Genomic DNA, 113241 nt, shown 5'->3' on the forward strand with positions numbered 1-113241 from the left:
CCCGCGCGAACGCAGGACGGCCCGTCCGGTGCCCCGCTTCTGGCGGCGGCCCGCCCTCTTCCCGACGTCAGACCATGTTCAGCTTCTTCAAACGATTCAAGAAAACGCAGGAGCCCGATCCGGCGGAATCGCAATCGGCCGACGCGCAGCAAACGGACGAACCGTCCGATGCGCCCGCGGTCGAGGCCCCGCCTGCGGCCGAGGTGTCGCAAGCGCCCGCGCAGCCGGCCGCGCCGGCCGTCGTGATGACGGTCACGCCGACCAACGACGGGCGCGACGAAGTCGTCGAGACGGTCGAAATCGTTCCGCCGCCGCTGCAGGACGCCACCGCGAAGAAATCGTGGCTCGCCCGCCTGAAAACGGGGCTCGCCAAGACGGGCTCGAGCATCACCGGCGTCTTCGTCAACACGAAGATCGACGAGGATCTGTACGAGGAGCTCGAAACCGCGCTGCTGATGTCCGACGCGGGCGTCGACGCGACCGAGTACCTGCTCGGCGCGCTACGCGAAAAGGTGCGCGCGGGCCGCCTGACCGACCCGCAGCAGGTGAAGGCTGCGCTGCACGACCTGCTCGTCGAGTTGCTGACGCCGCTCGAGAAGTCGCTGATGCTCGGCCGCGCGCAGCCGCTCGTGATGATGATCACCGGCGTGAACGGTGCGGGCAAGACGACCAGCATCGGCAAGCTCGCAAAGCATCTGCAGAGCTTCGACCAGTCGGTGCTCCTGGCCGCGGGCGACACGTTCCGCGCGGCCGCGCGCGAACAGCTGGCGGTCTGGGGTGAGCGCAACAACGTGACGGTCGTGCAGCAGGAAAGCGGCGATCCGGCCGCGGTGATCTTCGACGCGGTCAGCGCCGCGCGCGCGCGCAAGATCGACGTGATGATGGCCGACACGGCCGGCCGCCTGCCGACGCAGCTCCACCTGATGGAAGAGCTGAAGAAGGTGAAGCGCGTGATCTCGAAGGCGCACGACGGCGCGCCGCACGAAGTGCTGCTGGTGATCGACGCGAACACCGGCCAGAACGCGCTCACGCAGGTCAAGGCATTCGACGACGCGCTCGGCCTCACCGGCCTCATCGTCACGAAGCTCGACGGCACCGCGAAGGGCGGGATTCTCGCCGCGATCGCGCGGCAGCGCCCGGTGCCGGTCTACTTCATCGGCGTCGGCGAGAAGGTCGAGGATCTGCAGCCGTTCAGCGCGGTCGAATTCGCGGACGCGCTGCTCGGCTGAACACCGCCGGCACGCATCGCACGGGGCGCCTTCGGGCGCCCTTTTTCATGCGCGCCCGGTCGTGCATGCCCCGGGCGCACCGCGTCATGCGCGCCCGGTCGTGCATGCCCCGGGCGCACCGCGCTCATTCGGCGTCGGGCTGCGCGCCGGGCTCGGCGGCCTTGAACGCATCGAGCGTCGACGCATGGTCGACGATCCGCTGGATCGTCGGATAACGCGTCGTATCGATCGAGAAGCGGTTCGCGTTGAACACCTGCGGCACGAGGCACACGTCGGCGAGTGTCGGCGTGTCGCCGAAACACAGCTTGCCGGTGCGCGGATCGCTCGCGAGACGGGTCTCGAGCGATTCGAAGCCCGCCTCGATCCAGTGCCGGTACCACGCGTTCTTCGCCTCTTCGGACACCTTCAGCGTGTGCTTCAGGTACTTCAGCACGCGCAGGTTGTTGAGCGGATGGATTTCGCACGCGATCTGCAGCGCGACCGCACGCACATAGGCGCGATCGACCGGTTGCTTCGGCAGCAGCGCCGGTTCCGGATGGGTTTCCTCGAGATATTCGATGATCGCGAGCGACTGCTGCAGCGTCGCGTCGCCGTCGGTCAGCGTCGGCACGACCGCGTCCGGATTCAGCGCGCGGTACGCGTCCTTCAGTTGCTCGCCGCCGTCACGCAGCATGTGCACGGGAACGTAGTCGAACGGCAGCTGCTTCAGGTTCAGGGCGATCCGCACGCGGTACGACGCGGAACTGCGGAAATAGCTGTAAAGCTTCATGGGATGTCTCTCGTAGTCGTATTCGGCCGGCAACGGCACGGGCGCGGCGCAGCCGGCGCGCGCACCGCCGGGAACCAGAGTGTAGCGCGCCGCGATGCGCCCCCTTGCTTGCGCCGGCCGTGCCCATGCGATACTCGGGCATTCCTCACCGCTCACAGCGCGGCCCGATGCCGGCCGCCCGCCCCACGCCCCGATGACCGCTTCCCACGATCCCGCCGCCGTCCCGTTCCCGTGCGCCCGCTTCATCAAGGAAATCGGCCGCGGCCCGAACGGCGCACGCGCGCTGTCCGCCGAGGACACGTTCGAGCTCTATCGCGCGATGCTCGACGCGCGCGTGTCGGATGTCGAACTGGGCGCGATCCTGATCGCCTATCGGCTGAAGGGCGAATCCGCCGACGAGCTGGCCGCGATGCTCGCCGCCGCGCAGGCGTCGTTCGAGCCCGTGCACGTACAGGACGCGGCGTTCCGCCCCGTCGCGATCCCGAGCTACAACGGCGCGCGCAAGCAGCCGAACCTCGTGCCGCTGCTCGCACTGCTGCTCGCACGCGAAGGCGTGCCGGTGCTCGTGCATGGTGTCGAGCAGGATCCGGGCCGCGTGACGAGCGCCGAGATCTTCTCGGCGCTGTCGCTCGCGCCGTCGGCGTCGCACGATGCGATCGAGGACACACTTGCCGAGCGCCGCGTCGCGTTCGCGTCGATCGAGGTGCTGGCGCCGCGCATCGCCCGCCTGCTGTCGATGCGTCGCGTGCTCGGCGTGCGCAATTCGACGCACACGCTCGTGAAGATTCTGCAGCCGTTCGCACCGGCCGGCCTGCGGCTCGTCAACTACACGCATCCGCCGTACCGCGACAGCCTCGCGCAGCTGTTCCGCGACCATCCGGACGCCGCACTCGGCGGCGCGCTGCTGGCGCGCGGCACCGAGGGCGAAGCCGTTGCCGACACGCGGCGCCAGGTACAGGTCGACTGGCTGCACGACGGCGTGTGCGACACGCTGATCGAGGCCGAGCGCTCGTCGACCGATGCGCCCCCCGTCGCCCTGCCCGAATCGCGCGATGCGGCCACGACGGCCGCGTGGACGGACGCCGTATTGCGCGGCGAGGTGCCGGTGCCCGACACCGTCGCCCGCCAGGTCGCGACGATCGTGCAGATCACCCGCATCGCGCGCTGACGGCACGCCCGCGAACCGGCCCCGCGCGCCGGGCATTTGACACGCGGGCGCATCCTGGCATAGAGTTGCCGTCATGCGTTCCTTTCCGAACACCCTCCGAATTACCTCCGGCCGCCTAGCGCGGCCGCTATCGCTACGACTAGCCTAAGGCTGTCGTAGCGCCGTGTGCTGTCCGCACGGTCCCTCCCAGCAGTTCCTCGCAGTACCCCTCTCGCAGTTTTTACAACCCGAAGTCGTCAGCATTCGTCCGTCTATCCGTCGGCCGATTCGCGAAGATCATCCGCATCCGCAGCGCGCTCACGTGCCGCGGAGCGAGGCAGCGCCAACCGTCGCCCATGCCGCCCGTCTTCGCTCGCGACTTGAGACCCGAGGTCCAGAAGATGCAGCGCAATCCGCAAGACAAGTACCGTCCGTTCGAGCCCGTCCGCCTCAATGGCCGCAAATGGCCGTCGCGCACCATCGAGCGCGCGCCCGTCTGGATGAGCACCGACCTGCGCGACGGCAACCAGTCGCTGATCGAGCCGATGAGCATCGAGCAGAAGCTCGAATTCTTCGAGATGCTGGTCGCGATCGGGTTCAAGGAGATCGAAGTCGGCTTTCCGTCGGCGTCGCAAACCGACTTCGATTTCGTCCGCAAGCTGATCGACGACAAGCGGATTCCCGACGACGTGACGATCGAAGTGCTCGTGCAGGCGCGCGAGGACCTGATCGCACGCACGTTCGACGCGCTCGAGGGCGTGCCGCGCGCGATCGTGCACCTGTACAACGCGGTCTGCCCGTCGTTCCGCCGCATCGTGTTCGGGATGTCGAAGGCCGACGTGAAGGCGCTCGCGATCGACGGCACGCGCATCATCAAGGAGCACGCCGCCGCGCGCCCCGACACGCAGTGGACCTTCCAGTACTCGCCGGAAACCTTCAGCATGACCGAGCTGACGTTCGCACGCGAGATCTGCGACGCGGTCGCGCAAACCTGGCGCCCGACCCGCGACCACAAGATGATCGTCAACCTGCCGGCCACCGTCGAAGCCGCGAGCCCGAACGTGTTCGCCGACCAGATCGAATGGATGGACCGCAACCTCGCGTATCGCGACAGCATCGTGCTGTCCGTGCATCCGCACAACGACCGCGGCACGGCGGTCGCGGCGGCCGAACTTGCGCTGCTCGCGGGCGCCGACCGCATCGAGGGTTGCCTGTTCGGCAACGGCGAGCGTACCGGCAACGTCGATCTCGTCACGCTCGCGCTGAACCTCTACACGCAGGGCATCGATCCGGGGCTCGATTTCTCCGACATCGACGCGGTGCGCCGCGTCGTCGAACGCTGCAACCAGATTCCGGTGCATCCGCGCCACCCGTACGCGGGCGACCTCGTGTTCACCGCGTTCTCAGGCTCGCACCAGGACGCGATCCGCAAGGGCTTCGCGCAGCAGCGCCCCGACGCACCGTGGGAAGTGCCGTACCTGCCGATCGACCCGGCCGACCTCGGCCGCAGCTACGACGCGGTGATCCGCGTCAACAGCCAGTCCGGCAAGGGTGGCGCGACGTTCCTGCTCGAACGCGGGATGGGCTTCACGCCGACGCGGCGCGTGCAGATCGAATTCAGCCACGCGGTGCAGACGCTTGCCGACGCGTCGGGCGAGGAAGTGACGGGCGACGCGATCTGCGCGCTGTTCGCGCGCGAATTCTTCGAGACCGACGGCCCGGCCGCGCGCCACGGCAACGGCGCACGCTGGCGGAACCGCGAGATCGCGACGGCGCCCGCGGCGGATATCGCGCCTGACGATGCCGTGCGACGTTTGGCCGCGGCATTCGCGGCCGCCGCCGGCGTCGCAATCGACATTGCTTCGTGCGAACACGCGCGCACGACGGACGGGCGGATCGCGGTATCGGTGGGCTGCCGGGTCGGCGATGCACCGCTGCGGCACGGCGTCGGCCTGCACGCCGATGCGGCGGGCGCCGCGCTCGATGCGCTCGTCAGCGCGATCAACCGCTCGGCCTGGCACTGCGCGGATCGCCGCGCGGCGGCCTGACGGCCGGTTCCGTTTCAGGGTTCAAACGTCAGCGAGCGGTGCGTGACCGCTCGTGCGCCGCGCGATCCGCGCCGCACGAGGCAGCAAAAAGCGGCCCAGAAGGCCGCTTCGAGGGACATGAAAACGGGCGCCACGCGCGCTCATGTCTCGGTCGCGCACCGCGTCGCCTGCCATGCGAACAGGCTCCAGCGGCCCTGTTCGTGGGTGTGGACGGAGGTATACGCAATCGGGAAGACCAGGCCGCCGTTGTTCGTTTCCATCTCGATCAACGCACGCCCGGTGACGACGCAGGTTTCATCGCCGACGGGCAGCACGTCCTGCGACTGGATTTCGATCTGGCGATAGCGGCGGCGGCCGGCGACGATGGCGTCGATGAACTGCTGCTTGGTTTCGCGTTTGCCGTTGGTGTGCACGAAGAACACCTTGTCCGACAAAAGCGCGCCGAGCGCCTCGCCGTCGCCGTCCACCATCGCCCGGAACCGATCGCGCTCGAGCGCGCGGATCGCATCGATCACCTTCGCCATCGCCTGACTCCTCGGCAACGCGCACGCCGTGCGCGGGCGTGCGGATCAGAAGTTGTACTGCACGTAGAACTGGTGGAAATTTATACCAGGATTCGGCTCTTTGATACCCGCGTTAGACACATGTTCAAAACGGTAGCCGACCTGATACTGTTGCCGTTGGCCGAACTGCACGCCCACCCCCGCGGTCGGCGAGAACTGGAACGCGGTCCCGAGCGAGAAATGATCCGAGATCGTCGGGTGCGTCAGCAGCCGGACGCCGCCGCCGGCCTCGATGAACGGGCGAATCTCCCCGGCGCTCTTGATGAAGCGGAACAACGGCGTCACGCCGAATTCGCCGATGCTGCCGTGAACGTTGCCGCCCGTGTGCCAGTAGCCGGCGTGCCCTTCCACGACGAACGCGAAGTGCCAACCGCCCATTTCCCACCAGTTCCAGCCCGGATCCCACACCACGCCGAGATCGCCCTTGTCGACCCCGTGGCGATCCGAAAAACCGCCGCCCGCCTGAATCCCCCACCGATCCGCGAATGCCGCGCCCGATCCTCCCAGAAGGGACGCCGCCAGCATCGCGTGCAGGACAAGCCGGCTGCGGGGCCGGCGATTCTTCTTATTGTTCATCTGACACTCCAACTTTGTGGGTTGAATGGAACCTGCCGCTGCGGCCGGTTCGAGCGAACTGAATGGTATGGTAAAGGACTTTTCGGATCGGCATCACGAAGCGAAATGGCTTCCTTCCAAAACAACAAAAATTGAAATCGTCTACTGATTTCCATCTGAAACAACGGCTTACGGAACTTCGCCCCACCTCCCCTGTCGCAGAATAGACTATCGACTCGACTAACTCGATAGAAAAACGGGAACTCCGATGCCCACGCTTGCTCTAAGGAATTAGCACTCAGCTTGCGGGAGTGCTAAGATGCCCCACGGAATCTCATTCGAGACCGGGGGTTTGTCCCTGATTCCAAAGGAGTTTTTAGTGAGCAACGCCCTGACCCTCCCGAACACCCTGAGCCCGACGCCGGCCAAGGCCGAATCGGCAGGCTCGCTGGCGCTCGCAGCTCAATCGATGTTGCCGGGCCAGCTTGGCAACATCGACGCGTATATCCAGGCCGTCAATCGCATTCCGCTGCTGACGGCAGAAGAGGAACGCCAGTACGCGACCGAATTCCGCGAAAGCAACAATCTCGACTCGGCACGCCGCCTCGTGCTGTCGCACCTGCGGCTCGTCGTGTCGATCGCGCGCAACTATCTCGGGTATGGCCTGCCGCACGGCGACCTGATCCAGGAAGGCAACATCGGCCTGATGAAGGCCGTGAAGCGCTTCGATCCGGCCCAGAACGTGCGTCTCGTGTCGTACGCGATCCACTGGATCAAGGCCGAGATCCACGAGTACATCCTGCGCAACTGGCGCATGGTGAAGGTCGCGACGACGAAGGCGCAACGCAAGCTGTTCTTCAACCTGCGCAGCCACAAGAAGAGCATGCAGGCGATGACGCCCGAGGAAATCGACGGCCTCGCACAAGAGCTCAACGTCAAGCGCGAAGACGTGACCGAAATGGAAACGCGCCTGTCGGGCGGCGATATCGCGCTTGAAGGGCAGGTCGAAGACGGCGAGGAGTCGTACGCACCGATCGCCTACCTGGCCGACTCGCACAACGAACCGACCGCCGTGCTCGCCGCGCGTCAGCGCGACTCGCTGCAGACGGACGGCATCGCGCAGGCACTCGACGCGCTCGACGCGCGCAGCCGCCGCATCATCGAGGCACGCTGGCTGCACGTCGACGACGACGGCTCGGGCGGCTCGACGCTGCACGATCTCGCCGCCGAGTTCGGCGTGTCGGCGGAACGCATCCGCCAGATCGAGGCGAGCGCAATGAAAAAGATGCGCACTGCCCTCGCCGAATACGCGTAAATCACTGGCGATTCAAAGCGCCTCATCGAAAACCGCTGCCTGACCGGCAGCGTTTTTTTTGCCTGCCTTTTTCACCGGTTTTTGGCCGGTTTATCACTCGCCTTTCCGCCCGCCTCTTCGCTCGTTTCTCCGTCGATTAATCGACCTGTTTGATCAGGTATTGGACGGTTCGCGGGCCCCTTCCGCATAAGCTTGATCTGCCTCAAGTTTCGGCCCGTGTTTCGCGACGGTCTGCCGCAGCGCAGCACTCGGCATCGGAAAGCAGTCCTTTTAAAATTGGCATGTCAGGCGCAAAAGGATTAAAACAGCTTCACGGCCGTCATAAATCCGACGTAAAGTCGCCCCAATTCCGACCTACATCGATTCAGGATAATCGCCTTGATCTCGATCAATAAAGAGCCTGCGCCGCCTCCCCCGCGGTCGGCCGGTACGATCGGCTGGCGTGCGCGTATCGCCGCGTGGGCACGCGGCCCGACCCTCGCCCGCGACATCAGCCTGGTGTTGATCGTCAAGCTGATCCTCCTGATGTCGCTCAAATACGCATTCTTCAATCATCCGCAGGCCGAGCACATGTCGCTTCCGCCTGCCGCCGTCGCCGAGAAGCTGCTCTCGGTGCCGGCGCCTGCACCCACCGAGGGAGACCACCATGATAAGTAGCGAAGTCGTCGATCTGTCGCGTCTGCAGTTCGGCATCACGGCGCTCTACCACTTCCTGTTCGTGCCGCTGACGCTCGGCCTGTCCTGGCTGCTCGTCATCATGGAAGCCGTCTACGTGATGACCGGCAAACAGGTCTACAAGGACATGACCCAGTTCTGGGGCAAGCTGTTCGGGATCAACTTCGCGATGGGCGTGACGACCGGCATCACGCTCGAATTCCAGTTCGGCACGAACTGGTCGTACTACTCGCACTACGTCGGCGACATCTTCGGCGTGCCGCTCGCGGTCGAAGGCCTGATGGCGTTCTTCCTCGAATCGACGTTCGTCGGCCTGTTCTTCTTCGGCTGGAACCGCCTGTCGAAGGTCAAGCACCTGATGGTCACGTTCCTCGTCGCGCTGGGCTCGAACCTGTCCGCGCTGTGGATCCTCGTCGCGAACGGCTGGATGAACAACCCGGTCGGCGCCGAGTTCAACTACCAGACGATGCGCATGGAGTTGACGAGCCTGTTCGACGTGCTGTTCAACCCGGTCGCGCAGGTGAAGTTCGTGCACACCGTGTCGGCCGGCTACGTGACGGCCGCGATGTTCGTGCTCGGCATCTCGTCGTGGTACCTGCTGAAGAAACGCGACACCGACTTCGCGCTGCGTTCGTTCGCGGTCGCGGCCGGCTTTGGCCTCGCGGCGACGCTTTGCGTGATCGTGCTCGGCGACGAGTCGGGCTATACGACCGGCGAAGTGCAGAAGATGAAGCTCGCCGCGATCGAATCGGAATGGGAAACCCAGCCGGCACCGGCCTCGTTCACGCTGATCGGCATTCCGAACCAGAAGGAAGAGCGCACCGACTACGCGATCAAGATCCCGTATGCGCTCGGCCTGATCGCGACGCGCTCGATCGACGAGCCGGTGATCGGCCTGCGCGAGCTCGCGAAGCGCAGCGAGGAGCACATCCAGAGCGGGATGCTCGCGTACGGCGCCTTGCAGAAGATCAAGGAAGGCGACACGAGCGATGCGACCCGCGCACTGTTCGACCAGCACAAGCAGTATCTCGGCTACGGGTTGATGCTCAAGCAGTTCACGCCGAACGTGGTCGATGCGACGCCGGAGCAGATCAAGGCCGCCGCGAAGAAGACGATCCCGCCGGTCGCGCCCGTGTTCTTCTCGTTCCGGATCATGGTGTTCCTCGGCTTCCTGTTCCTCGCGACCTTCGTCGCCGCGTTCTGGCTCTGTGCGCGCCGGCAGCTGCTGCAGGACAACCGCCGCTGGTTCCTGCGCTATGCGGTGTGGGCGATCCCGCTGCCGTGGCTCGCCGCGGAATTCGGCTGGGTCGTCGCCGAGCTCGGCCGCCAGCCGTGGACGATCGCGGGCATCCTGCCGACGCATCTGTCCGCGTCCAGCCTGACGTCGACGGACCTGTACCTGAGCCTCGCCGGTTTCATCGCGTTCTACACGGCGCTGTTCGTCATCGAGATCAAGCTGATGTTCAAGTACGCGCGCCTCGGCCCGTCGTCGCTGCATACCGGCCGCTATCACCACGAACTCGTGGCCGCCAGCGAGCGCGCCCCGGCCTGAGCACGCACCTGAAACGGAACAAGGAATCGCTATGGACTATGCAACTCTCAAGGTGATCTGGTGGCTGCTCGTCGGCGTGCTGCTGATCGGCTTCGCCGTCACCGACGGCTTCGACATGGGCGCGACCGCGCTGCTGCCGTTCCTCGGCAAGACCGACGAGGAACGCCGCATCATCGTCAACACCGTCGGTGCGACGTGGGAAGGCAACCAGGTGTGGCTGATCACGGCCGGCGGCGCGATGTTCGCGGCCTGGCCGCTCGTCTACGCGGCGTCGTTCTCCGGCTTCTACTTCGCGATGCTGCTCGTGCTGTTCGCGTTGTTCTTCCGGCCGGTGGGCTTCGACTACCGCAGCAAGCGCCCTGACCCGCGCTGGCGCGCGGGCTGGGACTGGGGCCTGTTCGTCGGCGGCTTCGTGCCGGCGCTCGTGTTCGGCGTCGCGTTCGGCAACCTGCTGCAAGGCGTGCCGTTCAAGTTCGACAGCGACCTGCGCGTGACCTATTACGGCGGCTTCTGGGCGTTGCTGAATCCGTTCGCGCTGCTGTGCGGGCTCGTCAGCCTCACGATGCTCGTCGCGCACGGCGCGGCCTTCATCAAGATGAAGACGGAAGGCGTGATCGCGCGCCGCGCATCGATCGCGCTGCGCGTGGCGTCGTTCCTCGCCGTCGTGCTGTTCGTGCTGGCCGGCGTGCTGATCGCATCGTATGTCGGCGGCTTCCACATCACGCACGCCGCGCCGACCGATACGGTCGCGAACCCGCTGCTCAAGGACGTCGCCGCGGGCTCGGGCCTGTGGCTCGCGAACTACGGCGAATTCCCGTGGATGATCGCGGCGCCCGTCGTCGGGATCGCGGGCGGCCTGCTCGCGATGCTGCTCGCCGGCTCGAAGCAGGAAAAGACGGCCTTCCTCTGCACGGGGCTGATGATCGTCGGCGTGATCCTGACCGCCGGCTTCTCGATGTTCCCGTTCATCATGCCGTCGTCGCTCGACCCGAGGAGCAGCCTGACCGTGTGGGATTCGACGTCGAGCCACATGACGCTGCAGGTGATGCTGTTCGCGGTGATCGTGTTCCTGCCGCTCATCCTGCTCTACACGAGCTGGGTGTATCGCGTGATGCGCGGCAAGGTCACGCGCGAGGTGCTCGAAGAGAACACGCATTCGATGTATTGAACCCGGCCGGGGCGCGCAGGCGCCCCGCCGCCCCCGTTTCGCAAGGAGTCGGATCATGTGGTATTTCAGCTGGATTCTCGGTATCGGCGTCGCGCTGTCGTTCGGCATCGTCAATGCGATGTGGCTCGAAGCACGGCAGAAAACGCAGGAAGCACGCGTAACCCGCAACTGACGCGTTCGGCCGATCGAGCGGCCGCCGCCCGGAAGGAACCTCGCCTCGCGCGAGGTTTTTTTTCGCCCGGACAAGCCGGACACGCCGATGCCAATTTAGCGCCAGATTGATACCACTTGAATACCAATAAAAGGTTTCATAAGATCTTTGGACACGGCCGCTGACAGGCCGAATCCATCTGGGTGGGGGAGACATGCGAATCCCGTATGCGGCGCGCACGTGCGCGCCATCTCGCCGTCGCCGCGCGGCGGCCGGTTGCGCTTCGTCCACGACCGGCGCCGCCGTCGTCCGCGCCGGTCACGCGTGCGCCTTTGTCACCGGGCGCGTCGCCACCGCGTCAGGGTCAGCATCGTCCGCAACCGCGGCCGCCGTCGTGCCCGGCCGATGAGGACGCGCACCCGCCCGCGCCGATCCGACCGGCACGCCTGCCCGCCCCCCGTTCCGTAACGCACGCATCCGCGTGCCGACTGCGCGCAGGGCAGCCGCATCGCCCGCGCATCCTGTTGTCCCCGCAGCTCCGTTGAAAGACCCGCCCGCAGCGACGTCATCCCGTGACGCCGCTACGCCCCCCTTTTTTCTCAGGAGTCCGCATGAGCCGAACCTTGTCCACCCTGTTTGCCGGCGTGCTGATCGCGGCACTGCCGCCGGTCGCGCTTGGTGCGCTGCCCGCGTCGAGTGCGGCGGTCGCGGCGGCCGGTGCCGTCCGCCCACCCGTGCCGCCGGCCGATCTCGCGGCGCGGCTGTCGAACGGCCTCGCGCTGCGCGTCGCCGTCGACAACAATCACGCGGCCTCGGCCGGCGTACCGTGCGCCGACCTCGGCGCCGACGGCGCGGCCTGCGCGACGGGCCGCCTGATCCTGCAGAACCGCGGCCACCAGGCGATCGCCGACGGCGGCTGGAAGCTCTACCTGCACAGCATCCGCCGCCTGCTGCGAATCGATCGCCCCGGCTTCGCGTTGCGGCGGCTCACCGGCGACCTGTACGAGCTGACACCGCAACCCGGCTCGGTGCGGCTGGCACCGGGCGAGCGCATCGAACTGCCGTTCGTCGCCGAATACTGGCTGCTGCGCTACAGCGACGTGATCCCGCGCCCGTACGTGGTCGTCGAGGGCGCGCCGCCCGCCGTGCTCCGCTACGACGACACCGACGACGAGCTGCGCTACGTCGAATCGCTGCCGGCCGACGCGCAGAACAACTCGACGGGCAACGCGCCGCCCGTGGCCGCACGGCCCGACCCGAGCCGCGCGCTGCCGAGCGTGAAGCGCGAGCAGCCGCTACCCGGCACGCTCGAGCTGCGCGGTGTCGAGCTCGCCCTGCCCGATCTGCCGGACACGCAGGTCGCGGCGCTGCGCGAACGTGCGACGACACTCGGGCTCGACGGCGCGCGCGTGCCGGTGCGGGGCGCCGTCGCGCCGCGCCGGCTGCCGGCCGACATCGCGACGCCGGGCGGCTACCGGCTCGCGATCGGGCCGCGCGGCGTGCTGATCGAGGGCTACGATCGCGCGGGCCTCTACTACGGCGTGCAGACGCTCTACTCGCTCGCACCGGCCGGCGGCGGCCCGATCCCGGCGATGCTCGTCGAGGATGCGCCGCGCTTCACGCATCGCGGGATGCACGTCGACCTCGCACGCAACTTCAAGCACCCGGCGACGCTGCGCCGCCTGATCGACCAGATGAGCGCGTACAAGCTCAATCGCCTGCACCTGCACCTGTCGGACGACGAGGGCTGGCGCATCGAGATTCCCGGCCTGCCCGAACTGACCGGGATCGGCTCGCGCCGCTGTCACGACCCGAGCGAGACGCGCTGCCTGCTGCCGCAGCTCGGCTCCGGCCCGGACAACCGCTCGGGCGGCGGCTACCTGACCCGCGACGACTACGTGGCGCTCGTGCGTTACGCGGCCGCGCATTTCGTCGAGATCGTCCCCGAGATCGACATGCCCGCGCATGCGCGCGCGGCCGTCGTGACGATGGAGGCACGTTACCGGCGGCTGCATGCGGCCGGGCGCGAGCAGGAAGCGAACGCATACCGGCTGCTCGATCCGCAGGACACGTCGAACCTGACGACGGTGCAGTTCTACGACCGCCGCAGCGACCTGAACCCGTGCGTGCCGGGCGCGCTCAATTTCGCATCGAAGGTGATCCGCGAGATCGCGGCAATGCATGCGGATGCGCAGGCGCCGCTGCACATCTGGCATTACGGCGGCGACGAGGCGAAGAACATCTTCCTCGGCGCGGGCTTCCAGCCGCTGAACGGCACCGATCCGAACAAGGGGCGCATCGATCTCGCCGCGCAGGACAAGCCGTGGGCGCGTTCGCCCGCATGCACGGCGTTGCTCCAGCGCGGCGAGATCAAGTCGATCGACGAGCTGCCGACGCGTTTCGCGCAGCAGGTGAGCGCGGCGGTCAGCGCGAACGGGATCGACGCGATGGCCGCGTGGCAGGACGGCATCAAGCATGCGAACGGGCCGCAGGACTTCAGCACGCGCCACGTGATGGTGTCGCTGTGGGACACGATCTTCTGGGGGGCGTCGGACAGCGCGCGCGACCTGAGCGGCAAGGGCTACCTGACGGTGCTCGCGCTGCCCGACTACCTGTACTTCGACTTCCCGTACACGCTCAACCCGCGCGAGCGCGGCTACTACTGGGGCTCGCACGCGACGGACGAGTACAAGGTGTTCTCGCTCGCGCCGGAGAACCTGCCGCAGAACGCCGAAGTGATGGGCGACCGTGACGGCAACCCGTTCGAGGTAACCGGCACGGGCCCCGCGCCGCGCATCGAAGGCATGCAGGGCCAGGCGTGGGGCGAGGTGATGCGCAACGACACCTTCCTCGAATACATGGCCTATCCGCGACTGCTCGCGCTCGCCGAGCGCGCGTGGCACCGCGCCGACTGGGAACTGCCGTATGCGGCCGGCGTGCGCTTCAAGCGCGGCGATACGCATCACGTCGACACGGCCGCGCTGCAGCGCGACTGGGCCGGTTTCGCGACGCTGCTCACGCTACGCGAATTGCCGAAGCTCGACCGGGCCGGTGTCGGCTACCGGAAGCCGACCTTCACGCTGACGAATCCGTGATCGGCTGAACGACCGGGCGACGCGCGATGCAAGCACGTGCATCGCGCCATCGCCCGCACCAGGAAAAAACGGCTTGCGACGCAAGGATCGCAAGCCGTTTTCGTTTTGCCGGCCGGCCCGAATCCGCATCGCGGATCGGGCCGGCCTGGTCACATCAGGCCGGCTGCGCGGCCGCCCCGCTGCCCGACGGCGGCAGGCGCGCGCCGAGCTGTTCGGCGTAGCGTGCCGCCGCATTGCCGCAGACGATGTGGAACGTGTCGAGCGACACCCACGCGACGTCGAGCGCGCCGAGACGATCGCGATCGACCGCCGACGGATCGCGCACGACCACACGCAGGCGCGTGGTCGCGATCGCGTCGAGCGACACGACGTTGGTCGCGCCGCCGAACACCGCGAGCCAGCGCGTCGGCTCCGGATCGAGCGGACCGGCGGCCGCACCCGTGACGGGTTGCGCCGCGGCGGCCGTCGCCGTCGACGCGGCACCGGTCGCGCCGCTGCCGATCGCGGCACGCATCTCGTCGGCGATGATGTCCGCCTCGGGCCCGATGATCACCTGCACGCTGTTGCCGCCGCGCTTGAGCACGCCGCGCGCGCCGATCGACTTCAGTTCCGGCTCCGAGACCTTCTCCGGATCGACGACGGTCAGGCGCAGGCGCGTCGTGCATGCGTCGACGACCGACAGGTTGCCGGCTCCGCCGAGCGCGGCGATGTAGCGCTGCGCGCGCGGCGCGGCAGCCACCGCAGCGGCGCCCGCCGCCGGCGCGACGAAACCGCCCGATGCGTACGATTCGGCGGCCGCGTCGGCCGATGCCGGCTCACGGCCCGGCGTAGCCATGTTGAACTTGCGGATGAAGAAGCGGAACAGCCCGTAATACGCGGCGCCGTACGCGATGCCGAGCGGGATCGCGATCCAGCCCTTCGTCGACAGCCCGTAGTTCAGCACGTAGTCGATCGCGCCCGCCGAGAACGTGAAACCGAGCTTCACGCCGAGGATCTGGCAGATCGCGAGCGACAGCCCCGTCAGCACCGCGTGGATCACGTACAGCACCGGTGCGAGGAACATGAAGCTGAATTCGATCGGCTCGGTCACGCCGGTCAGGAACGACGTGAGCGCCATCGAGAACAGCAGGCCGCCGACCATCGCGCGGCGCTCCTTCGGTGCCTCGTGCAGCATCGCGAGACACGCGGCCGGCAGGCCGAACATCATGATCGGGAAGAAGCCGGCCATGAAGGTGCCCGCGGTCGGGTCGCCCGCGAAGAAGCGGTGCAGGTCGCCGTGCACGATCTCGCCGCCGGCGGGCGGCGTGAAGTTGCCGAACACGAACCACGCGAGCGAGTTGATGATGTGGTGCAGGCCCGTGACGAGCAGCAGGCGGTTCAGGAAGCCGAACACGAACGCACCGATCGCGCCCGCCGTCGTCAGCCACTGGCCGGCCGCGTCGATCGCATGCTGGACCGGCTGCCACACGTACCCGAACGCGATGCCGAGTACCACGCACACCAGCCCCGTGATGATCGGCACGAACCGCTTGCCGCCGAAGAACGCCAGGTAGTCCGGCAGCTTGATGTCCTTGTAGCGGTTGTACAGCAGGCCCGCGACGACACCCGCGATGATCCCGGACAGCACGCCCATGTTCAGCTTGGGATCGATGTCCTTCATGATCGCGGTTTCGATCAGGTAGCCGATCGCGCCCGCGAGTGCCGCCACGCCGTTGTTGTCTTTCGCGAAACCGACCGCCACGCCGATCGCGAACAGCAGCGGCAGGTTGTCGAAGATCGCGCCGCCGGCGTCGGCGATCATCTTGATGTTGAACACGTCAGGCTGGCCGAGTCGCAGCAGGATGCCGGCGACCGGCAATACCGCGATCGGCAGCATCAGTGCCCGGCCCAGGCCCTGTATTTTCAGAAACGGATTCCCGTTCATTCAGTCCTCCAATCCTTGTCTCGTCGTTAAGCGTCGTTAATCGTCGTTGAGCTGACTGCCTTCGTCGTAATACGGGTCGCGAACCTGCCGTCGACGCTCAGTCGAGCGGCCAGACCTCGCGACTTGCTGCCCTTACCGCCTGTGCCGAATCGAGCGCGAGCAGATCCTGCGCGCGCTGACGGCACAACTGGTAATCGAGACGGCGCACACGCGCCTTGATGCCCGGCACCGATACGGGGTCGACCGACAGCTCGGTCACGCCGAGGCCCACCAGGATCGGCACCGCGAGCGGATCGCCGCCGAGCGCGCCGCACACGCCGACCCACTTGCCGTGCTTCGCGGCACCGCGCACCGCGATGTCGATCAGGCGCAGCACGGCCGGATGCAGGCCGTCCGACTGCGCGGCCAGATCGGCCTGGCAGCGGTCCATCGCGAGCGTGTACTGCGTCAGGTCGTTGGTGCCGATCGACAGGAAATCCGCGTGCTGCGCGAGCTGGTCGGCCAGCAGCGCGGCCGACGGCACCTCGATCATCACGCCGACCTCGACCGGCTCGGTGCGGCCCTGGGCGCGCGCGAATTCGTCGATGCGCTTTTTCAGGCGCACGAGCTCGCCCGCGTCGGTCACCATCGGCAGCAGGATGCGCACCGCGCCGAACGGCTTCACCGCGAGCAGGCCCTGCAATTGATCGTCGAGCAGGTCGGGGCGCACCTGCGCGAGACGGATGCCGCGCAGGCCGAGCGCCGGGTTCGGTTCGGGCGGCAGCGTGAGGTAATCGACTTCCTTGTCGGCGCCGACGTCGAGCGTGCGGATGATCGCCGTGCGGCCCTGCAGCGCGTCGACGATCGACTGGTAGCTCTGCTGGTGCTCGACGACCGTCGGCGCGGCCTGGCGATGGATGAACATCAGCTCGGTACGCAGCAGGCCGACCGCGTCGGCGCCGTTGTCGACCGCGGTGTTCGCATCGTCGAGCGTCGCGATGTTCGCGGCGACCTCGATCGCGCGCCCGTCGACGGTGGCGGCCGCAGCCCCCGCCAGTTGCCGGTTCGCCTCGCGCACGCCGTCCAGGCGCTGGCGCTCGTGCCGCGCGCGCTCGACGTCGAGCGCGGTCGGCGCATGTTCGAGCCGGCCCGCGCTCGCATCGACGACGACCTGCGTGCCGTCCGGGATCGCGTACAGCGCATCGCCGACCGCCACCAGCGCCGGAATGCCGAGCTGGCGCGCGATGATCGCCGCGTGCGACGTCGCGCCGCCGCGCGCCATCACGAGCGCGGTCACGCGCTGGCGATCGAGCGACGACAAATCGGAAGGCGTGAATTCCTCGGCCGCGAGCACCGCCTCGTCGGGCAACACACGCGCGGCACCGTTCGTATGACCGAGCGCGCGCAGCACGCGCTTCTCGATGTCGCGCAGGTCGGCCGCGCGTTCGGCGAGCAGCGCGTCGTCGAGCTTCGACAGCGTGTCGATCTGCGTGCGGATCGTCGCGCGCCATGAGAAGCCCGCGCTCTTGCCGAGGCTGATCAGGTCGCGTGCTGAGTCGATCAGCGTCGGGTCTTCCAGCAGCACGCGGTGCACCGCGAAGATGCCCGCTTCGCCGACCGCGCCGCGCGCCGATGCGTGGCGCACCGTTTCGTCGAGTTCGGCGTCGACGGCCTTCAGCGCCTGGTCGAGCTGGCGGCTCTCCGACGCGGGCGTGCCGGCGGCCTGTTCGGGCGGCACGATCTCCGCATCGTCGAGACGCACCAGCGTGCCGACCGCGATGCCGGGTGCCGCGCACACGCCCGCGAGCGTGTTCGGGTCAATGGGTGCGCCGGCGCTGCGCGCAACCGTCTGCGGCGCGGGCGACCTCAGCCGCGCCGGCTTTTCCTCGACTTCGCCGTGTGCTTCGCGCAGCAGCTCGTGCTCGACCGCATCGACGGCCTGCTGTGCGTGCGCGCCTCGGCCGACCAGTTCGACCGTCGCGCCTTCGCCCGCACCGAGGCCGAGCAGGCCGACGACGCTCGCGATCGACGCCTTGCGGCCGTCGAACAGCACGTCGACGGTCGCGTCGAACCCGCGCACGGCTTCGCGCGCCCGCGCGGCCGGCCGTGCGTGCAGGCCACCCGGCTGGGCCAGCACGATTTCACGGCGCACTTCGTGATGCGCCGCTGCGCCGGTTTGTGCCGCCTGCGCAGCCGCTTCGCCCTTGCCGCGCAGCGTGAGCAGCGGCGTCTTGCCGGCCGTCGCGAAGCCGCTGGCACGATCGACGACCTCGAACGCATCCGAGTTCGCGATCGCGATCACCGACACGAGCGAATGCGCGCTGCGCGCCACCGCGTCCTGGTCGAACTCGATCAGCAGTGCGCCCGCCTCGACACGCGCGCCGGCCTCGACGTGCGCGGTGAAGCCCTGCCCGTTCAGCTCGACGGTGTCGATGCCGATGTGCAGCAGCACTTCCGCGCCTTGCGGCGTCGTGATCGTCACCGCGTGGCCGGTGCGCGCGAGATGCGACACGACGCCCGCGCACGGCGCGACGAGCTGGCCCGCGAGCGGGTCGATGCCGATGCCGTCGCCGAACATCCCGCCGGAGAACACCGGATCGGGCACGTCGGCCAGCGCGACGATCGGCCCGGTCAAGGGGCTGAGCAGGACGATCTGATCATGGGTGGAACTCTTCAACTGGGACTCCTCGGCGCGTCTCATCGGCTGTCTCGGCTATCAGTGCGTTTCGGTGACTTTGTTCAGGTGGCGCGGCGTGTCGGGGTTGCGGCCGCGCGCGACGGCGAGATCCGCCGCCATCACGTAGAACGAAAGAATGGCGGCGATCGGGTCGAGCGCCGAATGGGCGGACTGCGCGAGCGGCAAGGTCGCGCCGGGCGTGCCGGCGGGCGCCGCGAGCAGCACCGCCGCGCCGCGTGCGCGCATGTCCTGCGCGAGCTGCAGCAGGCCGGCCTGCTCGGGCCCCGGCGGGGCGAACACGAGCAGCGGATAGTCGCGGTCGATCAGCTCCATCGGGCCGTGACGGACTTCGGCGCTCGAGAACGCCTCGGCCTGGATACCGGAGGTTTCCTTCAGCTTCAGCGCGGCTTCCTGCGCGATCGCGAGGCCCAGGCCGCGGCCGATCACGATCATCCGCTCGACACCCGCCAGCGCGGCGACGGCCTGCGACCAGTCGAGCCGGCCGGCCTGCGCGAGCACGTCGGGCAGGCCGCGCAATGCGGTCATCAGCGCGGCGTCGCGCTGCCAGTACGCGACGATCTGCGCGGACAGCGACAGCATCGCGATATAGCTCTTCGTCGCGGCGACCGACAATTCGGGGCCGGCGAGCAGCGGCAACTGGTGCTCGCACGCGTCGGCGAGCGGCGACGGCAGCACGTTCACGGCGGCGACGGTGCGCGCGCCGGCTTCGCGCAGCGCGGCCATCGTGTTGACGAGATCGGGGCTCTTGCCCGACTGGGAGAAGGCGATCGCGAGCTGGTCCTGCACCTTCAGCGGCGCCTGCTGCAGCGTGGCGACCGACATCGGCAGCGACGCGACCGGCACGCCGAGGCGGCTCATCGTCAGGCTCGCGAAATAGCTCGCGGCGTGATCCGAGCTGCCGCGCGCGACCGTCAGCGCGACGGCCGGCGGGTGATCGAGCAATTGGCCGGCGAGCGCTTCGACGCGCGCGGTGTCGGCGATCTGCGCGGCGACGACCTGGGCGGACTCGCGCGCTTCCTTAAGCATATTCGACAATCGATTCTCCTTCGACGTAGGTCGCGGTGAGGTTCAGGTCGCGATCGAACACCGCGAGGTCGGCCCATGCGCCGCGCTCGAGGCGGCCGCGATCGGCGATGCCGAGGTAGTCGGCCGCATAGCGCGACATCCGGTTCGACACATCGGCGATCGGCAGGCCGAGCGACACGAGGTTGCGCAGCGCCTGGTCCATCGTCAGCGTGCTGCCGGCGAGCGTGCCGTCGGCGAGACGCACGCCGCCGAGGCACTTCGTCACGTGCTGGCTGCCGAGCCGGTATTCGCCGTCGGGCATGCCCGTCGCTGACGTGCTGTCGGTCACGACGTACAGGCGCGGGATCGCGCGCAGCGCCGCACGAATCGCGCCCGGGTGCACGTGCAGCAGATCGGGAATGATTTCCGCGTATTCGGCGTGAGCAAGCGCCGCGCCCACCAGGCCGGGGTTGCGGTGATGCAGCGGCGACATCGCGTTGAACAGGTGCGTGAAGCCGCACGCGCCGTGCTTGAGCGCGGCCACCGCGTCGTCGTAGGTCGCGAGCGAGTGGCCGAGCTGCACGCGCACGCCGCGCGCGGCCATCTCGCCGATGATCTCGATGTGACCGGCGATTTCCGGCGCGAGCGTGACGACGCGGATCGGCGCGATCGACAGGTACTTCAGCACTTCGTCGAGCACGGCCGAGACGGCCGCGTCGGGCTGCGCGCCGAGCTTGCCGGGGTTGATGTACGGGCCTTCGAGGTGCACGCCGAGCACGCGCGCGCCGCCCGGCGTGCGGGTACGCGCGACGCTGCCGAGGTTGCCGACGACTTTCATCAGTTCGTCGCGCGGCGCGGTCATCGTCGTCGCGAGCAGGCTCGTCGTGCCGAATTGCGCGTGCGTGCGGGCGATCGTCTCGATCGCGTCGCCGCCTTCCATCACGTCGGCGCCGCCGCCGCCGTGCACGTGCAGGTCGATGAAGCCGGGCAGGATGTAAGGCGCGTCGTTCTTCGCGGGATCGACGGGCTTGCCGTCGAGTGTCGTGATGCGGCCGTTCTCGCTATCGAGCGAACCCAGAATCCAGCCGTCGGGGGTAAGGATGTTTCCAGTCAGCATGACGTTCTCTTGATGATCTGGTGACGCGGGTATCCGCGTCGTGATTTGCAATTCCGTGTCGTTGCTTCACGGCTGTCGCGCGCGGGCAAGTCTCGCGCGTCAGCGTTTCAGTTCGGCGACGAAGTCGTAGTAGTCGTCGCGGCAATACGTTTCGCTCACTTCGATCGCGCGCTGGTCGGCACCGTAGCCGATCCGCGTGATCACCAGCAGCGCCGAGCCCGGTTTCACCGCCATCCATTTCGCGATCGCGTGGGTCGCGTTCGCCGCGCGAAAGTGCTGCAGCGCGCGCACGACGGTCATCCCGCGCGCGTCGAGGTACTCGTACAGCGACGCACCGAGCGCCTGCGGATCGGGCACCACCGCGGCCGGCAGCGTCGAGTGCTCGACCGCCATCACGATGCCGTCCGCGCGGCGCAGCCGTTCGAGCCGCGCCACCGTCGCGCCGGGGGCGAGGCCGAGATGCGTGATCTCGTCGCGGCTCGCGGCGCGCAGCGTGCGCGACAGCCATACCGAATCGGGCACGAAGCCGCGTTGCTTCATCTTCGCGGTGAAGCCGACGAGACGCGACAGCGGATCGGCGACGCGCGGCGTGATGAAGCTGCCCGCCCCGCGCGCCCGCTTGATCAGCCCCTGCTCGACCAGCAGCGCGAGTGCGCGACGGGCCGTGATCCGCGATACGCCGACCGACACCGACAGCAGCCGCTCCGACGGCAGCGCCTCGCCGGCCCGCCACGCGCCGGCGTGGATCGCGCTCGCCAGGTTGCGGGCGAGCTGCAGATAGAGCGGCGTATCGCTGAGGGGATCGGGCGCCAGTTCGGACCAGCCGGTTTCCATGTGCCTCCGGGTGTCGGACGACGACCTCGGGCCGTCGAAAGTGAGGGCATTATATAACCACCATAATACCAGTCAACGAACTGGTATTAGCGACGCGGAAATCGCCGAAAGCCTTGCCCGGCAAGCGTTTTAGTTGCGAGAAAGCCTTTGTTTACAACGCGATGCGGGATAGGGATTTACCCGGATTGGTATGCAAGGGGACAGTTCAAGCGCCGGATTTGCCGGGTTTGAAGGGGTGGAAACGATACCGGAATAGAACCAGTTCGGCCGACTGGTATGCATCGGCGTGGGGGGGCCGGTACGACGGGGGCACCCCGGCATCAATGGAACTCGCGGCTCGACGTGCGCAGGCCGCCGAGCAGCGGCGTCAGATCCTCGAAATGCTGCGCGATGAGGTGCCTCACGTCGCTCGCGACCTGCCACACGCCGGACACAGCGAGCAGCCGCGAATCGAGGGTTTCGCGGCGCTGCCGCGCGAGCAGCTCGGGCCGGACGATCAGGTTCACGCAGCCGGTTTCGTCCTCGAGCGTCATGAACATCACGCCTTTCGCGGTGCCCGGCATCTGCCGCGCGGTCACGAGCCCGCATGCGCGCGCGAGCCGGCCGTCGGGCCGGTCGTGCAGTTCGGCCGCGGACGACAGCCGCCGCGCGCGCAGCTCGGGCCGCAGCAGCGCGACCGGGTGGCGGTTCAGCGTGAGGCCGGTGGTGTGATAGTCGGCGAGGATGTCGTCGGCTTCCGACGGCGCGCCGAGTGCCGGCTTCTCCGCTTCGTCGATCGGTGCGGTCGCGAGCAGGTCGCGCTCGGGTGCCGCTGCAACCGCTTGCCACAGCGCGTCGCGGCGGTGGCCGGCGAGGGTCGCGAGCGCGTTCGCGGCGGCGAGCGCCTCGAGATCGCGGCGTTCGAGCTGCGCGCGGCGCGCGAGAGTGTCGACGTTGTCGAAGGGGCCCGCCGCGCGTGCGGCTTCAATCCTGCGGACAGCGGCTTCTCCCAGACCGCTCACGAGCGACAGCCCGAGCCGGACGGCCGGCTGTCCGTGCGGAGGCGGCTGGCCGGGCAGCGCTTCGAGCGATGCCTCCCAGCCGCTTTGCGTGACGTCGATCGGCAGGACCTGCACGCCGTGACGCTTCGCGTCCTGCACGAGTTGCGACGGCGGATAGAAACCCATCGGCTGGCTGTTCAGCAATGCGGCGAGGAAGATCGCCGGTTCGTGGCATTTGAGCCAGCTGCTGGCGTAGGCGAGCTTCGCGAAGCTCGCCGCGTGGCTCTCGGGGAAACCGTAATCGCCGAAACCCTTGATCTGCTCGAAGATCTGTTCGGCGAACTCGGGCGGGTAATCGCGCTCGCGCATCCCGTCGACGATCTTGCCGTGATATTGCTCCAGATTGCCCTTGCGCTTCCACGCGGCCATCGCACGACGCAACTGGTCGGCCTCACCGGCCGTGAAGCCGGCCGCGATCATCGCGATCTGCATCACCTGTTCCTGGAAGATCGGCACGCCGTACGTCCGTTCGAGCGCGGGCTTCAGGTCCTCCTTTGGATAACTGACCTTTTCGAGGCCCTGGCGTCGTTTCAGATAGGGGTGCACTGCCCCGCCCTGGATCGGCCCCGGCCGCACGATCGCGACCTCGATCACCAGGTCGTAATAAGTGCGCGGCCGCAGGCGCGGCAGCATCGACATCTGCGCGCGCGATTCGATCTGGAACACGCCGACCGTGTCGGCGCGGCAGATCATGTCGTAGGTTGCGACGTCATCCTTCGGAATGTGCTTCAACGTGAACGGCTTGCCGTCTGCCTTCGGCGGGCCTCGCCATGCGGTGCGCATGTCGAACGCGCGATGCAGCGCCGACAGCATGCCGAGCGCGAGCACGTCGACCTTCATCAGTCCGAGTGCTTCGAGATCGTCCTTGTCCCACTGGATCACGCGCCGCCCGTCCATCGCCGCGTTCTCGACCGGCACGAGCCGCGTGAGCTTGCCGCGGCTGATCACGAAGCCGCCCGAGTGCTGCGACAGATGGCGCGGGAAGTTCAGCAGCCGCGCGGCGAGCCGGGCCCACGCCTGGATGAGCGGCGTCTCGGGATCGAGCCCGGTCGTCGAGAATTGCTGCAGCAGGTCGCGACTGCCGTCGAACCAGCGATGCGCTTTCGCGACGCGATCGACCAGCACCGGATCGACACCGAGCGCCTTGCCGGTCTCGCGCAGCACACCGCGCGGACGATAGGTCGATACGGCGGCCGCCAGTGCGGCGCGATCGTGCCCGTACTTCTCGTAGATATGCTGAATCACTTCTTCCCGGCGCTGATGCTCGAAATCGACGTCGATATCGGGCGGCTCGCCGCGTTCCACGCTGATGAAGCGCTCGAACAGCATCGTGCTCTGATCGGGATCGACCTCGGTAATGCCGAGGCAATAGCAGACCACCGAGTTCGCCGCCGAGCCGCGTCCCTGGCACAGGATGTTCTGGCTGCGCGCGAATTTGACGATGTCGTAGACGGTCAGGAAGAACGGCTCGTAATTCAGTTTCGCGATCAGGGCGAGTTCATGCCGGATCTGCCTGGCGACTTTCTCCGGCACACCATTCCAGTAACGCCGGGCCACACCCGCCCAGGTCTCCTGCTTCAGGTAGCTCGTCGGCGTATGCCCGCGCGGGACGAGTTCGAGCGGGTATTCATACTTCAGGTCGTCGAGGGAGAAATTGCAGCTGTCGAGCATCGTGCACGTCTGCGCGATCTCCTCCGGCGAAAACAGCTTCCCGATCCGCCCGCGCGCACGCAGATGCTGCTCCGCATTCGGCGCGAGCGCATAACCGCATTCCGCGACAGGCATCCCGACACGGATCGCCGTCATCACGTCCTGCAGTTCCTTGCACGAGCGCCGGTGCATCGTCACGTCGCCGAGTGCGACGATGCGCACGCCGCGCCGCTCGCCAGCCGCACGAATCTCCTCGCGCTGCGCACCGTCCAGCGCGCGCTGCAACTGCACGAGCCCGAGCCGTGCACGTTCGCCGAACGTCGCGCGAAACCACGCGACCTGTGCATCGAGCACGTCCGCGCGCACCGGGTACGCGGGCACGAGAATCGCGAAGCAGTCGGGCATGCCGCGCAGGTGTGCGAATGCCTCGGGCGGCCTCGACAGCATGTGCGACGTCAGCGTGTACGTCCCCTTCGGCGCTTCCATCCGCCGCCACGAAATCAGCTCGGACAGGTTGCCGTAGCCTTCCCGATTCTGCGCGAGCAGCACGAGCCCGAACGCGCCGGGGCCCGGATCATGGCCCGGTGCGACTTCATCCGGTGTGACTTCGAAGTACGAACCGATGACGAGCGGCAACCCTTTCGCCTTCGCCGCGACGTGCATGCGCGGTGCACCGGCGAGCGAGCATTCGTCGGTGATCGCGATCCCGCGATAGCCGAGTTCCGCCGCACGCTCGACCAGTTCTTCCGCATGCGACGCGCCATGCAGGAACGAAAAGTTCGAACGGCAGAACAACTCCGCGTAATCGGGCAGCCAGCTGAATTCCGCAACCATGACCGTTCACCCGAACAGGCCGTGCAGGAACCAGCGCGGCTCGGCCTCGCTCGCTGCCCGCTCCTTGAACACCCAGTAGCACGCACCGGTTTCGTCCTGCGCGACGTGGTAATCGCGTGCGGCGAGCTGGCCATCGAACCACCCGGCCTCGATCCGTTCCACCGACGACATCATCCTGAGCGGCGTATGAAATACCGGCCGCTCCCCCCGCATCAACAGCGGCAGCGGCTCGTCCAGCAACCACGCGGGCCTCGGCGGCACGGCCGGCGGCCCGCCGGCCGGCTTGCCGGCCTGCGCATCGAGCGGCAGCCAGCGGTTCGCGGCCTCGGGCCGGTGATCGGCGACGGGTGCCGCGCGCAGCACGTTCTCCGCGCCGAGCCGTGCGACCAGCAGCTCGAACAGCCGCGCGCGCGTCTCTTTCGTGCCGCCCGGCTCGGGGAACAGATCGTCGGCCGGCGGCGCGACCGATTCGACGCGCGTGGCCGTCAGACGCACCGCGATCACCGCGGCCGGCAACTCGACGCGCGCGAGCCGCTCGCCGAGCAGCCGCATGAAGTGCGTCTCGTCGCGCACGGGCGCGGCGAACGCGAGTTCGAGCGGCGTCGGCGGCACGGCCTGGCGGCCGCGCTCGTGCTCGAGATCGAACGTCATCGCGGCCAGCGACAGCTGCCGCGCGGCCAGCCAGCCGCACAGCTGCACGACGAGCCGCCGCGCGGCGAACAGCACGGCTTCCGCGTATTCGACGCGCTCCGGCAATTCGAGCCGCACGTCGAACACCGGCGGCACCGCCATCCATGCGAGCGGCTCGACCGCATCGCCGTACGCGCGATCGAGCGCGGCCAGCAACGCGGGACCGCAGCGGCGCTGCAGCCCCGCACGCGGCAGGTTGCGCAGGTCGGCGAGCGTGCGGCAGCCGAGGCCGTCGAACCAGCCCGCATACGGACGCGCCTCGGGCAGCAGCACGCACGGCAGCCTGTCGAGCGAACGCACGAGCGACACCTGTCCGGCGACGCGGCGCCGGATGCGTGCACGGGCCGACACGCGCGCGAGCAGCCACGCGCCCCGCCCGGTCGGTGCGGCGGACAGGCGCGCCGCATAACCGAGCGCCGCGAGCGTCGCGCGCACCTGTCGGCACAGCGACGGCAGGCCGCCGAACAGGCGCAGGCTCGGGCCGACGTCGACGATCAGCGTGGCTTCGTCGTCGAGCGCGACGCACGGCGAAAAGCGCAGCAACGCGAGCGCGACCGCGCGCAGCGCATCGGCCTCGCGCGCGGAGTCGCGTTCGACGAGCCGCGTGTGCGGCGCGAGCGTGAGCACGCCGCCGCGCTTCATGCCCGCGCGCACGCCCTGCCGGCGCGCGGGTGCATCGGCGATCAGCACGACACCCTGCTCGAGCACCGCGCAGCCTGCTTCGTCCGCTTCGTCTACGCGTTGCGCCGCGCCGTCAGACGGCGGCGGGGCGCACACGTCGAGCGGCAGGCGCGGCAGATGGATGCCGAGCAAGACGCGCATAGCGGCTCTCCACGATGGGCGACGGCAGGTCGAGCACGAGCGGCTCGCCGCGTGCGGGGCCGCGACGCTTGACGATGTCGAGCGACACGCCGCCCGGCACCGGATACAGCGCGACACGCAGCACGGCCGGCGACGGTTGCCGCGCGGCCGACAGCGGACGCAGCATCACGAACAGCGTGTCGCCCATGCGCGCGGCCGCGAGATGCAGGCGCCGCAGCGCATCGGGCCGGGCGTCCTGCCAGAGCAGCAGCGCGCCGCAGCACCCCGTCTTGAGCGCCTGCTCGGCGGCCCACAGCGCATCGGTGCGGCTGCCGGCACGCAGCCACAGCAGTGCGTCGGACGGTACGCCGAGGCTGGCGAGCGCGGTCGCATGCGGCGCTTGAGGCGGCGCGACGAGCGCAAGCGGACGGCGCGCGCTGACGGTGCGGGCGAGCGCGGGTGCGAGCAGCCGCATCTCGCCGCAGCCCGGCTGCGCGGCCAGCAGTTCGACGAGCCCGCCGACCGGCCAGCCGCCGCCCGGCAACTCGGCCGACAGCGGGACGAAGCCGGTATCGATCGTGCGCGGGCCGCCGCGCGCGAGCTGGGAACCGCGCCACAGCGACGGATGAAGGGATTCGGGAGAAATGGAGGATGCGAGCATGACGCCACCCACAACTGTATGGATATACAGTATATGGCAATGCGCTCGCGTCGCACAGCACCGGCGCGAAACCGGTTTTCGTCAGAGGAAAAACGACGGGCAAGCCGGCGCGGTCGTCATGTTACGCCGCACCGGAGCGGGTATGGCCGGACCGTGCCGCCCGAACGCGCGCCACCGCCAACCGGGCCGAATTGGCGACCCGCCGCGCCACCCCAATTCGTCGGGCTGATTCGCCGGGCTGATTCGCCGGGCTGATTCGCCGGGCTGATTCGCCGGGCTGATTCGTCGGGCTGATTCGCCGGGCTGATTCGTCGGGCTGATTCGTCGGGCCGACTTGTCGACCCGACTCGCCGGGCCGACGCGCCACCCCTCACGCGAACCGGCACGATGCAACACCCCGCGCCGCGCCGACCCGCCCACCAGCCGTCAGCCGAGCAGCAGCGCGTCGTCGTCGAGCTGCTCGTGACGCACCTTCTCGAACATCTGCAGCAGGTCCGGCACGTCGAGCCCCTTGCGCGCGTCGCCCGACACGTCGAGCACGACCTGCCCCTGGTGCAGCATCACCGTGCGGTCGCCGTAGTCGAGCGCCTGCCGCATGCTGTGCGTGACCATCATCGTCGTCAGCTTGCTCTCGGCGACGATGCGCGCGGTCAGCTCCAGCACGAACGCGGCCGTCTTCGGGTCGAGCGCGGCCGTATGCTCGTCGAGCAGCAGAATCCGCGACGGCCGCAGCGACGCCATCAACAGGCTCACCGCCTGCCGCTGGCCGCCCGACAGCAGCCCGATCCGGTCGGTCAACCGGTTTTCCAGCCCGAGGTTCAGCAGCCGCAGCTTGTCGCGGAACAGCTCGCGCGACGGCCGGTCGAGCGCCGCGCGAAAGCCGCGCCGCGCGCCGCGCGCCATCGCGAGCGCCATGTTCTCCTCGATCGTCAGCGCCTCGCAGGTGCCGGCCATCGGATCCTGGAACACACGCGCGACGAGGTGCGCGCGGTCCCACGCGGCCTTGCGCGTGACGTCCGTGCCGTCGATCGAGATGCGTCCCGCATCGACGGCCTGGTCCCCGCTGATCGCATTGAGGAAGGTCGATTTGCCGGCGCCGTTCGAGCCGATCACCGCGACGAACTGGCCGTCGGGAATCTCGAGCGACAGCCCGCGCAGCGCGCGCGTCTCGATCGGCGTGCCGGGATTGAACGTCAGTTTCAGGTCTTGTGCGGACAGCATGTCAGGCCCCTCCGTTCTTGCGCGCGAACAGCTTCTTGCGCGTTGCCGGCAGCACCAGCGCGATCGTGACGAGCGCGGCCGTCACGAGGTTCAGGTCCTGCGCCTTCAGCCCGATGAATTCGCTGTTCAGCGCAAGCGCGATGAAGAAGCGGTAGACGATCGCGCCGAGCACGACGGCGAGCGTCGTCAGCACGAGCCGGCGCGCCGGCAGCAGCGTCTCGCCGATGATCACCGCGGCCAGCCCGATCACGATCGTGCCGATCCCCATCGAGATGTCCGCGCCGCCCTGCGTCTGCGCGAACAACGCACCGGCGAGCGCGACGAGCGCGTTCGACAGCGCCATCCCGGCGAGCGTCGCGCGGCCGGTCGCGATGCCCTGCGCGCGCGCCATCCGCGGGTTCGCGCCGGTCGCGCGCATCGCGAGGCCGAGCTGCGACGAGAAGAACCAGTCGAGGCCGAGCTTCGCGACCACGACGACGATCGCGAGCAGCGCGGGGCGCAGCACGTAATCGGGCATCCAGTCGGGCTGCAGCACGGCGAAGACGGTCGGCTCGGTGATGAGCGGCACGTTCGGCCGACCCATGATCCGCAGGTTCACCGAATAGAGCGCGATCATCATCAGGATGCTGGCGAGCAGGTCCATGATCTTCAGGCGCACGTTGAGCCAGCCGGTGATGAAGCCGGCCACCGCGCCCGCGACGATCGCGATGCAGGTCGAGCTGAACGGGTCGTAGCCGGCGGAGATCAGCGTCGCGGCGACGGCGCCGCCGAGCGGAAAGCTGCCGTCGACGGTGAGGTCGGGGAAGTTGAGGATGCGAAACGAGATCAGCACCCCGAGGGCGACGAGGCTGAAGATCAGGCCGATCTCCAGGGCGCCCAGAAACGAGAACAGAGACATGATGGGGAAATCCTGTTGCTTCCCGGCCGGACGTGTACGGCCGGGCGAAGCGAACGGGCGGCCCCGGGTGGGAGCCGCCCGTCCGGCGGTGTCGTTCAGGCCCGGATCGGGCCTGCAGGCGCGGCGCTCGGGCCGCGGCTTACTTGATGACCGTCTTCGCGTCCTTGAGCAGATCGGGCGCGAGCGTCACGCTCTGCTTCGCGGCCGCGCCCGTGTTCGCGAACAGCTCGAGGTTGCTGCTCGTTTCCGACGCGATCGCGCCCGGCTTCTCGCCCTTCAGGATGCGCGCGACGACCTTGCCCGTCTGGCGGCCGAGGTCGCCGTAGTTGATGCCGAGCGCCGCGATGCCGCCGCGCTTCACGCTGTCGGTGTCGCCGGCGACGAGCGGGATCTTCGCTTCGTTCGCGACCTTCACGAGCGCTTCGTACGCGGACACGACGTTGTTGTCGGTGTTCGTGTAGATCACGTCGACCTTGCCGATCAGGCTTTTCGCGGCCGGGCCGATGTCGACGGTACGCGGCGCGGCCGCTTCCTTCAGCGTCATCCCCTGCTTCGCGAGGATGTCCTTCAGCTCCTTCACGACGACGACCGAATTCGCCTCGCCCGGGTTGTAGACCATGCCGACCGTCTTCGCGTTGGGCACGACGCGCTTGATCAGCGCGACCTGGCGATCGAGCGGCAGCTTGTCGGACACGCCCGTCACGTTGGTGCCCGACGGGCCCCAGCCCTTCACGAGCTGCGCGGCGACCGGATCGGTCACGCCCGAATAGACGACCGGCACGCTCTTCGTCGATGCAACCACCGCCTGCGCGGCCGGCGTCGCGATCGCGACGATCACGTCGGGCTGGTCGCCGACGAACTTGCGCGCGATCTGCGCGGCCGTGCCCGTGTTGCCCTGCGCGCTCTGGTATTCCCACTTGAGCTTGTCGTCGCCGTAACCTTCCGCCTTCAGTTCGGCGCGCACGCCGTCGCGGATCGCATCGAGCGCCGGGTGGTCGACGATCGACAGCACCTTGACGGTCTGGGCGTGCGCGGCACCGGCCAGCGCGAGTGCGGCCACGCCGGCCGTGATCGAACGGATCGCGAAAGTCTTGAAACGCTTCATGGGTGTGTCTCCCCCGTATTGTGTCGGTTCTGGATGATGGATTCCCGCCGCCGTCGTGCGGGCGCCGCCACGCGTGCGACGCGGTGGCGGCCGGCCCGTGCGCGCCCCGGGAAGGCGCGCAGCGGCGAACGCACGAGGATACCATTTCCGCAGACCACCGCCTGACTCCCGGCTTTCTTGAAGAGGCCGGGTCGCGGCGCCCGCCGGGGCGCCGCGACCGCGCGCGAAGCCCGGCCGGCGGCGGTTTCGGCCGCCCCGGCGCAACGCGTCAGCCGTGCTCGCGGCTTTACGTTATGCTGTCGGCCGACCCAGTCCACGCCATCGGAGGCGACATGAAACGGGGGATCCGAGCCATCGCATTCGCGGCTGTCGCGCTGGTGTTGCCGGGAGCGGCGTTCGCGCTGACCGACGGCAGCGCGCAATACGACGACTGCATGCTCAATGCGCTGCGCGAGAGCCGCAACGGTGCGGCGGCCCAGTTGATCCAGCGCTCGTGCGACGCGCTGTACCGCAACAACGCGATGCTGCTGCCGCGCGAGCGGCGCTTTCACGAGTGCGTCGTGCAGTCGCTGCCGGGCGTACGCGACAACTATGCGATCCAGCAGATCATGTCGATCTGCTCGCGGCGCGGCGAGATGTGAGACGGCGCCGAACGCGGCATCCCGCGGCCCCCCGACCGGCCGCGCCAATGAAAAAGGGCCTGCGCGATGCAGGCCCTTTCGTTCAGCGGTCCGGCCGGTGTGCTGCGTTCAGAACGACGCGACCATCGAGCCCTTGAACTGCTTCTTGATGAATTCGCGCACTTCCGGCGACTGGTACGCCTTGACCAGCTTCTTCACCCACGGCTGGTCCTTGTCCTTCGCGCGCACGGCGATCAGGTTCGCGTACGGGCTCGTCAGCGATTCGAGCGCGATCGCGTCCTTGGTCGGCTGCAGGTTCGCGGCGAGCGCGTAGTTCGTGTTGATCACGGCCGCGTCGACGTCCGACAGCACGCGCGGCAGTTGCGCGGCGTCGAGTTCGGAGATCTTCAGCTTCTTCGGGTTCTCGGCGATGTCGAGCACCGTCGCGTTGTTGCCGCCCGTGCCGGCGCCCGCCTTCAGCTTGATCACGCCTTGCGTCTGCAGCAGCAGCAGCGCGCGGTTCTCGTTCGACGGATCGTTCGGCACCGCGAGCTTCGCGCCTTGCGGCAGGTCCTTCAGCGTCTTGAACTTCTTCGAGTACACGCCGATCGGCGAGATGTAGGTCAGGCCCGCGCTGACGATCTTGTAGCCGCGCTGCTTCACCTGGCTGTCGAGGTAGGGCTGGTGCTGGAAGCTGTTCGCGTCGAGGTCGCCCGAATCGAGCGCCGCGTTCGGCTGCACATAGTCGTTGAACTCGATGACCTTCACGTTCAGGCCTTCCTTCTCCTTCGCGACCTTCTGCACGAGCTGCCACACTTCCGCATCCGGGCCGGCCACCGTGCCGACCTTGATCACCTTGTCTTCGGCGTGCGCGCCTGCCGACAGCGTCAGCGCTGCGCCGGTGGCCAGCACGGAAAATACCTTCAGGAGACTGCGACGCTTCATCTGTTTCTCGCTTTCTTGCTTACTGGAAATAGGGCGCGATACGGGTAAGCCCCGACTCGCAGGAAGGGGCAAATGGTGTCACAGGATCGGCGGGAAGTGAAATACATCCCGCTCATATGGGTATGCACCGCAGCAGTGCCGGCGGAAGCTGCGCGACTCGGCCGTTAGTTGCGTTTGAGCGACGTGCGCGTCAGCCGGTGCGCGTCACGCCGCCGTCGCATGGTCGGCCGCCTTCGTGCCGAATGCAGGCTCGCCCGTCTGCCCGCCGGCCCGGCGCGACGACAGGCCGTCTGCATCGACGACCCGGAACGCGCCGACCGCATCGCGCAGCCGCGCGGCCTGTTCCTGCAGCGATGCGGCGGCCGCCGCCGCTTCCTCGACGAGCGCCGCGTTCTGCTGCGTCACCTGATCCATCTGCGTGACCGCGCGCCCGACCTGCGTGATGCCGCTCGCCTGCTCCTCGGACGCGGCCGCGATCTCGCCCATGATGTCGGTCACGCGCGCGACGGCTTGCAGGATCTCGCCCATCGTCGTGCCGGCCTGACCGACCAGCGTCGAGCCGTTGCGCACGCGCTCGACCGAGTCGACGATCAGCTCGCGGATCTCCTTCGCGGCCGTCGCGCTGCGCTGCGCGAGCGAGCGCACTTCGCCCGCGACCACCGCGAAGCCGCGGCCCTGCTCGCCCGCGCGCGCGGCTTCGACCGCCGCGTTCAGCGCGAGGATGTTGGTCTGGAACGCGATGCCCTCGATCACGCCGATGATGTCGGCGATCTTGCGCGAGCTGTCGTCGATCTCGCCCATCGTGCCGATCACGCGGTTCACGACGTCGCTCCCGGTGCGCGCGATCTCCGATGCGTTGTTCGCGAGCCCGCTCGCCTGTCGCGCGTTGTCGGCGTTCTGCTTCACCGTCGCGGTCAGCTGCTCCATGCTCGCGGCGGTTTCCTCCAGCGACGCGGCCTGCTCCTCGGTGCGCTGCGACAGGTCGTCGTTGCCGGCGGAGATCTGGCGGCTCGCCGATGCGATCGATCCGGCCGACTGGCGAATCCCGCCGATCGTCGCCTGCAGGCGGGCCTGCATGTCGTGCATCGCGGCCATCATGCTCGTACGGTCGCCCGCGCGCACGGGCACCGGCTGCGTCAGGTCGCCCTGCGCGATGCGCGCCGCGAGCGCGGCCGCTTCGTCGGGCTCGCCGCCGAGGCTGCCGCGCACGTTGCGGATGATCACCAGCATCGCCGCGCTGATCACGAAGCCGATCACCAACACGACCGCGAGGTGGCCGAGCAGCGTCCGGTAATAGATGGTGTCGATGTCCTTCAGGAAGACGCCGCTCGAGATGTTCCAGTCCCACGGCGTGAAGCGCGTGACGTAGCTGATCTTCGGCACGGCGGTTTCGCTGTGCGGCAGGCGCCCGCGGTACTCGGCGAAGCCGCTGCCGGTTTCCTTCGCGGCGTTCAGGATCGTGACGAACAGCGGCTTGCCGTCCGGGTCGAGATAGTCGCCGACCTGCGTGCCGACCAGCTTCGGCAGCGTCGGATGCATCAGCACGACCGGCTTCGAGTCCATCACGAACACGTAGCCCGAATCGCCATAGCGCATCGCGGCCAGGCTCGCGAGCGCGTCGCGCTTCGCGTCGGCCTCGGGCAGCGTGCCGCCCTGCGCGAGTGCGTGATACGCCTTCACGATGCCGGCCGCCGAGTCGACGAGATTCGCGATGCCTGCCTTGCGTTCGGCGAGCATCGTCGCGCGCGTCTCGTATGCGCTCCATGCGCCGACGCCCAGCAGACCGATCCATACCAGCGCAAGCGCGAGCCACAGCTTGCGGTTCAAACTCATTCTGCTCATCTGCGTGCCTTTGTCGATGTCGATGCGCACGCTGCGCGCGAACGGCCCGCCCCGCGCAAACGCTTGCCTTTTTATTTACGGCACCGAGGCTTACAACTTGAATACGCGCGGGTGCGGCGAACCGCCGGTCGGCCGGCCGCCCGCAGCGCGACAGCCCGCATCCGCTGTGCTAAAAAGACCGGCTGGCCGGCACACGAGGAGCCGGCACCATTCCGGGGGCCATCCATGTACGTCATCGACATCCACTACACCGCATCGCTCGAACACATCGACGATGCGCTCGAACGCCATCGCGCATTCCTGCAGCCGCAGTTCGACAAGGGCATCTTCATCGCGGCCGGGCCGAAGGTGCCGCGCGAAGGCGGTGTGATCCTCGCGGCCCGCATCGATCGTGACGAGCTCGACGCGATCCTGAAGACCGATCCGTTCGTCATCGAAGGACTCGCCACGTATCGCGTGACGGAATTCCGGATCACGCGTGCCGCATCCGGCTTCAACGTACCCGCGCTGCCGTAACGCGACATGCGACGCGTGCGCGATGCGCGCGCGCCGACACGCCGCCCGACGGGCGGCGCATGCCAACAATGAGGAGAGAACCAGGGTGACGGCGCGTGACGGCCGTCACACGCAACGCCGGGCCGGGCGCCCGGCGGCGGCCGGTCAGTCGACCAGCAGCTTCAGGTCGTGGACCCACGGGCCGGGGCCCTGGCCGTCACGCACGAACAGGCGCAGCTTGCCGTCGCGGTCGAACACGTAGCTCGCGGCAGTGTGATCCATCGTGTAGCTGCCGGGCGTCTTGCCGGGCACCTTCGCGTAGTACACGCGGAAATCCTTCGTGACCTTCTTCAGCGCGGCTTCGTCGGCCGGCCGCAGGCCGATGAACGACGGATCGAACGCGGGCACGTACTGGCCGAGCAGCGCCGGCGTGTCACGCTCCGGATCGACGGTGACGAACAGCACCTGCACGCGTTTCGCGGCATCGGGCCCGAGCTGCTTCAACGCTTCGGACAGCTCGGCCATCGTCGTCGGGCACACGTCCGGGCAGTGCGTATAACCGAAGAACATCACGACGGCCTTGCCCTTGAAATCGCCGAGCGTGCGCACCTTGCCGGCCGTATCGGGCAGCGAGAAGTCGCTGCCGAACTGCGTGTTGCCGGTGATGTCGAGATTCTGGAATTTCGGTGCGTTGTCGCATCCGGCGAGCAGCAGCGCTGCCGTGAATGCGCATGCGAGCATCCAGCCTTGGCGCGCGCGGCGCCCGAACCGTGATTGGAGCATTGCGTTCAAACCGTGCGGTTACACGCCGAGCAGCGGGCGTGCATAGTGATCGACGAGCAGCGCGGCAAACAGCAGCGACAGGTAGACGATCGAGTAGCGGAAGGCCTTGCGGGCGAGTTCGTCCGAATAGTCGCGATGGATCTTCCACGCATACGCGAGGAACACCGCGCCGAGCAGCACCGCGCTCGTCAGGTAGACGGCCCCGCTCATCCCGGAGATGAACGGCATCAGCGTGACCGCGAACAGGATCACCGTGTACAGCAGGATGTGCAGCCGCGTGAACTTCTCGCCGTGCGTGACGGGCAGCATCGGCAGCCCCGCGTTTTCGTAGTCCTTGCGGCGATACAGCGCGAGCACCCAGAAATGCGGCGGCGTCCACACGAAGATGATCAGCACGAGGATCCACGCGTCGCCCGGCACCGCGCCGGTGACCGCGGCCCACCCGAGCGCCGGCGGCATCGCGCCCGACGCGCCGCCGATCACGATGTTCTGCGGCGTCATCGGCTTGAGCAGCAGCGTGTAGATCACCGCATAACCGACGAAGGTGGCGATCGTCAGCCACATCGTCAGCGGGTTCGTGAACGTGTAGAGCGTCCATGCGCCGACGCTGCCGAGCACGGCCGAGAACAGCAGGATCTGCGGCGTCGTGATCTCGCCGCGCGCGGACGGGCGCCACGCGGTACGGCGCATCATCGCGTCGATCTTCTGTTCGACGAGGCAGTTGATCGCGAACGCCGCGCCGGCCAGCAGCCAGATGCCGACCGTACCGCCGATCAGCACGTGCCACGGCACCATGCCCGGCGTCGCGAGGAACATGCCGATCACCGCGCAGAACACCGCGAGCTGCGTGACACGCGGCTTCGTCAGCGCCATGTACTGGGAAAAGCGGCTACCGGGCGATTGGGAGAGGGTGCTTTGCATGGGGGCGGTCACGCCGGGGCGGCGTCGCGCGCAGGCTGCGCGACACGGCCGGGGCGGCTTGAAAGGATGCGAAAGTTTAACATGACGACGAGCAGCAGCAGGATCGCGGCCCCGCCGTTGTGCGCGACGGCGACCGGCAGCGGCCACTGCAGCACGATGTTGGTCAGGCCCGTCACGAACTGCAGCAGGACGACCAGCAGCACGCCGTTCGCGGGCCGCCGCAGCGATTCGAAGCGGCGCATCTTCAGCGCGAACGCGACCAGATACGCGACCACGACGAACGCGAACGTGCGGTGCGTCCAGTGGATCGCGACCAGCGCGTCCTGCGTGATCGCGTCGCCGTCCTTCGTCATTCCGAGCGCGCGCCACAGGTGGAAGCCGTGCTGGAAGTCCATCGGCGGAATCCACTGGCCGTTGCAGGTCGGGAAGTCGGTGCATGCGAGCACCGCGTAGTTGGTGCTCACCCAGCCGCCGAGCGCGATCTGCACGACCAGCAGCACGAGCGCCGCGAGCGCGGCCGCGCGATAACGGCCGGCTTCCGGATCGTACGACGGCAGCGGCGTCTGCCGCGCCGCAAGCCACCCGAGCGTGCCGAGCAGCGTCAGGCCGAGCAGCAGGTGGATCGTGACGATCACCGGCTGCAGCTTCATCGTGACCGTCCATGCGCCGAACGCGCCCTGCACGAGGATCAGCAGCAGCAGGCTCGTCGGCCACCACGGCGACACGTGCAGCGGGCGGCGGCGCAGCCTCGCGGACCACGCGATCACGACCTGCGCGATGATCAGCACGCCGATTGCCATCGCGAAATAGCGGTGGATCATCTCGATCCACGCCTTCGTCATGCTGACGGGGCCCGTCGGCATCGCCTGGTGCGCGGCCGTGATCGCGGCGTGCGCGATGAACGGCGACGACGTGCCGTAGCAGCCCGGCCAGTCAGGGCAGCCGAGCCCCGAGTCGGTCAGCCGCGTGAAGCCGCCGAACATCACGAGGTCGAGCGTCAGGAAGGTGGTGATCCACACCAGCTTGCGAAACTTGTTGTCGTCGGCCTTCACCCACACGTACGACAGCGGCAGCAGCGCGATGCACAGGCCGATCAGGCCGAGTTGCAGTAGATACGACATCGGTTCTTTGCCTCTCGTCTTGCCTTAGCCGATGCTCGACCACTTCAGCAGCTTCGTCACGTCCGACTTGATCTTGCTGGGGTTCGGATCCTTAGGGAAACGCATCATCAGGTTGCCGTTCGGGTCGACCAAGTAGAGGTGGTCGCTGTCCTTCGTGCCGGCATCGGCCGGCAGCCATGCGGCCACCGCGGCCGGATCGGCGACGAGCCGGCGCGTGTCGGGATAGGCATCCAGCACCTTCTGCGGCATCGCGCCCGCGTCGCTGCGCAGCCACACCATCGTGATCCGGTGCCGCTCGCCTGCCTGCGTGACGCGGATCTGGCGCATGAAATAGAGCTTCTGCGCGCATGCGTCGTCACACGCGCTGCGGTCGGTCATCACGAACAGCCACACGCCGCGCAGCGACGACAGCGGCACGGTCTTGCCGGTTTCGTCGGTCACCTGCAGATCCGCGGGGATCGGACGCTGCGGCTCGATCAGCGTGCCGTAGTTCGTCGAGCCGCCCTTCGGCTTGATCACGTAATAGGTGAAGTACGACGCGATCATCGGTGCCGCGCACACGAGACCCAGCAGCACGAGCATCCAGCGGCCGCGCTTGCGGGCCGCCGGCGACATCGGCGCAGCGGCCGAACCCTGACGGGAAGATTGCATGGACAAATCAGACCTCTCGAAACGAACCCGCGGCGCCGGCGCCGCGTCCTGGCATGGCGCTCACGCGCCGGACGACTTCTTCGCCGCACGCCGCGCGGCGTACAGGCCGAAGCCGAGCGCGGCCGCCGCCATCGCCCACCACTGAAACATGTAACCGTAATTGCGCTCGACGCCGGTCGTCGCCGCCGGCCAGTCGCGCACGAGCTTGTCGCCGTCGTCGCTCGTCTGCTGGATCACGAACGGCTGCAGCGGCAGCCCGGTTTCCTTCGCATACGCGGCGACGTCCAGGTTCTGCCGGATCTTCTGGTGCGCCGCCGACCCGCCTTCGCCGAGCTCGAAAGCACGCGACGCGTCGGCACGCGCGATGCCCACGATCTCGACGTCGCCCGCCGGCGTCGCGAACGGCTCGATCGCCGTGCGATCGGCGATATTGCGCGGCAGCCAGCCGCGGTTCACGAGCACGACGCCGCCGCCCGTGAGTTTAAACGGCATCACGACGTAAAAACCCGGCTGGTCGTTATACGGCCGATTGTCGAGGAACACCGCCTGTTCAGGCAGGAAACGGCCCTTCGCCCGCACACGGTGAAACTCGATCGACGCGAGCGGCATCGGCTGCGCGCCGACATCGACGGGCGCCGCCTGCTCGTAGCGCTCGATGCTCGCCTGCAGCGCTTCCTTCTGGTGCGCGCGGTCGCGCTGCCAGAAACCGAGACGGATCGTAACGGCGACGACGACGAGAATCAGCAGCGCAGGCAGCCAGCGAATCTTCATCATGCAGCCCGCCCGGCATGTGCCGGAATGCGAAGTGCGATAATTATCCTCTTCCTTCCGAATTGCCGTCGTCCGGTTCGTGTCATGCACATACTCGTTCCCATCGCCTTCGTCCTCATCATTGCCAGCATGGGCTCGGCGCTCTACTTCATGATGCACGACCGCGGCCACACGAAACGCATGGTCTGGTCGCTCGCCACCCGCGTCGGGCTGTCGGTCTCGCTGTTCCTGCTCATCCTGATCGCGAACTGGATGGGCTGGATCCATTCGACCGGCCTGCCGATCGGGCGTTGATGCCGCTGCCGCGGCCGCCGCTGTGACATTTCGCCGCATGGCCGCGCCACCAAGCAAAAGCGCCGCCTGACTGAGTCGCGGCGGCGCCAGGGTGGTGTCGCTCGCAGCCTCGCTGCCGCGCCCACGACACCAATGAAAACGGCCCGCGCATTGCTGCGCGGGCCGTTTTTCCATTTACAGCCAGTAGACGACGACGTACAGGCCGAGCCAGACGACGTCGACGAAGTGCCAGTACCACGCGGCGCCTTCGAATGCGAAGTGATGATCGGGCTTGAAGTGGCCGCGGATCATCCGCACCAGCACCACCGCGAGCATCGTGCCGCCGAGGAACACGTGGAAACCGTGGAAGCCGGTCAGCAGGAAGAACGTCGAACCGTACACGCCCGAGTTCAGCGTCAGGTTCAGTTCGTTGTACGCGTGGTAGTACTCGAAGCCCTGCAGGAACAGGAAGCAGATACCGAACACGAGCGTCGCGGCCAGCCATGCGATCGCCTTCTTGCGATGGTCGTCACGCAGCGCGTGGTGCGAGATCGTCAGCGTCACGCCCGACGACAGCAGGAACGCGGTGTTCAGCGTCGGGATCGGCCACGGGCCCATCGTCTTGAAGTGACCGGCGAGTGCTGCCGGGCCTTCGTTCGGCCACACGGCGGAGAAATCCGGCCAGATCAGCTTGTAGTCGAGGCTGCCGAGCTGGTGCAGCGCGATTTCACGTGCATAGAACAGCGCGCCGAAGAACGCGCCGAAGAACATGACTTCCGAGAAGATGAACCAGCTCATGCTCCAGCGGTACGACTTGTCGACGTTCTTGCCGTAATGACCGCCTTCCGACTCGGCGATCGCGTCGCCGAACCAGTGATACAGCGTGAAGAGCAACCACAGCAGGCCGAGCAGTGCCGTAAACGGCGCCCAGTCGTGACCGTTGATCCACAGCGCCGCCGATCCGAGCATGACCAGCAGGCCGGTGGCCGCACTGATCGGATGGTGCGACGGATGCGGCACGAAATAGTACGGGGTCTGGTTTTGACCGCTCATGCTTGATTCTCCACTTCTGTCCAATTTGTGTACCGGAAACCGCTCCGGCTTTATTTCTTGCGCGGCGTGACCGCCACCACTCTTTCCTGCACGCGGCGCCGTGGCGCCGCGCACTGCATTCTTTCGTGACCGTGCGCCGCTAGCCGCGCGCCGCTAGCCGCACGCCTCAGCCCACGACGGCACGCACGATCAGGATCAGCACGCCGATGAACACACCGGCCGCCAGCAACGCGACGATCAGCACGTGCAGCGGATTCAGCTGCGTCGCGTCGGCCTCCAGGTCGCGCCGCTTGCGCACCCCGAAGAACGACCACAGCACGGCCTTCAGCGCCTGACCGAACGACCCGCCCCGCTTGACCTCCGTCATCGCCCCGCCTCCGTCGTCATGCGTCCGGCTTCGCCGCGCCCTGCGCCGCGGTCTTGCCCGGCGCCGGCGCCGGCGTGGCCGGCGTATTCAGCTCGAAGAACGTGTACGACAGCGTGATCGTCTTCACGTCCTTCGGCAGTTTCGGATCGATCACGAACACCACCGGCATCTTGCGCGATTCGTTCGCGGCCAGCGTCTGCTGCGTAAAGCAAAAGCACTCGATCTTCTTGAAGAACTCCGTCGCCTGCTTCGGCGCGTAGCTCGGAATCGCCTGTGCAACGACCGGCCTGCCCTGCCCGTTCGTCACGTCGTACACGATCGTCGTCAGCTCACCCGGATGCACGTCGAGGCTGTTGTGCTCCGGCTTGAAACCGAGCGGGCCGCGCGCATTCGCGTCGAACTCGACCGACACCGTGCGGCTGGTGTCGACCTGCGAATTCTTCACCTCGCGCTCGCTCACATCGCGCTGCACCAGGTTGTTGATGCCGGTGATCTGGCAGATCGCCCGGTACATCGGGATCAGCGCGAAGCCGAAACCGAACATCAGCCCGGCCACGACGAAGAGCTTCACCAGCATCGAACGATTGAACGCGCGATCGACGGCGCCCTCTTCCGGCTTCGACATACGACAACTTCCTCGCTACTGCGTCTGTTGCTGCATCAGTGAGTGGACAGCCACCACTGCTTGATCACGACACCCACAAAAAAAACGGCGGCGATGACGAGCAGGATGAGGCCGAGCCGCTTGTTGCCCGCGCGGATCTGCTCGGGCGTTCGTCTTTGTTGTGGATTCCGGTTCATCTGAAACTTCGCTGACATTTCAATTCCGCGCCCGCCGCGCCTGCCTGCGCGGCAGGCAACGGCGGAGCGCTGGGTGAAACTTATTCGACGTGCGGCGGTTGCTCGAACGTATGGAAGGGAGCCGGGCTCGGCACCGTCCACTCGAGGCCCGTCGCGCCGTCCCACGGCTTGTCCGACGCCTTTTCCAGCTCGCCGCCGCCACGGTAGGCCGGCAGCGCGACCGCGAACAGGAAGTACACCTGCGCGAGGCCGAAGCCGAATGCGCCGATCGTCGCGACCTGGTTGAAGTCCGTGAACTGCGCCGGGTAGTCCGCATAACGACGCGGCATGCCGGCGAGACCGACGAAGTGCATCGGGAAGAACGTCAGGTTGAAGAAGATCATCGACGCCCAGAAGTGGATCTTGCCGCGCGTCTCGTTGTACATCCAGCCCGTCCACTTCGGCGCCCAGTAGTACCAGCCCGAGAACAGCGCGAACAGCGAGCCGGCCACCAGCACGTAGTGGAAGTGCGCCACCACGAAGTAGGTGCCGTGATACTGGATGTCGAGCGGCGCCATCGCGAGCATCAGGCCAGTGAGGCCGCCAAACGTGAACACGAACAGGAAGCCGATCGCGAACAGCATCGGGGTTTCGAAGGTCATCGAGCCGCGCCACATCGTCGCGAGCCAGTTGAACACCTTCACGCCCGTCGGCACCGCGATCAGCATCGTCGCGTACATGAAGAACAGCTGGCCGGTGACCGGCATGCCCGTTGCGAACATGTGGTGCGCCCAGACCATGAACGACAGGATCGCGATCGAAGCCGTCGCGTACACCATCGAGCTATAGCCGAACAGCGTCTTGCGTGCGAACGCCGGGATCACCTGCGACACGATCCCGAACGCCGGCAGAATCATGATGTACACCTCGGGGTGGCCGAAGAACCAGAAGATGTGCTGGTACATCACCGGGTCGCCGCCGCCTGCCGCGTTGAAGAACGACGTGCCGAAGTGACGGTCGAACAGCACCATCGTGATCGCGCCCGCCAGAACCGGCATCACCGCGATCAGCAGGTACGCCGTGATCAGCCACGTCCATGCGAACATCGGCATCTTCATCAGCGTCATGCCCGGTGCGCGCATGTTCAGGATCGTCACGACGATGTTGATCCCGCCCATGATCGACGACGCACCCATGATGTGCACCGCGAAGATCGCGAAGTCCATGCCCGGGCCCATCTGCGTCGACAGCGGCGCGTACAGCGTCCAGCCGGCGGCCGTCGCGCCGCCCGGCGCGAAGAACGAACCGACCAGCAGCACGGCAGCGACCGGCAGCAGCCAGAAGCTGAAGTTGTTCATCCGCGCGAACGCCATGTCGGATGCGCCGATCTGCAGCGGAATCATCCAGTTCGCGAAGCCGACGAACGCCGGCATGATCGCGCCGAACACCATGATCAGGCCGTGCATCGTCGTGAGTTCGTTGAAGAACTCCGGACGCATGATCTGCAGGCCCGGCTCGAACAGCTCGGCCCGGATGCCGAGGGCCATCACGCCGCCCGACAGGAACATGATGAACGAGAACAGCAGGTACAGCGTACCGATGTCCTTGTGGTTGGTGGCGAACAGCCAGCGCCGCCAGCCGTGCGGCATTTCGTGCGCGTGGTCGTCGTGCGCGTGGTCCGCGGCTACGTCGTGCCCGATGCTAGACATGAGAATCTCCTAATGCGAATACGTCGACTAACTCAGCGACACGTCAAGCCGCCGGCCCGATCTCGACACGCCGGGCTTCCTTCGCGTCCGCCCCGCCCGTGATCGTTTCCGGCTTTTTGAGAATAATGTGGTCTTCCGCCACGCCTGCTGCCTTCAGCGCGTCGCGCACGGCTTGCGCGCGATGCTTCGCCAGTTCGGCGTTCGCGTCGGCCGAGCCCGTCTTGTCGGTGAAGCCCGACAGCGCGAGTTTCGCGTCCGGATGTGCCTTCGCATAGTCGGCCGCGGCGGCGATCGCCGCTTTCGCGTCGGCCGGCAGCACGCTCTTGCCCGTTTCGAAGTAGATCGTCGACAGCGCGGCCGATGCCGCTGCTGCCGCCGGCTGTTCAGCGGCGCCCGACGCGGCTTGCGCCGGTGCCGAAGCCGCCTCTGCCGGTGCCGCGCCCGCCGCGTCTTCCGGCATCTTGCCGTTACGCGCGTCGGCCACTTGCTTCGGCTGCAGCAGGTCGTTCTTGTGGTTGCCCCACGAGTTGCGTTCGTACGTGATGACCGAAGCGATGTCGAGATCCGACAGCGACGCCCACGACGGCATCGCGCCCTTGCCGTGCAGCACGCGCTCGACGTGGCCGGCGATCGGGCCGTTCACGATCGGGCTGCCGTCCATGGCCGGGAATGCGCCGAGGCCCTTGCCGCTCACCTGGTGGCAGGCCGCGCAGTTCGCCTTGTAGACTTCCTCGCCGTGCGCGACGAGTTCGGCCATCGTGTAGACCTTGTTCGGATCGACTGCGGCGCCGGCCAGCTTGGCCTTCTGCGCGGTGACCCACTTCGCGTAGTCGTCGTCCGACAGGACTTCGACGACGACCGGCATGTACGCGTGTTCCTTGCCGCACAGCTCGGTACAGAAACCGCGGAACGTACCGACCTTGTCGGCCTTGAACCACGTGTCGCGCACGAAGCCGGGGATCGCATCCTGCTTCACGCCGAACGCGGGCACGTACCACGAGTGGACGACGTCGTTCGCGGTCGTGATGATGCGGATCTTCTTGTTGACCGGCACGACGAGCGGGTTGTCGACTTCCTGCAGGTAGGTGTCGGTGATCGGCTTCTTGCCCATCACTTCGTCACGCGGGGTGGACAGCGTCGACAGGAAGCCGATGCCCTCGCCCGGGCCCTTCACGTAGTCGTAGCCCCACTTCCACTGGTAGCCGGTGACCTTGATCGTGAGATCGGCGTTGGTCGTGTCCTTCATCGCGACGACGGCCTTCGTCGCCGGCAGCGCCATCAGCACGACGATGACGAACGGCACGATCGTCCAGATGATCTCGACGGTCGTGCTTTCATGGAAATTGGCGGCCTTGTGGCCCTTGGATTTGCGGTGCGCGAAGATCGAATAGAACATCACACCGAACACGCCGACGAAGATCACCGTACACAGGATCAGCATCATCGTGTGGAGATCGTAGAGCTCCTCGGCGATTTTCGTGACCGGCGGCTGAAAGTTGATCTCGTTGACGCGGGGGCCGCCCGGGCTATCACCGACCGCCAGGGCGGCACCGGCAAAGAGCAATCCGCTGCATGCCAGCACGCCCGTGAGGGCTCGCTTGATTGTTTTCATAGCATCCTTACCCAAAATTTCCATTCAAACCCTCCCCCGTCGCAAGCCCCCGGCCCGTTTCCGGCCAGTGCCCGCGCCTCGTCAGCCGCAGCGCCTGAGCGATGCACGCAGTTCGTCGGCGAACTGCGCACGCTTGTACTGCGCGAGATGCTGCCCGATTACGACGGTCTGCCCGCGCGATACCAGCCGAATCGGATCGCGTGGCGTCGCACCCGGCTCGACCCGCACCCAGCGCGGGTTGAATTCGATCTGCGTGAGCCGCTCCGCATCCATCCGCTCGATCACGAGCCGGTGCGGATACAGCCTGATGCGTTCGTAATCGACCGCATGGCGAGCATAGATCGCAAATGCGACACCCACCGCCAGCAACTCGATTCCGGTGAAGGGCATGACGAGCCAGGCCCCCCGCCACATCAGCAATGTCGCGATCACCAGCGAGAAGCCCGCGAGCGACGCGTAAAACAGCACGAACTGGCGCGGCGACGCCGAACAGTTGCGTTTCATCAGCCAGTCTTCGAGGACCGGCTCGCCGTTCGTCGTCTCCGCCAAAACCCTCGCTGCTTCCATCGCCGCCTCACGCGAATGGCATGCGATGCATGCCTGCATCGGACTCGTCGCCCCGTATTGCGGGGACCCCGGGACGACAAGCTGACGCATTATAGGCGGGTTCAATGGCATCCACAAGCAAGCGGCTATCGCCCCGCAAGCCAAGCGCGACAAGCTTTCCGGCCATTTCAGGCGCCAATTCGACCCCGCTTTGCGCCGCTAATTTCAGACATAACAAAACCCCTCTTTACCGCTCTACCGATTCTTCGGACGCCCCTTTCCGATGTCCTCGATGCGCACGATCCCGTGCCCCTCGGCAGTCGTGCGCGGCACGGCCTTCCACGCATGGCCGTAGATCACCTCGAACGTCAGGGCGATCGTGCCGTCCGCGCGCCGGCGCGCCTCCAGCGCGTCGCCGAGCGCCGCGCGAAAGCGCCGGGTCGCGCGCTGCGGCGCCTCGCGCTCGAACGGATAGGCGCCCCAGCGGCGCACGTCGGCCAGCAGGGAGTCGGGGGTCTTGTAGGTGACGGTCAGCACTTCCTGATCCATCACGGGAATCTCGAAGCCGCTCTCGACGAGCATGTCGCCGAGGTCGTGCATGTCGACGAAATCGATCACGCGCGCGGCGGGCGGCGCGATGCCGAGCGCCGCTTCCGCATCCGCGCAGGCCGCGCGCAGTTCGCGCAGCGTGTCGGGGCCGAGCGTGCTGAACATCAGCAGCCCGTTCACGCGCAGCACGCGCTGCCATTCGGGCAGCACCGTGTCCGGACGCGAATGCCAGTGGAGCGCGAGATTCGACCAGATCAGGTCGAACGCGCCGCCCGGGAACGGCAGCGCGGCGAAGTCGGCCTGGGCGACGCGGGGGCCGCGCTGGCCGAGCGCACGGCCGAGCGAGGCCGGCAGCCAGCGGCGCCAGCTCGTCTGCTCGACCTCGCGCTGACCGGCTCGCGCGAGCATCGCGCCGGACAGGTCGACGCCGAATACGGGTGCCTCCGGAAAGCGCGCGCGCAGCGCCGGCAGGTCGTCCCCCGGGCCGCATCCCGCGTCCAGCACCGCCGCGGGGCTGACCTTGATGTATTCGAGGCGCTCGTTCATCCGCTGCGCGATCTCGCGCGGCAGGAACGCGACCGCGTCGAACGTGGCGGCGCGGCGGTCGAAGATCCGCCGCAGGCGCCTTGCGTCATTGGCCGGACGGCCGGTTGAAGTCGAAGCTGGGGACATGTCGGGCACACTGGCGAAGAGCCCGAAGTATACTCGCTCGCCCCGCAGGCTTCATTGAGGCGGGGTGTCAGGAGTGTTGCGATGATCCGCAGTTCCGCCCGGCGCACGATGCGCGTCGCTTTGTCGCAGGTTCGCGCGCTGGCCGCGCGCGTCGCCGCGGTCGCGCTGCCGAATCGCTGCGCACTGTGCGGCAATTTGTCACACACGATGATTTGCGTCGCCTGCGACGCCGCGTACTGGAACGAAGCGCGGCTGCGCTGCGGCGTCTGCGCGATACCGCTGGGCATCGGGCAACCGCGTTCGTACCGGGCCCGCGGGGCTCACGCCGGCAGCGCGGCCGCGTACCGTTGCGACGCGTGCCGTGCGGCACCGCCGCCGTTCGATGCGACGCTCGCGCTGGCGGATTACCGCGCGCCGCTCGACGGGCTCGCGCGCGGCCTGAAGTTTCACCGGCAACTCGCGCTCGGCACCGAATTCGCGGCACGGCTCGCGCGGCTGATCGACGATACGCCCGGCGCCGGCGGCTTCGACCTGGTGGCGCCGGTGCCGCTGTCGCACCGGCGGCTCGTCGCGCGCGGCTACAACCAGGCGTGGGCGATCGCGCGCCCGCTCGCGCGGCGGCTCGGCGTGCGCGCGGATGCGGCGCTGCTCGCGCGCATCGCCGACACCGCGCCGCAGTCGCGGCTCGACCGGCACGCACGGCGCGACAACGTGATCGCGGCATTCGCAGTGGCGGGCGGCGTCGCCGGCCGCCACGTTGCGCTCGTCGACGACGTGATGACGTCCGGCGCGACGCTCGCGGCCGCCGCGCACGCACTGAAGGCGGCGGGTGCCGCACGCGTGACGAATCTGGTTGCGCTGCGCACCGCCAGGGATTAATTAGATAGAGAGGCCGACCGACCGGACACGGCGGCGGCCGTCACGAACCGGCCGGCCGGGAACGCGCGCGTAGCGCCGCCCCGGCCGGCCCAGCCAAACCGGAACATGTTCAACGTCGTCCTCGTCGCCCCCGAAATCCCGCCGAACACCGGCAACGTGATCCGCCTGTGCGCCAACACGGGCGCGCGCCTGCACCTGATCGAGCCGCTCGGCTTCCCGCTCGACGACGCGCGGATGCGCCGTGCGGGCCTCGACTATCACGAGTATGCGCAGATGCGCGTACACCGCGACTGGGACGCGTTCATCGCGGCGGAAACGCCCGATCCGGCGCGAATGTTCGCGTTCACGACACGCGGCTCGGGCCGCTTCCACGATCATGCATTCCTGCCCGGCGACTGGTTCGTGTTCGGCTCGGAGACGCGCGGCCTGCCCGCCGAACTGCTCGAGCGCTTCCCGAACGAACAGCGCGTGCGCCTGCCGATGCGGCCGGACAACCGCAGCCTGAACCTGTCGAACACGGTCGCGGTGGTCGTGTTCGAGGCGTGGCGCCAGGCCGGGTTCGAAGGCGGCGCATGACGCCGGGACGGCGCCTCCCGCCCCGCGGAAGGCGTCACGTCCGCGTGAGCCGCGCGCGGTACAGGTCGTAGATGTCGGGGGAAAAGCACGCGAACACCACGCGTGCGAGGTTCGGCGCCTGCGGCAGCATTTCGGCGACGGTGCCCACGGCGATGTCGACGGCTTCTTCGGCCGGATAACGATAGATTCCGCAGCTGATCGCCGGGAACGCGATCGACGTCGCCGCGACCTCCTCGGCCAGCTCGATCGCGCGGCGGTAGCACGACGCGAGCAGGTCGGCCTCGCCGCGCCCGCCGCCATGCCACACGGGCCCGACCGCATGGATCACGTAACGCGCCGGCAGCCCGTGGCCGCGCGTGAGCCTGGCGTCGCCCGTGTCGCAGCCGCCGAGCGTGCGGCACTCGGCGAGCAGGCCGGGGCCGGCCGCGCGGTGGATCGCGCCGTCGACGCCACCCCCGCCGAGCAGCGAGCCGTTCGCGGCGTTGACGATCGCGTCGACATCGAGCGTCGTGATGTCGACGACCTGCGCATCGAGCGTGGTGGAATGAATCTGCAGCATGACAACCTCCCGGAGCGCCGGAGACTGTTCAAGCGTAGCGCGCTTTGACGCCGCGCGCCCGCGGCGAACACGGCGCCAGGCGGCGCCGGGTCGCGCTACTCGGCGCGCGCGTCGCGCCGCAGCAGGCCGCTGACGGCGTCGCGCGGCGCGATGCCGTCGAACAGCACGCCGCACACGGCTTCGGTGATCGGCATTTCGATCGACTGCGCCCGCGCGATGGCCAGCACGGCCTGCGCACAGCGCACGCCTTCGGCCACGTGGCCGAGCGCGCCGAGGATGTCGTTCAGCGTGCGGCCGGCCGCCAGTTGCAGGCCGACCGTGCGGTTGCGCGACAGGTCGCCCGTTGCGGTGAGGATCAGGTCGCCGAGGCCGGTCAGGCCCGTGAAGGTTTCCGCACGGCCGCCGAGCGCGACACCCAGCCGCGACATTTCGGCGAGGCCGCGCGTGATCAGCGCGGCACGCGCGTTCAGCCCGAGGCCGAGGCCGTCGGCGATACCGGTCGCGATCGCGAGCACGTTCTTCACCGCGCCGCCGACCTCGACGCCGACCACGTCGTCACCCGTATAGATCCGCATCGCGCCGTGATGGAACGCAGCGAGCGTGCGCTCGCGGCATTCGGCGGACGTGCTCGCCACCGTCAGCGCGACGGGCAGCGACTGCCCGACCTCGCGTGCAAAGCTCGGCCCCGACAGCACGCCGTTGCTGTGCTGTTCGGGCAGCTCGGCCGCGATTACCTGATGCGGCAGCAGATGCGTGTCGGCCTCGAAGCCCTTGCAGACCCAGACGATGTGCGCGGGCACGCAGCCCGCAGCGCGCATCGCATGACACAGCGTGCGCAGCCCGGCCACCGGCGCGGCGATCACGCACAGAGCGTCGTCCGCGGCGCCGTGCGCGAGCGCGGCGCCGAGATCGGCGTCGTAGCGCAACGCGTCAGGCAGCGCGATGCCGTCCAGATAGCGGGAATTTTCGTGCCGGGCCTGCAGCCCGGCGATGAGCGCGGCATCGCGCGCCCACAGAAGCGTATCGTGCCGCGCGGCCAGATGGCCCGCGAGCGCGGTGCCCCAGGCACCGGCGCCGAGAACGGCTACTTTCATACCCAGCACCGGTCCTCCGAGCAAAACGTCAGTTCAGCGTCGTGCCGTTCGGCGCGCCTGCTGCGGCGCCGGCCTGCTGCTGAAGCTGCGCGAGACGCTGTTCGTACAGCGCCTGGAAGTTGATTTCCGCCAGGTGGATCGGCGGGAAGCCCGCGCGCGTGATCGCGTCGGCGATGTTCGAACGCAGGTACGGGAACAGGATCGTCGGGCACGCGATGCCGACGAGCGGGTCGAGCTGTTCGTCCGGAATGTTGCGGATGTCGAAAATGCCGGCCTGCTTCGCTTCGATCAGGAACGCGACCTTGTCCTTCACCTTCGCGGTGACGGTGCCCGACACGACGACTTCGAACACGCTTTCCGCGAGGCGGTCGGCCTTCACGTCGACTTCGACTTCAACCGACGGCATGTCCTGCTCGAGGAAGATCGCCGGCGAATTCGGCTGCTCGAGCGACATATCCTTCAGGTAGACGCGCTGGATGTTGAAGAACGGTTGGTTTTCGACGTCGGACATGGTGTTTCCCTAAAAGTGGTGACGGGGCGGCCCGGCTTCGCGCCGGCCGCCACGGATGAATCCTGCGCGCCCAAGCCGCGGCGCGGCCGGCGGCCATTCTGCCCTAATCAGGCCGCTTGCAGAAGCGGAACGAGGCCGCCTTCGCGGTCGAGCTTCGACAGATCGTCGTAGCCGCCGACGTGCGTGTCGCCGATATAGATCTGCGGTACCGTGCGGCGCCCCGTGCGCGACATCATTTCGTCGCGGCGGGCCGGATCGCGGTCGATCAGCACCTTCTCGATCTGCTCGACACCGCGCAGCTTCAGCAGGCGCTCGGCCTGGATGCAATACGGACACACCTGCGTGCTGTACATCAAAACCTTGTTCACTTCGCCACTCCTTGTTTGACGACCGGCATCCCGGCCTGCTGCCAGGCAGCCACGCCGCCCTCGAGCACGTGCACCTCGGCGTAGCCCGCCGCCTCGACCTCGCGCGCCGCCTTCTGCGACTGCTGGCCGTTCTGGCAGACGAGCAGCACCGGCGTGCTCTTGTTCTTCGCGACCTGCGCGATCTTCGCGCCGATCTCGCCCGCCGCGACCTGACGGGCCGACGGCAGGTGGCCGGCCGCGAAGTCGGACGCAGCGCGCACGTCGATCACGACCGCGTTGCGGCGGTTGATGAGTTGTGTCGCCTCTGCGGCCGACAGGCCGCCGCGACCGCGGCGCAGCGCGGGCCAGGCCAGCAGGCCGCCGGATACCACCAGGATCGCGATAAGGGCCAGGTTGGTGTAATCGGTAAAGAACGTCACGGAATTCCGCCGGAAAAAGAGAAATCGGATGAGGACAATCCCGCCATTATAAAATAACCGTCTTGCGCGATGGCGGGCCCCGGTCGGGTCCCGTACGACGCGCCCCGCTTCCCTATCACTACCGACCGCAAGATCCATGTACAAACTCGTTCTCATCCGCCACGGCGAATCGACGTGGAACAAGGAAAACCGCTTCACCGGCTGGGTCGACGTCGACCTGACCGAACAGGGTCGCAACGAGGCCTACCAGGCCGGCGAATTGCTCAAGGAGGCCGGCTACACGTTCGACATCGCGTACACGTCGGTACTCAAGCGCGCGATCCGCACGCTGTGGCACGTGCAGGACCGGATGGACCTGATGTACCTGCCGGTCGTCCACTCGTGGCGCCTGAACGAGCGCCACTACGGCGCGCTGTCGGGCCTGAACAAGGCGGAAACGGCCGCGAAGTTCGGCGACGACCAGGTGCTCGTGTGGCGCCGCAGCTACGACACGCCGCCGCCCGCGCTCGAGCCGACCGACGAACGCGCGCCGTTCAACGACCCGCGCTACGCGAAGGTGCCGCGCGAGCAGCTGCCGCTCACCGAGTGCCTGAAGGACACGGTCGCGCGCGTGCTGCCGCTGTGGAACGAGTCGATCGCCCCGGCGGTCCGCGCCGGCAAGCAGGTGCTGATCGCCGCGCACGGCAACTCGCTGCGCGCGCTGATCAAGTACCTCGACGGCATCTCGGACAGCGACATCGTCGGCCTGAACATCCCGAACGGCGTGCCGCTCGTGTATGAACTCGACGAGAACCTGAAGCCGATCAAGCACTATTACCTCGGCGACCAGGACGCGATCGCGCAGGCGCAGGCCGCCGTCGCGAAGCAGGGCAAGGCGGGCTGACGCCCGTCGGCCGGGCGAGTCGGCCGACCGAACCGGCCGAGTGAGCCTGCCGGGCCGGGCGGGCCGCGTCCGGCCCGGCAGGCCCGACCCCGGCCCCGCCCCTTGCCGGCGCACCGCGCGAACCTTCGCGCCCCCGGCGCTGTCGAAACCGCTTTCGAACCCGCGGCGCGTCCGGCGGTGCCCGGCCGGGCCGCCTTCCGGGGCCGCCGCGACGCCCGCTGCGACGCAATTCGCGCCGTTCCACTGAGTCTTCGGACGAACAGTTATACTTGTCCGCTACATCCCCGCTACCGCCACGCGCTTCCCGACCGCACCAGATCTCTATGCGAATGAAATTGAAGAACATCGGCCTGATTGCCGCGGGCCTCGCCACGGGCGTGTTCGCCACGCTGCAGGTTTCCGCATCGGCCGAGCAGACCGCCACGGCGCCGCTTCCCCTCGACCAGCTCCGCCTGTTCGCGGAAGTCTTCGGACAGATCAAGCGCGAGTACGTCGAACCGGTCGACGACAAGAAGCTGCTGACGGCCGCGATCAAGGGCATGGTGTCGAGCCTCGACCCGCACTCGTCGTTCCTCGACAAGACCGACTATGACGAGCTGCAGGAGCAGACGAAGGGCCGCTTCGCGGGTCTCGGCATCGAGATCTCGCAGGAAGACGGCCTCGTCAAGGTGATCTCGCCGATCGAAGATACGCCCGCGTTCCGCGCCGGCATCCGTCCGGGCGACCTGATCACGCGCATCAACGACAAGCCGGTGCGCGGCATGACGCTCGACAAGGCCGTGAAGCAGATGCGCGGCGAGCCGGGCACCAAGGTCACGCTGACGATCTTCCGCAAGAGCGACGACCGCACGTTCCCGGTCACCGTCACGCGCGCGATCATCAAGGTCCAGAGCGTGAAGATGAAGATCCTCGATCCGGGCTATGCGTATGTCCGCATCACGAGCTTCCAGGAACGCACGACGCCCGACCTCGCGCAGAAGCTGCAGGACATCGCACGCCAGCAGCCGAACCTGAAGGGCCTCGTCCTCGACCTGCGCAACAACGGCGGCGGCCTGCTGCAGAGCGCGGTCGGCGTGGCCGGCGCGTTCCTGCCGCCCGACTCCGTCGTCGTGTCGACCAACGGCCAGATCCCCGATTCGAAGCAGGTCTACCGCGATACGTACGACAACTATCGCCTGCCGTCCTTCGACGGCGATCCGCTGAAGAACCTGCCGCCGGTCTTCAAGACGGTGCCGATGATCGTGCTGACGAACGCCTATTCGGCATCCGCGTCGGAAATCGTCGCCGGTGCGCTGCAGGATTCGAAGCGCGCGCAGATCATGGGCAAGACGACGTTCGGCAAGGGTTCGGTGCAGACGGTCCGCCCGATGACGGCCGACACCGCGCTGCGCCTGACCACCGCCTACTACTACACGCCGAGCGGCCGTTCGATCCAGAACAAGGGCATCACGCCGGACGTGCCGGTCGATCAGTACGCGGACGGCGATCCGGACGACGTGCTCGTGACGCGCGAGGTCGACTACACGAACCACCTCGCGAACACGCAGGATCCGAACGAGAAGAAGGAACAGGAAGAGCGCGAGCAGCGCCGGATGGATCAACTGCGCGTCCTCGAAGAGCAGAACGACAAGAAGACGCCGGAGCAGCGCCAGAAGGATCGCGATCGCAAGCCGATCGAGTTCGGCAGCGCCGACGACTTCATGATGCAGCAGGCGCTCAACAAGCTCGAAGGCAAGCCGGTGCAGGAATCGAAGTCGCTGCTCGCCGAAAGCACGAAGGCCACGGCCGGCAAGGCCGCCACGGCCCCGAAGGCATCGGGCGCAAGCGCGAAGCCGGCTTCCGCACCGAAGCCCGCGTCGGCGCCGAAGTAAGCGCCGGCCGGCATCCGACGGGCCATCGCGGGAAGACCGCGATGGCCCGTTTTTCATGCGCGCCTAAAATAACGACACGTCCGCCGCTTCGCCCACGACTCCCCCCATGAACGACGATCAACTCCTTCGCTACTCCCGCCACATCCTCGTCGACGAAATCGGCATCGAGGCGCAGCAGCGCTTTCTCGATGCGCATGCGATCGTCGTCGGCGCGGGCGGCCTCGGCTCGCCCGCCGCAATGTATCTCGCGGCATCGGGCGTCGGCACGATCACGCTCGTCGACGCCGACACGGTCGATCTCACGAACCTGCAGCGGCAGATCCTGCACGTGACGGCCTCGGTCGGCCGCAGCAAGGTCGAATCGGGGCGCGACACGCTCGCGCAACTGAACCCCGAGGTGAAGGTGCACGCGGTCGCCGCGCGCGTCGACGACGCATGGCTCGACGCGCACGTGCCGGGCGCGACCGTCGTGCTCGACTGCACCGACAACTTCGCGACGCGACACGCGATCAACCGCGCGTGCGTCGCGCACGGCGTGCCGCTCGTGTCGGGCGCCGCGCTGCGCTTCGACGGCCAGATCAGCACGTTCGATTTTCGCGACCCGGCCGCGCCCTGTTATGCGTGCGTGTTTCCGGAAGACCAGCCGTTCGAGGAGGTCGCGTGCGCGACGATGGGGGTGTTCGCGCCGACGGTCGGGATCATCGGTGCGATGCAGGCCGCCGAGGCGCTGCGCGTGATCGGCGACATCGGCAAGACGCTCAACGGGCGGCTGATGATGCTCGATTCGCTGCGGATGGAATGGACGACGATGAAAATCGCGCGCCAGGCCGACTGCCCCGTGTGCGGGGGCCGGCACTGACGCGCGACGGGCATGCGCCAGGCGGCGCATGCGTGGTGACACTTCGCTACTGTCTTAGCGGCGGCTTGGGCGCCTATGCGGCCGCATCCGCGCGCGGCTCGGCGACCGACAGGCGCTGCAGCGCGGCCTGCACTTCCTCCGGCTCGAACGCGGCGAGCACGTCGGCCGTCGGCTTTTCGAGCGCCTTCAGGTGTGCGCGCAGGATCTCCTGCTTCACGACGAGCAGCTGGCTCGGGTGCATCGAGAACTCGGTGAGCCCCATCCCGAGCAGCAGGCGCGTGAGCGCCGGGTCGCCCGCCATCTCCCCGCACACCGACACGGATACCCCCGCGCGCTTCGCTTCGCGCAACGTGTAGGCGATCAGGTGCAGCACGGCCGGGTGCAGCGGGTCGTACAGGTGCGCGACCGCGTTGTCCGCACGGTCGATCGCGAGCGTGTACTGGATCAGGTCGTTCGTGCCGATCGACAGGAAATCGAACCGCTTCAGGAACAGCGGCAGCGCGATCGCCGCGGCCGGGATCTCGATCATCGCACCGATGCGCACGTTCGGATCGTACGCGAGCCCGGCGTCGTCGAGCTGGCGCTTCGCCTCGCGGATCAGGTCGAGCGTCTGGTCGATCTCCTGCGCGTGCGCGAGCATCGGGATCAGGATCTTCACCTGGCCGAACGCGGACGCACGCAGGATCGCACGCAACTGCGTGAGGAACATCTGCGGCTCGGACAGGCTCCAGCGGATCGCGCGCAGGCCGAGCGCGGGGTTCGGCGCCGTCTCGTAGCCTTCGTCGAGCGCCTCGAGCGGCTTGTCCGCGCCGACGTCGATCGTGCGGATCGTCACCGGCATGCCCTTCATCCACTCGACGGCCCGCTTGTAGGCGGCGAACTGCTCCTCCTCTTCCGGCATCTCCTTCTGATGCATGAACAGGAACTCGGAACGGAACAGCCCGACACCGACCGCGCCGGCCTCGACGGCCGCCTTCGCGTCGTCGGGCAGCTCGATGTTCGCGTACAGGTCGATCTTGGTGCCGCACAACGTTTGCGTCGGCGAGAACTTCAGACGCTGCAGCTTGCGTTGCTCCAGCAGCTTCTCGGACTGCCGGTACGAATACTCCTCGAGGACGATCGGCGCCGGATCGACGATCACGATGCCCTGGTCGCCGTCGACGATGATCAGGTCGTCCTGGCGGATCAGCGCGCTCGCGTGCTGCACGCCGACCGCGGCCGGAATGCCGAGGCTGCGCGCGACGATCGCCGTGTGCGACGTGCGGCCGCCGAGGTCGGTGACGAACGCCTGGAACGACTGCGACTTGAACTGCATCATGTCGGCCGGCGCGATGTCGTGCGCGACGACGATCATCTCGTTCGTGCCGTTCGCGGCCGCGCGGTCGAGCGCCTGCGACGCGGACGGTGCACCGGCGAGCGCCTTAAGCACGCGCTCGACCACCTGCTCGATGTCGGCCTTGCGCTCGCGCAGGTATTCGTCCTCGATGTCGTCGAAGTGACGCGTGAGCAGCTCGAGCTGCTCGGTCAGCGCCCACTCGACGTTGTAGCGGCGCGTGCGGATCAGGTCGATGGTTTCCTGCACGAGCATCTCGTCGCCCAGGATCATCGCGTGGACGTCGATGAATGCACCGACCTCGCTCGGGGTGTCGTCGGTCAGGTCGGCGCGCAGCGCCTCGAGTTCGTGATGCACGACATCGAGCGCCGTGCGGAAGCGCTCGACCTCGGCATCGGTCTGGTTTGCGTCGATCAGGTAATGGGCGACGTCGAGCGCCGCCGGCGCGATCAGGTACGCTCGCCCGATCGCGATACCTCGTGAGACGGGAATGCCATGCAGCGTGAAGGACACGCGCACCTCCTCTGTACAAGTAAAGCCGCGGCACACTGCTGCGATGCGCTTATGACCCCGGTTAGCGATTATAAATTCCGCGACTCCCCGCTGACTGCATGCACCGCAGCATTGCGCATTCCGCATCAATGCTTCCGACGAAAAAAATGCCGCGGAATCCGCGGCATTCTGACTGGAAACGGCAACGATCCCGTGCGCGGCGCGCGCGGATCACTGGCCTTCGCCGAATTTGTCCGCGATCAGTTTCAGCAGTGCGTCCATCGCTTCCCGCTCGTCGGGCCCTTCGGTCTCGATCGTCACGGTGCTGCCGATGCCCGCCGCCAGCATCATCACGCCCATGATGCTCTTCGCGTTGATCTTGCGCCCGTTGCGCGTCATCCAGACTTCCGACTGGAAGTTGCCGGCCAGTTGCGTAAGCTTGGCCGATGCGCGCGCATGGAGCCCCAATTTATTGACGATGGTGGTTTCTTGTTGAAGCATGATTCTCGGTCGGGTCGGTCGGGATCGCCGGCGGCGCGCGCCGGCGGTGCTGTCTAAAACGGAAAACGGGAAATCAGTGCGACTCGGTGCGCGGTTGCGGTTCCGGCGGAATCGGCGCGCACTGGCCGCAGCCGGTTTCCGTCGGCGGCGGCGGCGTGCCGGCCGACACTTCGTGGACGCCCTTCGCGCCGCCGGACAACGCCTTGTCGACGAGCTTGTCGAGCGGCACGGTGCGGTAGCAGACGGCCCGCACGAGCATCGGCAGGTTCACGCCCGCCAGCACGCGCACGTTGTCGAGCTTCGCGAGCTGGCCGGCGATGTTCGCCGGCGTCGCGCCGTACATGTCGGTCAGCACGACCACGCCGTTGTCTTCCCGGAGCCGCGCGAGCTCCGCATGCGCGAACGCCATCACCTGGGCCGGATCGCTGTCCGCCATCACGTCGATACAGCCGATGCGGGCGGGCACGCCGCCATAGATGTGCGCGATGCAGTCCCGCAGCGCGGTGGCGAGCGGGGCGTGCGCGATGATCAGGATCCCGGCCATGTCAGATCGCTCCCGGCCGCCCCTGGCGGGCCGATACCCCGCGGCGGGGCAATGAGCGTAGCGAGTGTGGGAAACGTTTCATGGTCAGCCTTGCAACAGTTTCGGCCCGACCGCCGGGCCTTTGGTGCGCGATCGCGGCACCGGGCAAGCGGGCATTGTAGCAGGCCGGTCGAGCTGCTCCGGCGACGGGGGACCTGCGCGGCCGCCGCCGGGGTTGCGCGGGAGACGGCCTACGCGGCCGCACGCTCCAGCGCGTCGATGAACATCGCGGCGACGTCGAAGCCCGTCTGCTCCATGATCTCGCGGAAGCACGTCGGGCTCGTGACGTTCACCTCGGTCAGCCAGTCGCCGATCGCATCGAGGCCGACCAGCAACAGCCCGCGCGCCGCGAGCACGGGCCCGAGCGTGTCGGCGATCTCGCGATCGCGCGCGGTCAGCGGCTGCGCGACCCCGAGCCCGCCCGCCGCGAGATTGCCGCGCACCTCGCTGCCCTGCGGAATCCGCGCGAGCGAATACGGCACCGGCTCGCCCGCGATCAGCAGAATGCGTTTGTCGCCGGCCTTGATCTCGGGAATGAACTTCTGGATCATCAGCGAGCGCGTGCCGTCATGGCCGAGCATCTCGATGATCGCACCGAGGTTCATCCCGTCGGCCTTCACGCGGAACACACCCATCCCGCCCATCCCGTCGAGCGGCTTCACGATCACGTCGCCGTGCTCGGCGTGGAAGGCGCGCAGGCGCGCCGCATCGCGCGTGACGAGCGTCGGCGCGACGAATTGCGGAAACTCGCCGATCGCGAGCTTTTCCGAATGATCGCGAATCGACTGCGGCTTGTTGAACACACGCGCGCCCGCCCGTTCGGCAAGCTCGAGCATCCACGTGGCCGTTACGTATTCCATGTCGAACGGCGGATCCTTGCGCATCAGCACCGCGCCGAACGACGTCAGCGCACGCGACTCGTGAGCGGCCGCCTCGTACCACGGTTCGCGGTGCAGGTCGGCCGTGTCGCCGACGATCGTCACGCGCTGCACGTCCGCCTCGACACCGCTCCCCGTCCATGCGAGCTGGTGCGGCTGGCACGCGTACACCGCATGCCCGCGCCGCGCGGCCTCGGCCATCATCGCGTAGGTCGAATCCTTGTAGATCTTGAAGCGCTCGAGCGGGTCGGCGATAAAGAGAATGTCCATGAGGTCCTGTACGTGGCGAAGGTCCGTTATACCTGGATGGCTTCGGGGTCGGTCTTTTCCAGTTCGATCGACGACGCGATCAGCGACAGCCGCGCGACGACGCCGTACATGTAGAAACGGTTCGGCGGCGCGGCACCCGGCTTCGCGCCGGCATCCGGCAGCGCGGTGTGCTCGAAGCCGAGCGGCACGTAGTGCATGCCGGGCGCGTTCAGGTTCTGGTCGCGCTCGCGGCCGGCGTGCGTGCGGTAGAAGCCGCCGACCACGTAGCGGTCGATCATGTATACAACGGGCTCGGCCACTTCGTCGCCGACGCGCTCGAACGTATACACGCCTTCCTGCACGATCACGTCGCGCACCGCGAGGCCGGCCTTCGACTCGGCCATCTGCGCGCGCTCGGCCTTCGACATCCGGCCGATCTCGGCCGCGTCGTGCACGGTCATCACGCCGCGCCCCGCCGTGCCCGCGTCGGCCTTCACGACGACGTACGGCTTCTCGCTGATCCCGTATTCGCGGTACTTGCGCGCGATCTTCTTCAGCACGCCGTCGATCGCGTCGGCGAGCGCCTGTTCGCCTTCATGCGCCTGCCAGTCGACACCTTCCACGTGCGCGAAATACGGATTCACCATCCACGGATCGACGCCGACCATCTTCGCGAACTTCTTCGCGACGTCGTCGTAGCACGCGAAGTGCGTCGACTTGCGGCGCACGGCCCAGCCCGCGTGCAGCGGCGGCAGCAGGTACTGCTCGTGCAGGTTTTCCAGCACGGCCGGGATGCCGGCCGACAGGTCGTTGTTCAGCAGGATCGAGCACGGGTCGAAATTCTTCAGGCCGAGGCGGCGCTGCGAACGCTCGAGCGGTTCGAGCACGATCTTCTGGCCGTCGGCCAGCGTGATCGGCGTCATGTCGGTGATGCTCGGGTCGAGCGAGCCGAAGCGCACGTTCAGGCCGGCCTGGCGCATGATCGTCGCGAGGCGCGCGACGTTTTCGAGGTAGAACGCGTTGCGGGTCGGCAGCTCGGGAATCACGAGCAGGTTCTTCGCGTCCGGGCAGATCTTCTCGATCGCGGCCATCGCGGCCTGCACGGCGAGCGGCAGCACTTCGGACGGCAGGTTGTTGAACGCGCCGGGAAACAGGTTCGCGTCGACGGGCGCCAGCTTGAAGCCGGCATTGCGCAGGTCCACCGAACAATAGAACGGCGGGGTGTGTTCCTGCCATTCGAGCCTGAACCAGCGTTCGATCGCAGGCGTCGCGTCGAGGATCTTCTGCTCGAGTTCGAGCAGCGGACCGTTCAACGCCGTAACGAGGTGGGGAACCATGAATCACTCGCGAGCGGGAGAATGAAGATTGTAGAGCAATTGCCTTGCCCATTTGGGGATTGTTCCCGGCTTCACAAGGATATGCAGGAAGTTTTCGGCTATTGACCCGATAGAGTGAAGGGTTATCCGCTACGTCAGTGCGTGACAGGAGAAAAAAAGCCCGCCGGGTGGGCGGGCCGAAGTCGCTGCGCTCATTCGGGGCGGGCGCCGTCGTCGCGGCGGCCCGCCGTTGATTCGTGTGACTTATTCCACGTGCTCGCCGTGCAGGATCACGTCGAGACCTTCGCGCTCTTCCTCTTCGGACACGCGCAGGCCCATCGTCAGGTCGATCAGCTTCAGCAGCACGAAGCTCAGCACGCCGCTGTAGACCAGCGTGATCAGCACGCCTTTCGCCTGCAGCAGCAGGCTGCCGTCGGCGCCGCCGATGTCCTTGACCGCGAACACACCCGTCAGCAGCGCGCCGAGAATCCCGCCGATGCCGTGCACGCCGAACGCGTCGAGCGAATCGTCGTAGCCGAGCTTCGACTTGAGCCAGGTCGCCGACCAGAAGCAGACGACGCCGGCGGCGATGCCGATCACCAGTGCGCCCGCCACGCCGACGAAACCGGCGGCCGGCGTGATCGCCACGAGACCCGCGACCGCGCCCGACACGATGCCGAGCACCGACGGCTTGCCCTTCGCGATCCACTCGGCAAACATCCAGCCGAGCGCCGCGCAGGCGGTCGCCACTTGCGTGGTCAGCATCGCGAAGCCGGCACGGCCGTCAGCGGCAACCGCGGAGCCCGCGTTGAAGCCGAACCAGCCGACCCACAGCATCGAGCCGCCGATCATCGTCAGCACGAGGTTGTGCGGCGCCATCGATTCGCGGCCGTAGCCGACGCGCTTGCCGAGCACGAGGCACGACACGAGGCCCGCGATACCGGCGTTGATGTGCACCACCGTGCCGCCCGCGAAGTCGAGCACGCCGTCGGCCGACAGCCAGCCGGTCGGCTCCCACACCATGTGCGCGACCGGCACGTAGACGATCAGCGACCAGAGCGTCATGAACACGAGCATCGCCGAGAACTTCATGCGATCGGCGAACGCGCCGCAGATCAGCGCCGGCGTGATGATCGCGAACGTCATCTGGTAGACGAAGTAGACCGATTCCGGAATCGTCGTCGCGAGATGGCTGACGGTCAGCGTCGTCGCCTTGTCGCCCTTGATGTAGTTCATGCCGTGCAGGAATGCACGCGACAGGCCGCCGATGAAGCCGTTGCCCGGCGTAAACGCGAGGCTGTAGCCGACCACCGTCCACAGCACCGTGATCACCGCGGTGATCGCGAAGCTCTGCATCACGGTCGCGAGCACGTTCTTCTTGCGGACCATGCCCGCGTAGAACAGCGCGAGGCCCGGGATCGTCATGAACAGCACGAGCGCGGTCGACGTCAGCATCCACGCGGTGTCGCCCGCGCTGATCTTCGACGAATCGACCGAGAACGGTGCGGTCGGCGCAGCCGGTGCGGCCGGCGCGGACGCGGCGGCGGCGGCCGATGCGTCGGCGGCGCCCGAAGCCGGTGCGGCGGCAGCGGCCGGTGCAGATGCATCGGTTGCGGCCGGTGCCGAAGCGGCCGGCGCGGCGGCAGCCGAGGCGTCGGAAGCCGTTGCGGCGGGCGCGGACGCAGCGGCGGCGGACGCCGCGTCGTCGGCGAGCGCGGAGCCGACGCCTGCCGCGATCAGCGAGCCGGCCATCAGCAGGGACATCAGAAGTTTGCGCATCTTGGGTTTCCTCTTGTCGCTTGTCTTGTCTGTTCTGTTACAGCGCGTCTGCGCCCGTCTCCCCGGTGCGAATCCGGATCACCTGTTCGATCGCCGTGACGAAGATCTTGCCGTCGCCGATCTTGCCGGTGCGCGCGGCCCGCTCGATCGCCTCGACCGCCTGGTCGACGAGATCGTCGGACACCGCTGCCTCGATCTTCATCTTCGGCAGGAAATCGACCACGTATTCGGCGCCGCGATACAGCTCGGTGTGCCCCTTCTGGCGGCCGAACCCTTTTACCTCGGTCACCGTGATTCCCGAGACGCCAAGCGCCGACAGCGCCTCGCGCGTCTCATCGAGCTTGAACGGCTTGATGATTGCGGTAATGAGTTTCATGAAGTCCTCTCGCTGAGTTGTCCCGTCGAATTGGTTGGAATGTTGTAACGGACTCTCCTCAGCAACTCGCATGCCATGTCGGTTCGAGCACCGTTTCAAAGGGCTTCATCAAGGGGTCGCATCCCGCGATGTAAGGTGCGCAAGCCCGGCCGAATGGCCAACGCGGGCGGGTTTGCTGGCGCGGCGAAAGGAACGTTGCTAGAGTGCACGCACGTCCCGGGTCACCGGGCCATTCACCCATGCCGGCGCCATGCCCGGAATTCGCGCTCCCGGCGCACCATTTCCGGTCATGCGTGCATCATGGGCACGTACGCAACTGAAGATGCACATTTTTTGTGCAAGGAAGGGGAATCACATGAAGCAACCCAGCGACGTTTTCAACGATCTGCAGTCGCGCGTCAGCGATCTGCTGAAAAACTCGCCGGCCAAGGACGTCGAGCGCAACGTGAAGGCCATGCTGTCGCAAGGCTTTTCGAAACTCGACCTCGTCACGCGCGAGGAATTCGACACGCAGGCGCAAGTGCTCGCCCGCACCCGTGTGCGCCTCGAGGAACTCGAAAAGCGCGTCGCCGAACTCGAGCAGAAGCTCGCCGCGCCGCAAGCCTGACGCCCCACCCGGCCGCAAGGTCCGGCGCGGGCCGCCTCGTGCGGCCCGCGCCCGGCAACCCTGAAACCCTGAAGTCGCGCGACCGCACCTCGTCGTCCGTCGTTCTCCGCAGCACCTCCGCTCTTCGCTGTCCCTCGTTATTCGCAGCACCCCGCTCTTCGTAGTCCATCGCTCTTCGCAGCCCCCCGTTCTTCGCTGTCCCTCGTTCTTTCCTCGCGCCACGCCGGCAAGCGCGCACCGATTTCTCCGATTACCGCGGCACGCGGCCACGAACAGCGTCGCCCGTCCGTCTTGTTTACAGGAGCCTCGCCATGTCGCTCGCCGTGGTGCGCAGTCGCGCGCCCGCCTCCGGCCGTGCGCCGGACGTCACCGTCGAAGTCCATCTCGCCAACGGGTTGCCGTCGTTCTCGATCGTCGGCCTGCCCGATCTCGAGGTCCGCGAAAGCCGCGAGCGCGTGCGTGCCGCGCTGCAGAACTGCGGCTTCGAATTCCCGGTGCGCCGCATCACCGTCAACCTCGCGCCGGCCGACCTGCCGAAGGAGTCGGGGCGGTTCGACCTGCCGATCGCGCTCGGCATCCTCGCCGCGAACGGCCAGATCCCGGCCGACGCGCTGGCCGGCCGCGAATTCGCAGGCGAACTGTCGCTGACCGGCGCGCTGCGGCCGATGCGCGGCGCGTTCGCGATGGCGTGCGGGGTCGCGCGGGACTCGCAGGTCGCGGTAAGCGGTGCGGGTTCCGGTTCGGGCAGCGGTGATCAACGGGCCGCCCCCGATCCGGCCGCCGTCGCGTCAAATGCTCCCGAGCTGTACCTGCCGCTCGCCAGCGCCGCCGAGGCGGCGCTCGTGCCGGGCGTCACCGTGTTCGGTGCGCCGGACCTGCCCGCGCTGTGCGCCCACCTCGCCGGGGCGCCCGACGCTGGGCTCGCACCGGTCGCGGCGCCATGCCTCGACGGCCTGCCGATGCCGGCCGCCCCCGATCTCGCCGACGTGGTCGGCCAGCGCGGTGCCCGCCGCGCGCTGGAAGTCGCGGCCGCGGGCGGCCATCACATGCTGATGGTCGGGCCGCCGGGCGCCGGCAAGTCGATGCTGGCCGCACGGCTGCCGGGCCTCCTGCCGCCGCTGACCGACGACGAGGCGCTGACGTCGGCGGCGCTCCTCTCCGCCAGCCGCGTCGGCTTTTCACCGGCACAGTGGCGCCGGCGGCCGTTCCGTGCCCCGCATCATTCGTCGAGCGCCGCCGCGCTGGTCGGCGGCCGCAACCCGCCGCAACCGGGCGAAATCACGCTCGCCCATCTCGGCGTGCTGTTTCTCGACGAGCTCCCGGAATTCGACCGGCACGTGCTCGAAATGCTGCGCGAGCCGCTGGAAGCCGGCCGCATCACGATCTCGCGCGCGGCGCAGCAGGCCGACTTTCCCGCCGCGTGCCAGCTGATCGCCGCGATGAACCCCTGCCCGTGCGGCTGGCACGGCGATCCGTCCGGCCGCTGCCGCTGCACGCCGGACGTCGCCGCGCGCTACCTGCGCAAGCTGTCGGGGCCGCTCGTCGATCGCATCGATATCCAGATCGACCTGCCCGCGCTGTCGCCGGCCGAACTCGCGTCGCGCGCGACGGCGCCCGGCGAGCCGAGTGCCGCGGTGGCCGCACGGGTCGCACACGCGCGTGCGCTGCAACTCGACCGGCAGGGCAAGACGAATCACATGCTGAGCGGCCGCGAAACCGACGACCTGTGCCGGCCGACCGACGAAGGCGAGCGGCTGCTGCGCGAGGCCGGCGAGCGTTTCGGCTGGTCGGCGCGCGCGTATTTCCGTGTGCTGAAGGTCGCGCGGACGATCGCCGACCTGGCCGGCGACCCGCTGCCGACGGCCGCGCAAATCGCCGAGGCGATCCGCTACCGGCGCGCGCTGACGGCGCTGTGAGTGCCCTCGGAGGACAAAATCCGGCTGTCAAGACTTGACTTATGCACAATTCCACCAATCCGGCCCCGGATCGGGGCTCGGCGGGACCTTTGCAGCACGGAATCCGTATCTCGTTGTTTTGATTGGCTTTTCCAAAAATGCGAGCGAGCGACCAAATGGACCGGAAGGCCGTCCCGCGCGGCTTGGCGGGAAATTCGGGCAACTTTTCAACAAAGTTATCCACATGCGCTGTGGATAGCCGAAAAAACCTCGCAAAATCCGGCGACTAGCGCCGAAAGTTGCGAACGAACTTTCAGTTGTCAGGGGGTGCCCCGGCGCGCTCGCCGATGCCGTCAGTCGAGCTTGAACGACCCGAAAAACTGGTCGAGCTGCTCCTGGGCAAGCGGCCCGTCGGCAATCACGACGGCCTGGTACGCATGCCGGCCGCGCGCGACAAGCCGCGCGACGATCGTCTTGCGCGCGCGATCGCCGCCGGCGGCCGCGCCCGCGATGCGCAGCTCGAGCCCGTTCACCGCGCCGCCGGCCGCAAGCGGCACCGGCACCGCAGCCGTCTGCGGCGCGCCGTCGAGATTGCGCGACAGCCCGGTGCGCAGGAACTCGAGCGCCGCGCGGCGCGTGTCGTCGCTGTCGTCCGGCAGCGTCAGCGTGCCGACCGCGAACACCGCGCCGTCCACGTGCGCGGCCTGCATCCGCATCGGCATCGACGCGCCGCCGATCGCCACCGGCTGCTGCTCGACGGTCGGCTTCGCCGGCAGGTCGACGGTGTAGCCGGCGTCGTTGTGCAGCGTGCGCCAGTCATACGACGGCGAGCACGCGGCCAGCGCGACGCTGATGCACGCGAGCGCGGCGAACTGTCGCAGCGGACGAAAAAGGGGGCGCAACGAATCGGTGACTTCCTTCGGCATGGCGTGGAGCGGGCAGGCAAAACGGGCATTATCCGCCGAACGTGAATTCCGGGATGCGCGGCCGCCGTCGGTGCACATCCCGCATTCGCGCTAAAATGAGCGCCGAATTTCGATGTCCTTTGCTTCGATCCGCGTCATCGACCGACTCCGAGAGCCCCCAGATGAACACCACGCCTCCCGCCCGGCGCAGCGCCGGCCCCGTCCGCTACATCGTCGCCGCCGCCGTCGTCGCGGCGATCGCCGTTGCCGGCTTCTTCGCGTTCAACGGCAAGTCCACCGTGCCGGACGCCACGTTCACGCTGCTGTCGGGCCAGAAGGTCTCGACCGCAGGCGACCTGAAAGGGAAGGTCTATCTCGTGAACTTCTGGGCGACGAGCTGCGCGACCTGCATGCAGGAAATGCCGCAGATGGTCGATACCTACAATCGCTTCAAGGGTCAGGGGCTGGAATTCGTCGCGGTCGCGATGAACTACGATCCGCCGATGTACGTCGCGAACTACGCGCAGACGCGCCAGCTGCCGTTCAAGGTCGCGCTCGACGACGGCAGCGTCGCGAAGCAGTTCGGCAACGTGCAGCTCACGCCGACGACCTTCGTCGTCGACAAGGACGGCAAGATCCTGAAGCGCTACGTCGGCGCACCGCAGTTCGCGGAACTCGACGCACTGCTCAAGAAGGCACTCGACAGCAACGCGGCCTGAGCGCCGCCCGATCCGGCTCGAAGGGGCGCGCGCCGCGCCCTTCCCCGCACGACGGACCGCACGACCGGGCAACCCGGTTCCGCGGTCCGTTCGCTTTTCAGCGCTCGGTTTCGCCTTTCGCCGACAGCCCGTAGCGTTTCATCTTCTCGTACAGCGTCGCCTTGCCGACATGCAGCCGGTCGGCCGTCGCGGCGACCGCGCCGCCCGTCTGGTTCAGCGCCTCGGCGATCACCGCGCGCTCGAATTGCTCGATGCGCTCCTTCAGCGTCTGCTCGTTGTCGGCATCGCCGCCGTTCGCGCCCGTCTCCTGCGGCATGTCGGCCACGCCGAGCACGAAGCGGTCGGCCGCGTTGCGCAGCTCGCGCACGTTGCCGGGCCAGTCGCGCTGCATCAGGCTCGCGCGCTGCCGGTCGGTCAGCACCGGCGCGGGCCGCGCGTAACGCACGGCCGCATCGAGCATGAAGTGCTCGAACAGCGGCACGATGTCCTCGCGGCGCTCGGCAAGCGGCGGCAGCGCGATCGTCACGACGTTGAGCCGGTACAGCAGGTCGCGCCGGAACGTGCCGGCCGCGACGAGCTCGCTCATGTCGCCCTTCGCGGCCGCGACGACGCGGCAGTTCACGCGAATCGGCTGGTTCGAGCCGAGCCGCTCCAGCACGCCGTCCTGCAGCACGCGCAGCAGCTTCACCTGCAGCGCGAGCGGCATGCTTTCGATTTCATCGAGGAACAAGGTGCCGCCGGATGCGTACTCGAGCTTGCCGACCCGGCGCTTCGCGGCGCCGGTGAACGCGCCGGGCTCGTAGCCGAACATCTCCGATTCGAACATCGGCTCGGGCAGCGCGCCACAGTTCACCGCGATGAACGGCTTGTCGCGACGCGGCGACAGCTCGTGCAGGCTGCGCGCGATCAGCTCCTTGCCGGCGCCCGTGTCGCCGTTGATCAGCACCGACGCGTCGGTCGGCGCGACGTTCGCGATCAGCTTGCGCACCTGCTCGATCGCGGGGCTGCGGCCGATGATGCGCGGCGCGACCACGTTCTGCCCGGCAAGCTCGCGCCGCAGCGCGTGGTTCTCGAGCACCAGCTCGCGCCGCTCGAGCGCACGGCGCACCGTCTCGATCAGGCGCTCGGCCGCGAACGGTTTTTCGATGAAGTCGTATGCGCCGTCGCGCATCGCCTGCACGGCCATCGAGATGTCGCCGTGCCCCGTGACGAGGATCACGGGCACGTCGGGGACGCGCTCGCGGCACTGCGCGAGCACGTCGAGCCCGCTCGCGCCGGGCAGCCGGATGTCGCTGACGATCGCGCCGGCGGTATCCGCGACGACCGCCTTCTCGGCTGCCTCGGCCGACTCGAAGCCGGCGACGTCGAACCCCGCCAGCTGAAGGCTCTGCACGCTTGCCCGGCGAACGAGCGCATCGTCTTCGATATAGATCACTTGCAGGCGGTTGGCCATCGTACTCACTTGCTCCTGACGGGCCGCACGGCGGCAGCGCGCGCGGCGTCGGTTGATACCGATCGTGCACCGATCGGGCGGGCGGCATGGCGCGCCTAGCGCGAGCCCGCCGGCTCGGACACGGAGTCCGGATGATGCGTGCGGGCGCGCCGCAGCGTCAAGACGAACAGCGCGCCGCCCGACGGCGCGTTGCGCGCGGTCAGCGCGCCGCCCGCGTCGCTCGCGATCGACGACGAGATCGCGAGCCCGAGCCCGAGCCCGCGCCCCATTTCCTTGGTCGTGAAGAACGGCTCGAACAGGCGCGGCAGCAGGTCGGGCGCGATGCCGGAGCCGTTGTCGCGCACCTCGATCGCGAGCGTCGCGGCCGACACCGCGACCGTCACCTCGATCGCCGGCGCCGCCACGCCGGCGACCGCGTCGAGCGCGTTGCCGAGCAGGTTGATCAGCACCTGTTCGAGGCGCAGGTCCTCGCAGCGCGCGACGAGTTCGGGATAGTCGCGCGCCAGATCGAGCGGCGCATCGTGCGCGGGCGACACGGTCGCATCCTGCAACGTCAGCGTGAGCGCGACGCCGCGCAGGCGCTCGTCGAGCAACGACAGCACGCTGCGCAGCGCGCGCACGACGAGCGCCTGCTCGTTGCGCGGCTTCGCGCGGCCGACGAACAGCTTCAGCTGGTTCGTGATCTTGCCCATCCGCTCCGTGAGCGCGGCGATCGCCTCGAGGTTCTCGCGCGCGGCCGCCTGCTCGCCGCGATCGAGCAGCACACGCGTGTTGTCCGAGAAACTGCGCAGCGCCGCGAGCGGCTGGTTCAGTTCGTGCGTGATGCCGGCCGCCATCTGGCCAAGCGCGGCGAGCTTGCTCGCCTGGATCAGTTCGTCGTGCGCGGCGCGCAGTTCCTGTTCCGCGCGGATCCGGTCGCCGACCTCCTTCTGCAGTTGCTCGTTCGCTTCCGACAGGTCGGCCGTGCGCTCTTCGACGCGCCGGTTCAACTCCGCGTACGCCTGCTGCAGCAACGCGCGGCCGCGAATCATTTCGCGCACGCGCGCGCGGCGCATCCGCCAGTAGAACGCGAGCAGCGCGACCGACACGAAGCCGAAGCCCGTGACGATCGTCGCGTTGCGCGCGTCGGCGTCGACGGGCGCGATCGGCGCCAGCGTGACGAGCAGCCAGTCGGGCTCGCCGATCCGCCGCTTGCTCGCGAGGTAGCGCGGCGCGCGCAGGCCCGCGCCGAGACGCACGATCTCCGCATCGGGGCCCAGCACCTGCTCGATGCGCAGCGGCAATGGCGTGACGGGCTGCTGCGCGTACTGGCGCGTCTCGTAGATCGACGCGGCGACGGACCCCGTCAGCGGCCGCAGCGTGTGGTACTTCCAGGCGGGCACCGACGACAGGAACACGACGCCGTGGTCGTCCGCGACGACGAGCGGCTCGGACGCATCGGCGCCCTGGAACCATTCGAGGTTGAGCTTCACGACGACGACGCCCGCGATCCTGCCGTCGCGCCACACGGGCTGCGAGATGTAGTAGCCGGGATCGCGCGAGATCGTGCCGATCCCGAAGAAGCGGCCGACCTGGCCGTTCATCGCGTCGAGGAAATACGGGCGGAAGCGGTATTCGATCCCGACGAAGCTGTCGGGCGCGCGCCAGTTGCTGGCGGCGACACACAGGCCGTCCGCGCCGATCACGTAGGTGACGGTCGCGTGCGCGTGTTCGTTGAGGTCTTCGAGATAGCGGTTGACGCGTGCGGTGTAGTCGGTGCGCTTCGGCTCGGCGAGCAGGTCCTGCACGTACGGATGGCTGCCAAGCAGATAAGGCAGCGATTCGTAGCGGTCGAGCGTGCTCTTGAGCGCGTTGGTGGTGCGGTCGACGCGCACCGCGGCGTTGCGCTGCAACTCTGCGACGCCGCGCCGCCAGGTGATCGTCCACGTCAGCGTGCACGCCGCGGCGAGCGCGGCGGCAAGCACGACGAGAATGAGCAGGCGGCGCGTCACGGTCGAGGCTTCCTGGCGATGCGGATCGCCTATTGTGTCATAGGCCTCCACCTGCCCGCGCTGGCCGCCGCGGGCCGCACCGCCCGCGGGCGATGCCGCCGCCTGCTCCTTCATGACGTCAGACGCCGGCCGTCTCGGTCGGCGTGACTTCGCCGCCGCCCTTCAGCGCCTGGCGCAGCTTGTTGCGGTCGAGTTCCTTCTCCCATGCCGACACGACGACCGTCGCGACGCCGTTGCCGACGATGTTGGTCAGCGCGCGGCATTCGCTCATGAAGCGGTCGATACCGAGGATCAGCACCATGCCCGACAGCGGGATCGTCGGCACGACGGCGAGCGTCGCGGCGAGCGTGATGAAGCCCGCGCCCGTGACGCCGCTCGCGCCCTTCGACGTCAGCATCGCGACAGCCAGCAGCGTGAGCTGCTGCATCCACGTCAGTTCGATGTTGGTCGCCTGCGCGATGAACAGCACGGCCATCGTCATGTAGATGTTGGTGCCGTCGAGGTTGAACGAATAGCCGGTCGGCACGACGAGGCCGACGACCGAACGCGAGCAGCCGGCCTTCTCGAGCTTTTCCATCAGCTGCGGCAGCGCGGCTTCCGACGAGCTCGTGCCGAGCACGATCAGCAGCTCTTCCTTGATGTAGGACACGAAGCGGATGATCGAGAAGCCCGTGACGCGGGCGATCGTGCCGAGCACGACGAGCACGAACACGACCGACGTCAGGTAGAACGTGCCGATCAGCTTGAGCAGCGGCACCAGCGAGCCGACGCCGTACTTGCCGATCGTGAACGCCATCGCGCCGAACGCGCCGATCGGTGCCAGCTTCGTGACGATGTGCACGATGCCGAACAGCACGCGCGTGAGCCCGTCGATGAAGTCGGTGACGACCTTGCCGCGCTCGCCGAGGTGCGCGAGCACGCTGCCGAACAGCAGTGCGATCAGCAGGATCTGCAGGATCTCGCCCTGCGCGAACGCATCGACCATCGTGTTCGGGATGATGTGCATCAGGAAGTCGACCGTCGACTGCCCGTGCGCCTTCGCCGCGTACGACGCGACGGCCTTGCCGTCGAGCGTCGCCGGATCGATGTTGAAGCCGACGCCCGGACGCAGGATGTGCGTGGCCGCGAGGCCGAGCACCAGCGCGAAGGTCGACACGATCTCGAAGTACAGCAGCGCCTTGCCACCGACGCGGCCCACCTTCTTCATGTCCTCCATGCCGGCGATGCCGGTGACGACCGTACAGAAGATGATCGGGCCGATGACCATCTTGATCAGCTTGATGAAGCCGTCGCCGAGCGGCTTCATGTCGGTGGCGATCGACGGGTAGAAATGGCCGAGGATCACGCCGACGATGATGGCGAAGATCACCTGCACATAGAGCACTTTGTAGAAGGGTTTCTTCTTCACGATGGTTCCTGCTGAAGTAGATGAGCCGATGGAAACGGCGTCACGCGCGCGGACGAATGTCAGGGGAAACAAATCGCCCGCGCGGCTGCCGTGCCGCAACAAGCGATGCCTCAGGACATCCGGAGGGGGAGGAAGGCAGTGGTCATCGGTTGTCTCCTTGCTTGCTGTAGTAGTTCGGCCGGGGGATGGCCGTGCGCTTTATATCGCAAGGTCGATGCCAGGTTTCCGCAACCCCTCAAGCCGTTGTTTTCATTGTATTTCTCATAATGCGGCAGGCAAGGAAATCCAGCTTTCCGGATTTCCGGAAAATATCCGTCCGGGGATTCGGACGGATTGATGAATTCTTCAGATGAATCAGTGCTGCACGGCCTCGCCGGCCAGCAAGCCCGTCTGCGCGTAGAACTCCTGCTGCGCGAACGCGTCGCGCTCGCGCCGTGCACGCTCGCCGCGATCCGCGAGCGAACCGACGACGATCCCGACGAACGCGAGCGGCACCGACACGAGCGCCGGGTTGTCGAGGAACACCGGCGCGTGCGCGTGATGCAGCACGTCGACCCACACCGACTTCGACAGCACCGTGAGCGTGACCGCCGACACGAGGCCGAGGCCGCCGCCGAGCACCGCGCCGCGCGTCGTCATCCCGCGCCAGAAGATCGACATCGCGAGCACCGGGAAATTCGCGCTCGCGGCCACCGCCGCGACGAGGCCGACCATGAACGCGACATTCACGTGCTCGAACAGGATCGACAGCCCGATCGCGACCGCCGACAACGCAATCGTCGCCGCGCGCGAGATACGCATCTCGAGGCGCTCGTCGGGCTTGCCGCGCGCCCACATCTGCGCGTACAGGTCATGCGAAATCGTCGTCGCGCCGGCGAGCGTGAGGCCCGCGACCACCGCGAGGATCGTCGCGAACGTGACCGCCGCGATGAACCCGTAGAACCAGTTCCCGCCAACCGCCTGCGCGAGCTTCACCGCGACCATGTTCGAGCCGCCGAGCAGGTCGTGCGTGAGATTGAACGACCCGTCGGCACCCAGCTTGAAGAATTCCGGATGCTGCGCGAGCAGCACGATCGCCGAGAAGCCGATCACGAAGGTCAGCAGGTAGAAGTAGCCGATGAAGCCGGTCGCATAGAGCACCGACTTGCGCGCCTCCTTCGCGTTCGGCACCGTGAAGAAGCGCATCAGGATGTGCGGGAAGCCGGCCGTGCCGAACATCAGCGCGATGCCGAGCGACAGCGCGTTGGCCGGATCGCGGATCAGCTTGCCGGGGCCCATGATCGACAGCGCGCCCGGATGCACGTCCACCGCGCGGCGGAACATCTCGTCGACGCTGAAGCCGAATTCGGCGAGCGCGAGCACGACGAGCAATGTCGCGCCGCACAGCAGCAGCACGGCCTTGATCACCTGCACCCAGGTGGTCGCGGTCATCCCGCCGAAGAACACGTAGACGACCATCAGCACGCCGACGATCAGCTCGGCCGTCCCGTACGACAGCCCGAACAGCAGCTGGATCAGCTTGCCCGCACCGACCATCTGCACGACGAGGTACAGCACGACGATGGTCAGCGAATTCGCGGACGTCAGCAGCCGGATCGGCCGCTGTGCGAAGCGGTACGCAACGACGTCGACGAACGTGAACTTGCCGAGATTGCGCAGCGGTTCGGCGATCAGGAACATCACGAACGGCCAGCCGACGAGAAAGCCGATCGAGTAGATGAGCCCGTCGAAGCCGAACATGAACACCATCCCCGACAGCCCGAGGAACGACGCGGCCGACATGTAGTCGCCCGCGATCGCGAGCCCGTTCTGCAGCCCGGTGATGCCGCCGCCGGCCGTGTAGAAGTCGCGTGTCGAGCGCGTGCGGCGCGCGGCCCAGCGCGTGAGCGCGAGCGTCGCGAACACGAACGCGAAGAACATCCCGATCGCGACCGGGTTCAGTTCGACCTTGTCGGGCATCGGGCCCGCGACCGATACCGCATGCGCGGCAGACGAAACGAGGGCCGCGGGAACGGCAAGCGCGCGGAGCGCGATCGAGGTACGTCGCATGTCGGCCTCCTTCACGAACGCTGCAGGAGCGCGTCGACGCGGCGGTCGAACGCACGGTTCGCGCGCAGCACGTAACACGCGGTCAACCCGATCGCGACCAGGATGATCGCGACGCCCGCGGCGATCCCGACCGTCGTCGTCGCGCCGCGATACAGCGGCGCCGCGAGCACGTGCGGCGCGAGCGCGACGAGCAGGATGAAGCCGTAGTACGTGGCAATCATCAGTGCCGTCAGCGTGAAGCTGAAACGGCGCCGCGCACGCACGAGCTGCTGGTAGTCGCGGCGCGCCGTGACCGATTCGATGAAGGAAAGCTCCATGGTGTCTCCAATATCGTCTCGTCGTATCGCGAGAGCTGTCTTGTGGATGGTCGGCGCGTCGACTCCCCGCCCGCGCCGCGGCGGCAAATCGAATTACACGACCCGATCCGCACGCAGCCGCGCGACCTCGTCGGCCGACATCCCGAGCCAGCCGCCGAGCACGTCGTCCGTATCGGCGCCGAGCACCGGCGGCGCGCCGCGCACCGGCAGCCGCGCGCCGTCGAACCGGTACGGCGGCGCCAGCACGTCGACGCCGCCCGCGACCGGATGCGGCTGCCGCGTCACGAGCCCCGCGCTCGTCGCGCGTTCCGACGTCAGCGCTTCGTGCAACCCGAGCACTTCGCCGCACGGAATGCCCGCGTCGGCCAGCGCCGCGAGCAAAGTCGCGCGTGAACGGCGCGCGAGTTCGCGACGAATCTCGGGCAGCAGCTCGGCGCGGTTCTCCGAGCGGCCGAGATTGGTCTTGTAGCGTTCGTCCGCGGCGAGGTCGGGCCGCTCGATCGCATCGCAAAAGCGCGCGAACTGCGGGTTGTTGCCGACCGTGATCACGAGCGGGCCGTCGGCCGCGTCGAACACGCCGTACGGCACGATCGACGGATGCGCGTTGCCGTAGCGCGGCGGGTCCTCGCCCATCAGCAGCGCGTCGAGCCCGTAGTACGCGGTGATCATCAGCCCGCAGTCGAACAGCGCCATCTCGATGCGCCGCCCGCGCCCCGTCGCATGACGTTCGTACAGCGCCGCGAGGATCGCCTGCGCCGAATACATGCCGGTGAACAGGTCGACCGCCGCGACGCCGAACTTCAGCGGCGGCTGGCCGGCTTCGCCGTTCAGCGCCATCAGCCCGGCCTCGCCCTGCACGACGAGGTCGTAGCCGGGCCGCGCGGCCTCGGCGCCCGAGCGGTCGTAGCCGGAGATCGCGCAGTGCACGAGGCGCGGGTTCAGTTCGGCCAGCGCGTCGTAGCCGAGCCCGAGCTTCTCCGCGCCGCCGAACTTGAAGTTGTGAAGCACCACGTCGGCCTGCGTGGCCAGCTCGCGCGCGAGCCGCCGCCCTTCGTCGGTCTGCAGGTCGAGGCAGATCGAACGCTTGCTGCGGTTCACGCTGTTGAAGTAGGTCGTCTCGGTGTCGCCGATCCTCAAGCCCCAGTCGCGCGTGTCGTCGCCGCGCGCCGGATGCTCGACCTTGATCACTTCCGCGCCGAAATCGGCGAGCACCATCGCGCACCACGGCCCCGCGAGCACGCGCGAGAAGTCGAGCACTTTCACGCCGGCCAGCGGCAAAACGCGCGATTCGTTCGTCATCCTTGTCTCCTCCATTCGCGTCGTTCGTCTTTACTGTTTCGACAGCGCGATGTAGCGCGCGAGATGGTGATCCTCGTCGCCGAGCTGGTGATCGATCATCACGAGGCGCTTCGCGTAGTGCGACAGCGGCAGCTCCCACGTCATCCCGATCCCGCCGTGCAACTGGATGCTCTCCTCGGCGACGAGCGTGCCGATCCGCCCGATGCTGAATTTCGCCGCGGCCAGCGCGCGTTCGCGCACCACGCGCGGCGCATCGAGCTGCGCGGCCGCGTTGATCACGGCCGAGCGCGCCTGCTCGACTTCGAGCAGCAGGTCGGCCATCCGGTGCTGCAGTGCCTGGAAACTGCCGATCGGCAGCCCGAACTGCTTGCGCGTGCGCAGGTACTCGAGCGTGTGCTCCTTCGCGACGTCCATCGCGCCGAGCGCTTCCGCCGACAGCGCGAGCAGCCCGTAGCCGAGCACGCGTTCGAGCAACTCGGCGCCCGCTTCGCCGTCGTGCGCGCCGAGCGCCGCATCGGCCGGCAGCACGACGCGCTCGAAGCGCACTTCGGCCGCGCGGCCGCCGTCGATCTTCCGGTAGTCGCGCAGCGACACGCCCGGTGCGTCGGCCGGCACGACGAACAGGCCGATGCCGGCCGCGTCGTCGTCCTGCCCGGACACGCGTGCGCTGACGACGAAGAACGCCGCCTGCGCAGCCTGGTCGACGACGCCCTTCGCGCCCGTGAGCACCCAGCCGTCGCCCGAGCGTTCGGCGCGCGAGCGTACGGTCGTCAGTTCGTAGTGCGAGCCCGGCTCGTCATGCGCGAACGCGGCGCTCGCGCTGCCGTCGATCAGCGCGGCAAGCCTGTCGCGATGCGCGTCGCCGCCGGCGAGCGACAGCGCGCGGCCCGCCCTCAACGCACCGAGGAACGGCTCGACGACGAGCCCGCGCCCGAGGCATTCGAACACCACGGCGATGTCGAAGCCCGCGCCGCCGAAACCGCCGTCGGCTTCCGCGAACAGCGCGCCGACCGTGCCGAGTTCCGCAAAGCGCTGCCACATCGCGCGATCGAAGCCCTCGGCCGACTGCGCGATGCGGTCTCGCACCGGGAACGCATACTGTTCGGCGATGAAGCGATTCAACGTGTCCGCCAGCATCCGGCGGTCTTCTGTGTGCTGGAAATCCATCGTCGCGCTCCTCGTTACAGCCCGAGCATCATCTTCGCGATGATGTTCTTCTGGATCTCGTTCGAGCCGCCGAAGATCGACAGCTTCCGGTTGTTGAAATACTGCTGCGCGGCGCTCGCCGCTTCGTCCGGGCCGACCGGCTCGCCGTCGTAGTCGGCATCGAGCGCCTCGTCGACGAACGGCTGTGCATACGGCCCCATCGCACGCCGCATCAGCGCGGTGATCTCCTGGCGGATCTGCGTGCCGCGGATCTTCAGCATCGAGCTTTCCGCGCCCGGCACCCCGCCGCCCGCGACCGCGGCCAGCACGCGCAGGTTGGTCGTGCGCATGTTCTCGAGTTCGATCTCGACACGCGCGACGCGCGCCGCGAAGAACGGATCGTCCGCGAGCGGCCGGCCGTTCTTCATGACCTTCGCGGCAACGGCACGCAGCCGGTCGAGCGCGGCCGTCGAAAAACCGATTCCGGCGATGTTGGTGCGCTCGTACGTGAGCAGGTATTTCGCGTAGGTCCAGCCACGGTTCTCTTCGCCGACGAGGTTCTCCGCCGGCACGCGCACGTCGGTGAAGAACACCTCGTTCACTTCGTGCTCGCCGTCGAGCGTGATGATCGGGCGGACCTCGACGCCCGGCGTGTTCATGTCGATCAGCAGGAAGCTGATGCCTTCCTGCTTGCGCACGTCGGTCGCGGTGCGCACGAGGCAGAAGATCATGTTCGCGTAGTGGCCGAGCGTGGTCCACGTCTTCTGGCCGTTCACGATGTAGTGCTCGCCCTGCGCGTCGCGCCCGCGCACCGCGCTCGTCTTCACCGACGCGAGATCGGAGCCGGCGCCCGGCTCCGAATAGCCCTGGCACCACCAGTCGGTGCCGTCGAGAATGCGCGGAAGCCAGCGGCGCTTCTGCGCTTCGTCGCCGTACTTGATCAGCACGGGGCCGAGCATGTTCACGCCGAACGGCACGATGCGCGGCGTACCCGCGAGCGCGCACTCGTTGTCGAACAGGAACTTCTGCGCGACGCTCCAGCCGGGGCCGCCGTACTCGCGCGGCCAGTGGCTCGCGAGCCAGCCGCGCGCGTTGAGTATCGCGTGCCATTCGCGCATGTCGTCGCGCGTGAGATGCAGGCCGCCCTTCACCTTGCGCGCGATGCGCCCGGGCAGTTCGGCTTGCAGGAAGCGCTGCACTTCCGTGCGGAAGGCTTCCTCTTCGGGAGTGAAATTGAGGTCCATCGTCAGTCCGTGGCGAATGCGGTTGGCGTTCAGTCGAGGCGGTTCAGGCTCGCGAAATCCGCGCCGCGCGCGACGAGATCGACGAGCAGCGGCGACGGCTTCCAGAACAGCGGATCTTCCTTCGCGAACGCGCGGATATCGGCGAGCACGTTCGCGAGGCCGACCGTGTCCGCGTAATGCATCGGGCCGCCGCGATAACGCGGGAAGCCGTAGCCGTACAGGAACACCGCGTCGACGTCGAGCGGGCGCAGCGCGATCTTCTCGTGCACGACGTTCGCGCCTTCGTTGATCATCGCCGCGAGGTAGCGGCGCATGATCTCGTCGTGGGTGAACGTGCGCGGCGCGATGCCCTTCTTCGCGCGCTCTTGCGCGACGATCGCCTCGACTTCCGGGTCCGGCGTGCCGACGCGCGCGCCGTCCGGATACAGGTAGTAGCCGCGCGCCGTCTTCTGGCCGAACCAGCCGCGCTCGCACAGCCGGTCGGAAATCTCCACGTAGCGCGCGCGCGGGTCGCGCGTCGCCGCGCGGCGCTTGCGGGTCGCCCAGCCGATGTCGCCGCCGGCGAGGTCGACGACCTGGAACGGCCCCATCGGGAAGCCGAATTCGCGCACCGCGCGGTCGATCTGGTACGGCGATGCGCCGTCTTCCATCAGGTAGTCGGCCGCCGTGCGGTAGACGGCGAGGATCCGGTTGCCGATGAAGCCGTCGCACACGCCGGCGCGCACCGGCGTCTTCTTCAGCTGCTTCGCGAGCGCGAACGCGGTCGCGACCACTTCGGCGCTCACGCGCGCCGGCACGACGATCTCGAGCAGCTTCATCACGTTGGCCGGCGAGAAGAAATGCAGGCCGATCACGTCGGCCGGCCGGTCGATGCTCGCGGCGATCTCGTCGATGTCGAGATACGACGTGTTGGTCGCGAGCACCGCACCCGGCTTGCACGCGCGCGCGAGTTCGGCGAACACGGCCTTTTTCACGGCCATGTCCTCGAACACGGCCTCGATCACGACGTCGGCCTGCGCGAGCGCGTCGTACGACGTGCTGCCCTTGAAACGCGCGAGCCGCGCGGCGTGCGCGGCCGGCGTCATCCGCCCTTTCGCGACGAGGCCGTCGTACACCTTCTCGACGTGCGCGCGGCCGCGCGCGAGCGACGCTTCGTCGCGTTCGATCATCGTCACCGGCAGCCCGGCATCGAGCGCCGCGACCGCGATGCCCGCGCCCATCGTGCCGCCGCCGACCACGCCGATCCGCTCGACCGGCCGCGCGCTCGCGCGACGTGCCTCGGGCACCTTCGCCGCTTCACGCTCCGCGAAGAAGGCGTGCACGAGGCCCGCGCGCTGCGGGCTGTCGATGCACTGCAGGAACAGACTGCGTTCGAGCTTCATCCCCGCGTCGAACGACTGCGTGAGCGCGGCCTCGACCGCGTCAACGATCTTCGCCGGCGAGAACAGGCCACGCGACTTCTTCGGCAATTCCGCGCGCGCCGCGTCAATCGCGGCCTGCGCGGCCGCGCGGTCGGCCAGCCCCTGCGCGTCGCGCGTGCGGCGCACCGGTGCGCCGAGCGACACGAGCTCCTGCGCGTAGGCGAGGCCTTCGGCGAGCGTGTCGTCGCTGTGTGCGACGCGGTCGACGAGGCCGAGCGAGAGCGCTTCGTCCGCGCTCGCGTGGCGGCCCGTCAGCATCAGGTCGAGCGCGGCCTTCGCGCCGATCAGGCGCGGCGCGCGCTGCGTGCCGCCCGCGCCGGGCAGCAGGCCGAGCGTGACTTCGGGCAGCCCCAGCTTCGCGCCGGGCACCGCGAGCCGGTAATGCGCGGCGAGCGCGACTTCGAGGCCGCCGCCGAGCGTCGCGCCATGCAGCGCGACCACGACCGGCTTCGTGCCCGATTCGATCCGCTCGCACACGTCGGGCAGCGACGGCGGCACGGGCGGCTTGCCGAATTCGCGGATATCGGCGCCCGCGATGAAGTTGCGGCCGGCGCCGACGATCAGCACCGCGCGGATCGCGTCGTCGGCCTGCGCGGCGTCGAGCGCATCGGCGAGGCCGCGCCGCACGTCGGCGGACAGCGCGTTGACGGGCGCATGGTCGATCGTGACGACGAGCACCTTGTCGCGCCGCTCGCGCGTGACGGTGCCGGCCGGGCCGGTGGGGGAAGCGGGTGAGTTCATCGTGTCTCCTTGACGCGGCGGCAGGCGCGGCGACGCCGGTTCGTGGCTCGCAGCCACGCGAGCGGCGCCGGGGCGCCTGCCCCGGTCCCGCACGAAGCGGGACAAGATCCGGCCGTACGCCGGGCATGACCTGATTCTCGATTGATCGAGATTCATTGACAATTCCCTCCCGCTTTTACAAGCTGTCAAGTCTGACTTGACACTGAATGCTTCCGACCGTTAAACGGGACGGATCAGGAGACGCGACGCATGGACCTGAACGCGCTGACGCTGCTCGTCGAGATCCTCGACGCCGGCAATCTCAGCAAGGCCGCGCAGCGGCTCAAGATGAGCCGCGCGAACGTCAGCTACCGGCTGAACCAGCTCGAGCGCTCGATCGGCCAGCAGCTCGTGCGGCGCACGACGCGGCGCATCGAGCCGACCGAAATCGGGCTGAAGCTGTACGAGCACGGGCGGCGCATCTGCAACGAACTGCTCGCCGCGCAGGAATCGGTGACGACGCTCGGCCAAGACCTGCAGGGCCGCGTGCGGCTGTCGGTGCCGAGCGGCTACGGGCAGATGGTGATGTCCGACTGGCTGCTCGCGTTCAAGCGGCTGCATCCGGGCATCGTGCTCGACGTCGTGTTCGAGAACCGCGTGGAAGACCTGATGCGCGACGAGATCGACATCGCCGTGCGCGTGATGCCGGAGCCGCCGCAGAACCTCGTCGCGCGCGACATGGGCGCGGTGCGCTACGTCGCGTGCGCATCGGCCGCATTCGCGGCCGAGCACGGGATGCCGGCGAGCCTCGGCGCGTTGTCGGCCTCCCCGGTCGTCACCGCGACGGTGATGGGCCGGCAGCTCAGGATCGCCGCGTACCTCGGCGACGAGCGCCACGAGGTGCTGCTCGAGCCCACGCTGATTTCGGAGAACTTCCTGTTCCTGCGGCAGGCGATCCTCGGCGGGATCGGCGTCGGCATCGTGCCCGACTACGTGGTGCAGGACGACATCCGGCGCGGCACGGTCGTCACGTCGCTCGACGCGTACCGGCTCAGCATCTTCGGCACGCACATGTACATGCTCTACATGCCGAACCGGCACCACACGCGCGCGACGTCGACGTTCATAGAGTTCATCCTCGAACAGGCCGGAAAGACCGGCCGGGGCGGGCCCGGCGCGATGCGTCAGGGTTTCCTGTCGGGTGACAACCCGCCGGCCGCGCGGCGACAATAGCGCGCCGGGGCGGGCAGCCGCGTTGCGCCGGCATCGTCGCCTCCTTCGAATTCACTGCTGCCGAGGGTTCAATGTTCGACCGGATTCGTCCGCATTCGCGCTCCTGGACGCTGCTCGCCGCCGTCGCGCTCGTCGCGTTCAACGCCGGCTGCACGTCCCCGTCCACGCCGCCGTCGGGCGCGGTGGTGCCCGTCGCCGCCGCATCGGGTGCCGCCGTGCCGCTGCCCGGCGTCCATGCGCCCGAGCTGTCGTCCGGCTGGACCGACAAGCCGGGCTGGACCTCGCAGCATTTCATGATCGCGGCCGCGAATCCGCTCGCGACGCAGGCCGGCTACGACATGCTGAAGGCGGGCGGCACCGCGATCGATGCGGCCATCGCGACGCAGATGGTGCTCGCGCTGGTCGAGCCGCAATCGTCGGGAATCGGCGGCGGTGCGTTCCTGCTGTACTTCGACGGCAAGGCGACGCAGGCGTACGACGGCCGCGAGACCGCGCCGGCCGCCGCGACCGACCGCCTCTTCTACGGGCCGACCGGCCAGCCGATGAGCTTCTACGAAGGCGTCGTCGGCGGGCGCTCGGTCGGCACGCCGGGCGTGCTGCGCATGCTCGACGCCGCGCACCGCGCACACGGCAAGCTGCCGTGGCGCCGCCTGTTCCAGCCGGCGATCCGGCTCGCCGAGCACGGCTTCACGATCAGCCCGCGGCTCGCGACGCTGATCGCGAACGACAAGTACCTGAAGAACGATCCGGCTGCGCGTGCGTATTTCTACAACCCGGACGGCACGCCGAAGGCGGCCGGCACGGTGCTGAAGAACCCCGCGCTCGCGACCGTGCTGCGGCAAGTCGCCGACCGCGGCGCGAACGCGTTCTACAGCGGCGCGATCGCGCGCGACATCGTCACGAAGGTGCGCAGGCACCCGACCAACCCGGGCCTGCTGTCGCTCCAGGATCTCGCGCGCTACAAGGCGAAGGTGCGCGCGCCGCTGTGCGCGGATTACCGGCGCTCGGTGGTGTGCGGGATGCCGCCGCCGTCGTCGGGCGGCCTCGCGATCGCGCAGATGCTCGGCATCCTCGAAGCGATGCCCGACTGGCAGCAGATCGGCGCGCAGAAGCCGGTGCGCAACGACGTCGGCTACGAGCCGACACCGTTCGCCGCGCACCTGTTCAGCGAAGCCGGGCGGCTCGCCTATGCGGACCGCGCGCGTTATGTCGCCGATCCCGATTTCGTGCCGCTGCCGGGCGGCAGCTGGGCGAGCCTCACCGACAAGACCTATCTCGCGCAGCGCGCGCACCTGATCGGCGACAGCAGCATGGGCGCCGCGCAGGCCGGCACGCCGCAGGGCGCCACGCTCGCGATGGCCGACGACCGCAGCCCCGAGTTGCCGTCGACCTCCGACATCGCGATCGTCGACCGCTACGGCCAGGCGCTGTCGATGACGACGAGCATCGAGGACGCGTTCGGATCGCGGCTGATGGTGCGCGGCTTCATGCTGAACAACCAGCTCACCGATTTCTCGTTCGTGTCGAACGACAACGGCCGGCCGGTCGCGAACCGCGTGCAGCCCGGCAAGCGGCCGCGCTCGGCGATGTCGCCGGAACTCGTGTTCGACAAGAAGACGAAACAGGTGACGATGATCGTCGGCTCGGCCGGCGGCCCCGCGATCATCAATCACGTCGCGAAGACGCTGGTCGGCGTGCTCGACTGGGGAATGACGATGCAGCAGGCGATCGCGCTGCCGAACTTCGGGTCGATGAACGGGCCGACGCAACTCGAACGCGGCCGCGTGTCCGATGCGCTCGCCGACGGGCTGAAGGGCCGCGGGCACGACGTGCGGGTGGTCGAGATGAACTCGGGGCTGCAGGGAATCCAGCGGCTGAACGTGCAGGGCCAGACGGTGTGGTTCGGCGGGGCGGATCCGCGGCGGGAAGGCGTGGCGATGGGGGAATGAGTGCGATGAGCGACAACTTCACCTATCTGGTCGATCCGGTGGTTTCGCTCGCTGAAGCGCCCGCCGAGGCACAGCGCATGATCGCGTGGCTGCAGGCGCGCGGAATCGTCGGCGCGGCGACGCGCGTCGGCGACCTGTATCGCGACTGGGGCGCGACCTGGGGGCTCAAGGAGAGCGATCTGACGGCCATCGACCGAACCGGTTACCCACCCGGCCCGCTTTATGCGAACGCCTGCGACGCGCGCGCAAATTTGCCGCCGTCCATCCCGAACTGGCTGGAGGTCGACGTGGAACGCCGCATCTTCGATGCAGGCGGGAACGGCCTCGAGATTTTCTGCCCGGCGTGCAACGCGGAGCAGACCGCGCTCGGCGCCGCATGGGGTGACGCGTTTTCCAACTGGTTCGAGGGTGACGATGCGGCTCCGCTCGTATGCGGCGCGTGCGGCCATCGGCAACCCGTCACGCAATGGCGCTACGATCCGCCGTGGGCCTTCGGCCATCTCGGCTTCAATTTCCAGAACTGGCTGCTGAGCGATGCGTTCATCGCCGAATTCACCGCCGCGTACGGCCGGCCGCTGACGGTCGTGCACCAGCACATCTGAGCGCCCTGCGCGCTGCGTCAACCGCGCCCCTTCCACGGCACCACCCGCTGCTCGACCCACCGCATCGCGAGATCGAACAGCCACGCGATCGCGCCGATGAGCAGGATGCCCATCACGACGATGTCGGTGCGCAGGAAGCTCGATGCGTTCAGCACCATCTGCCCGAGCCCGGCCGTCGCGGCGACCATCTCGGCCGCGACGAGCGTCGTCCAGCCGAACCCGATCGCGATCCGCAGCCCGGTGAGGATTTCCGGCAGCGCGGCCGGCAGCACCACGTGGCGCACGATCTGCGCAAAGCTGCCGCCGAGCGAATACGCGGCGTTGATCTGCTCGACGGTTGCCGCACGCACGCCGGCGCGCGCGGCCATCGCGATCGGCGCGAAGCACGCGAGGAAGATCACGACGAGCTTCGCGGTTTCGTCGATGCCGAACCAGATCACGACGAGCGGCAGGTACGCGAGCGGCGGCAGCGGCCGGTAGAACTCCAGCAACGGATCGAGCACGCCGCGTGCGATGCGGCTCACGCCCATCAGGATGCCGGCCGGCACGCCGATCGCGGTCGCGAGCGCGAACGCACCGAACACGCGCGCGGCGCTCCACAGCAGATGGTCGGACAACGGCAGGCCGCCCTGGATGCGGCCGTGCCACGCATCGACGAACGCGATCCACACGGCTTCCGGCGCGGGCAGGAACAGCGGCGGCAGCCACTGGCGATGGGTGGCGACCCACCACAGCAGTGCCAGTGCCGCGACCGTCGCCGCGCTCAGCCCCGCTGTCTTCCCCTGCCCCGGCAACCGGTAGCGATGCGATGCGCGAGCCGGACGCGCCGCGTGACGCCGTTGCGTCGCGCGTTGATCCTGCCCGCGCTCCGCGGCCGTGCGATCGGCCGCCCAAGAATCCTGCGTGCTCATGCTGTCCTGCCTGTGCAAGGTACTGATCCGACCGCGTCCGACCGACGCGCCCTGTCGCGCGAGTTCGTGCATCACGCCGCCGCCTCGGCGGCCTCGTCGCGATGCAGGTACGCGATCAGCCGTTCGCGCCATGCGATGAAATCCGGTGACGACTTCACCGCGCGCGCATCGCGCGATTCGACGTAGCGGCGCGCGAACGGCAGTTCGAAGGTTTCCGCGATCCGACCGGGGCCGGGCGTCATCACGACGAGACGCGTCGCGAGGAACAGCGCCTCCTCGACGTCGTGCGTAATAAAGAACACCGTCTTGCCGGTGCGTGCCCATACGTCGAGCACGAGCGCCTGCATCGTGCCGCGCGTCATCGCGTCGAGCGCGCCCATCGGCTCGTCCATCAGCAGCACGCGCGGGTCGCTCGCGAGCGCGCGCGCGATGCCGACGCGCTGCTGCATCCCGCCCGACAGCTCGTACACGCGCGCATGCGCATGCCTGTCGAGCCCGACGAGCGCGAGCATCTCCCGCGCCCGCGCTTCGCGTTCGGCCTTCGACACGCGTGCGAAGCGCAACCCGAGCGCGACGTTGTCGAGCACGTCGAGCCACGGCAGCAGCGCGTATTTCTGGAACACGACACCGCGATCCGCGCCGGGGCCCGTGACCGGCACGCCGTCGACGCGCACGTCGCCGGTCGTCGGCGCGACGAAGCCGGCCATGCAGTTCAGCAGCGTCGTCTTGCCGCAGCCGGACGCGCCGAGCGCGACGACGAATTCACCGGCCTCGATGCGCAGGTCGACGCGCGCGAGCGCCTGCGTCGTCGGCCGGCCGCGTTCGCCCGGATAGTCGACCGATACCTGACGGACTTCCAGCGTGCTCATGTTCAGGACTCCGCGACGAGTGGGTTGAGCGGCTGCACTCAGCGCGCGGCCTTCTGCACGAACTGCGGATCGACGCCGGCCGAGTAGTCGGCGAGCACCGTCTGGATCGTGCCCTGCGATTTGAGGAACGTGGCCGTGGCCGCGAGCGATTTCGCGGCACCCGACTGCGCACCGCCGCCGAGCCACGTCGGCGACGCCTGCTCGGCCGGCGTCGGGAACGCGTAGAGCGCGAGGCTGGCCGGTACGTCCTGCGCGTTCGCGCCCGACACCTTCGCGACCGCCGCGACCTGCGGCGAGCCGACCTTCCACGCGGCAGCGTGCGCGCGATAGTCGGCATCGGCGGCCGCGAGCACCTTCACGAAGCGCGTGACGAACTCGGGGTTCTCGCGCGCGAACTTGCGGCTCACGACGAAGCCGTCGAAGGTCGCCTTGCCGCTTTCCTTCGCCACCTGGCCCGACGTCGTGAGCACGGTGCCCGACTGCTTGACCTTCGCGAGCACCGGATCCCAGATGTAGGTCGCGTCGATGTCGCCGCGCGCCCACGCCGCCGCGACTTCGGGCGGACGCAGGTTGACGATCTTCACGTCGTTCGGATTGACGCCCGCGGCCTGCAGCGCGACGAGCGTATGGAAATGCGACGTCGACACGAACGGCACGCCGATCTTCTTGCCCTTCAGCGCGGCGATGCTGGTGACGCCTGAGCCGTTGCGCGCGACGAGCGCCTCGGCGTCGTTGATGTTGTCGAGCACCCAGAACAGCGAGATGTCGAGCCCCTGCGACAGCCCGGCCGCGATCGGGCTCGAGCCGGCTTCGCCGAGCTGCACGGAGCCCGATGCGAGCGCGCGGATCACGTCGGCGCCGCTGTCGAGCTTGCGGAACGTGACTTTGTAGCCGGTCGCCTTCTCGACTTCACCGCTCGCCTGCGCATAGCGCCACGGCACGACCATGTCCTGGTACGCGATCACGACTTCGCGCGATTCGGCGTGCGCCGCGCCCAGCGCGGCAAAGGCGGTCAGCGCGACGACCGCGCGGCGGATGAAGCTGAAACGGGACATGCGGCTCTCCTTCGAATGCGGGCATTGCTGCGGGAGAGCCGACTATAGGAGCTTTGCGCGCGGCGGGAGCGAACTTATCCTGCGAAGCTATCGATGCCGTTTCAGCTTTGCTTTCCATGCTCGACCGGATTGCGTGTCCGGTCGGGTGACGATTGCCGTGCGAATGCGCGGGCGGCGGCCGCACCAACGAAAAAGCCCGCATCGCTGCGGGCTTTTTTCGGGTTCGTCAGAGGACGACGAAGCAAGCGGGCTCAGACCACCCCTGCGCCATGCGCCTGCAGGTCGGCGTGATAGCTCGACCGCACCATCGCGCCGACGGCCGCGTGCGTGAAGCCCATCTTGTACGCCTCTTCCTCGTACATCTTGAACGTATCGGGATGCACGTACGCGCGCACCGGCAGGTGGTGCTCGGACGGCTGCAGGTACTGGCCGATCGTCAGCATGTCGACGTCGTGCGCGCGCAGGTCGCGCATCACCTGCAGGATTTCCTCTTCGGTCTCGCCGAGGCCGACCATCAGGCCCGACTTCGTCGCGACGTCCGGATGCAGCGCCTTGAAGTCCTTCAGGAGCTTCAGCGAGTGCGCGTAGTCCGAACCCGGGCGCGCTTCCTTGTACAGGCGCGGCACCGTTTCGAGGTTGTGGTTCATCACGTCCGGCGGCGCGGCGTTCAGGATCGAGATCGCGCGGTCGAGACGGCCGCGGAAGTCCGGCGTCAGGATCTCGATGCGCGTGTCCGGCGACTGCGCGCGCGTTTCGCGGATGCACTCGACGAAGTGGGCGGCGCCGCCGTCGCGCAGGTCGTCGCGGTCGACGCTCGTGATCACCACGTACTTGAGCTTCAGCGCGGCGATCGTGCGCGCGAGGTTCTTCGGTTCATCCGCGTCGAGCGGGTCGGGACGGCCGTGGCCGACGTCGCAGAACGGGCAGCGGCGCGTGCACTTGTCGCCCATGATCATGAACGTCGCGGTGCCCTTGCCGAAGCATTCGCCGATGTTCGGGCAGCTCGCTTCCTCGCACACCGTATGCAGGTTGTGCTCGCGCAGGATCGTCTTGATCTCGTTGAAGCGCGAGCTGCCGGTGGCCGCCTTCACGCGGATCCACTCGGGCTTCTTCAGCTTTTCGATCGGAATGACCTTGATCGGGATGCGCGCCGTCTTCGCCTGCGCCTTCTGCTTGGCGGTCGGATCGTAGGCAGGGGTCGCGGCCGGATCGGCCGGTGCGGGGGAAGCGGTAACGTCAGTCATTCGAATGTTGTTCCAGTGCCTGCGGCTTGTCGGCGGCCGCGGATGCGCCGTCGAGGTTGGCGATCAGACGGCGCACCAGCGTATGGGCGACGTCGTTCCAGTCGGCGGCAACCTCGAGGCTCGCCATGTCGACAGTTTCCAGTCCGGCATAGCCGCACGGGTTGATCGCAAGAAACGGGCGCAGATCCATCTTCACGTTCAGGCTCAGCCCGTGATAGCTGCAGCCGTTGCGGATCTTCAGGCCGAGGGCCGCGATTTTCGCGCCCTCGTGCACGCCGGATGCCACGTAGATCCCGGGCGCGCCCGCCTTGCGGACCGAAGCGAGATTATACGCCGCGAGGGTTTCGATCACGGCCTCCTCGATCTTCGTCACGAGCGTGCGCACCATCAGCTTGCGCCGGCGCAGGTCCAGCAGCAGGTAGGCGACGATCTGGCCGGGGCCGTGGTAGGTGATCTGCCCGCCGCGGTCGACCTTCACGAGCGGCACGCCGCTGTCGGCCACCAGCAGGTGGGCCGGGTCGCCGGCCTGGCCGAGCGTGTAGACGGGCGGGTGCTCGACCAGCCAGATCTCGTCGCCGGTATCGGCCGTGCGCGTGTCGGTGAACGCGCGCATCGCGTCGAAGCTCGTTTCGTAGGTCTCGACGCCCCGCCACCGCACGGTGACCGGCGGGGCCGGCTGATCCGGGGACCCGGCGGGCGATGCGGAAACGGCAACAGGCGTGGACACGATGGAAACCGGCGAAACGGACATGGGCGGTAGTTTACCGAAAACCCGTCGGTCTCGCCGGCCTCGGAGGGGGGACGGATCGCCGGTATCCGTCGGAGGAAATGATGGTCAGACGGTGCGCCATCCGTCGTGGAGCAGCGCGCTCACGCGTTCGCGCAGCCGTGCCAGCCCGCCGAGCGCGACTTCCCGGGGCGGCCGCGACACCGAGAACGCCACGCGCGCGCCCTCCCGGCCTTCCGCGCTGAGCCACAGCCGCTCGCCGCGGCGCAGCTTCAGCGTCTCGCCGTCGACCAGGAAGTAATCGTCGACGTCGTTGCTGCGCGTCGCCCACACCGGCCCGCACTGCACCACCAGCCGCGTGCTGCGCTGTACCTTCAACGGAACGGTTTCGCCCACCGGGATTTCGAACGTGATGCTTGAAGAAATTTCTTGCATGATCGACTCCGCCAATAAGTGCTTCGATGGCTACAATCGTAGTCACTTCAAGGCGTCCGACAAAACGACCAATTTTCACGTCGATGTGAGGAAAATTAGCAAATGGACCTCCGCCAGCTGCCTGCGCTGAACGCGATTCGCGCGTTCGAAGCCGCCGCCCGTCACGAGAATTTCTCGCGCGCCGCCGACGAGCTGTACGTCACGCACGGCGCGGTCAGCCACCAGGTGCGCGCGCTCGAGGAAGAGCTCGGCGTGCAGCTGTTCACGCGCAACGGCAAGCGGCTGTGCCTGACCGACGCCGGCATGCGCTACGCGCAGCAGATCCGCACCGCGCTGATGGTCATCGCCGACGCGACACGCGACGTGCGCGCGAGCGACCGCGACCGGCGGCTCGTGGTGTCGATGCTGTCGTCGTTCGCCGCGCGCTTCATCACGCCGCGCATCGGCTCGTTCATCGAACGGCATCCGGAAATCGACGTCGAGCTGCAGTCGACGAACTCGCTCACCGATTTCGCGCGCGACGATGTCGATCTCGCGATCCGCTTCGGCCACGGCAGTTATCCGGGGCTGCATGTCGAGGCGCTGTTCGACGAAGTGTTCTTTCCGGCATGCGCGCCGACGCTGAACGGCGGCAAGCTGCCGCAAACGCCCGCCGATCTCGTGCACTACAACCTGCTGCGCTCGGACGACGAGCTGTGGCGGCCGTGGTTCGACGCGGCCGGACTCAAGACGCTGACCGAGCCGAAACGGGGGATTCTGTACCAGGATTCGTCGAACCTGCTGCTGGCCGCGATCGACGGCCAGGGCATCGCGCTCGTGCGCCGCTCGCTCGCGGTGCACGACCTGCTCGACGGGCGCATCGTGCGCCTGTTCGACATCGACGGGCCGAGCCCGTGGCACTATTTTTTCGTGTGTCCGCCGCCGCTGCTGAACACGCCGCGCGTGCAGGCGTTCAGGACCTGGCTGTTCGAGGAAGTCGCCGAATACAAGCGGCTGTGCGACGAGCTGGACGCGCGGCGCGCGGCGGGGAAGACCCCCGCCGAGTGCGCGCAGGAAGGAGGATGGAAGGCGCTTAAAGTACGACCTTGACCATCGGATGGCCGGTCAGTGCGCGGTAGATGTTGTCGAGCTGTTCCTGGCTGGTCGCCCGCACGGTGATCGTGAGGCCCGTGTAATTGCCGCCGCTCGACGCGCGCTCCTCGATCTTCTCGACGTCGATCTCGTTGTCGTGAACGGCCACGACCTTGAAGATCGTGTCCTTGAACTCGGGGTGCGCCTTGCCCATGATCTTGATCGGGAAATCGCACGGAAACTCCAGCAGCGACTCCTTCCGGGTATCGATCGCGCCGGTCACCTCGATGGTTTTGGTCGGTTCGCTCATCATTTTCTCCGGGTTAGGTCAAACTGTTCAAACTCGCGCGCCTTCGCACGCTGGTACGCGTCATACAACGCCGCGAATACGGGGCCCGGCTTGCCGCCATGGACGGGCAGATCGTCGAGCGACGTGACGGGCAGCACTTCCTTCGTGGCCGACGTGATCATGATCTCGTCGGCTGCGCGCAATTCCACTTCGCTGATCTCGCGCGCGACGAACGGGATCTTGCATTCGTCGGCCAGCTCCTCGATCAGCGCGTAGCGGATCCCTTCGAGGATCTTGTTGCTGCGCGGCGGCGCGAGCAGCTCGCCGTTCTTCACGATCCACACGTTCGACGACGAACCTTCCGTCAGGTTGCCGTCGCGCAGCTGCAGCGTCTCGAACGCATCGCGTTCGGCCGCATGCTGCGCCATCAGCACGTTGCCGAGCAGCGAGATCGACTTGATGTCGCAATGCAGCCAGCGGCGGTCCTCGGCCGTCACGCAGCGCACGCCCTGCGCGCGTTCGTCGGCGGACGGCAGGCGCAGCGGGCTCGTCATCACGAACACCGTCGGCACCGCGTTCGCCGGGAACGCGTGGCCGCGCTTCGCGACGCCGCGCGTCACCTGCAGGTAGACGAGCGCGTTGCCGTCGCCGAGCCCTTCGGCATTCGCCGCGACGACGCGCTCGATCAGCGCGCGCCAGCCCGCGTCGTCGTGCGGGCTGGCGATGCCGATCTTCTTCAGGCTGCGCTCGAGCCGCGCCAGATGCTGCTCGATCCGGAACGGCACGTGCGCGCCGTCGTGCGCATAAACGGGCACCACTTCATACACGCCGTCGCCGAAGATGAACCCGCGGTCGAGCACCGGTACACGGGCTTCCGACAGCGGCACCATTTCCTCCTGCGACGACACGCTGAGGTAGACGATCGGTTCGAATTCGGCTTGGCTCATGGTTATGACAGATGGGGATGAAGTCGTGAAAACAAAGGCCCGTCGTGCTTACTTCTTCTTGCTGAACATCAGCAGGATCGAGTCCCAGATACGCCCGAAGATACCCGCTTCCGGCACGGCCTGCAGTGCGACGACCGGGAATTCGGACAGCGTCTTGCCATCGGCGACGATCTTCACGGTGCCGACCTGCTGGCCTGCCGCGAGCGGCGCGATCAGCGGCGCGTTGACGTCGACTTCCGTCTTGACCTTGTCGCCGAGGCCGCGCGGCACGGTCGCCCACTGGTCGCCCTTCACGCCCACCTGCACGGTGTTTTCCTTGCCCTTGTAGATGCGCGGCGTCGACATCGCCTGGCCGCCCTTGAACAGGCGCACCGAATCGAACGCGCTGTAGCCGTAGTTCAGCATCTTCATGCTGTCCTGCGTGCGCTCGCTTTCCTTCTGCTCGCCCATCATCACCGACACCAGGCGGCGCTGGCCGTCCACACCCGGGATCGCGCGCTTCGCCGACGCGATCAGGCAGTAGCCGGCCGCCTGCGTATGGCCCGTCTTCAGGCCGTCGACCGTCGGGTCGAGCCACAGCAGGCGGTTGCGGTTGCCCTGGCGGATGTTGTTGTACTTGAATTCCTTCTCCGAGAAGATGCTGTAGTACTGCGGAAAATCGCGGATCAGGTGCGCGGACAGCTTCGCGAGGTCGCCGGCCGTCGTGTAGTGGTTCGGGTCGGGCATGCCGTTCACGTCGGCGAAGTGCGTGCCCTTCATGCCGAGGCGCGCGGCCTCGTCGTTCATCATCGTGACGAACTGCCCTTCGCTGCCGCCGACCAGTTCGGCCAGCGCGATCGCGGCGTCGTTGCCCGACTGGATGATCATCCCGTACACGAGGTCGTGCACCGACACCGGCTTGTTCGCCTCGATGAACATGCGCGACTCGTCGCGGCCGACGCGGCGCACGGCTTCGCTCGGCGTGACGATCTGCTCCATCGAGATCTTCTTCTTGTCGAGCGCCTCGAACACGAGGTACGCCGTCATCAGCTTCGTCAGCGATGCGGGCTCGACGCGTTCATCGGCATTGCCCGACGCGAGCACCGTGTTGCTGGTCGCATCGACGAGCACCCACGAGCGCGCATTCACGCCCGGCGGCGGCACCGCGCCCGGCATGTAGGTCGCGGGCGCGCCGGTGAACTGCTCGGCGGCCGGCGCCGCATGCGCGGCCTTGGCCTTGGCGGCCGGCTTGGCCTCGGCGACGACGATCGTCGACGCGAGCGCGACAGGCAGCATCACGCCGAGCGCGACGTTGCGCGCGGCGGTGCCGAAGGCGATGGAGGAAGCGAGGGACTTGAGGCCTTGGGAAGACAGACGCATGATCGATTCAGGCTGATGGCAGAAAGTGCGGTGCGAAACGCGCAGGGTTGAACGGCAAGGCGGCGGGCGTTTCGGGCACTCGCCCGAAATCGTCGGGCGACGCGAAACGCGCCGGTTGGACTCGTGCGGACGCGTTCGGTTCGCGGCCGTCGCGAGCGGGCGGACAGGCGGCGAAACGAGCGCCGCATGGGCCCAGCCGGGCCGCGGGCGACGCGGAATCCGGCCATTATACGTGGCCGCGCAGCGCGTTTTCGCGAACCTGGCGCAGGATCGCCGTCCATCTTCATCGGGCGCGGGGTGCCGGCAAGCTGCGCGTCATCGCACGCGAAGGTGTGCGAAAGGTGTGCGCAGGCGAAGGAGAAGTCGGGTCGCGCCGCACGCCGCGGCGCGATGTCGCGAGAAGGGAAACGCGCATCCGGCGCCGGCCGGAGCACGTATAGCAACACCGTGCGGGCCGGCGTCATGCCGGCCTCCCGCGTGCCGGCTAGCGCCAGGCGTCGACGATGATGCGTTTGAGCACGTGCAGCTTGCGATGCAGGAAATGCTCGGCGCCGGGGATCACGACGACCGGCAGTTCCTGCGGCCGCGCCCAGTCGTACACCGACGCGATCGGCACCGTGTCGTCGGTTTCGCCGTGGATCACGAGCGTGTTCTCGGGCACGTCGGCCACCTGCCAGCGGCTCGCTGCCGTGCCGACGAACACCATCCGTTCGATCGTCTCGCCCGCGTCGCGCAGCCGCTTCGCGACGTGCGACAGCACGAAGGTGCCGAACGAGAAGCCCGCGAGCACGAGCGGCAGGTCCGCATACGCGGGCTGCGCGCGCATGTGCGCGAGCACCGCGAGCAGGTCGTCGGCCTCGCCGGTGCCGTTGTCGTGCACGCCTTCGGTCGCGCCGACGCCGCGGAAGTTCGACCGGAACACGACGTAGTTCAACTGCACGAGCGTGCGCGCGAGCGTTTGCGCGACCTTGTTGTCCATCGTGCCGCCGAACAGCGGATGCGGATGCGCGACGAGCGCGATGCCGCGCGGCGCGGCGCCGCCTTCGCGCACGGCATCGGGGAGGTCGACCGCGATTTCGATCTGCCCGACCGGGCCCGCGATCAGCGATTTCTGCGTATGAACGTTCATTCGGCCGGCCCGATCAGATCTTCAGGCGGTCGACGACCTTGCCGTCGCGCAGGTGCGATTCGACGATCTCGTCGATGTCGGCCTGGTCGACGTACGTGTACCACGTGCCTTCCGGATACACGACCATCACCGGCCCTTCCTCGCAGCGGTCGAGGCAGCCGGCCTTGTTGATGCGAACCTTGCCGGGCCCCGCGAGGCCGAGCTCCTTCACGCGCCTTTTCGCGTATTCCTGCATGGTCTGAGCGTCGCATTGCGCGCAGCTCGGGCGTTCGGCGCCCGGTTCGCGCTGGTTCAGGCAGAAGAAGACGTGGTGCTGGTAGTAGGAATCCATGGTGGTGGCGAGCTGCCCGGCGCAAGGCCGTGCGGAAAGAGGAGCGGTTGCCGCTGCGCGGGGCAACGGGCGTGTAGGGTTCGGCGCCCGGCGGCGCTTGGGTGCCAGCGGATTCGTGCTCGTGGCGACGCGCAAACCACGGCGATGCCTGGCGGCATCGCGAGGATTTGCAACGCGGCCACGGGTGCGAAGGCGCCGCACACACGTGCCGATCGGTGCCGAACACTGCACTCGTGCGGACGATTATAACGAGGGGCGCACGCCGCTGCCCGCGGTACCGCCGCGGCCATCGCGGCACAACCGCCGCAGCCTTCGCGTCAGCGGCGCAGCACGGCCGGCAGCCATGCGTGCTCGACGCGCTGGCCGAGCCAGATCAGCGCCGCGTAGGGCCAGATCCACGCGAGCCAGCGTGCGAGGCTGTTGAAGTGCACGTAACGGCCCTGCCGCCAGCCCGACAGCGTGAAGTCGAAGAACGGGTTGACGGGCAGCAGGTTCACGAGCGCCACGCCGGCCAGCAGCGCGAGCGCCGCCAGCGTCGCGCGCCACGTCGCCGGCACGTGCAGCGCGACGAGCGCGGCCGCGAAGCCGAGCTCGATCCCGAGGCGCGCGCCGGGCGTCGCCCACACGACGACGAGTCCGGTGGCCGACTGCATGAAGGTCGCGGCCGCCTTCAGCACGAGCGTCGCGGCGACGAGCGCGATCAGCAGCCGGATGCGCGGTGCGCGCGGCCGCATCGCGAGCGACGCGATCGCCAGCGCGGCGAACAGCATCAGGCCGCCGAGCGCGGCCTCCCACGCGGAGTCGGACAGCCAGCCGTCGACGCGCTCGGGCCATTCGCCCACGCGCCACGCGGCCGGCAGCCACGCGAGCAGCGTGTCCTGCATCGACGCGTCGGCACGCTCCCACAGCGCGGCCGGCCAGTCGCCGATGCCGAACAGGAACGGCGACGGGAACAGGATCGCGAACGGCCACAGCCCGGCGAGCAGCAGCGGCGTCGCACCGTCGTCCTCGAACCACGCGAAGCGCAGCCGGCGCAGCGCGCCGCGATCGAGCAGCGCACCGGTGGCCGGCGCGACGAGCGCCGCCCCCAGCAGCGCGCCGAGCGCGTTGGCCGCGAGATCGAGATTCGACGCGACGCGCGTCGGCAGGTAGGTTTGCAGCGCTTCCATCGCGCCCGACAGCAGCACGCCGAGCCCGGCCGCGATCAGCGTCGCGGCCACGCCGCGCCAGCGCGGGTGCAGCGAGAGCACGCCGAGCGCGCCGAACGGCAGGTAGCCGAGCACGTTCGTGACGACGTCGAATGCGGTCACGTAGCGCTGCATCGGCGCGAACAGGTAGTCGAACGGCCCGATGCCGAGCGACACCCAGCCTGCGAACGGATACAGCGACGCGTAGACGATGAGTGCCGCGTAGGCGGCAAAGGCCTGCCGCGCGAGCGGCGATGCGCGAGGCGTGCCGGTCGCGCTCATCGCGGCTGCGCGGCACGCGTCACGGCGTGCCCGCGTACGCCTGGATGCCGACCCATGCGGCGATCTGCGACACGAGCTCGTTGCTCGCCGCCGCGAGCGCGCGGGCGCCGCCCGCCGCGTCGGGCGTGCTCGACGGCGCGCGCGCGACGAACGTGCGCTGGCCGAGCACCTTGCCGTCCAGCGTCAGCGTCGCGCGCGCGGTGACGGCGCCGTAGCTCTGCGACTGGCCGTCGAACACCTGCTCGAATTCGTTCAGGTCGACCTTGAGGGTCGGCGCGCGCACGCCGTCGGCCCCTTCGAGCACCGTGCCGCGCGACGACAGCGCGCCGCGCAGCCGCTGCGTGAGCAGTTGTGCGGGCGGTGCCGTCCAGCGGCTGTCGCGATAGACGGCCACGTGCTGCGCGTCCACGTACGCGAGGCGGTACGCGAATTTGTCGGAGTCGAGCGCGTCGGGCACGACGACGTCGAGCACCTTCAGCGCGGGGGCCGTGCCCGCCGTAACGACCGGCGTGGCCGGCCCGAGGTCGTAGCGGACATTCGACAGCGCCGCGCTGTTGCCGGCGCAGCCGGCCGCGAGCGACAGCGTCAGCACGGCAAGCGCGGCCGCGGCCGGACGCAGCGCGCGGTCAAGGATTCGTGGCATGGCGTGTTCCTGCATGATGTTTCCGGTTTCGATGGGGGTCACTGCCGGGCCGTCGCGCCGGGCCAGACGAAGCCCGCTTCGCCGGGCCCCGGCGCCGCGCCGGGCGAACCGAACAACAGACTGCGCGGGTTGCGGCCAAGTTCACCGGCCACGTCCTTCAATTGCCGCGACGCATCGCCGACGCTGCCGGCCAGCGCGTTGAAGCGCGGCAGCGTGTCGTACTGCACGCGCGCGTTGAGATCGTTCAGCGCGACGCCGACCTGCTCGGCGGCCGTGCCGGCCTTGTTCAGGTTCGACACGAGCGGCCCGTTCGGCTGCAGCAGCGTGTTCGCCGACGCCATCGCGCGGTTCACCTCGTGCATCGTTTCCGGCAGCGCGGTGACCGCCGGGCCGAGCTGCTTCGTCAGCGTGGCGGCACCGTCGGCCGCGTGCTGCAGGCTTTCGGCGGTCGCGCGCAACTGCTCGCGCATCTCGGGCGACATCAGCGCATTCGCGCTCTTCGCGGCCAGCTCAAGCTGCCGCAGCAGCACGTCGCCGCGCTCCTGGATCTGGTCGAACAGGCTCGGCCGCATCGGGATCTGCGCAATCGCCTTCGGCGACGACGGCAGCGGCGCCAGGTCGCGGCCCGTGTCCTCGAGCTGCACGAACGCGATCCCCGTCACGCCCTGGAAGCCGAGGCTGCCGTAGGTCGACTGCGTGATCGGCGCGTCGTGGTCGACGAGGATCCGGATCCTGATCTGCCCCGGGTGCGCGCGGTCGAAGCCGATCGACTGCACCTTGCCGACGTCGAGGCCGCGAAAGCGCACGGCTGCGTCCGGGAACAGCCCCGTCACGTTGGTGCGCGCGAGCAGGTCGTACGGCACGCGCACGGTGCGGTCGACGTTGAACCAGAACACGGTGCCCGCGATCGCGAGCGTCAGCGCGATCGTGAACAGGCCGGCCCAGAACGCATGTGATTTGTTTTCCATTCGAGGATTCCTTCGTGCCTACAGCTCGACGCTCGACAGCGCCGGTTCGAGGGCCGCCTTCGGCAGCTTCGCGCGCCGCTCGGGCGGCAGCGCCTGCAATGCGCGGCGCCCGCGCAGCCCCAGGAAATATTCGTGGATGAACGGATGGTCGACGTTCGCGGCCTCCTCCACCGGCGCGGCGACCAGCACCTTGCGGTCGGCCAGCACCGCGACGCGCGTCGACAGCGCGACCATCGTGTCGAGATCGTGCGTCACCATCACGACGGTCAGCCCGAGCGTGCGGTGCAGCGTCGCGATCAGCTCGACGAATTCGTCGGACGCCTGCGGATCGAGGCCGGCCGTCGGCTCGTCGAGGAACAGCAGTTCGGGCTCCAGCGCGATCGCGCGGGCGATGCCGACCCGCTTCACCATCCCGCCCGACAGCGCGGCCGGCATCTTCGACGCGTGCTTGCACGGCAGCCCGACCATCTCGAGCTTCAGCATCACGATGTCGTGCAGCAGGTCCGGCGGCACGCGGCCGAGCTCGCGCAGCGGCTGCGCGACGTTGTCGAACACCGTCATCGACGAGAACAGCGCGCCCTGCTGGAACAGCATCCCGGAGCGCGTGCGCATCATCCGCGCGCTCGCGTCGTCGATCGTCGCCGTATCCTCGCCGAACACCTTGATCGTGCCCGACGTCGGCCGCTCGAGGCCGAGGATCTGCCGCACGAGCGTGGTCTTGCCGGAGCCCGAGCCGCCGACGATCGACACGATCTCGCCGCGCCGCACGTCGAAGTCGAGCTTCTGGTGAATGATGTTGCGCCCGTAGCGCTTGGTCAGGTTGCGCACCTCGATCACGAGATCGCCGGGAGCGGCCGCCGCGGCCGGCCGCTCGCCGACCGACCCGGCACCGATGGCCGCGGCGTGCGCGGTCGTTTCGTTCGATGCGTTCATCCGAGCCCCACGTTCTGGAACAGGATCGCGAACACCGCGTCGGCGAGGATCACGACCGTGATCGACGTCACGACCGACGTGGTCGTGCCTTCGCCGAGACTCTGCGAGTTCGCCTTGATCCGGAAGCCGAAATGGCAGGCGACCAGCGCGATCAGCATGCCGAACACGACGCCCTTGCCGACCCCGATGTACAGGTTCGCGATCGGCACGACGCCCGGCAGCGAGCGCACGAAATAGTTGACGTCGATGCCGAGCACGAGCTTCGCGGCGAGCGCGCCGCCCGTCAGCGCGATGATGTTGGTCCACATCACGAGCAGCGGCATCGCGACGCCGAGCGCAAGCACGCGCGGCAGGATCAGCCGCAGCCCGTGCGGGATGCCCATCACGCGCATCGCGTCGAGCTCCTCGGTCACGCGCATCACGCCGATCTGCGCGGTGATCGCCGAGCCGGAGCGGCCCGCGACGAGAATGGCCGACAGCACCGGGCCGAGCTCGCGGATCACCGACAGCCCGAGGATGTTCACGATGTAGCGGTTCGCGCCGAACATCTGCAGTTGCTGCGCGGACAGGTAGCTGAGCACGATGCCGATCAGGAACGCGACGAGCGCGGTGATCGGCAGCGCCTGGGCGCCTGCGCTGTAGATGTTCGCGGAGGTCTCCTTCCACGGCATCGTCTGCGGACGGCGCAACACCGACAGCGCATCGAGGATCACGAGGCCGAACAGCGCGATGCCGCCCTGCAGGTGCTCGCCGAACCGGAAGATCGCCTGGCCGAGCCGCGTGACGGGGTCGACGCGCACGACGCGCTCGGGCGCCTCGCGCTCGCTGTCGAGCCGCTCGATGCGCTCGAAGATCGTGCGCTGCGTGGCGCTCAGCGCGACGCCGTCCGGCAGCTTGCGGCCCCACACGCGCCACAGCGCCTGGCCGCCGACGTGGTCGAGCCGCTCGATGCCGGACAGATCCCATTCGCTCACGCGCCCGGACGCGATGCTCGCGATACGGCGCGCCACCGCGCCGCGATTGCGTGCAAGCGCGAGCGCGGTCCACTGGCCGGTCAGGCGCACCGTCTGGCCCTGGCCGCCGGCGTCGACCGACAGGCCGGGAGGAGTCTCGAAGTCCAAGGGCAGGTTGTTTGCAAAAAGGTGACAGCGGCCATTGTAGCGAACCGCCCGGCGCCGCGACGTGAGGATTTCCGTGCGGGCGGCGAGCTCGGGGCGCGCAGCCGGGGAGCCCGGCCGGGGCGGCCGGGTGCCCGCCCCGGCGTGCGCGAGGAAGCCGCCGCCCGTTGCCCGATGCCGACGTCACCACCTTTCATTCTTCCGTCACGTTTCCTTTCGATACTCTCTCGCGCCGCACATCAGGCCGTCGGCGCCCCGCGCCGCCAATCGTTGCGCACCTCGCGTTTCATAAAACAGAACACCGAACAGGACAACCGATGCGTCTCCCCCTGCTTTCCCGCCGTCGCGTGCCGGCCATCGCCGCGCTCGCCAGCCTCGCCTTCATCCTCGCCGCCTGCGGCGGCGACGACGTCACCTCGCTGCCGGCGACGCCGCCGGCAGCCCAGGCGCCCGTCGGCACGACGGCCACCCTCGCGCTGCTCGAGACGACCGACCTGCACACCAACGTGCTGTCGTACGACTATTTCAAGCTCGCCGCCGACAATTCGCTCGGCTTCGAACGCGTGTCGACGCTGATCGCGCAGGCGCGCAAGCAGTACCCGAACACGCTGCTGCTCGACAACGGCGACACGATCCAGGGCACCGCGCTGTCCGACTACCAGGCGCTCGTGAAGCCGGTCGGCTGCGACCAGACGCTCGCGATCTACAAGGTGATGAACGCCGCGAAATTCGACGGCGGCGGGATCGGCAACCACGAATTCAACTACGGTCTGCCGTACCTGTCGCAGGTGACCGGCAACACGTTCGAGGTCGACGGCCTGCCGGCGCCGGCCCAGCAGAAGAAATGCGCGGGCCCGAACTTCCCGCAGGTGCTCGCGAACGTGATCAGCGCGAAGACCAACGCGCCGCTGTTCACGCCGTACACGATCCTGACCCGCACCGTGACCGCGACCACGCCGGACGGCAAGACGGTCAGCGCGCCCGTGAAGATCGGCATCATCGGCTTCACGCCGCCCGCGATCATGAACTGGGACAAGCGCTGGCTCGACGGCAAGGTCTACACGACCGGCCTGAAGGAAGCGGCCGAGAAGTACATTCCGGAGATGCGCGCGAAGGGCGCCGATCTCGTCGTCGCGATCTCGCACGGCGGCCTCGACAATTCCGCGTATTCGCCGACGATGGAGAACGGCAGCTGGTGGCTGTCGAAGGTGACCGGCATCGACGCGATGCTGATCGGCCACTCGCACCAGGTGTTCCCGGACGCGAACAGCACCGTGTCGCAGTTCAACCTGCCGGGCGTCGACAAGGTCAAGGGCACCGTCAACGGCGTGCCGACCGTGATGGCCAACTACTGGGGCAAGCACCTCGGCGTGATCAAGCTCGGCCTGAAGTTCGACGGCAAGACGTGGAGCGTCGACAAGTCGCAGACGACCGTCGAGGCGCGGCCGATCCAGAACGCCGACAAGAGCTACGTGGCGGCCGATCCGTCGGTTTCCGCCGCGATCGCCGCCGAGCACCAGGCGACGATCGACTATGTGAAGACGCCGATCGGCTCGACCGACTACCGGATGAACTCGTACTTCGCCGATGTCGGCGATCCGGGCGCGATCCAGATCGTCAACGAGGCGCAGGCCGACTACGTGAAGACCTACGTGCAGGCGAACCTGCCGCAATACGCGTCGCTGCCGGTGCTGTCGGTCAGCGCACCGTTCAAGAGCGGCTTCGGCGGCGGCACCGACTACACCGACGTCGCACCGGGCGCGCTCGCGATCAACAACGCGGCCGACCTGTACCTGTATCCGAACACCGTGTATGCGGTGAAGGTCAGCGGCGCCGACGTGAAGAACTGGCTCGAAACCGCCGCGAAGCGCTTCAACCGGATCGACCCGACCAAGGCGACCGTGCAGCCGCTCGTCAGCACCTTCCCCGGCTACAACTTCGACATGTTCACGTCGGCCGATCTCGCGTATGAAATCGACGTCACGCAGCCGGTCGGCAGCCGGATCAGGAACCTGACGTACAAGGGCGCGCCGATCGACCCGAACGCGCAGTTCATCGTCGCGACCAACAACTACCGCGCGAGCGGCGGCGGCAACTTCCCGGGCCTCGACGGCAGCAAGACGATCTTCGCGTCGCCCGATGCGAACCGCGACGTGCTGATCGCGTTCATCAAGAAGCGCGGCGCGATCACGCGCACGGCGGACGGCGCGCAGCGCAGCTGGCGCTTCACGAAGCTCGCGAGCTCGGTCGCGCACGTGCAGTTCGCGTCCGCACCGAACCGCCTCGGCGACGCGGCGGCGGCCGGCCTGACCGGCATCACGCAGGTCGCGGCCGACGACGGCTCGGGCAAGAACCTCGCCACCTACGAGATCGACCTCACGCAATGAGACACGCGATGCAACCGATCCGGACGATGCGGCCGGCCGAATCCGGCCTCGCCGCTGCCGCGCGGCGCGTGCTGCGCGCGAAACTTCCGCCGGCCGCGCTGCTCGCGGCGGCGGCCGTGACCGTCGCGGCCGTCGTCGCGGCGACCGGCCTGCACGGGGCCGGCTCCACGCCGAGCGCCGCGCAGCTCGACGAGTGGCAGGCAATGGTCACGCAGGCCACCGAGCCGCACGCGCTCGCGCAGTTGCGCACGCTGGCGCGCCGCGGCTCGGGCGACGCGCAGGCGGCGCTCGGCATCGCGCTCGTCGACGCGCGCGAACCGGGGCTGCGCGACGAGGGGCGCGGCTGGCTGGAAACGGCAGCGACGGCGGACGGCAAGGCCGACGCGCCGGCCGCCCGGCGGGCGCAGCTCGCGCTCGGCAAGGCGTTGCTGCTCGGCAGCAGCGACATGCCGAAGGACTATGCACGCGCCCGCACACTGCTCGGCGAAGCGGCCGCGCAGGGCGACCCGGCCGCCGCGTATTACCTCGGGCTGATCTATCGCAGCGGCTACGGGATCGCCGCCGATCCCGTGCAGGCCGCGCACTGGTTCGAGGTCGCGTCGCGCGCGGACATCCCGGCCGCGGACTTCATGCTCGCGAACGCGTACCGCGACGGCAGCGGCGTGCCGCGCGACGACGCACGCGCGCTCGCGCTGTATCGTCGGGCCGCCGAGCACGAGTTGCCGGAAGCCGTGCAGACGCTCGCGATGGCCTATCGCAACGGCGAGCTCGGGCTCAAGCCCGACGCGGACGAATTCCACGCGCAGTGGATCGAGACCGCGCATGCGCTGAAGCATCCGGTCATCGCGCCGTAACGCGAACCCGCATCGCACCGGCTGCCTGACGCGCAAGCCCCGACGCGCCGCGCATCGATCATCCGGCAACGGAATCGATCGCGGCGCGCGGGTGCGCGCCTGTTGCATTGCCGCCACCCGGCCGCTCCCCGTCGATCGGCCGGCGTGCGGCGATGCATTAACATGCAGCCTCACAATAAAACCTGAGAGAACTGCATTCATGTCCCTTCGCCTGTCCGGGCGTCGCGCCGCTGCCGTCGGCGCCGCCGCCATTGCCATTGCCCTCTCCGCCGCGCCGCTCGCTGCATTCGCCGCGCCGCCCGCCCAACCCGACATCTTCAACGCCGCGATCTGCAATCCGCCGTTCACGTCGGACCTGATGGAGTCGATCTACAACACCGTCAAGGCCACCGATCCGAAGCCGGACGAATCGATGCTGGGCGCCGCGGTCTTCCGTCTGCCGGAGCCGATCCACCGGGACGGTTTCACGACGCAACACGTCGTGTTCACCAGCACCGGGATCGGCGTGCTCGTGGACGGCGAAGTCGCCGGCCAGCTCGCGCAACGCTACAAGCTCGCGCCGGAAAAGGGGCACCTGCTGGGCGCGTCGTCGGCAGGCTATTCGCGCCGCCTGACGGTGCGCGGCCCGGGCGGCGCGCTGATCCTCGTGTCGGCGCGCCAGGGCCCGGCGCTGAAGGGTAAGACGCTGCTTGCGTGCGAAATGACGTCGGAGGAAGACATCAAGGCGCTGGAGCAGATGGAGAAGCATTGAGTCGTGCGGCGGCACGCCGGCGCCGCGCGCATGCGGGCGGCCGCGCGCCGCCCTGGCGGTAGATGCTGGTCGGTCATTGCTGATTGGTGTCTGCCGGTTGGTCGCGGCCGGTTGGTCATTGCCGATCGGTCGCCGCTGGTCAGTCACTGCCGGTCGGTCTCTGCCGGTTGGTCTCTGCCGGTTGGTCTCTGCCGGTTGATCTCTGCCGGTCGGTCTCTGCCGGTCGGTCTCTGCCGGTCGGTCTCTGCCGGTCGGTCTCTGCCGGTCAGTCACTGCCGGTCAGTCACTGCCGGTCGGTCTCTGCCGGTCGGTCGCCGCCAATCGGTCGCCGCCGGTCAGTCACGGCCGGTTGGTCGCTGCCGGTTGGTCACTGCCGGTCGATCACTGCCGGTCGATCACTGCCGGTCGATCACTGCCGGTGGCGCGCGCCGCTCGACGCGCGCCACCGCCCCCTGTCGCTACAATAGGCGCCATGAACGCCCCCACCTCCTCCGACACGCCCGATTCCGGCGACGCGCACATCGCGCGCAACCGGCTCGAGGCGCACCTGGACGCCGCGCCGCGTGCGTGGCCGCTCGACATCGTCGCCGCCACCGGCTCGACCAACGCCGACGTCGCGACGCGCCTCAAGGCACTCCCGCGCCATGCGAACGCGCTGCCCGCGCCGCTCGTGCGCGTGGCGTTCGAGCAGACGGCCGGCCGCGGCCGGCAAGGCCGCCCGTGGTTCGCACAGCCCGGCAACGCGCTGCTGTGCTCGGTCGGCTGCATCGTGCCGCGCCCCGTCGACGCGCTCGGCGGCCTCAGCATCGCGATCGGCGTCGCGCTTGCGGAAGGGCTGGCCACGCTGCCGCTCGACGCCCGCTCGCGCGTCGCGCTCAAATGGCCGAACGACCTGCTGCTGACGGCCACCGACGACGGCACGCCGCGCATCGTCGGCAAGCTCGCCGGGATCCTGATCGAAACCGCCTGGGCCAGCGCCGACGCGACCGCCGTCGTGATCGGCTTCGGCATCAACGTCCGCGGCGCGGAAGCCGTCGCCGCACAGGTCGACGCGCTGCGCGCGCGCGAAGCGACGCTCGCGAGCGGACTGCCGCCCGCTGCGCTGTCGATCGCGTGCGCATCGGCCAACCTCACCGATACGCTCGCCGCGTCGCTGAACGCGCTCACGCCCGCGCTCGCGCAGTTCGGCGCCGAAGGGCTCGCGCCGTTCGTGCCGCGCTGGCATGCGTTGCACGCGTATGCGGGGCGCGAAGTCGTCCTGCTCGAACAGGGCGTCGAACGCGCGCGCGGCATCGCGACGGGCATCGACGCGACCGGCCAGCTGCTGCTCGACACGCCGGACGGCATCCAGGCGATCGCGGCCGGCGACGTGTCGCTGCGCGAAGCGCAATGAACGAGCCGCACCTGCTGATCGACGCCGGCAACAGCCGGATCAAGTGGGCGCTCGCCGATGCGCAGCGCACGCTCGTCGAGACGGGCGCATTCGGCCACACACGCGACGGCGGCGCCGATCCCGACTGGTCGAACCTGCCGCATCCGCGCGGCGCGTGGATCTCGAACGTCGCGGGCGCCGACGTGGCCGCCCGGCTCGACGCGCTGCTCGACGCGCGCTGGCCGGGCCTGCCGCGCACGACGATACGCTCGCGTCACACGCAATGCGGCGTGACGAACGGCTATACGACACCCGAACAGCTCGGCAGCGACCGCTGGGCCGGCCTGATCGGCGCGCACGCTGCGTTTCCGGGCGAGCACCTGCTGATCGCGACGTTCGGCACCGCGACGACGCTCGAGGCATTGCGCGCGGACGGCCGTTTCACCGGCGGGCTGATCGCGCCGGGCTGGGCGCTGATGATGCGCGCGCTCGGCACGCACACCGCGCAGCTGCCGACGCTGACCACCGATATCGCGAGCGGATTGCTCGCGGGTGCGCAGGCCGATCCGTTCCAGGTCGATACGCCGCGCTCGCTGTCGGCCGGCTGCCTGTACGCGCAGGCCGGGCTGATCGAACGCGCGTGGCGTGACCTTGCCGACGCGTGGCACGCACCCGTGCGGCTCGTGCTGGCCGGCGGCGCGGCGGACGACGTCGCACGCGCGCTGACGGTGCCGCATACGCGGCACGATGCACTGATCCTGTCCGGGCTCGCGCTGATTGCGGCCGAAGCCGCGCAGGATTGACGGTACCGGCGCCGGCATCGCGCCGGTGGGCATGGCGACGCAGGTCCGGACGGACATGCGGCACGCTGACGAAGCGGTACGCGCGGGGGCAGCTGCAACCGCCCGTGCATTCGACCGGCGGAAGCCATGAAAAAGCCGGCCATGCGGCCGGCTCGACTGAATGACGTGAACGACGTCGATAACGACAGGGAGGTTCGACGATGCTGCGCTGGCTGATCGCTGTTCTCTTTCTCGCCAACATGCTCGCGTTCGTGGTGGCGCGCGGCGTGTTCGGGCCGCTGCCGTCGGCCGGCCCGCGTGAACCCGGCGTGCTGTCGCGGCAGGTCCGGCCCGATGCGCTGCGCGTGACGCCGCTCGCGCAGGCGACCGACCAACCCGTCGTCGGTGGCCCGATCGCGCCGCCGGCCGTCACGACCGCCCCGCTCGCGGCGTCCGCGCCCTGACGGCGCCCGGCCGCGCTCAGGACTGCTGCGCGCGCACCTTCTTCAGCAACGCGGTGGTCGAGCGGTCGTGCTCGAACGGAATCGCCAGCGCACGGCCGCCCCAGCCGCGCACGAGCGCCGATTCCGGCAGCGCGTCCATGTCGTAGTCGCCGCCCTTCACGAGGATGTCCGGACGGACGGCCTCGATCAGCGACACCGGCGTCTTTTCCCCGAACGTCACGACCCAGTCGACGCTTTCCAGCGCCGCGAGCAGTGCCGCGCGGTCTTCCTCGCGATTGATCGGCCGGTCGTCGCCCTTGCCGAGCATGCGCACCGACGCATCGCTGTTCACGCCGACGATCAGGCACGCGCCGAGCGCTTTCGCGTCGGCGAGATACGTGACGTGGCCGCGGTGCAGGATGTCGAATACGCCGTTGGTGAACACGACGGGCGACGGCAGCGACGCGCGCAGCGCGACGAGGGCATCACGGGTGATCAGCTTGCGTTCGAAGGTGACGGACATGGTGAAGGTCGGACGGAATGAGCAACGGCGCGCGCGACGGCGGCGCCAGATAAAAAGCCCGCCAAGCTGGCCAGGCGGGCTTGATGCAACGGATACGGCACGGCGGCACCACCCGGCCGGCGCGATTCACGCCGGCGGCGGCGCCTGCCGGCCTCAGGCCGGCTGCGCGGCCGACGACGGGCCGCTTTCGGCCTGCAGGCGGCTGGTGACTTCCTTGCGATAGCGGTTCAGCTCCTGCGCGGTCGCGAACGTGCGCTCGAACAGGATCGACAGGTTGTGCAGGATCCGCTCGACGACCTTCTTTTCCCACTCGCCGTCGAACCGGATCTGCTCGTCGAGCCAGCGCTCGAGCCATTCCGGATCGGGCAGGCGCGACTGCACGGTATCGCGCGGGAACAGCGCCTGGTTCACGTGCAGGTTGGTCGGGTGCAGCGGCTTCTCGGTGCGGCGCGCCGACGCCATCAGCACGCCGATCTTCGCGAACGCCGCGCGCGCGACGTCGCCGCAGTTGTTCAGCGCCTTCTTCATGTAGCGCAGGTAGGCGCCGCCATGGCGCGCTTCATCGCGCGAAATCGTTTCGTAGATCTGCTTGATGACCGGCTCGGTGTGCCAGTCGGCCGCGCAGCGGTACCAGTGGTTCAGGCGGATCTCGCCGCAGAAGTGCAGCATCAGCGTCTCGAGCGGCGGCGCCGGGTCGAATTCGAAGCGCACCGCGTGCAGTTCCTCTTCGGTCGGCACCATCTCCGGCCGGAAGCGGCGCAGGTATTCCATCAGCACGAGCGAATGCTTCTGCTCCTCGAAGAACCACACGCTCATGAACGCGGAAAAGTCGCTGTCGTGCTGGTTGTCGCGCAGGAACATTTCCGTCGCGGGCAGCGCCGACCATTCGGTGATCGCGTTCATCTTGATCGTCTTCGCCTGCTCGTCGGTGAGCAGCGAAGCGTCGAACTTGTCCCACGGAATGTCCTTCTCCATGTCCCAGCGGACAGCTTCGAGCGACCTGTAAAGTTCCGGATAAAGCATGGTGTTCATGATGGTCCCACCCCTGTTCTGCGCAATGCGACTTCTCTAAACGTGACTGTTGCCGCAAAGGCGCGCCAAGCGCGCTTTTTGCGGCCAAGACTGTAATTTTACGCGTGAAACCGACCGGCCGGACGTCGATTGCTCGTCCGGCAGCCGGGCGGCCGCGCCGCCGCCGTTGCGGCATGCCGCAGCCACGCTCCGTACGAACGGAACCGGCTACGCGCTTGCCTGAGTGGGGGCCGGCGCTGGCCGGCTCGCTGACGAGCCCGTCCCCTGCCCCAGGCGGGTTCCCCGTAGGGCCCCGTGCGGATGCCGGATCGGCGGGCTGTTCGATATGGTGTATACGGCGGCGGCCATGATAGCACGCGTGCATGACGGTTCCGAGACGCCCGCCCGGTCGCGCGCCGCCAATCGCGGTGCGGCGATCGGTCGCGGCCGGCCGTCGCGAAAATGCAACCCCGCCCCTCTCCCGGCGCATCAGACCCGTATTTCGCCGGTCGCGAAACCGTCTTCCGGCGGCATGCCGGCGGCCGGCGCGCTGCCGCCGTCCGCCAGCGCGATCCAGCCGGCCAGCGTATCGCGCTGCGCGCGCCCGTCGCGGTAGCCGAGCTCGATCAGTTCGCGCGTGAACGCCTCCTCGAACAGCAGGTAGCTCGCAAACGACGCGCCGGCCGGCTGGCTGCCGCCGATCGCGCCGAGCAGCCCACGCATCGTCGCCGGCATCTGCTTCAGGTGTTTCGCGGCGATCAGCTCGATACGCTCGGACGGCGCGATCGCGAGCACGTCGACGTGCCGCCAGCCGCTGTCCACCTCGACCTGGTGCGGCAGGTGCTCGATCATCCGGTTGATGTGCTCGATGCGCTCGATGTCCGAGCCGATCGAGTCGAGGAACACGCTCGCGAGCACCTGCTGGCCGATCTGCGCGAGCGTCGGGTAGCCGCGTACCAGCCCCGTGCCGTTCGCGGCCGGAATCTCGGGCCGCGGGTCGGCCGCACCGACCACGACGATCCGGTGCGCGCCGAAGTGGATCGCCGGCGACAGCGGCGCGATCTGCCGGATCGACCCGTCGCCGAAGTACTCGATCTGCCCGTCGAGCACGAGCGGCACGGCCGGGAACACGAACGGAATCGCCGACGACGCGAGCAGGTGCGACGCCGACAGGTCGACGAGCCGCGCGGTGCGCTGCGCGCGCCGCCACGCCTGGATCGGCTCGGCCGCCTGGTAGAACGTGAGGTGCCGGCCGCTCGAATAACTGAGCGCCGTGATCGACAGCGCGTGCAGCAGGCGCGCCTCGAGCATCTGCTCGATCCGGTGGAAGCTCAGCTCGCGCTGCAGCAGGTGCGCGAGCGGCGCGTTGTCGAGCAGCCCGCGCGGCGAGCGGCGGGCCGCCCAGCCGAACGTCATCGTCGCGAGCCAGCGCGCACCGGCGGCCGCGATGCCGAGCCAGTCGGTGCGATACACGTAGTCGGCACGCAACGGCTCCCAGAATTCGAGCAGGCGCCGCACGCCGTGGGAAAAGTCGTCCGCGTGGCTCGCGATCGACGTCGCGTTTATCGCGCCGGCCGACGAGCCGCACACGACCGCGAACGGCAGCGTGTGCCGCTGCGGATCGGCCTCGCGCGCGATCTCGGCCAGTGCCTTGAGCACGCCGACCTGATAGGCGGCACGTGCGCCGCCTCCCATCAGAACGAGCGCGAGCCGCATGATCGACCTGCTATCTGCGCCGCGTCACGTCGAACGCTTCGGCGGACGGGTTTCGGGCGACGACGCGGCCGCCGCGCGCGCCGCGGCCGAACCGGTCGCGCCGGTCGCGCTGGTCGACTTGGCACGCTTCGCGGCGGGCTTGCGCGGCGCGGCGGCGGCCGGTGCCGGCTTCGCGGCCTGCTCCGGCGCAGCGGCCGCGTCCGGCGGCGCATCGCCCGGCGCGGCGGGCTGCATGCCCGGCTGCGCCATCGCGAGGCTCGCGAGCTGGTTGAACTGCGACTGCAGCAGGTTCCACCAGCCGGCGGGATCGAAGGCCTGCGCGGCGTCGCCCGCGGCTGCATCCGAGGCGGAAGCATCGGCATCCGCCGCCGGCGGCGCATCGCCCGGCGCAGCCGACGCGGGTTTCGCCGCCTGCGCCGCCGCGACGGCCGCTTCCTCGGCCGCCGACATCGAGCTCTGCGCGAACGCGCCGAACGCACGCAGCGTCGCGAGCGTCGCACGCTGGACCTCGAGCGCCTGGATCGCCGACTGCAGCATCCCGAGATTGAGCTTCAGCCACTGCTCGACCGCGCGCAGGTCAGTGATGCGCTTGTCGAGTTCCTCGACGCTCGTGAGCGGCGCCATCATGTCGGACATGCTCGACAGCGACGGCGGCAGCCCATGCGCGCCGCCCGGAAACGGCGTCATCGCGCCGAACGGCGACATCCGCATCATGTCCCACATCCGGTCCATCATGTCGGCGGGCTTGAAGCCGGCAAAGCCGGCGAAAGGATTGGAGCCGGAGGCATCGGTCGTCATACGGGCATCCTGGTTGACTGGGTGAGGGCGAGGCGGCCGCCATGGGTCGCGCGAGCCGCGCCTGGATCGATCATAGCGCCGGCGCGTGTCAGAACGGGGCGTCGCCGGGGAACTCGGGCGGGCGCCGCTCGCGCAACGACCGGAGGCCTTCCTGAACGTCGGGCCCGGCAAACCCCATGAATTCGAGCGCAAGCGACGTATCGAAGGTCGGCCCGGCCGTGCGCAGCCAGTTGTTCAATGCGTACTTGGTCCAGCGAATCGCCGACTGCGAACCGTGCGCGAGCCGCTCGGCCACTTCGTACGCCTTCGGCAGCAGGTCGGCCGGCTCGACCGCGAGCGACACCAGCCCGATCCGCTCGGCCTCCTCGCCGCTCACCGGTTCGCACAGCAGCAGGTAGTACTTCGCCTTCGCCATCCCGCACAGCAGCGGCCACACGATCGCCGCGTGGTCGCCGGCCGCGACGCCGAGGCGCGTGTGGCCGTCGATGATGCGCGCGTCCTTCGCGGCGATCGAGATGTCGGCGAGCAGCCCGGCGACGAGCCCCGCGCCGACGGCCGGGCCGTGCATCGCCGATACGATCGGCTTGCTGCAGTTGATCACGTTGTAGACGAGGTCGCGCGCCTCGCGCCACACGCGGGAGCGCACGTCGAAGTCGTTCGCCATGTCCTCGACGAGCGCGAGATCGCCGCCCGCCGAGAAGCCCTTGCCCTCGCCGCGGATCACCGCGACGCGCGTGTCGGGATCGCGGTCGACGTCGCGCCAGATGTCGGCGAGCTCGCGATGCATGCGCGCGTTCGCGGTCGCGAGGCCGCTGCGGTTCGCGCCCTCGCCGCTCATCACGATGTCGAGCACGCCATGGTCGCGGCGCGTCACCTTCAGTGCTTCGTAACCGCCGTATGCGGCGAGATCGGCCATGTGCCGCTCCTTCGAGTCGAGGCTCTTGAATCGAGTGTAGCCAAGCCCGCGCGGGCAAACATCAGGCGAAACCCGGCGCGCAGGCCGAAGCCGGGTTTCGCGCAAGCACCGCGCGGCTTACGCCGCGCCGTCGGGCGGGGCGACCGACTGCTCGATCGCACCGAAGATCGACTTGCCGGCCGCGTCGAACATCTCGATGCGCACGGTGTCGCCGTAGCGCATGAATTCGGTCTGCGGCGCGCCGTGCTCGATCGTCTCGAGGCAGCGCTTCTCGGCGATGCAGCAGTAGCCGCGCTTCGCGTCCTTGTTCGACACCGTCCCCGAGCCGACGATCGACCCGGCGCGCAGGTTGCGCGTCTTCGCCGCGTGCGCGATCAGCTGGCCGAAGTGGAACACCATGTCGGTGCCCGCATCGGGCTGGCCGACCTTCCTGCCGTTCCAGTGGACGATCATCGGCCGGTGCACGCGGCCCTCGCGCCATTCGTCACCGAGCTCGTCGGGCGTGACGGCGACCGGCGCGAATGCGGTGGCCGGCTTGCTCTGGAAGAAGCCGAAGCCTTTCGCGAGCTCGGCCGGAATCAGGTTGCGCAGCGACACGTCGTTCACCAGCGTGACGAGCCGGACGGCCTTCAGCGCTTCGTCGGGCGACGCGCTCATCCGCACGTCGCCGGTGATCACCGCGACTTCCGCCTCGAAATCGATGCCCCATTCCTCGGACGGGCACACGACGTCGTCGCGCGCGCCGAGGAAGTCGTCGCTGCCGCCCTGGTACATCAGCGGGTCGGTCCAGAATTCGGGCGGCATCTCGGCGCCGCGCGCGCGGCGCACGAGCTCGACGTGGTTCACGTACGCGGAGCCGTCCGCCCACTGGAACGCGCGCGGCAGCGGCGCCATGCAGTTGGCCGGATCGAATGCGAAGGAATTGCGCGCGCGGCCGTGATTCAGCGCGTCGTACAGGTCGCGCAGCTGCGGCGCGTAGAACGCCCAGTCGTCGAGGACACGCTGCAACGTCGGCGCGATCGCGTCGGCGATCGCCGCGGTGTGCAGGTCGCGCGACACGACGATCAACTGGCCGTCGCGCGTGCCGTCCTTCAGCGAAGCAAGTTTCATAAGGGGGACTCTGCCGTTGTAGTGACGATGGAGGGAATCTATTTTACGATGGTGAATCCCGGCGGCGCGCCACGATCGTGCACGCCGCTTTCGCCCCGAATTTTCACCCCCATTCCTGCCGCATTTTCGCGCACCTGCCGCCCATGCCCGCCAACCCGCTTCCCGACGACGATCTCGCCGACTCCGACACCGACGACGCCGCTTCCGGCGAGCACGGCGAAAACAGCGAGAAAGTCCGTTCCGGCATCCAGTCGATCGAGGTCGGCTTCCGCCTGCTCGACGTACTGACGAGCGAGCCGCGCGCGATGATGCTGCGCGACCTCGCGCAGCGCGCGGGCATGAGTCCTGCGAAGGCGCACCGCTACCTGGTCAGCTTCTCGCGTCTCGGCGTGGTGTCGCAGGACCCCGTCTCGGGCCGCTACGAGCTCGGCGGCTTCGCGCTGCAGATGGGGCTCGCGCGGCTCGCGCGCGTCGACGGCGTGAAGCTCGCGCGGATCGCGCTGACCGAATTCCGCGACCGCCTCGACCAGACGGTCGGCATCGCGGTGTGGGGCAACCAGGGGCCGACGATCGTGCACTGGATGGAATCGAGCCACCCGGCGAAGGCGTCGCTGAAGCTCGGCGACGTGATGCCGCTGCTTGGCTCCGCGACGGGCCTGCTGTTCGCCGCGTACCTGCCGCGCAGCAAGACCGCCGCGATGCTCGAGCGCGAACTCGCCGATACGCGCCGCTCGCCGCACCACGGCGGCCCGCGCACGCTCGACGAGGTCGACGCGGTGCTCGCCGACGTGCGCAAGCACGAGGCCGCGCGCGTCGAGGGGATGCTGCTGCCGACGATCCACGCGTTCTGCATGCCCGTGTTCGATGCGGTCGGCGAACTCGCGCTCGCCATCGTCGCGCTCGGCCAGGAAGGCTCGTTCGACATTGCATGGGGCGGCGAGATCGACACGGCGCTGCGCGCATGCGCGCAGAAACTGTCTTACGAACTCGGCTATAGTCCCGACGCGCGCGACGCCTGACGCATTCGCCTCGTCACGGCACGCGCACGAACGCGCGGCGCATTCGACAGTCCGATTCCTGTGGCGCGCGCCGCGCGCCCGACATCACGCGAGCGCCCCGATCCTGTTCCGATGCCCATGCAGCCTGCCGATATCCGCCCGAGTCACGCCTTGCCCCGCCGCTGGCTGCGCGTGGGCATTGCACTCGTCGTCGTGCTGGTGCTGCACACGCTCGCCGCGTTCTGGCTGATGCGCAACCGCGACGCGTTCACGCCGCCCGCACCCGCCGAAGTCCCCGTGCAGATCGAGCTGCTGAAACCACAGCCGATCGAGCGCCAGCCCGCGCCACCTGCGCCGAAGCCGGTCGAGCATCCGGCCGCGCCCGCACCGGCGGCTCCCAGGGCCGCCGCGCCGAAACCCGCGCCGGAGCCGGTCCTCACGTCGACGCAAACGGCCGAACACGGCGAGCCGCCGGCCGCCGCGTCCGCAGCGAGTGGCATACCGGGCGCGTCGGGCGCGCACGCCGCGTCGGCCGCGGGTGCGGCCAGCGCCGCCGGCGCCACGACACCGGACCCCGCGACGAACGGCGTGAAGTTCATCGCGCCGCCGTCCGGCGACCTGCAGTACGACACGTTCTACAACGGCATGCAGAACATGATCGGCACGATCCACTGGCGTACCGACGGGCGCACCTACGACCTGTCGGTGTCGATGCCCGTGCCGTTCGTCGGCCCGTTCTCCTATCGCAGCGAAGGCCGCATCGACGCGTTCGGCGTCGCGCCCGACCGTTACGTCGAGAAGCGCGGCAAGCGTCCGGAAGACATCGCGATCTTCAATCGCGAGATCCGGCAGGTCGTGTTCACGCGCACGCCGAACAACGCACCGTTGCCCGACGGCATACAGGACCGCTTCAGCATGCTGATGCAGCTGTCGGGGCTCGTGCGCGGCAATCCGTCTGCTTACAGGCCGGGCGTCACGCAGCAGTTCTTCGTGATCGACAACAACAGCGGCGAGACCTGGCCGATCACCGTGATCGGCGACGAGCAGGTGCAGACGCAGGCCGGCATCATCGGCGCGCGGCACTTCATGCGCCTGCCGCGGCGCGACGGCGACACGCGCCGCATCGACATGTGGCTCGCACCGTCGCTCGGCTGGCTGCCCGCG

Annotated in this window: 104 protein-coding genes and 1 pseudogene (1 of these 105 running past the window's edge); 32 read left to right on the forward strand and 73 right to left on the reverse strand. The window is 68.4% G+C overall.

The genetic code is table 11. The annotated features are described in order from the left end of the window. Positions 1-74 precede the first annotated feature (74 nt). Positions 75-1229 carry a signal recognition particle-docking protein FtsY gene (gene ftsY / locus AB3K92_RS37700; RefSeq protein ID WP_059498603.1) on the forward strand — a complete coding sequence of 385 codons (1155 nt, stop codon included), beginning with the start codon at positions 75-77 and terminating at the stop codon, positions 1227-1229. A gap of 124 nt (positions 1230-1353) precedes the next feature. Here the strand turns inward: ftsY and maiA are convergent, their stop codons facing one another. Next, a complete protein-coding gene (gene maiA, locus AB3K92_RS37705) occupies positions 1354-1998 on the reverse strand; it encodes a maleylacetoacetate isomerase (protein ID WP_059498604.1) in 645 nt (214 codons plus the stop codon). A gap of 193 nt (positions 1999-2191) precedes the next feature. On the opposite strand from maiA, the gene ybiB reads away from it, so the two are divergent. Both ybiB and leuA read left to right on the forward strand, forming a co-directional pair. Then, the gene (gene ybiB / locus AB3K92_RS37710) at positions 2192-3166 is read left to right on the forward strand and encodes a DNA-binding protein YbiB (protein ID WP_021163043.1); all 975 of its coding nucleotides are present in this window, start codon (positions 2192-2194) and stop codon (positions 3164-3166) included. Between the two features lie 380 nt (positions 3167-3546). After that, on the forward strand, positions 3547-5193 hold the full coding sequence (gene leuA, locus AB3K92_RS37715) for a 2-isopropylmalate synthase (protein WP_059489851.1): 1647 nt from the start codon (positions 3547-3549) through the stop codon (positions 5191-5193). A 140-nt stretch (positions 5194-5333) separates the two neighbouring features. Here leuA and AB3K92_RS37720 read toward each other — a convergent pair whose 3' ends face one another. Together AB3K92_RS37720 and AB3K92_RS37725 are read right to left on the reverse strand one after the other, a co-directional pair. Beyond that, positions 5334-5717 carry a nuclear transport factor 2 family protein gene (locus AB3K92_RS37720; RefSeq protein WP_027789089.1) on the reverse strand — a complete coding sequence of 128 codons (384 nt, stop codon included), beginning with the start codon at positions 5715-5717 and terminating at the stop codon, positions 5334-5336. Between the two features lie 45 nt (positions 5718-5762). Next, on the reverse strand, positions 5763-6332 hold the full coding sequence (locus AB3K92_RS37725; RefSeq protein ID WP_021163039.1) for an acyloxyacyl hydrolase: 570 nt from the start codon (positions 6330-6332) through the stop codon (positions 5763-5765). 358 nt (positions 6333-6690) lie between these two features. Between AB3K92_RS37725 and rpoH the strand changes: the two genes are divergently transcribed. From rpoH to AB3K92_RS37755, 6 genes are all read left to right on the forward strand, one after another. Beyond that, positions 6691-7626 carry an RNA polymerase sigma factor RpoH gene (rpoH, locus tag AB3K92_RS37730; RefSeq protein WP_021163037.1) on the forward strand — a complete coding sequence of 312 codons (936 nt, stop codon included), beginning with the start codon at positions 6691-6693 and terminating at the stop codon, positions 7624-7626. A gap of 372 nt (positions 7627-7998) precedes the next feature. Further along, a complete protein-coding gene (gene cydP / locus AB3K92_RS37735; RefSeq protein WP_175849481.1) occupies positions 7999-8283 on the forward strand; it encodes a cytochrome oxidase putative small subunit CydP in 285 nt (94 codons plus the stop codon). Further along, positions 8273-9853, forward strand: a complete 1581-nt coding sequence (locus AB3K92_RS37740; protein WP_021163035.1) for a cytochrome ubiquinol oxidase subunit I — start codon at positions 8273-8275, stop codon at positions 9851-9853. The genes cydP and AB3K92_RS37740 overlap by 11 nt, the downstream gene beginning before the upstream one ends. Positions 9854-9884: 31 nt before the next feature. After that, entirely contained in the window at positions 9885-11021 is a 1137-nt protein-coding gene (cydB, locus tag AB3K92_RS37745) for a cytochrome d ubiquinol oxidase subunit II (RefSeq protein ID WP_059498605.1), read from the forward strand. A gap of 55 nt (positions 11022-11076) precedes the next feature. Then, positions 11077-11193, forward strand: a complete 117-nt coding sequence (gene cydX, locus AB3K92_RS37750; RefSeq protein ID WP_021163033.1) for a cytochrome bd-I oxidase subunit CydX — start codon at positions 11077-11079, stop codon at positions 11191-11193. A 590-nt stretch (positions 11194-11783) separates the two neighbouring features. Next, on the forward strand, positions 11784-14267 hold the full coding sequence (locus AB3K92_RS37755; RefSeq protein WP_060157522.1) for a family 20 glycosylhydrolase: 2484 nt from the start codon (positions 11784-11786) through the stop codon (positions 14265-14267). 154 nt (positions 14268-14421) lie between these two features. Here AB3K92_RS37755 and nagE read toward each other — a convergent pair whose 3' ends face one another. The 11 genes from nagE to AB3K92_RS37810 all read right to left on the reverse strand — a co-directional run bounded on the left by nagE (position 14422) and on the right by AB3K92_RS37810 (position 30724). After that, positions 14422-16191 (reverse strand): N-acetylglucosamine-specific PTS transporter subunit IIBC, encoded by a 1770-nt coding sequence (gene nagE / locus AB3K92_RS37760; protein WP_021161277.1) that lies wholly within the window; start codon positions 16189-16191, stop codon positions 14422-14424. Between the two features lie 97 nt (positions 16192-16288). Then, positions 16289-18871, reverse strand: a complete 2583-nt coding sequence (gene ptsP, locus AB3K92_RS37765; protein ID WP_369466809.1) for a phosphoenolpyruvate--protein phosphotransferase — start codon at positions 18869-18871, stop codon at positions 16289-16291. A 15-nt stretch (positions 18872-18886) separates the two neighbouring features. Beyond that, entirely contained in the window at positions 18887-19894 is a 1008-nt protein-coding gene (locus AB3K92_RS37770; protein ID WP_048025680.1) for an SIS domain-containing protein, read from the reverse strand. Then, positions 19887-20990, reverse strand: a complete 1104-nt coding sequence (gene nagA / locus AB3K92_RS37775; RefSeq protein WP_021160063.1) for an N-acetylglucosamine-6-phosphate deacetylase — start codon at positions 20988-20990, stop codon at positions 19887-19889. The genes AB3K92_RS37770 and nagA overlap by 8 nt, the downstream gene beginning before the upstream one ends. A 99-nt stretch (positions 20991-21089) precedes the next feature. Beyond that, positions 21090-21824, reverse strand: coding sequence for a GntR family transcriptional regulator (locus AB3K92_RS37780; RefSeq protein ID WP_027789079.1), 735 nt, complete (start codon positions 21822-21824; stop codon positions 21090-21092). Positions 21825-22144: 320 nt separating this feature from the next. Then, the gene (locus tag AB3K92_RS37785; protein WP_369466810.1) at positions 22145-25348 is read right to left on the reverse strand and encodes an error-prone DNA polymerase; all 3204 of its coding nucleotides are present in this window, start codon (positions 25346-25348) and stop codon (positions 22145-22147) included. 6 nt (positions 25349-25354) lie between these two features. Further along, positions 25355-26860, reverse strand: coding sequence for a DNA polymerase Y family protein (locus AB3K92_RS37790; protein ID WP_059498609.1), 1506 nt, complete (start codon positions 26858-26860; stop codon positions 25355-25357). Continuing rightward, on the reverse strand, positions 26793-27500 hold the full coding sequence (gene imuA, locus AB3K92_RS37795; protein ID WP_059498610.1) for a translesion DNA synthesis-associated protein ImuA: 708 nt from the start codon (positions 27498-27500) through the stop codon (positions 26793-26795). The genes AB3K92_RS37790 and imuA overlap by 68 nt, the downstream gene beginning before the upstream one ends. A 426-nt stretch (positions 27501-27926) precedes the next feature. Further along, complete coding sequence (locus AB3K92_RS37800) at positions 27927-28721, reverse strand: ABC transporter ATP-binding protein (protein WP_021163153.1); 795 nt, start codon at positions 28719-28721, stop codon at positions 27927-27929. 1 nt (position 28722) lies between these two features. Further along, the gene (locus AB3K92_RS37805) at positions 28723-29619 is read right to left on the reverse strand and encodes an ABC transporter permease (protein ID WP_059498611.1); all 897 of its coding nucleotides are present in this window, start codon (positions 29617-29619) and stop codon (positions 28723-28725) included. Between the two features lie 139 nt (positions 29620-29758). After that, on the reverse strand, positions 29759-30724 hold the full coding sequence (locus AB3K92_RS37810; protein WP_369466811.1) for an ABC transporter substrate-binding protein: 966 nt from the start codon (positions 30722-30724) through the stop codon (positions 29759-29761). Between the two features lie 332 nt (positions 30725-31056). Between AB3K92_RS37810 and AB3K92_RS37815 the strand changes: the two genes are divergently transcribed. Continuing rightward, a complete protein-coding gene (locus AB3K92_RS37815; RefSeq protein WP_048025687.1) occupies positions 31057-31365 on the forward strand; it encodes a VF_A0006 family four-cysteine protein in 309 nt (102 codons plus the stop codon). Positions 31366-31473: 108 nt separating this feature from the next. Here the strand turns inward: AB3K92_RS37815 and AB3K92_RS37820 are convergent, their stop codons facing one another. Continuing rightward, positions 31474-32289 carry a MetQ/NlpA family ABC transporter substrate-binding protein gene (locus AB3K92_RS37820; protein WP_048025688.1) on the reverse strand — a complete coding sequence of 272 codons (816 nt, stop codon included), beginning with the start codon at positions 32287-32289 and terminating at the stop codon, positions 31474-31476. A 204-nt stretch (positions 32290-32493) separates the two neighbouring features. Then, positions 32494-34131 carry a methyl-accepting chemotaxis protein gene (locus tag AB3K92_RS37825; protein WP_369466812.1) on the reverse strand — a complete coding sequence of 546 codons (1638 nt, stop codon included), beginning with the start codon at positions 34129-34131 and terminating at the stop codon, positions 32494-32496. 225 nt (positions 34132-34356) lie between these two features. Between AB3K92_RS37825 and AB3K92_RS37830 the strand changes: the two genes are divergently transcribed. Then, positions 34357-34647 (forward strand): YciI family protein, encoded by a 291-nt coding sequence (locus AB3K92_RS37830; protein WP_059498613.1) that lies wholly within the window; start codon positions 34357-34359, stop codon positions 34645-34647. Positions 34648-34791: 144 nt separating this feature from the next. Here the strand turns inward: AB3K92_RS37830 and AB3K92_RS37835 are convergent, their stop codons facing one another. From AB3K92_RS37835 to AB3K92_RS37855, 5 genes and pseudogenes are all read right to left on the reverse strand, one after another. Further along, a complete protein-coding gene (locus AB3K92_RS37835) occupies positions 34792-35409 on the reverse strand; it encodes an SCO family protein (RefSeq protein WP_042978155.1) in 618 nt (205 codons plus the stop codon). Positions 35410-35427: 18 nt separating this feature from the next. Further along, positions 35428-36330: a heme o synthase gene (gene cyoE, locus AB3K92_RS37840; RefSeq protein ID WP_006477738.1), complete on the reverse strand. Its 903-nt coding sequence runs from the start codon at positions 36328-36330 to the stop codon at positions 35428-35430. An 8-nt stretch (positions 36331-36338) separates the two neighbouring features. After that, complete coding sequence (locus AB3K92_RS37845) at positions 36339-37451, reverse strand: heme A synthase (protein WP_021163752.1); 1113 nt, start codon at positions 37449-37451, stop codon at positions 36339-36341. Positions 37452-37475: 24 nt separating this feature from the next. After that, a pseudogene (locus AB3K92_RS37850) lies at positions 37476-38048 on the reverse strand (SCO family protein); the annotation flags it as partial. 114 nt (positions 38049-38162) lie between these two features. Beyond that, entirely contained in the window at positions 38163-38873 is a 711-nt protein-coding gene (locus tag AB3K92_RS37855) for an SURF1 family protein (RefSeq protein ID WP_042978157.1), read from the reverse strand. An 84-nt stretch (positions 38874-38957) separates the two neighbouring features. On the opposite strand from AB3K92_RS37855, the gene AB3K92_RS37860 reads away from it, so the two are divergent. Continuing rightward, entirely contained in the window at positions 38958-39167 is a 210-nt protein-coding gene (locus AB3K92_RS37860; protein WP_011353273.1) for a twin transmembrane helix small protein, read from the forward strand. Positions 39168-39341: 174 nt separating this feature from the next. Here AB3K92_RS37860 and AB3K92_RS37865 read toward each other — a convergent pair whose 3' ends face one another. The 8 genes from AB3K92_RS37865 to AB3K92_RS37900 form a co-directional block, all read right to left on the reverse strand. Continuing rightward, positions 39342-40199, reverse strand: a complete 858-nt coding sequence (locus AB3K92_RS37865) for a cytochrome c oxidase subunit 3 (protein ID WP_021163749.1) — start codon at positions 40197-40199, stop codon at positions 39342-39344. Between the two features lie 166 nt (positions 40200-40365). After that, a complete protein-coding gene (locus AB3K92_RS37870; protein ID WP_021163748.1) occupies positions 40366-40566 on the reverse strand; it encodes a DUF2970 domain-containing protein in 201 nt (66 codons plus the stop codon). A 16-nt stretch (positions 40567-40582) separates the two neighbouring features. Beyond that, entirely contained in the window at positions 40583-41191 is a 609-nt protein-coding gene (locus AB3K92_RS37875; protein WP_011353276.1) for a cytochrome c oxidase assembly protein, read from the reverse strand. A 35-nt stretch (positions 41192-41226) separates the two neighbouring features. Next, complete coding sequence (locus tag AB3K92_RS37880) at positions 41227-41367, reverse strand: cytochrome oxidase small assembly protein (RefSeq protein WP_027789063.1); 141 nt, start codon at positions 41365-41367, stop codon at positions 41227-41229. Between the two features lie 80 nt (positions 41368-41447). After that, positions 41448-43055 carry a cytochrome c oxidase subunit I gene (gene ctaD, locus AB3K92_RS37885; RefSeq protein WP_021163746.1) on the reverse strand — a complete coding sequence of 536 codons (1608 nt, stop codon included), beginning with the start codon at positions 43053-43055 and terminating at the stop codon, positions 41448-41450. A gap of 43 nt (positions 43056-43098) precedes the next feature. Continuing rightward, positions 43099-44691: a cytochrome c oxidase subunit II gene (gene coxB / locus AB3K92_RS37890; protein ID WP_060278760.1), complete on the reverse strand. Its 1593-nt coding sequence runs from the start codon at positions 44689-44691 to the stop codon at positions 43099-43101. A gap of 57 nt (positions 44692-44748) precedes the next feature. After that, a complete protein-coding gene (locus tag AB3K92_RS37895; protein WP_021163744.1) occupies positions 44749-45273 on the reverse strand; it encodes a DUF2244 domain-containing protein in 525 nt (174 codons plus the stop codon). Positions 45274-45468: 195 nt separating this feature from the next. Next, entirely contained in the window at positions 45469-46434 is a 966-nt protein-coding gene (locus AB3K92_RS37900; protein WP_027789060.1) for a methyltransferase domain-containing protein, read from the reverse strand. A gap of 81 nt (positions 46435-46515) precedes the next feature. On the opposite strand from AB3K92_RS37900, the gene AB3K92_RS37905 reads away from it, so the two are divergent. Both AB3K92_RS37905 and trmL read left to right on the forward strand, forming a co-directional pair. Further along, positions 46516-47313: a ComF family protein gene (locus AB3K92_RS37905; RefSeq protein ID WP_369466813.1), complete on the forward strand. Its 798-nt coding sequence runs from the start codon at positions 46516-46518 to the stop codon at positions 47311-47313. Positions 47314-47418: 105 nt separating this feature from the next. Then, positions 47419-47889: a tRNA (uridine(34)/cytosine(34)/5-carboxymethylaminomethyluridine(34)-2'-O)-methyltransferase TrmL gene (gene trmL, locus AB3K92_RS37910; protein WP_021164234.1), complete on the forward strand. Its 471-nt coding sequence runs from the start codon at positions 47419-47421 to the stop codon at positions 47887-47889. A 34-nt stretch (positions 47890-47923) separates the two neighbouring features. On the opposite strand, the gene AB3K92_RS37915 is transcribed toward trmL, so the two are convergent. From AB3K92_RS37915 to AB3K92_RS37935, 5 genes are all read right to left on the reverse strand, one after another. Continuing rightward, entirely contained in the window at positions 47924-48448 is a 525-nt protein-coding gene (locus AB3K92_RS37915) for an O-acetyl-ADP-ribose deacetylase (RefSeq protein ID WP_059489826.1), read from the reverse strand. A gap of 95 nt (positions 48449-48543) precedes the next feature. Then, positions 48544-49542 (reverse strand): NAD(P)H-dependent glycerol-3-phosphate dehydrogenase, encoded by a 999-nt coding sequence (locus AB3K92_RS37920; protein WP_027789057.1) that lies wholly within the window; start codon positions 49540-49542, stop codon positions 48544-48546. 28 nt (positions 49543-49570) lie between these two features. Continuing rightward, positions 49571-50053, reverse strand: coding sequence for a protein-export chaperone SecB (gene secB, locus AB3K92_RS37925; protein ID WP_011353285.1), 483 nt, complete (start codon positions 50051-50053; stop codon positions 49571-49573). A 107-nt stretch (positions 50054-50160) separates the two neighbouring features. Continuing rightward, complete coding sequence (gene grxC / locus AB3K92_RS37930) at positions 50161-50421, reverse strand: glutaredoxin 3 (protein WP_021164237.1); 261 nt, start codon at positions 50419-50421, stop codon at positions 50161-50163. Further along, on the reverse strand, positions 50418-50840 hold the full coding sequence (locus tag AB3K92_RS37935) for a rhodanese-like domain-containing protein (RefSeq protein ID WP_021164238.1): 423 nt from the start codon (positions 50838-50840) through the stop codon (positions 50418-50420). The genes grxC and AB3K92_RS37935 overlap by 4 nt, the downstream gene beginning before the upstream one ends. Positions 50841-50976: 136 nt before the next feature. On the opposite strand from AB3K92_RS37935, the gene gpmA reads away from it, so the two are divergent. The 3 genes from gpmA (at position 50977) to AB3K92_RS37950 (ending at position 54453) form a co-directional block, all read left to right on the forward strand. Beyond that, a complete protein-coding gene (gene gpmA / locus AB3K92_RS37940) occupies positions 50977-51723 on the forward strand; it encodes a 2,3-diphosphoglycerate-dependent phosphoglycerate mutase (protein ID WP_021164239.1) in 747 nt (248 codons plus the stop codon). A 323-nt stretch (positions 51724-52046) separates the two neighbouring features. After that, entirely contained in the window at positions 52047-53594 is a 1548-nt protein-coding gene (locus tag AB3K92_RS37945; RefSeq protein WP_021163154.1) for a S41 family peptidase, read from the forward strand. Between the two features lie 106 nt (positions 53595-53700). Continuing rightward, positions 53701-54453, forward strand: coding sequence for a molybdopterin-synthase adenylyltransferase MoeB (locus AB3K92_RS37950; protein ID WP_021163155.1), 753 nt, complete (start codon positions 53701-53703; stop codon positions 54451-54453). A 73-nt stretch (positions 54454-54526) separates the two neighbouring features. Here the strand turns inward: AB3K92_RS37950 and ptsP (AB3K92_RS37955) are convergent, their stop codons facing one another. The 7 genes from ptsP (AB3K92_RS37955) to AB3K92_RS37985 all read right to left on the reverse strand — a co-directional run bounded on the left by ptsP (AB3K92_RS37955) (position 54527) and on the right by AB3K92_RS37985 (position 61960). Then, positions 54527-56299 (reverse strand): phosphoenolpyruvate--protein phosphotransferase, encoded by a 1773-nt coding sequence (gene ptsP, locus AB3K92_RS37955; RefSeq protein ID WP_021163156.1) that lies wholly within the window; start codon positions 56297-56299, stop codon positions 54527-54529. A 210-nt stretch (positions 56300-56509) separates the two neighbouring features. Further along, complete coding sequence (locus AB3K92_RS37960) at positions 56510-56779, reverse strand: HPr family phosphocarrier protein (protein ID WP_006477716.1); 270 nt, start codon at positions 56777-56779, stop codon at positions 56510-56512. A gap of 73 nt (positions 56780-56852) precedes the next feature. Beyond that, complete coding sequence (locus AB3K92_RS37965) at positions 56853-57323, reverse strand: PTS sugar transporter subunit IIA (RefSeq protein ID WP_021163157.1); 471 nt, start codon at positions 57321-57323, stop codon at positions 56853-56855. 230 nt (positions 57324-57553) lie between these two features. Beyond that, complete coding sequence (gshB, locus tag AB3K92_RS37970; RefSeq protein WP_027789051.1) at positions 57554-58510, reverse strand: glutathione synthase; 957 nt, start codon at positions 58508-58510, stop codon at positions 57554-57556. Between the two features lie 26 nt (positions 58511-58536). After that, positions 58537-59826 (reverse strand): glutamate--cysteine ligase, encoded by a 1290-nt coding sequence (gshA, locus tag AB3K92_RS37975; protein WP_021164335.1) that lies wholly within the window; start codon positions 59824-59826, stop codon positions 58537-58539. Between the two features lie 243 nt (positions 59827-60069). Beyond that, a complete protein-coding gene (locus tag AB3K92_RS37980) occupies positions 60070-61584 on the reverse strand; it encodes an ammonium transporter (RefSeq protein WP_059489822.1) in 1515 nt (504 codons plus the stop codon). Positions 61585-61621: 37 nt separating this feature from the next. Further along, complete coding sequence (locus AB3K92_RS37985) at positions 61622-61960, reverse strand: P-II family nitrogen regulator (protein ID WP_027789049.1); 339 nt, start codon at positions 61958-61960, stop codon at positions 61622-61624. A 355-nt stretch (positions 61961-62315) separates the two neighbouring features. On the opposite strand from AB3K92_RS37985, the gene AB3K92_RS37990 reads away from it, so the two are divergent. Continuing rightward, positions 62316-62567, forward strand: coding sequence for an accessory factor UbiK family protein (locus AB3K92_RS37990; protein WP_006489451.1), 252 nt, complete (start codon positions 62316-62318; stop codon positions 62565-62567). Between the two features lie 311 nt (positions 62568-62878). Then, positions 62879-64483 (forward strand): YifB family Mg chelatase-like AAA ATPase, encoded by a 1605-nt coding sequence (locus AB3K92_RS37995; protein ID WP_369466814.1) that lies wholly within the window; start codon positions 62879-62881, stop codon positions 64481-64483. A gap of 332 nt (positions 64484-64815) precedes the next feature. Here the strand turns inward: AB3K92_RS37995 and AB3K92_RS38000 are convergent, their stop codons facing one another. Next, positions 64816-65388 carry a hypothetical protein gene (locus tag AB3K92_RS38000; protein WP_059498619.1) on the reverse strand — a complete coding sequence of 191 codons (573 nt, stop codon included), beginning with the start codon at positions 65386-65388 and terminating at the stop codon, positions 64816-64818. 161 nt (positions 65389-65549) lie between these two features. Here AB3K92_RS38000 and AB3K92_RS38005 point away from each other — a divergent pair, with 161 nt between their 5' ends. Beyond that, positions 65550-66086 (forward strand): TlpA disulfide reductase family protein, encoded by a 537-nt coding sequence (locus AB3K92_RS38005; protein ID WP_027789046.1) that lies wholly within the window; start codon positions 65550-65552, stop codon positions 66084-66086. 97 nt (positions 66087-66183) lie between these two features. Here the strand turns inward: AB3K92_RS38005 and AB3K92_RS38010 are convergent, their stop codons facing one another. The 9 genes from AB3K92_RS38010 to AB3K92_RS38050 form a co-directional block, all read right to left on the reverse strand. Further along, positions 66184-67539 carry a sigma-54-dependent transcriptional regulator gene (locus AB3K92_RS38010; protein WP_369466815.1) on the reverse strand — a complete coding sequence of 452 codons (1356 nt, stop codon included), beginning with the start codon at positions 67537-67539 and terminating at the stop codon, positions 66184-66186. A 95-nt stretch (positions 67540-67634) separates the two neighbouring features. Further along, the gene (locus tag AB3K92_RS38015; protein ID WP_369466816.1) at positions 67635-69644 is read right to left on the reverse strand and encodes an ATP-binding protein; all 2010 of its coding nucleotides are present in this window, start codon (positions 69642-69644) and stop codon (positions 67635-67637) included. 4 nt (positions 69645-69648) lie between these two features. After that, positions 69649-70938, reverse strand: coding sequence for a dicarboxylate/amino acid:cation symporter (locus tag AB3K92_RS38020; RefSeq protein ID WP_059489813.1), 1290 nt, complete (start codon positions 70936-70938; stop codon positions 69649-69651). Between the two features lie 354 nt (positions 70939-71292). Continuing rightward, on the reverse strand, positions 71293-72987 hold the full coding sequence (locus AB3K92_RS38025; RefSeq protein ID WP_301855570.1) for a cation acetate symporter: 1695 nt from the start codon (positions 72985-72987) through the stop codon (positions 71293-71295). Positions 72988-72998: 11 nt separating this feature from the next. Then, positions 72999-73304: a DUF485 domain-containing protein gene (locus tag AB3K92_RS38030; protein WP_021157047.1), complete on the reverse strand. Its 306-nt coding sequence runs from the start codon at positions 73302-73304 to the stop codon at positions 72999-73001. 93 nt (positions 73305-73397) lie between these two features. Then, positions 73398-74603 carry a CaiB/BaiF CoA transferase family protein gene (locus AB3K92_RS38035; RefSeq protein WP_369466817.1) on the reverse strand — a complete coding sequence of 402 codons (1206 nt, stop codon included), beginning with the start codon at positions 74601-74603 and terminating at the stop codon, positions 73398-73400. A 30-nt stretch (positions 74604-74633) separates the two neighbouring features. Beyond that, positions 74634-75770 carry an acyl-CoA dehydrogenase family protein gene (locus AB3K92_RS38040; RefSeq protein WP_369466818.1) on the reverse strand — a complete coding sequence of 379 codons (1137 nt, stop codon included), beginning with the start codon at positions 75768-75770 and terminating at the stop codon, positions 74634-74636. Between the two features lie 14 nt (positions 75771-75784). After that, positions 75785-76993: an acyl-CoA dehydrogenase family protein gene (locus AB3K92_RS38045; RefSeq protein WP_369466819.1), complete on the reverse strand. Its 1209-nt coding sequence runs from the start codon at positions 76991-76993 to the stop codon at positions 75785-75787. Positions 76994-77022: 29 nt separating this feature from the next. After that, a complete protein-coding gene (locus AB3K92_RS38050) occupies positions 77023-79155 on the reverse strand; it encodes a 3-hydroxyacyl-CoA dehydrogenase NAD-binding domain-containing protein (RefSeq protein ID WP_153488881.1) in 2133 nt (710 codons plus the stop codon). Positions 79156-79404: 249 nt separating this feature from the next. On the opposite strand from AB3K92_RS38050, the gene AB3K92_RS38055 reads away from it, so the two are divergent. The 3 genes from AB3K92_RS38055 to AB3K92_RS38065 all read left to right on the forward strand — a co-directional run bounded on the left by AB3K92_RS38055 (position 79405) and on the right by AB3K92_RS38065 (position 82918). Further along, complete coding sequence (locus AB3K92_RS38055; protein WP_369466820.1) at positions 79405-80367, forward strand: LysR family transcriptional regulator; 963 nt, start codon at positions 79405-79407, stop codon at positions 80365-80367. A gap of 71 nt (positions 80368-80438) precedes the next feature. Continuing rightward, positions 80439-82316 (forward strand): gamma-glutamyltransferase, encoded by a 1878-nt coding sequence (gene ggt, locus AB3K92_RS38060; protein ID WP_369466821.1) that lies wholly within the window; start codon positions 80439-80441, stop codon positions 82314-82316. 5 nt (positions 82317-82321) lie between these two features. Continuing rightward, entirely contained in the window at positions 82322-82918 is a 597-nt protein-coding gene (locus AB3K92_RS38065; RefSeq protein ID WP_060232886.1) for a hypothetical protein, read from the forward strand. A 17-nt stretch (positions 82919-82935) separates the two neighbouring features. Here AB3K92_RS38065 and AB3K92_RS38070 read toward each other — a convergent pair whose 3' ends face one another. From AB3K92_RS38070 to AB3K92_RS38095, 6 genes are all read right to left on the reverse strand, one after another. Continuing rightward, complete coding sequence (locus AB3K92_RS38070; RefSeq protein WP_369466869.1) at positions 82936-83901, reverse strand: ABC transporter permease; 966 nt, start codon at positions 83899-83901, stop codon at positions 82936-82938. Further along, positions 83901-84698, reverse strand: a complete 798-nt coding sequence (locus AB3K92_RS38075; RefSeq protein WP_048023884.1) for a taurine ABC transporter ATP-binding protein — start codon at positions 84696-84698, stop codon at positions 83901-83903. Before AB3K92_RS38075 ends, AB3K92_RS38070 begins: the two co-directional genes overlap by 1 nt. Positions 84699-84736: 38 nt before the next feature. Further along, a complete protein-coding gene (tauA, locus tag AB3K92_RS38080; RefSeq protein WP_021157037.1) occupies positions 84737-85753 on the reverse strand; it encodes a taurine ABC transporter substrate-binding protein in 1017 nt (338 codons plus the stop codon). A gap of 251 nt (positions 85754-86004) precedes the next feature. Continuing rightward, positions 86005-86997 (reverse strand): lipoyl synthase, encoded by a 993-nt coding sequence (lipA, locus tag AB3K92_RS38085; protein ID WP_011886137.1) that lies wholly within the window; start codon positions 86995-86997, stop codon positions 86005-86007. Then, positions 86990-87748, reverse strand: coding sequence for a lipoyl(octanoyl) transferase LipB (gene lipB, locus AB3K92_RS38090; protein ID WP_021157036.1), 759 nt, complete (start codon positions 87746-87748; stop codon positions 86990-86992). The genes lipA and lipB overlap by 8 nt, the downstream gene beginning before the upstream one ends. 84 nt (positions 87749-87832) lie before the next feature. After that, complete coding sequence (locus AB3K92_RS38095; RefSeq protein ID WP_021157035.1) at positions 87833-88159, reverse strand: DUF2917 domain-containing protein; 327 nt, start codon at positions 88157-88159, stop codon at positions 87833-87835. Between the two features lie 102 nt (positions 88160-88261). Here AB3K92_RS38095 and AB3K92_RS38100 point away from each other — a divergent pair, with 102 nt between their 5' ends. Continuing rightward, on the forward strand, positions 88262-89248 hold the full coding sequence (locus AB3K92_RS38100) for a transcriptional regulator GcvA (protein ID WP_021157034.1): 987 nt from the start codon (positions 88262-88264) through the stop codon (positions 89246-89248). On the opposite strand, the gene AB3K92_RS38105 is transcribed toward AB3K92_RS38100, so the two are convergent. The 10 genes from AB3K92_RS38105 to AB3K92_RS38150 all read right to left on the reverse strand — a co-directional run bounded on the left by AB3K92_RS38105 (position 89232) and on the right by AB3K92_RS38150 (position 98419). Then, positions 89232-89540 (reverse strand): YbeD family protein, encoded by a 309-nt coding sequence (locus AB3K92_RS38105; RefSeq protein WP_011353335.1) that lies wholly within the window; start codon positions 89538-89540, stop codon positions 89232-89234. The two genes, AB3K92_RS38100 and AB3K92_RS38105, sit on opposite strands and share 17 nt — an antisense overlap. Further along, the gene (locus AB3K92_RS38110; protein ID WP_027789029.1) at positions 89540-90466 is read right to left on the reverse strand and encodes a D-amino acid aminotransferase; all 927 of its coding nucleotides are present in this window, start codon (positions 90464-90466) and stop codon (positions 89540-89542) included. The genes AB3K92_RS38105 and AB3K92_RS38110 overlap by 1 nt, the downstream gene beginning before the upstream one ends. 48 nt (positions 90467-90514) lie before the next feature. Further along, positions 90515-91825 (reverse strand): D-alanyl-D-alanine carboxypeptidase family protein, encoded by a 1311-nt coding sequence (locus AB3K92_RS38115; RefSeq protein WP_021157031.1) that lies wholly within the window; start codon positions 91823-91825, stop codon positions 90515-90517. A 484-nt stretch (positions 91826-92309) separates the two neighbouring features. Further along, the gene (locus tag AB3K92_RS38120) at positions 92310-92954 is read right to left on the reverse strand and encodes an alpha/beta hydrolase (RefSeq protein ID WP_021157030.1); all 645 of its coding nucleotides are present in this window, start codon (positions 92952-92954) and stop codon (positions 92310-92312) included. 13 nt (positions 92955-92967) lie between these two features. Next, positions 92968-93285 (reverse strand): ferredoxin, encoded by a 318-nt coding sequence (locus AB3K92_RS38125; RefSeq protein ID WP_060051704.1) that lies wholly within the window; start codon positions 93283-93285, stop codon positions 92968-92970. 317 nt (positions 93286-93602) lie between these two features. Then, entirely contained in the window at positions 93603-94754 is a 1152-nt protein-coding gene (locus AB3K92_RS38130; RefSeq protein WP_369466822.1) for a VanZ family protein, read from the reverse strand. A gap of 19 nt (positions 94755-94773) precedes the next feature. Then, positions 94774-95397, reverse strand: a complete 624-nt coding sequence (locus AB3K92_RS38135) for an ABC-type transport auxiliary lipoprotein family protein (protein WP_048023905.1) — start codon at positions 95395-95397, stop codon at positions 94774-94776. 38 nt (positions 95398-95435) lie between these two features. Continuing rightward, the gene (locus AB3K92_RS38140) at positions 95436-96365 is read right to left on the reverse strand and encodes an MlaD family protein (protein WP_021164215.1); all 930 of its coding nucleotides are present in this window, start codon (positions 96363-96365) and stop codon (positions 95436-95438) included. 18 nt (positions 96366-96383) lie between these two features. Beyond that, positions 96384-97298, reverse strand: a complete 915-nt coding sequence (locus tag AB3K92_RS38145; protein ID WP_021164214.1) for an ABC transporter ATP-binding protein — start codon at positions 97296-97298, stop codon at positions 96384-96386. Continuing rightward, complete coding sequence (locus AB3K92_RS38150) at positions 97295-98419, reverse strand: ABC transporter permease (RefSeq protein WP_021164213.1); 1125 nt, start codon at positions 98417-98419, stop codon at positions 97295-97297. Before AB3K92_RS38150 ends, AB3K92_RS38145 begins: the two co-directional genes overlap by 4 nt. A gap of 314 nt (positions 98420-98733) precedes the next feature. Between AB3K92_RS38150 and AB3K92_RS38155 the strand changes: the two genes are divergently transcribed. The 6 genes from AB3K92_RS38155 to AB3K92_RS38180 all read left to right on the forward strand — a co-directional run bounded on the left by AB3K92_RS38155 (position 98734) and on the right by AB3K92_RS38180 (position 105026). Further along, a complete protein-coding gene (locus AB3K92_RS38155) occupies positions 98734-100803 on the forward strand; it encodes a bifunctional 2',3'-cyclic-nucleotide 2'-phosphodiesterase/3'-nucleotidase (RefSeq protein ID WP_369466823.1) in 2070 nt (689 codons plus the stop codon). 8 nt (positions 100804-100811) lie between these two features. Then, entirely contained in the window at positions 100812-101657 is an 846-nt protein-coding gene (locus AB3K92_RS38160; protein ID WP_369466824.1) for a tetratricopeptide repeat protein, read from the forward strand. 199 nt (positions 101658-101856) lie between these two features. After that, a complete protein-coding gene (locus AB3K92_RS38165; protein ID WP_369466825.1) occupies positions 101857-102408 on the forward strand; it encodes a hypothetical protein in 552 nt (183 codons plus the stop codon). Positions 102409-102880: 472 nt separating this feature from the next. After that, entirely contained in the window at positions 102881-103801 is a 921-nt protein-coding gene (locus AB3K92_RS38170; RefSeq protein ID WP_048023870.1) for a biotin--[acetyl-CoA-carboxylase] ligase, read from the forward strand. Then, on the forward strand, positions 103798-104583 hold the full coding sequence (locus tag AB3K92_RS38175; RefSeq protein ID WP_048023868.1) for a type III pantothenate kinase: 786 nt from the start codon (positions 103798-103800) through the stop codon (positions 104581-104583). Before AB3K92_RS38170 ends, AB3K92_RS38175 begins: the two co-directional genes overlap by 4 nt. Positions 104584-104783: 200 nt before the next feature. After that, positions 104784-105026 (forward strand): hypothetical protein, encoded by a 243-nt coding sequence (locus tag AB3K92_RS38180; protein ID WP_027789017.1) that lies wholly within the window; start codon positions 104784-104786, stop codon positions 105024-105026. Positions 105027-105042: 16 nt separating this feature from the next. On the opposite strand, the gene rfaE2 is transcribed toward AB3K92_RS38180, so the two are convergent. The 6 genes from rfaE2 to AB3K92_RS38210 form a co-directional block, all read right to left on the reverse strand. After that, entirely contained in the window at positions 105043-105528 is a 486-nt protein-coding gene (gene rfaE2, locus AB3K92_RS38185) for a D-glycero-beta-D-manno-heptose 1-phosphate adenylyltransferase (RefSeq protein WP_059486936.1), read from the reverse strand. A 153-nt stretch (positions 105529-105681) separates the two neighbouring features. Further along, positions 105682-106560 (reverse strand): diiron oxygenase, encoded by an 879-nt coding sequence (locus AB3K92_RS38190; RefSeq protein ID WP_048023863.1) that lies wholly within the window; start codon positions 106558-106560, stop codon positions 105682-105684. 468 nt (positions 106561-107028) lie between these two features. Continuing rightward, on the reverse strand, positions 107029-108255 hold the full coding sequence (locus tag AB3K92_RS38195; protein WP_048023862.1) for a patatin-like phospholipase family protein: 1227 nt from the start codon (positions 108253-108255) through the stop codon (positions 107029-107031). A gap of 24 nt (positions 108256-108279) precedes the next feature. Further along, positions 108280-109053: a PhaM family polyhydroxyalkanoate granule multifunctional regulatory protein gene (locus AB3K92_RS38200; RefSeq protein WP_369466826.1), complete on the reverse strand. Its 774-nt coding sequence runs from the start codon at positions 109051-109053 to the stop codon at positions 108280-108282. 88 nt (positions 109054-109141) lie between these two features. Beyond that, positions 109142-109969, reverse strand: coding sequence for an enoyl-CoA hydratase/isomerase family protein (locus AB3K92_RS38205; protein ID WP_021160148.1), 828 nt, complete (start codon positions 109967-109969; stop codon positions 109142-109144). A gap of 117 nt (positions 109970-110086) precedes the next feature. Then, the gene (locus AB3K92_RS38210; RefSeq protein WP_021160147.1) at positions 110087-111079 is read right to left on the reverse strand and encodes a fumarylacetoacetate hydrolase family protein; all 993 of its coding nucleotides are present in this window, start codon (positions 111077-111079) and stop codon (positions 110087-110089) included. Positions 111080-111222: 143 nt separating this feature from the next. Between AB3K92_RS38210 and AB3K92_RS38215 the strand changes: the two genes are divergently transcribed. Continuing rightward, the gene (locus AB3K92_RS38215) at positions 111223-112098 is read left to right on the forward strand and encodes an IclR family transcriptional regulator (RefSeq protein ID WP_021160146.1); all 876 of its coding nucleotides are present in this window, start codon (positions 111223-111225) and stop codon (positions 112096-112098) included. Between the two features lie 111 nt (positions 112099-112209). Next, positions 112210-113241, forward strand: partial view of a DUF3108 domain-containing protein gene (locus tag AB3K92_RS38220; RefSeq protein WP_369466827.1) — the 5' portion only. Its footprint extends 261 nt past the window's final position; the window shows 1032 of its 1293 coding nt (coding positions 1-1032); it begins with the start codon at positions 112210-112212; its stop codon lies off the right edge, out of view.

Origin of the sequence: Burkholderia sp. Bmkn7 (assembly GCF_041103175.1) — a bacterium.
GTDB lineage: Bacteria > Pseudomonadota > Gammaproteobacteria > Burkholderiales > Burkholderiaceae > Burkholderia > Burkholderia cepacia.

Bases quoted from the DNA above. Each gene is read 5' to 3' on its own strand.
- ftsY (WP_059498603.1), top strand. From the start codon at position 75: ATGTTCAGCTTCTTCAAACGATTCAAGAAAACGCAGGAGCCCGATCCG.
- maiA (WP_059498604.1), bottom strand. From the start codon at position 1,998: ATGAAGCTTTACAGCTATTTCCGCAGTTCCGCGTCGTACCGCGTGCGG.
- ybiB (WP_021163043.1), top strand. From the start codon at position 2,192: ATGACCGCTTCCCACGATCCCGCCGCCGTCCCGTTCCCGTGCGCCCGC.
- leuA (WP_059489851.1), top strand. From the start codon at position 3,547: ATGCAGCGCAATCCGCAAGACAAGTACCGTCCGTTCGAGCCCGTCCGC.
- AB3K92_RS37720 (WP_027789089.1), bottom strand. From the start codon at position 5,717: ATGGCGAAGGTGATCGATGCGATCCGCGCGCTCGAGCGCGATCGGTTC.
- AB3K92_RS37725 (WP_021163039.1), bottom strand. From the start codon at position 6,332: ATGAACAATAAGAAGAATCGCCGGCCCCGCAGCCGGCTTGTCCTGCAC.
- AB3K92_RS37740 (WP_021163035.1), top strand. From the start codon at position 8,273: ATGATAAGTAGCGAAGTCGTCGATCTGTCGCGTCTGCAGTTCGGCATC.
- cydB (WP_059498605.1), top strand. From the start codon at position 9,885: ATGGACTATGCAACTCTCAAGGTGATCTGGTGGCTGCTCGTCGGCGTG.
- cydX (WP_021163033.1), top strand. From the start codon at position 11,077: ATGTGGTATTTCAGCTGGATTCTCGGTATCGGCGTCGCGCTGTCGTTC.
- AB3K92_RS37755 (WP_060157522.1), top strand. From the start codon at position 11,784: ATGAGCCGAACCTTGTCCACCCTGTTTGCCGGCGTGCTGATCGCGGCA.
- nagE (WP_021161277.1), bottom strand. From the start codon at position 16,191: ATGAACGGGAATCCGTTTCTGAAAATACAGGGCCTGGGCCGGGCACTG.
- ptsP (WP_369466809.1), bottom strand. From the start codon at position 18,871: ATGAGACGCGCCGAGGAGTCCCAGTTGAAGAGTTCCACCCATGATCAG.
- AB3K92_RS37770 (WP_048025680.1), bottom strand. From the start codon at position 19,894: ATGCTTAAGGAAGCGCGCGAGTCCGCCCAGGTCGTCGCCGCGCAGATC.
- nagA (WP_021160063.1), bottom strand. From the start codon at position 20,990: ATGCTGACTGGAAACATCCTTACCCCCGACGGCTGGATTCTGGGTTCG.
- AB3K92_RS37780 (WP_027789079.1), bottom strand. From the start codon at position 21,824: ATGGAAACCGGCTGGTCCGAACTGGCGCCCGATCCCCTCAGCGATACG.
- AB3K92_RS37785 (WP_369466810.1), bottom strand. From the start codon at position 25,348: ATGGTTGCGGAATTCAGCTGGCTGCCCGATTACGCGGAGTTGTTCTGC.
- AB3K92_RS37790 (WP_059498609.1), bottom strand. From the start codon at position 26,860: ATGCGCGTCTTGCTCGGCATCCATCTGCCGCGCCTGCCGCTCGACGTG.
- imuA (WP_059498610.1), bottom strand. From the start codon at position 27,500: ATGCTCGCATCCTCCATTTCTCCCGAATCCCTTCATCCGTCGCTGTGG.
- AB3K92_RS37800 (WP_021163153.1), bottom strand. From the start codon at position 28,721: ATGCTGTCCGCACAAGACCTGAAACTGACGTTCAATCCCGGCACGCCG.
- AB3K92_RS37805 (WP_059498611.1), bottom strand. From the start codon at position 29,619: ATGTCTCTGTTCTCGTTTCTGGGCGCCCTGGAGATCGGCCTGATCTTC.
- AB3K92_RS37810 (WP_369466811.1), bottom strand. From the start codon at position 30,724: ATGAAGCGTTTCAAGACTTTCGCGATCCGTTCGATCACGGCCGGCGTG.
- AB3K92_RS37815 (WP_048025687.1), top strand. From the start codon at position 31,057: ATGAAACGGGGGATCCGAGCCATCGCATTCGCGGCTGTCGCGCTGGTG.
- AB3K92_RS37820 (WP_048025688.1), bottom strand. From the start codon at position 32,289: ATGAAGCGTCGCAGTCTCCTGAAGGTATTTTCCGTGCTGGCCACCGGC.
- AB3K92_RS37825 (WP_369466812.1), bottom strand. From the start codon at position 34,131: ATGAGCAGAATGAGTTTGAACCGCAAGCTGTGGCTCGCGCTTGCGCTG.
- AB3K92_RS37830 (WP_059498613.1), top strand. From the start codon at position 34,357: ATGTACGTCATCGACATCCACTACACCGCATCGCTCGAACACATCGAC.
- AB3K92_RS37835 (WP_042978155.1), bottom strand. From the start codon at position 35,409: ATGCTCCAATCACGGTTCGGGCGCCGCGCGCGCCAAGGCTGGATGCTC.
- cyoE (WP_006477738.1), bottom strand. From the start codon at position 36,330: ATGCAAAGCACCCTCTCCCAATCGCCCGGTAGCCGCTTTTCCCAGTAC.
- AB3K92_RS37845 (WP_021163752.1), bottom strand. From the start codon at position 37,451: ATGTCGTATCTACTGCAACTCGGCCTGATCGGCCTGTGCATCGCGCTG.
- AB3K92_RS37855 (WP_042978157.1), bottom strand. From the start codon at position 38,873: ATGAAGATTCGCTGGCTGCCTGCGCTGCTGATTCTCGTCGTCGTCGCC.
- AB3K92_RS37860 (WP_011353273.1), top strand. From the start codon at position 38,958: ATGCACATACTCGTTCCCATCGCCTTCGTCCTCATCATTGCCAGCATG.
- AB3K92_RS37865 (WP_021163749.1), bottom strand. From the start codon at position 40,199: ATGAGCGGTCAAAACCAGACCCCGTACTATTTCGTGCCGCATCCGTCG.
- AB3K92_RS37870 (WP_021163748.1), bottom strand. From the start codon at position 40,566: ATGACGGAGGTCAAGCGGGGCGGGTCGTTCGGTCAGGCGCTGAAGGCC.
- AB3K92_RS37875 (WP_011353276.1), bottom strand. From the start codon at position 41,191: ATGTCGAAGCCGGAAGAGGGCGCCGTCGATCGCGCGTTCAATCGTTCG.
- AB3K92_RS37880 (WP_027789063.1), bottom strand. From the start codon at position 41,367: ATGAACCGGAATCCACAACAAAGACGAACGCCCGAGCAGATCCGCGCG.
- ctaD (WP_021163746.1), bottom strand. From the start codon at position 43,055: ATGTCTAGCATCGGGCACGACGTAGCCGCGGACCACGCGCACGACGAC.
- coxB (WP_060278760.1), bottom strand. From the start codon at position 44,691: ATGGAAATTTTGGGTAAGGATGCTATGAAAACAATCAAGCGAGCCCTC.
- AB3K92_RS37895 (WP_021163744.1), bottom strand. From the start codon at position 45,273: ATGCAGGCATGCATCGCATGCCATTCGCGTGAGGCGGCGATGGAAGCA.
- AB3K92_RS37900 (WP_027789060.1), bottom strand. From the start codon at position 46,434: ATGTCCCCAGCTTCGACTTCAACCGGCCGTCCGGCCAATGACGCAAGG.
- AB3K92_RS37905 (WP_369466813.1), top strand. From the start codon at position 46,516: ATGATCCGCAGTTCCGCCCGGCGCACGATGCGCGTCGCTTTGTCGCAG.
- trmL (WP_021164234.1), top strand. From the start codon at position 47,419: ATGTTCAACGTCGTCCTCGTCGCCCCCGAAATCCCGCCGAACACCGGC.
- AB3K92_RS37915 (WP_059489826.1), bottom strand. From the start codon at position 48,448: ATGCTGCAGATTCATTCCACCACGCTCGATGCGCAGGTCGTCGACATC.
- AB3K92_RS37920 (WP_027789057.1), bottom strand. From the start codon at position 49,542: ATGAAAGTAGCCGTTCTCGGCGCCGGTGCCTGGGGCACCGCGCTCGCG.
- secB (WP_011353285.1), bottom strand. From the start codon at position 50,053: ATGTCCGACGTCGAAAACCAACCGTTCTTCAACATCCAGCGCGTCTAC.
- gpmA (WP_021164239.1), top strand. From the start codon at position 50,977: ATGTACAAACTCGTTCTCATCCGCCACGGCGAATCGACGTGGAACAAG.
- AB3K92_RS37945 (WP_021163154.1), top strand. From the start codon at position 52,047: ATGCGAATGAAATTGAAGAACATCGGCCTGATTGCCGCGGGCCTCGCC.
- AB3K92_RS37950 (WP_021163155.1), top strand. From the start codon at position 53,701: ATGAACGACGATCAACTCCTTCGCTACTCCCGCCACATCCTCGTCGAC.
- AB3K92_RS37960 (WP_006477716.1), bottom strand. From the start codon at position 56,779: ATGCTTCAACAAGAAACCACCATCGTCAATAAATTGGGGCTCCATGCG.
- AB3K92_RS37965 (WP_021163157.1), bottom strand. From the start codon at position 57,323: ATGGCCGGGATCCTGATCATCGCGCACGCCCCGCTCGCCACCGCGCTG.
- gshB (WP_027789051.1), bottom strand. From the start codon at position 58,510: ATGGACATTCTCTTTATCGCCGACCCGCTCGAGCGCTTCAAGATCTAC.
- gshA (WP_021164335.1), bottom strand. From the start codon at position 59,826: ATGGTTCCCCACCTCGTTACGGCGTTGAACGGTCCGCTGCTCGAACTC.
- AB3K92_RS37980 (WP_059489822.1), bottom strand. From the start codon at position 61,584: ATGCGCAAACTTCTGATGTCCCTGCTGATGGCCGGCTCGCTGATCGCG.
- AB3K92_RS37985 (WP_027789049.1), bottom strand. From the start codon at position 61,960: ATGAAACTCATTACCGCAATCATCAAGCCGTTCAAGCTCGATGAGACG.
- AB3K92_RS37990 (WP_006489451.1), top strand. From the start codon at position 62,316: ATGAAGCAACCCAGCGACGTTTTCAACGATCTGCAGTCGCGCGTCAGC.
- AB3K92_RS37995 (WP_369466814.1), top strand. From the start codon at position 62,879: ATGTCGCTCGCCGTGGTGCGCAGTCGCGCGCCCGCCTCCGGCCGTGCG.
- AB3K92_RS38000 (WP_059498619.1), bottom strand. From the start codon at position 65,388: ATGCCGAAGGAAGTCACCGATTCGTTGCGCCCCCTTTTTCGTCCGCTG.
- AB3K92_RS38005 (WP_027789046.1), top strand. From the start codon at position 65,550: ATGAACACCACGCCTCCCGCCCGGCGCAGCGCCGGCCCCGTCCGCTAC.
- AB3K92_RS38010 (WP_369466815.1), bottom strand. From the start codon at position 67,539: ATGGCCAACCGCCTGCAAGTGATCTATATCGAAGACGATGCGCTCGTT.
- AB3K92_RS38015 (WP_369466816.1), bottom strand. From the start codon at position 69,644: ATGAAGGAGCAGGCGGCGGCATCGCCCGCGGGCGGTGCGGCCCGCGGC.
- AB3K92_RS38025 (WP_301855570.1), bottom strand. From the start codon at position 72,987: ATGCGACGTACCTCGATCGCGCTCCGCGCGCTTGCCGTTCCCGCGGCC.
- AB3K92_RS38030 (WP_021157047.1), bottom strand. From the start codon at position 73,304: ATGGAGCTTTCCTTCATCGAATCGGTCACGGCGCGCCGCGACTACCAG.
- AB3K92_RS38035 (WP_369466817.1), bottom strand. From the start codon at position 74,603: ATGACGAACGAATCGCGCGTTTTGCCGCTGGCCGGCGTGAAAGTGCTC.
- AB3K92_RS38040 (WP_369466818.1), bottom strand. From the start codon at position 75,770: ATGGATTTCCAGCACACAGAAGACCGCCGGATGCTGGCGGACACGTTG.
- AB3K92_RS38045 (WP_369466819.1), bottom strand. From the start codon at position 76,993: ATGGACCTCAATTTCACTCCCGAAGAGGAAGCCTTCCGCACGGAAGTG.
- AB3K92_RS38050 (WP_153488881.1), bottom strand. From the start codon at position 79,155: ATGAACTCACCCGCTTCCCCCACCGGCCCGGCCGGCACCGTCACGCGC.
- AB3K92_RS38055 (WP_369466820.1), top strand. From the start codon at position 79,405: ATGGACCTGAACGCGCTGACGCTGCTCGTCGAGATCCTCGACGCCGGC.
- ggt (WP_369466821.1), top strand. From the start codon at position 80,439: ATGTTCGACCGGATTCGTCCGCATTCGCGCTCCTGGACGCTGCTCGCC.
- AB3K92_RS38065 (WP_060232886.1), top strand. From the start codon at position 82,322: ATGAGCGACAACTTCACCTATCTGGTCGATCCGGTGGTTTCGCTCGCT.
- AB3K92_RS38070 (WP_369466869.1), bottom strand. From the start codon at position 83,901: ATGCACGAACTCGCGCGACAGGGCGCGTCGGTCGGACGCGGTCGGATC.
- AB3K92_RS38075 (WP_048023884.1), bottom strand. From the start codon at position 84,698: ATGAGCACGCTGGAAGTCCGTCAGGTATCGGTCGACTATCCGGGCGAA.
- tauA (WP_021157037.1), bottom strand. From the start codon at position 85,753: ATGTCCCGTTTCAGCTTCATCCGCCGCGCGGTCGTCGCGCTGACCGCC.
- lipA (WP_011886137.1), bottom strand. From the start codon at position 86,997: ATGACTGACGTTACCGCTTCCCCCGCACCGGCCGATCCGGCCGCGACC.
- lipB (WP_021157036.1), bottom strand. From the start codon at position 87,748: ATGTCCGTTTCGCCGGTTTCCATCGTGTCCACGCCTGTTGCCGTTTCC.
- AB3K92_RS38095 (WP_021157035.1), bottom strand. From the start codon at position 88,159: ATGCAAGAAATTTCTTCAAGCATCACGTTCGAAATCCCGGTGGGCGAA.
- AB3K92_RS38100 (WP_021157034.1), top strand. From the start codon at position 88,262: ATGGACCTCCGCCAGCTGCCTGCGCTGAACGCGATTCGCGCGTTCGAA.
- AB3K92_RS38105 (WP_011353335.1), bottom strand. From the start codon at position 89,540: ATGAGCGAACCGACCAAAACCATCGAGGTGACCGGCGCGATCGATACC.
- AB3K92_RS38110 (WP_027789029.1), bottom strand. From the start codon at position 90,466: ATGAGCCAAGCCGAATTCGAACCGATCGTCTACCTCAGCGTGTCGTCG.
- AB3K92_RS38115 (WP_021157031.1), bottom strand. From the start codon at position 91,825: ATGCGTCTGTCTTCCCAAGGCCTCAAGTCCCTCGCTTCCTCCATCGCC.
- AB3K92_RS38120 (WP_021157030.1), bottom strand. From the start codon at position 92,954: ATGAACGTTCATACGCAGAAATCGCTGATCGCGGGCCCGGTCGGGCAG.
- AB3K92_RS38125 (WP_060051704.1), bottom strand. From the start codon at position 93,285: ATGGATTCCTACTACCAGCACCACGTCTTCTTCTGCCTGAACCAGCGC.
- AB3K92_RS38130 (WP_369466822.1), bottom strand. From the start codon at position 94,754: ATGAGCGCGACCGGCACGCCTCGCGCATCGCCGCTCGCGCGGCAGGCC.
- AB3K92_RS38135 (WP_048023905.1), bottom strand. From the start codon at position 95,397: ATGCCACGAATCCTTGACCGCGCGCTGCGTCCGGCCGCGGCCGCGCTT.
- AB3K92_RS38140 (WP_021164215.1), bottom strand. From the start codon at position 96,365: ATGGAAAACAAATCACATGCGTTCTGGGCCGGCCTGTTCACGATCGCG.
- AB3K92_RS38145 (WP_021164214.1), bottom strand. From the start codon at position 97,298: ATGAACGCATCGAACGAAACGACCGCGCACGCCGCGGCCATCGGTGCC.
- AB3K92_RS38155 (WP_369466823.1), top strand. From the start codon at position 98,734: ATGCGTCTCCCCCTGCTTTCCCGCCGTCGCGTGCCGGCCATCGCCGCG.
- AB3K92_RS38160 (WP_369466824.1), top strand. From the start codon at position 100,812: ATGCAACCGATCCGGACGATGCGGCCGGCCGAATCCGGCCTCGCCGCT.
- AB3K92_RS38165 (WP_369466825.1), top strand. From the start codon at position 101,857: ATGTCCCTTCGCCTGTCCGGGCGTCGCGCCGCTGCCGTCGGCGCCGCC.
- AB3K92_RS38170 (WP_048023870.1), top strand. From the start codon at position 102,881: ATGAACGCCCCCACCTCCTCCGACACGCCCGATTCCGGCGACGCGCAC.
- AB3K92_RS38175 (WP_048023868.1), top strand. From the start codon at position 103,798: ATGAACGAGCCGCACCTGCTGATCGACGCCGGCAACAGCCGGATCAAG.
- AB3K92_RS38180 (WP_027789017.1), top strand. From the start codon at position 104,784: ATGCTGCGCTGGCTGATCGCTGTTCTCTTTCTCGCCAACATGCTCGCG.
- rfaE2 (WP_059486936.1), bottom strand. From the start codon at position 105,528: ATGTCCGTCACCTTCGAACGCAAGCTGATCACCCGTGATGCCCTCGTC.
- AB3K92_RS38190 (WP_048023863.1), bottom strand. From the start codon at position 106,560: ATGAACACCATGCTTTATCCGGAACTTTACAGGTCGCTCGAAGCTGTC.
- AB3K92_RS38195 (WP_048023862.1), bottom strand. From the start codon at position 108,255: ATGCGGCTCGCGCTCGTTCTGATGGGAGGCGGCGCACGTGCCGCCTAT.
- AB3K92_RS38200 (WP_369466826.1), bottom strand. From the start codon at position 109,053: ATGACGACCGATGCCTCCGGCTCCAATCCTTTCGCCGGCTTTGCCGGC.
- AB3K92_RS38205 (WP_021160148.1), bottom strand. From the start codon at position 109,969: ATGGCCGATCTCGCCGCATACGGCGGTTACGAAGCACTGAAGGTGACG.
- AB3K92_RS38210 (WP_021160147.1), bottom strand. From the start codon at position 111,079: ATGAAACTTGCTTCGCTGAAGGACGGCACGCGCGACGGCCAGTTGATC.
- AB3K92_RS38215 (WP_021160146.1), top strand. From the start codon at position 111,223: ATGCCCGCCAACCCGCTTCCCGACGACGATCTCGCCGACTCCGACACC.